Consider the following 115,343-nt stretch of genomic DNA (forward strand, 5'->3'; position numbering starts at 1 on the left):
TCCTAAAGCCTTCCAATTGTCGAAGCAGACGGTCAAACTGATTCATCAGAATCTTTTCTGGGCGTTTATTTATAACCTGATCGGTATTCCTATTGCTGCCGGTATCTTGTTCCCGCTGAATGGTTTGTTATTGAATCCGATGCTGGCAAGTGCTGCAATGGCGTTCTCCAGTGTGAGCGTAGTGCTCAATTCTTTGAGTTTGGGACGAAAATAAGAAGCGAACCATAAAAAGACAGGAACCTGTAAGCAGCAAACACTGAATAGTAAGCTGTAATTTACGAACAGTGAACAACAAATAATAGACGGTGAATACTTTGCGGATAATGTGCAATTTATTCACCGTTCATTGTTTTACAACTCACCATTTATGTTTTCTATCGTCCTTCGTATAAATTATCTGTTTCTAAATTCCAATGGCGTCATTCCTACATATCGTCTGAAATACTTGCCAAAGAAAGAGGCACTGGGAAAGTTTAGAGAATATGCTATCTCTTGGATAGTCATATTGGTCCCTTTCAGTTTGGCTTTAGCATCCATAATAACGATATAAGCAATGGTGTCCAATACACTTTTACCTGTCACTTGTCTTACTGTCGTACTTAAATGCTGAAGAGATATTCCTAGCTCATCTGCGTAGAATTGTGCACGACGTTCGTTTTTATAATTCTCCGTGATAACACGAATCAGTTCCCGGCAGATTTCTTTTTTTCGATTCGAACTACCGTTCTCACCCGGAAATTTATGATATATCAATCGTATGCTTGTCAGGATAGTCTGAAGAGACAATTCAACCAATTCAGCATCCATATCGAAGTTTTCATTGCAACTGGCCCGTGATAATAGGGCAAAATAGTCTTTCAGATAATTGGCTACCTCTTCATTAAGAGGAACCACCGGCTGTTCTATCAGTTTGGGATATGCGTTACCAATACTCTTCATCAGGTTGATTCGTCCGAAGCAATACGCGGAAAAGCCGGCAAAGCAAAGGCATACCTTTTCTGTTCTCTCCCGAAACTGAATGATTGTTCCCGGTAACAGAGTTATCAGGTCATTAGGACGAATCTCGTAATCAAGCAGATTGATGGAGGCTTTCATTGAACCTTCGGTACAGATGGCAACAATACATGCTTGCAACCGGCAAGATTGCTTGTAAATATTGAGAATGTCTTCTGTTACATTCGTCCATGCTAATACTTCGGTAGGCAAGTCTACCTGTGGAAAGTCCATTTTCATAGTTGTGTTTGTTATATTGGGCCAACAAATGTACGCATTTTCTTTTTATTTCTTATCTTTGTTTTATGAAAACATTTTTTATTGATTGGAGTTTGATATCGTACACCGAAGCATGGCAACGGCAAACAGAATGGTTTGATAACATTGTCCGGGCAAAAGCTCAGGGCGAGAGTTATGAAAACCGTATTGTGATGTGCGAACATCCCCATGTTTATACATTAGGACGTAGCGGGAAGGTAAATAATATGTTGTTGAGTGATGAACAACTGAAAGCAATGGATGCCACCCTTTATCATATTGATCGGGGAGGGGACATTACTTATCATGGTCCGGGACAATTGGTATGTTATCCGATAGTAAACTTGGAGGAATTTCAGTTAGGATTGAAAGAGTATGTTCATTTGCTGGAAGAAGCGGTGATTCGGGTATGTGCTTCTTATGGCATTGAGGCCGGACGTCTGGAGAAAGCGACGGGAGTCTGGTTGGAGGGTGATACTCCTCGTGCGCGTAAGATTTGTGCTATCGGAGTGAGAAGCAGCCATTATGTCACCATGCATGGACTGGCTTTGAATGTGAATACTGATTTACGTTATTTCAGTTATATCCACCCTTGCGGATTTATAGATAAAGGCGTCACTTCTCTTCGTCAAGAATTAAAGTATGATGTGCCGATGGACGAAGTGAAGCAACGCCTCGAAGAGGAACTTAGAAAACTATTCCAACTCCCAGTTGCCAGGTGCGGCGCATAAAGCAATCTTTATCAGCCAAAGCGTATGAGAAATCTGCACGTATCGGCCAGAAGTTTATTCCGCAGCCTAGGGTGCCGTAGTTGCCCGCTCCTTTGTTGTTGTCTCCGAAATGGTAACCTGCACGGATAACTCCATATTTCAGGAAATTATATTCGGCTCCTATACCAGCCTGGAGATGACGGATTTCGAAGGGGAGCAGATAGTTGAAATCGAGCGCTACCTGCAAACAGTTTTCTATGCTGAATGGCAGGTCGATTGTACCTCCCAATCCTAATTTGGCGGGTAACTTTTGTCCGTCCAGCTTTTTGCCAATGTTGGCAGCTTGGAAACCAATGCTCCAGGAAGCCATTTCGTCCAATAGAGCCATATTGCGATGGTAAGTTGCGCTGAAGTCCAGACAAACGCTATTCTTGCTGTCTGCGCTTTCCGCAGCTTTGGCTTGCAGGTATCTGAACGTTAATGAAAGAGACAGATTCTTGGCTATATCTCTGAAATAAGCAGCTTCTAAATCCCAGATATGAGGACGGTAATCGAACACTTTGGGATCTTTGAAATGCTGGAAACCTACAGCAAATCCATGTATGCCTTCCCTTCCGATCCGGTAGAAAAGGGAGGCGCTATGTAGCGCATAATCCTGGTTGATTTTAGCGTATGAATAACTCGCCCCCATCACTTCTTGTGAGAAAGCGATGGTAGAAGCATTATGAAAAATAGCTGTACTACCCTTATCGGTAGCAGCTAATCCTGTACCTGCCATACCTGCCGATTGGGCGTCTGGGGTAAGCTCTAGAAAATAGGCGCTTGCCATTTCTTGTGCTCCCAGCAAAGTGGGGAATAAACACGAGGCGAGAAGGAAATGTTTTACTCGTTTCATCATCAGTTATTTTTAGAGTGAGACATCCGGACAATACGTATGCCTGTCCACGATTTGTTGTTGTTTAGCATGTGGTTGAGGGGTTCGTCGCTGACAACTACTTTTCCCAATGTAGAAGAAGCGTGTAGCAGATGCAGTTTTCCCTCTTTATATTCTGCTATTCCCACATGGGCAATGTCCAGTCCGGGCATCTTTGTTGTAATAGCAATAATGTCTCCATTCATGATCCAGGGCAATCCGGCTTCGGGCAGTTCGCTTTTCGGCAACCAATGTACGACTTTTCCGGAGATTGCTTTTTCATATTCGGCCATTTGGCGTACATTTTCCGGTGAATCAGCCAATTTTTTATATTGCTTGGGGTGGGTAGACATATACGAAAGAGATATTTTCTGGGTATGCGCACTGTTTTTGGCAGTAATATCGGTGAGGAATCCGTGGCGGATTCCGTTCTCTATCCATTCGGAAGTATAATGCAAACGGGAAGGATATCCGTTGATGATGCCATCTCGATAACGTATTTTTTGCAGATTGTCGGCAAAGGAAGAACTGAGTGCCTGTGCCAGCGTGTATTCTACGAAAGTGAGGCAATCTACGGCATCAGTCCGGATTACTAATGATTCTTCTCCGTCTTGGTCTAATGTGTTAGCCACGTATTTAGTTCCCAGGTAAGATTTCCCGATTCGCAACATGGGTTCGGGGTTTTCCGGGAATACAACACCGTCGCGCAACCATTTCTCCAATTCCTGTGTCCATTGTTGCTTGTATTTAAAATGGTCCTTAAATCCCCAGCCATGTCCTCCGGTAGGATAAACATGGAGAGTTGCCGGAACCTTATATTTTTGTAAAGCGAGGTAATAGTTCACTCCGTGATAAGGTGCTACGGAAGGGTCGTCGGAGGTAAGAACGATAAATGCTTGTGGAGTATCGGGCGTTACTTGCAATTCGGCAGAAAACTTCTGTATTTGTTCCATTGTTGGACTTTTGCCGAGCAATGCAGTTCTTGTATTTCCCCGGGTGATTTGCATCATTGTAACCACCGGATAAAGTAGTATCTGAAAGTCCGGACGTGTTTCCGAATTGTAGTGAGTGGCGAGTGTAGCAGTTAAATGCCCTCCCGCAGAGGCTCCCATTAATCCTACCTTGTAAGGATTGACATTCCATTCTTTGGCATGTTGGCGTACCATGCGAATGGCTTGTTCGGCATCTGATACGGGGACTTCCCAATGTCCGTTCGGCATCCGGTATTTTAATACCATATAGGTAATACCTTGTTCGCAGAACCAAGGAGCCATATCATTTCCCTCACTATTCATACTCAGTCCACGATATCCGCCTCCGGGACACATGATAATAGCCATTCCATTCGGCTTTTCCGGGTGGTAAACCGTCAGGGTGGGATGCGTGACATTCGTGATAAAATGAGGACGTGTTTCCTGCTCTTCTCCGGTTAGTCCACTGGAGTTGGGAGCACCGTCGGGCCACAAAGGTAGCTCGACGGGCTGCTGCGCAAATGATATGGCAGTTACAAGTGATACTATAATGGATAATAGTCTCCTCATAATTATTTATTTAACTTTCATTGAAGCTTTTATAATGTAGAGAATCAGTAAAGCATACGCTCCTAATGCCAACACTTCTGACCAAGTATTGTTCAACCATGCCTCATTAACCAGATTGATTCCACCAAAGCGCATCGCGGCACTGACTACTCCCATCAATGCACCTCCGGCAATGAAACCGGATGCCAGTAAGGTTCCTTTTTCACCTCTTTCCGTATTCAGAGATGCATCTTTGCTACGTGTTGTAACAAACCAATTCACTGCTCCACCCACTACCAACGGCACATTCAGTTCCAATGGAATAAACATACCCAATGCGAATGCTAATGCAGGAATTTTACAAAGAGTCAGAATTATAGCTAAGACAGCCCCAATGCCATATAACAACCAGGGTGCACCTACACCACTCATCAGTGGCTCGATAACCGCTGCCATCGCATTTGCTTGCGGAGCAGCCAGCGCGCCACTTGTAAATCCGTAGGTCTTATTCAGGATAATCATTACACCGCCTACTGTTGCAGCTGATACGATTGTTCCCAAGAATTTCCATGTTTCCTGTTTGGTAGGCGTACTTCCGAGCCAGTAACCAATCTTCAAGTCGGTGATAAAACCTCCTGCCATCGACAGTGCGGTACATACTACACCACCCATTACCAATGCGGCAACCATGCCCGAAGGACCTTTCAGTCCGACAGCTACCATCACTACGGAAGCCAAAATCAGTGTCATCAATGTCATTCCCGAAACCGGATTAGTACCTACAATCGCAATGGCATTAGCTGCTACCGTGGTGAACAGGAAAGAGATGCCGGCAACCAATAAGATGGCTACCAATGTATGTAACAAATTCCCTTGCATGACATCGAAGTAGAAGAATAATACGATTAAAATCAGTGTGATGATGGAACCGATAGCGATAATCTTCATGGAAAGATCCCGTTGTGTGCGGATAATGTTTTTCTCTACATTTCCTTTACCACCCATCTCTTTGGCTGCCAGTCCGACAGCGCTCTTGATGATGCTCCAGGAACGGATAATGCCGATCACACCTGCCATAGCGATACCGCCGATACCGATGCTCTTGGCATAATATTTGAATATTTCTTCCGGACTCATCATCCCTACAGTAGAGGTGATTTCCGGGTTCCATGCATTCAGTACACTGTCTCCCCAAATAGCAGACATTCCCGGAATGATAATCCACCACACAGCCAGTGAACCGGCACAAATGATGGAAGCATATTTCAGTCCGACGATATATCCCAAACCAAGCACAGCGGCACCAGTGTTTACCTTGAATACCAACTTCGCCTTTTCTGCCAGCATTTCTCCGGCACTGCAAACACGGGTGGTAAAATTCTCGTTCCACCATCCGAATGTCGCTACGATGAAGTCATATAGCCCACCAATCATACCTGCCATCAATAACGGTTTAGCCTGGCTGCCGCCTTTTTCGCCGGAGATTAACACTTGTGTAGTGGCTGTTGCTTCCGGAAAAGGATATTTTCCATGCATGTCACTGACGAAGTATTTACGGAAAGGGATCAGGAATAGAATACCCAATACGCCACCCAATAAAGAGCTGATGAATACCTGCATGAAAGTAACCGTCATCTCGGGATATTTAGCTTGGAGAATATAAAGAGCGGGGAGGGTGAAGATCGCTCCGGCAACGATTACTCCGGAACAAGCTCCGATAGACTGGATAATCACGTTTTCTCCCAACGCATTTTTTCTTTTGGCAGCTCCGGAAACTCCTACGGCAATGATCGCAATTGGAATAGCTGCTTCAAATACCTGTCCGACCTTCAATCCTAGATAGGCTGCGGCGGCCGAAAAAAGGATTGCCATGGCAATACCCCATGCTACTGACCAGATATTAACTTCCGGATAATTTTTTGAGGGACCCATCAACGGGTTGTACACTTCCCCAGGTTTCAACTCTCTGAACGCATTCTCGGGTAACCCGGTGAATTTGTCTTCTTCTTGTTTCATAATTTCTATAATTTGCTAATGTGTTAATTTACATTTCCGTCCTCAAAGTAAACAAAAAAAAAGGAGAACCGAAAGATTCTCCTTTATGTAATAGTCTATTTTTTCCTACTTTGCATCTTTTGCTGTCATATCGCCTTCGATATACAATCTTACCATCTCTGTTTTGGCGTTGGTGCGCAAGGTGATTGATTTTTTGAAATGTCCCGGATATTTGCCTGTTCCGTTATAAGTCACCTTGATTGTTCCCTTTTTGCCCGGCATGATGGGCTCCTTTGTATATTCGGGTACTGTACATCCGCAAGAGGCTACAGCCTGATGGATCACCAAAGGGGCATCGCCGATATTAGTAAAGGTAAATGTGCAACTGACAACCGGGCTGTTTTCAGAAAACTTACCGAAATCGTGAGTTGTTTTGTCAAGCTTGATATCTGCATTTGTTTGTGCAAATGCAAAACTTACGCCCATTACTAACAGGGTCATTAAAAAAAGTATCTTTTTCATTTTTCCTTCTCTTTTTGATTACAAATGACAAAGATAATGCTTTTCCCCTAAAATATACTTTATAGAGTGCGAAATAGTATTAAACGATTCTCTTTTGCTATTTTGAGAGTTGGAATCCGAGCATCATTCCATCGTAATTTTCGGCCAGTGAACTAACTGTTTTCAGTGCGGTACTGCTACTTTTGCTACCGATGAAAGCCATCAGTTTCAACAGTTTGTCCGAGTTGAACAGTAACTCCAGCGAGCTGGAACTGCAATTTACTTTAGCGTGCAGGTTCAGAAGTTTCAAATACTTCAAATCAACTTGTTTGGTTGAAGCATTGTAGGAGTAAGTGCCTTTCAATGTTTTCTTGCCCACTGTGCTGGTGAAAGTACTGTCGGCATTGAAAGTGAAACTCATTTGGCCATCTTTAATACCTATTTTGCTTAATTGTTCGTTCAGCTTATTTTCAGCCATAGTAGCTGCGGCAGCTCCACCTGCTTTCATTAGTAAGTTATCCGATTCGAACTCTACTGCCGAACCTTTGTAGCTCCATGTTCCGGTCATGTCGATAGATTCGGTGGTTCCGGTGATGGCATTTACTACTTTTGAAATGTTGTCCTTATTAAATAAGTCGGACCATGATTGCGCCTGGCTGTTAGTTGCCATTAGCATAAATACTGCCATAAAGGCGATAGATAAAAAATTCTTTTTCATTTTCATTCTTCTTTCATTTAACATTGAGATCCTTATTTATGTTTTCTATGTAGTTGAGTATATCAATACGTCCTGTGCGGTCTTCCGAGGAAGAGACGAAATGAGGAGGGAGCTCCTCCCATTGTTTGCTCAACTCACGTAAATAGGCATTGATATTCATTTTTAAACGTCCACCTTTTAGCTTATCGGCTTTGGTAAAGATGATAGAGAAGGGGATACCGTTCTCGCCTAGCCATTCCATAAACTCGAGGTCTATTTTTTGAGGTTCCAGTCGGCTATCTATCAGGACAAAGAGGTTGGTCATTTGCTCCCGTTCCAAGATATAATCTTCGATTATGGTGCGTATCTGGTCTTTTCCTTTTTGTCCGCGTCGGGCATAGCCATATCCCGGAAGGTCGACGAGATACCAATTCTTGTTGATAAAGAAGTGGTTGATTAACATCGTTTTTCCCGGAGTAGAAGAGGTCATGGCCAGACCTTTACGACCGGTCAACATATTGATAAGACTTGATTTTCCCACATTCGAACGTCCTATAAAGGCATATTCCGGGAAAATACCGGCCGGGCATTTCTTCACGTCCGTATTGCTAATCACAAATTCAGCACTTGTTATTTCCATTTTCTTGTCATTTATTTCTTTGTAACGTTGTTTTTCCCTTTTCTAGACATACCAATTAACCCCGCAAAGGTAAGCGTTCCATTTAACATTAGCAATTCATAGCCGAATTTATATCCGGTTTCTTTTCCGATCCATCAGTCGGCAAAATAGCAGAGTAGGGGTGAAAGGATGGCTATGAGAGGAACCCATCGGTCGTTCGTTTGCCTACGTGTAAAAAGTCCGAAAGCAAACATTCCGAGCAGGGGGCCGTATGTGTAGGAGGCGATGATATATATGGCGTCAATAACGCTCTTATTATTAAGTATTTCTACCAAGCAGATGAAGAATGTCAATAAGACTGATAACGATAAATGCACTTTGTCTCTTTTGCGACGTGCCGTTTCTTCTGTGTCTTTTTCCGTATTCAACAGGTCTACGCATACGCTGGTTGTCATAGCTGTTAGAGCAGAGTCCGAGTTGCTGAAAGCTGCTGCGATAATGCCGATTGTAAAAAGCACCAATACAGATTGTCCCAGATAACCTTGGGCTGCAAACATGGGCAGTATATCATCATTCATGGCTGGCAGTTCGAGTTGCATCTGCCCTGCTAGCGCTATCAATAGAATTCCCAAGCATAGAAAAAGGAAATTTAGCGGAATGAATGAGAAACCGTAGCAATACATGTTTTTTTGAGCTTCCCGGAGGTTCCGGCAAGAAAGATTCTTTTGCATCATATCCTGATCCAACCCGGTCATTACGATGACGATGAAGATACCACTGAAAAATTGCTTGAAGAAGTTCTGTCGAGATACCCAGTCGTCAAATACAAAAATACGGCTGTGTTCACTGTTTTGGATTGTTTGTACAATGTCGCTGAAGTTAAGGTCTAATTTTTGGATCGTAAAATAGATGATAAAAATCAGAGTGGCAATCAGGCAAGATGTTTGTAAGGTATCTGTCCACACGATGGTCTTTATTCCGCTTTTATGAGTATATATCCATTCCGCGCACCATTCCCGGTACAGAGACGAAAGTGACTCCGGAGATGGAGGCGCCAATCATTCCAAAAGAGACTATGTACCAAGGTGATTGGTTCTCTCCCTTGAAGAACGCTGCATTCGATCCTCCCTTACGTCCGGTGATACGGGCTATTAGTAATAATACCGCGAAGTAGCAAAGAATAGTGACAAGTATCATCATAACAGATGCAAAGGTAGCAATTTTTGTAGGTATTAAAAACAATAATCTGTATCTTTGCAAGGTTTTATCGATAGAATAGCAAATATTATCTATGAACCAACAATATCCTTCTATACTGCTTGAAAAGGCAGTCGGCGAATTTTCCAAACTTCCGGGTATCGGGCGTAAGACGGCTATGAGGCTTGTTCTGCATCTGCTCCGTCAGGATACGGCTACGGTGGAAGCTTTCGGAAATTCTATCATAACGTTGAAACGTGAAGTGAAATACTGCAAAGTGTGTCATAATATATCCGATACTGAAACTTGCCAGATTTGTGCTAATCCGCAACGGGATGCTTCCACTGTCTGTGTGGTGGAAAATATTCGTGATGTAATGGCGGTGGAAGCAACCCAGCAGTATCGCGGGCTTTATCATGTGTTAGGAGGGGTTATTTCTCCAATGGACGGAGTCGGACCGAGTGACCTTCAAATTGAAAGCCTGGTGCAGCGGGTGGCTGAAGGTGGAATCAAAGAAGTTATTTTGGCGTTGAGCACCACGATGGAGGGCGATACTACCAACTTCTATATCTATCGCAAGCTGGATAAATTAGGAGTCAAACTAAGTGTGATAGCCCGTGGCATATCGGTTGGTGATGAGCTTGAATATACCGATGAAGTGACTTTAGGACGCAGCATTGTGAACCGGACACCTTTTACCGGAACTGTATAATTATTATTAATCATTTAAGAACGAACATGGAAGAACAGATAAAACGAGCTGTCAGAAATTTGAATATCAGTTATGTTTTCTTTTGGGTGTTCCCGGCATTTTTGCTTGGGGCAGGAGAGTTTGAACTCTTTCCCGTAGGAGGTTTGGTAGATAACGCACCGGCTATCTATTATTTTGAGACGGTCGGCATTTTGCTCACAGCTTTGTGTGTGCCTCTTTCTCTCAAATTATTTAGCATGGTGCTTAAGAAAAAGATAGACCACATGACTATTACGCTTGCCTTGAAGCGATATGTGCAATGGAGCATTGTGCGCTTGGGAGTGCTTGAAGTAGCTATTGTGGTGAACCTTTTGTGCTACTACCTGACGTTGAGCAGTACGGGTAACCTCTGTATGCTGATTGGCCTCACGGCGTCACTTTTCTGCCTGCCCAGCGAGAAGAGATTGCGTAACGAACTTCACATTGCAAAAGAAGAAAAGCTATGAGACAGTCTTTCTTGATGAACGATCGTATCTATCTTCGTGCGGTAGAACCGGAAGATATGGATATAATGTATGAGATGGAAAATGATCCTTCGATGTGGGACATCAGTAACTTTACGGTTCCATACTCCCGTTATGTGTTGCGCCAATATATTGAAGGTTCGCAGTGTGATGTATTTGCGGATAAGCAATTACGTCTGATGATGGTACGCAAATCCGACCAGTGTATCCTTGGTACGATTGATATTACGGATTTCGTTCCCCTTCATTCGCGGGGAGAAGTAGGAATTGCCGTGCATAAGGATTATCGTCAGCAAGGTTATGCCACCGACGCACTGAAGCTGCTTTGTGAATATGCTTTTGATTTTCTGTCTTTAAGTCAGCTTTATGCACATGTCACGACAGATAACGACGTTTGTGTAAAGCTGTTCACGTCTTGTGGCTTCGTTCAATGTGGATTATTGAAAAACTGGCTGCAAGTGGAGGGCTGCTACAAAGATGCATTGCTCCTCCAATATTTGAATCCTAAGAAATAAAATATTAGTTGAGAGTAGGCACTTGCGGGAAGCGTGACCACGTTTCGTACTTGCTGCCTAGTTTCTCTAAAGCAGTTCGCCACATATCCTTGATATTGTTTTTCATCAGATATGATTTTTCTTCTTCAGACACCAACCATGTGTTTTCTCTGATTTCGTTATTCAACTGTTCGCTGTCCCATCCGGAATATCCCAGGAAGAAACGGATACATTCGTTGATTTTATTTCCTTGTAATATATATTTCTTTATTTCATCAAAATCTCCATTCAGATAAAGCCCTTTGCTGATAGAGATAGAGCCGGGGATGTCCGATAGTGTATGGAGGTAAAATAAAGTATCAGTGGCAATCGGTCCACCTTTGTATAGAGGAATCTCGTCCAAATATTTAAATTCCATGATGATTTCGTTCAGGAATAATGGCAGTTGTTTGTTGATAACCAATCCCATACTTCCTTCGTCCGTATGATCGACCAGTAAAATTACGGACCTGCCAAACGTAGCGTCACACAGGAAAGGTTCAGATATTAAAATCTTTCCTCTTGATGGTAATACATTATTCGATTGAATCTTAAATATGTCAGAGTCGATATTCATGCCACTAAAGTAAGAAAAAAAACGGAATAACAATCGTTCTTTCCGTTTTTTTTTCATTTTAAGGATGGCTTTTACGAATATCTTATGTCAAATAATCAGGCTATCGGATGATTTTCAGCAAATAGTTTCATTCTTTCGTCCAGTTGCGCATACTGATGGTCTTTAATAAAAGAGGTACACGCGCGTAATCCTTCTTGATGGCTTCCTGTTGTAACCAATGAGATCGCGCTTACTCCGTAGTACATCAGTTCTTTGGCCAGTTCGCCGCTGGTCATTCCCGGATATCCGATGGTAAAATAGAATCCGTCCGCAATCGGGTCGCCCAAGTCGTTGTCATATACTAGGTGGAAACCGTGACGGAGGAAGATTTCTTTCAATTTTTGTGCTCTCTCACCATAGATCTTCACCTCGTTGAGGAAGTTATATTGTCCTTCGTTAGCAGCTTTCAGCATGGCAGCCATGGCGAATTGTGCGGAATGACTCGTTCCTGATGAAAGTGCATAAAGTACGCGATGGATGAAAACAGTTCCAAAGGTACCGCCACCATATCGTTTGGTCAGTCCCGGATAGCTTCGGTGGTATAGTTTATCTGAGATACAGCTTACGCCAATACGCTGTCCGGCGTAGCTGAATGCTTTCGAACCGGAAATCAGCAATACGTAATTATCTGTATAATGGGCTACTGATGGCTGGAAAGGAGGTTGGTATGGTTTGCTCAAATCCTGCCGGAAGTCCATGGCGAAATAAGCCAAGTCTTCCAGAACAATCACATCATACTGCGTTGCCAATTCACCGATAATCTGCAATTCTTCCTCTTTCAGGCAAATCCAGCTGGGGTTATTGGGATTCGAATAAATGATAGCTGATATATTTCCTTTTTTCAGATAGCTTTCCAGTTTCTCTTTCAGTTTGTCTCCGCGGTAGTCATATACATCAAATGTTTCGAACTTTTGTCCCATTACTACCAGCTGCTGTTTCTGTACCGGAAATCCGGGATCGATGAATAAAATCGTATCTTTCTTTTCGTCGCATTGGCTGCAAGTGAGGAATGAAGCGAATGTTCCTTGCATAGAGCCGGTGACAGGTACACAGCCCTCCGGATTTAAATCGACGTTGATAAATGCTTTGATAAAGTTGGACGCTTCTTTTTTCAGTTCCGGCAATCCGTTGATATCGGGGTATAGGCTGGCAATGCCATTTTGCAACGCTTCAATCTCTGCCGCCACACCTACTGCGGAAGGAGGAAGTCCCGGAACGCCCATTTCCATTTTGATAAATTCAACTCCCGATGCAGCTTCTGCTTTCGAAGCAATGGCTTTCACTTCTCGAATGGTGGCTTTTGAAAAATCGACAATTTGAAACTCGTTGTTTATAGTTTCGTCAATCAGATGTCGTTCGATTGGTGTATTTTTCATTCTGTTTTCTATTTTATTAGTAGCTGCAAATGTACACGATAATTCTAAATAAACCCACTTTTTCAGAGAAAAACTGCGGGAAAAGTTTAATTAACTAATTGTCAAGACGTAAAGAGTAGAAAGTTAGGTAACAGGTAACGAATTAGTAACGGTGCGGGGTTCTTTGCGTTTCTTCGCTCTGCGCTGATAACTTGGTACAAATATACGAATTTGGACTGAAAACAGGAAATAAATGCGGTGTTTTTTTATTGGGGGGAGTTTTGAGGGGGAACGGATGGACTGGAAATGAAAGGGGTGCAAAAAGAGGATTGCACAGTGCATTTTCATGAGATTGTAAATCGTTGATATTCAGGGTGTATTTTACAGGTGCAGGGTGCAGCTATATATATAGATATAGCTGCACCCTGCACCTGCCCTATGACTTATCTTAAAGGGGGAGACTGTCCGAGAACTCCTCTTTAAACAGAGGTTTGTCGTTGTCCCTCCGCAATAGCCCCTGTTTGTAGCATGGTTTAACATTAGATATTCATGCTTCTCATTCATTTTTCTTATCTTTACCTAAGCTAAGAAACAGAGTTATGGCATATAAGAAAGGTGAAGAACGACAACAGAAAGTACTTTTCCCCGATTGCATAGACGACTATGTTGAGGAGGATGCTCCGGTTCGTTTGTTTGATGCATTCGTTGATAGTTTGGATATGGGCAAGTTAGAGTTTATACGGAACATTCCCAAAGCCACGGGAAGTCCCGGGTACGACCCTCGTGACCTGTTAAAACTGTATATTTATGGTTACTTTTACCAAGTGCGTTCATCGCGCAAGTTGGCCCGTGAGTGCAAATGCAACGTGGAGGTGATGTGGCTACTGGGCAAATTATATCCTGATTTTCGCACCATTTCCGATTTTCGCAAGGATAATAAGGATAGCATAACTAAAGTATTCAAGGAGTTCAATAAGTTCTGCATGGGGTTGAAGCTCTTCTCCAAGTCATACATATCTATTGACGGAAGCAAGTTCAAGGCTGTAAATGCCAAGGATAACAATTTTACGCTCAACAAACTTGACGACCGTATCAAACGTTTGGATGAACATATCACTTTATACATGGAAGAGCTTGACTCATGCGATCGGGAAGAAGGTCGCAAACTTTCCAGAGAAGAACTTGAGCACAAACTGAATGTCTGTAAAGAACGCAAAGCCCGTTACGAAGCATACCGCACTACATTAGAGGAGTCTAATGAAAAACAGATATCGCTTACTGACCCGGATGCAAGACTGATGAAAGCGAATGAAGGTTTCTGCGTAGGCTATAACATGCAGACGGCTGTTGACGCGGACAGCCACATGATTGCCGGCTTCCGGGTCACTAACAGTCCTACTGACCATGGCCAAATAACAAACGTAGCTACAGATGTGAAAAAAGACTATGGGATTGACATCCTTGAGACTACAGCAGACAAGGGCTATGAATGCCCCGAAGACCATACCGACGCACTTGCATCGGGCATTGTACCCAATGTCATCCGGCGTGACGGTGGCTGCACCGAGCAGGTTGAGTTTGAGTACATTGGAAACACCATAACCGATGAACAGAAAGTTAGTACCAACCCCGAGGACTTGAAGGCATGTCTTCAAGCCGGAGTAATTCCCGATGTCTACAACGGAATCTTAACTGATATGGAAATTGTTGAGGTAAAAAAGCGTACATTGCCGACATCCGATTCAGCAGTGCTGGACATGACTTCCGAACAAATGCGTGCCAAAGCTCTTGAAGGCTTCTTCGTTAGGGATGCCGAACGTAACCTTGTCTATTGTCCGCAAGGTGAGATTCTTAGACAGAAATCCATTAAACGAAACGGCAATATACGTTACTGCAACAAGTTGGCCTGCAAGAAATGCAAATGCAAGTGTACCATATCCAAGTTCAAGGAAGCGGACTTTAGTAAGGATGATCTAATAAAGGTTGCTGATACCCGAAGGAAACAAGATGCAGCAAATGACGGCAATGCGAATCTGAAACCAACAAGAATAACCGTTATGAAAAAGGTGGTACGCTATGTGCTACATCTTGACCAAAAGAAAATGGATAATCGCAAATGTTTGTCGGAACATCCGTTCGGGACAATTAAAAGAACGCTCGGATACTACTATTTTTTACTAAAAGGTTTTGCAAAAGTAGGTGCAGAGATGGGATTGCTCTGTCTATCCTATAACCTACGTCGTGCTATAAGTCTCAAAGGTGTACCCGCACTGCTTGCCGCACTCCGATAAAAGACTTGCCGAGGTGCACATCCTTACGAATATAGGTAATAACCACATTTTAAAGTGCATTTTAAGCTTCTAAAACCGATTATCATGAGAGAATTTATTCTTTCAATTGAAAAACAAATTCCACCAGATAGTCTCTACGACCTCAAATCCGCTGCAAGAATGCCATCCTACAGCGAAAATCAGAGTTCTCGGACGGTCTGGGGGGGGGGGGATGTGAGGTTTTACGGGTGGAGATATGGCTGTTCGGAAGAAATGTATTATCTTCGTGGAAACCAAAGATAAATATATGCTGCGCTGATATGAAAACGAATAAGGCTGAAATATATAAAAATGCGTTCCGGCTGTTCTTACAGGACAATTACGAGAAGGTGACGGTGGTAAAACTGGAGAAAGCTATCGGATTGTCGTGCCGGGGTATCTATCATCATACGAAGGATAAACTGGGACTGTTCAAGGCGGTTGTAGATACCTATATCTTTGAACCGCACAAGGTGGAAAACAAGTTTGTGTATGCGGAAGATATTTCATTGCGGGACTTCCTGCAAACCTATATCGAAGGTGTGGAAAGAACAATGGATTATCTAAGCAATGAACTGGGGGTGGATAGAAAGGAATGTGCCAAATGCTATTTTCAGTTCTTGTTCCAAGCGTACAAGTATTATCCGAACTTTGTGAAAAAAATGGATGCTATCTTTGAGAAAGACCAACAAATGTGGCGAAAGATAATTGATAAGGCAATCGCTTCGGGGGAAATCAGAAATGATATTGCCACGGAAGAGGTCGTCGATATGTTCCGAATGGCACATCTGGGAATGTCATACGTGCTGGCTTTTACCACGGGACTTGATACTGAACGACTGAAACGGCAATTTGACGCTGTATATAAACTGCTGAAATGATTCTTTTGAACGGAAATTGAATATCATTCAATCTTTTATGTGATATGTGAAGCACCTTTCGGGGTGCTTTTTTTATGTCTGCATGGAAATAAAACACATCAATCACTGTGTTTTCTAAAAGTTTGCATTATATTTGGGGAAAATGGACTGCACCCGGTGTAATTAAACAAGTTTGTTCTTATTCCCGGTTGCGACATTTTAGGTAACAGACGAGAAAGAAAGCCGTTATATATTCCTGTTGTGAGCGACTATCGAAAAAGAATGGATAGGAAGCGAAAAAAGATATGTGAGGTAACGGGGTATTTTTGCCGCCATTGAAATATAAAATATATGAATTGCATGATACGGATATGGAAACAACATCAACACTAAGCAAAGAACTGCTGCGGGCGGTGGCGGCAGAACCGGAGATTGCGGAGAAGGTGCAAGCTCTGGTGGAAACAATGGAAGGAATGATACGAAGCAAGCAAGATGCTGGGGAATTTGCCGGGCTGGAACAGCTTGCCGAGGACGGACGGGTAATGCGGTTCGTGGCAGATACGCTGAACAAGCTACCGGAAGCGGTGACGTACAGCGACAAGGGTTTCGAGGTGTATGTGATGCTGGTTGCCTTGTCACGGGAAGATGCGGCACTGCGGTATGTGTTCCGGTTATCGAGTTGGTATATCAACTACGGGTGCAACAGGGAACTGCTGTACTTGTGCCGGATATTGCACATCTATCCTGAACGGGGGTATCTGAACGGGGTGTATAACCGACTGGCGCAGTATGTGCAGCAAATGAAACGGAAGCGTCCGCACTGCACCAAGAGCGAGGAATTACCGAAAGGTGCAACGGAACTGGAAATACCTATTGCCCGTGCAAAGATAAAGGAAATGACGGGTGAAGAGTTGTTGCAGGCAGAGGTGTATCTGGGAATGGTGAAGAATAAAAGGCTCGTGGAGAAGGTTACGAAGCACTACATGAAGGCAAAGAATACGGGACATCTGGCTGACCTTTGCGGGTACAGCCTAAGCACTTTCCGGCGGCTGTTCCGTGAAGAGTTCCGTACTACTCCCCACGAATGGCTGAAAGGACTGCGGAAAGACAAGGTGAAGAACCTGCTCACACAAACAGACTTGCCGCTGCTGGAAGTGGCAGAGGTATGCGGGTTTGTGTCGCAATCGTACCTGACGGAGTTCTGCCAGATGAATTTCGGGGCAAGTCCGGGTGAGATACGGAAAAATTGATAATGAAAGATTAATGATAAGTTACAATGAATATAAAAACACTTCTTTCCCATTTTATGAAAAGCAAAAAAGTTGAAATAAGCGAGCTAAGGGCGGTTATAGAGCAAAGCGGTAACGGTCATTTGCCTTTGTCCTGCCGTGTGGAACTGTTACAGTCCATCGGTAACGTAGAGATAGTGAACAAAGTGTTTGCGGAGTGCTGCAAAAAGGTATATCCTCTTTGGGGAAATGAGATTGAAGATACCTTGTTGCGGAAACTGCTGTGTTCGGCGGACGAATGCCTTTACCACGGAAAAGGAAAAGCGGATGCCTTAGTCGAAGAAGCGAATAGACTACGTAACTATGTAGAGGGGCAATCCTGTACGGAAAGTATGGCAGGATGGGCGGTAATCTCACTTTGCTATTCGATAGCGGATCATGCTGACGCTATGCTGGAAATTGATGAATACGAGGGGGAAGATGATGGTGCGTTTGAGTATGAGGTATGGAATACGGACTTTTTTGCTTCGATGGCTTTTGCCGGGGGAAATCCTTTTGTGGATGAAGGGGATGCGGGAAAAAGGCGGGAGTTCTGGAACTGGTATCTTGATACAGTAGAAACACTGTGCCGCAAATCAGATGTGCCGCTGATCCGAATAGATGCCCCTAAGAAAAAAGAGGTGGAACAAAACACTATTCCACAACGGACACAGACTTATCAGACACCTGCGATATTATCTAAAATTCAAGAAGTCATAGATAGCGCATTAATGTTATATGATAAGGATTACAATGATAAATGGGATAAAATTATAATATCTACTCGTTGTATGGCTGTGGGGCTAAGAGCAAAAAATGCTGTAATTAAAGAAGGGCAAGAACATAGAATGAAAATATCTTTGCAGGTGTTTGATATAATGAACGATATTAAAAAAGAAATGTACAATCAAGCAAAAGAGGAAGGTGCATGGTTCTATTGTATCATTGAGCTAAATCCTGACTTGACGTATTCTATCCGATTTATCTATGACGATAAAAGCCAGATTCCACAAGACCACTTAGTAGATTCAGATGATTTTGTTGCTGAATTTAAGAAGTACCCACGTGCCAAAGAATATACTCCGATGTGGTGGCAAGAGATATTGGGAAAGAAAGCGAAGTATTTAGAGTAACTATATCTGTAAAATCAAGCGTATGGCAAAGAAAGTAAAATGTACGACGGGCGATGTGTTTGCTATTCCGGTGTCCGAAACGGAGTTTATATTCGGAAGGGTGCTGTTTGATGTAACGAAACAGTATATTAAGATTGTGCCGGAAGAAGAAAGAGTATTTAATTATCTGGGATTCTTCAATAAGAGTGTGCTGATTGAAATGTTCTTGGGTGTGTACACTTCGGTGAAAGGTGTGGACTTTGAGAAAAAAGCTGTTACCGGGACGTTCGTGTTTAACGATTTTCTTAGTGAATACAAGGGAATGATAGTCGGTAAAAGAGAGGTTAATCCAATTGAAGTGAGTTTCCCGGAAACATTGGGAAGCCGGAATATGGATTATTACCTGACATTGGGAGAACTGGCGTTCCCCATAGATATAACAGAACAGATTTATTATGATGAAATAAAAGTGATGCCATCTACCGGATATGGTTACTATGAGGTTGTTGTTGCCACATTAGATTTTTCCGGGCGGGACGATTTAATTAAAGAGGATGCCAAAATGGATAATTATTTTAGAGATTCTGATTTGCGCTCTTTGCCAGATGTGCGTAAACGTATATGGAAACTTGCCGGAGAGGATATGAATAAGAGTTATTACGAATTGGCTAAAGGGAAAGGGGTTGACTTGGCACGATTGTATGTGTAAATTACGGTAAAACAGCCTCTTTTGTGCGATTTGAGCGATTATCGAAAAAGAATGGACGGGAAACAGAAAAAGTAATATCCGGATTGCCAGTAACTTTGCAGCCGTTTTTAGAAACCTAAAAAGGATTGCATGGATAAATTTTTTGATTCGATGTTACAGGAGATTGACCGCTATACGGGGACGGTCAATCTGGAAGGGGAAAACATTATTCCGGGCTGCCGTGAAATGATGAATTACCTGAAAGGCAAAATGATTGAACTGAAAAACTTTGCGTTGTCCCGTGAGTTTAAGGACGACGCAGAGGAAATCCGATTTTTTAAGTACCAAAAGCCGCTGATACTCGGACGGCTGCTGTACTTCTACAAGCTATACCAGATCGAGAGCAACCGACCGCCAAGCTATGAACTTGCCACAGGTTATTACCAATGTGAGATTGAGAAACTGAAAACGGTCTTTGAACGCAGCCTTTCCTTTTTCCAGTATTACCGTAGCGGGGCTACGTACCGGGACAACTTCTACTTCAAACGGGGACAAACGGAGATAAGCCCGGAAACGGACACGTTCATTTTCGAGCCGGAAGCGGAGCTATCCACCGGATATGACCGACTGGTCGCCCGGCTGATTGCGGTGGAACTGCTGTTAGCCTTCCTGACAAGGCGGATGCGTGAGCCTGCGGACGGTGAGCCGCTATCGGGAAAGAAACTGTACTGGACGGACAAGAAAGCGGCGGCGGTGGAACTGATATACGGCATCCATGCGGTGGGAAGCGTGGATAACGGGAAGGCGGACATTATCGACATCGTGACGGCATTTGAACGGACGTTCCATATTGATCTGGGCGACGTGTACCACACGTTTATCGCCATGCGTAACCGGAAGAACAGCCGGACGGTGTATCTTGACCAGATGATCGAGCAACTGCTCAAACGGATGGACGAAACGGATAGCTAACTTATTGAAAACCAATGATAGGATTACCAAGTTCGTACCAAGCTGCTAAAAGCGACTTTATCGAGCCCTAACCAGTGACAAGCGGCTTGCAGCCGCCGGAAGAACCGAAATAAAAGGCTCTCCGGCGGCTTTTTTCGTGCCGGAAAAAATCTTTGGCAAGGTGGTACGGACGTGAAAAGAAAAACAATCGAATAGACGGACATTTGCGACCATAATTTTAAAAATCAACAGATTATGGAAGTAATAACAATCGAAAGCAAAGCGTTTGCCGCCCTCGTGGAGAAGATAGACGGGATAGCGGCATACGTGGAAGCGTCCCGGCAAAGGGAACCGGACGGGCAGCAGGGACAGGAAGAGAAGAACAGCCGGACGACGGGCAAGTGGATGACGGGCAGCGAGGTGTGCGAATATCTCGAAATCAGCCCCCGTACCTTGCAACGCTACCGCACGAACCGGATTATCGCCTTCTCCATCTGCGGGAAGAAAATCCGCTACCGCCGCACGGACGTGGAACAGTTCCGGGAACGGTGGATGCGGGAAACGCCCGACAAGCAGATCGACCGGATGATTGAACAACACCCTTTGCATGAACGTAAATACAAGCTGTATGGTAAGAAAAGAGGAAATACTGGCAAGGACGAGTAACGGGCTGGACGTGTTCCGCCACTACCTGCCCGTGAAGTGGCGGGTAGGCAGGAATTTCCTGAACCCGCTGTACGAGGACAGCAAGGCTTCGTGCAACGTGTATTATGACCGCCGTAGCGAAACGTACAGGATGAAAGACTTCGGGAACGGGGACTTTTCGGGCGACTGTTTCTTTATCGTGGCGAAAATCAAGGGGCTGGACTGCAAGAACGCCGCCGACTTCGTGGAGATACTGGAAACGATAGACCGTGAGCTGTGTCTGGGTATCAGCGAGGATGTACCGCCGGAAACGGTACGGGAACGGCAGGCTGCCATGCGGGTTGTCCCGTTGGCGGAAGGAAACGGGATGAACGGTGACGGAACGGCAGAACCGACCGGGACGGAAGAACGGACGGCAGAGCCGGAACACAAGCCACGCCCGTACCGGACGGTGCAGCAGCCGTTCACGGAAAAGGAACTGGAGTATTGGGCTGGGTACGGGATAACGGAAGCGGTGCTGAACCGATACGGGGTGCAATCGCTGAAGGAGTACCGGAGCGAAACGAAAGACGGGAAAGCGTTCGGTTTCACGTCCACAGCCATAGAACCGATGTTCGGGTATGCGGGGAAATGGGGCGTAAAGGTGTACCGCCCGAAATCGGAAGTACGGTTCGTGTACGGCGGTCATACGGGAGATAATTATTGTTTCGGGCTGGAAGAGTTGCCGCCCAAAGGCGACACGCTGTTCCTGACGGGCGGGGAAAAGGACGTGCTGACGCTGGCGGCGCACGGGTTCCATGCGATCTGTTTCAATTCGGAAACATCGGTGATACCTGCAAAGATCATCCGGAAGCTGGTGTATCGGTTCAAGCATATCGTTCTGCTGTACGATGTGGATAAGATAGGGCTGGAAAGCTCCGAGAAACACCGACAGCAGCTAACGGAGTACGGGGTGAAACGGCTGGTGCTGCCGCTGACGGGTGAAAAGACGGACAAGGACGTGTCGGACTACTTCAAGGCGGGACGGACACGGGACGAGTTTGTGAAGCTGTTCCTTAAAATGCTGGATAGCCTGTACGGTGATACGATGGCGGTGCTGAAATCCTGCGAGATAGACTATGACCACCCGCCACAGCAGGCGGTCGCCATCGTGACCGCCGGGGACGTGCCGCTGGGTTCGGAAGAGAACATCCTCTGCATCACGGGCGGGGAAGGCACGGGAAAGAGTAATTATACGGCTGCGCTTGTCGCCGGGGCGATTCAGGAGAAGGAAACGGATGCGGACTTGTTGGGCGTTCGGGTAGAGCCGAACCGGAAAGGGCGTGCGGTGCTGCTCTACGATACGGAGCAGAGCGAGCAACAACTGTACAAGAACACAGGGCGGATGCTGCGGCGTGCAGGACGGGAGAAGATGCCGCCCTACCTGCACGTGTACTGCCTGACGGGAATGTCACGGAGCGAGCGACTGACGGCTATCATGCAGAGCATGGATAAGTACCATTACCTGCACGGGGGTATTCATTTAGTGGTGATCGACGGGGTGGCGGACTTGATACGCTGCGCCAATGACGAGGGGGAAAGCGTGGCGTTGATAGACGAGATTTACCGACTGGCGGGGATTTACCGCACGTGCATCGCCGCCGTGGTGCATTTCGTTCCGAACGGGTTGAAGTTAAGGGGGCACTTGGGCAGCGAGTTGCAGCGCAAGTCGGCGGCTATCCTCTCGATAGAGAAGGACGATAACCCGGAAATCTCGGTCGTGAAGGCGTTGAAAGTGCGTGACGGCAGCCCGCTGGATATTCCTATCATGCAGTTCCGCTGGGACAAACAGATGGGGATGCCCGTGTACGTGGGCGAAAAGCCCCGTGCGGAGAAGGAGAAGCGCAAGGAGAAGGAGCTGGCGGAAATGGCACGGGAAGCGTTCACCCGGCAGGAGAAGTACGGCTACATCGAACTGTGCGAACTGATACAGGAAATGCTGGAAGTGAAGGAACGGACGGCAAAGGGATATATCCGCTATATGCGTGAGAAGGAAATCGTCGAAAAGGAAGGAGATTACTATGTACACGGACAGGGAAGAGTTTGAAGGCTGGATGCAGCGGATCATGCAGCGGTTCGACACGACCGAAAAGCTGCTGGAAAGGGTGCTGAAAAAGAACAGCCAACTGGATGGTGAAGAGGTGCTGGATAATCAGGACTTGTGCCTGCTGCTGAAAGTCGGCATACGGACGTTGCAACGCTACCGGGCTATGGGGCTACTGCCCTACTTCACGATCAGCGGGAAGGTATTCTACCGGGCGAAAGATGTGCATGAGTTTATCCGCAACCGATTCGATGCAGTAGCGGAGAGAAAGCGTAAGTGAAAAGTGAACGGTTGCCCCGCTTTGTCGTTAGATAAGGCGGGGCTATTCTTTTGTAGTTCGGTTGGTTTGCACTATATTTGCAACAGAAAATATGAAAGTTCATTGCCCGGCTTGAACGCAAGCGGGTTTTGATTATATAGATTGTACGTTCGCTGAACGTCTCGGTACGAAAACTGGCACTTTTCACTAAGAAACGGGATTACGGCGCAATGCACATGTTGTATGCACATACAGCGTGTCTTGCCTGTTTCGTTTCTTAGGTATGCCAGTACCTCGTACCGGAATAGCGTAATTCACGCTGTTTTTTTATGGCAGTTGGCGGGCATAACCGATAAAAAGAAAAGTGTTATGAAACAGATTACTTTGTATGTGTACCAAACCATTGACGGATGCGCCGCCCGTGCCGACAAGCAGGTGGACGATGCTATTCTGAAAGCCGATTGCCTGCTCTTGGATGAAGAAACTTATCTGGATGTATTTATGAATCACCTCGGCTGGCCGCTGGCGGAGAAAGAAACTTTTGTAGTGGCGCAAGCCGATTGTAACCTAACGGAAAAAGAAGGGGTGCAGTTCATCACGGGGGATGCCGTGGCGGAACTCTCACGAATGAAAGCTGCGGGTGACGGGGTGATGGTCGCCTATGGCGAAAGAATTGCGGCTGTGCTGCTCAATAGCGGGCTGGCGGATGAAATCGTGGTAGTTACGCTGCCGAAAGTTGCAGGGGGTGAAGAAAAGGCTTTGCGGCATATTACGGGGGACGGTGCGGCATGGGTGGTACGGTCTTGCAAGGTGCTGGATGGTGAGAAGGTACGAACGGTGTACGGAAGGGTGTAATTACGAAACTGGCAGTTTCGTAATTTGGCAACGGATGGTTGCCAAATTGGGAAAAGACAAATGCGCAACAAGCGGTTGCGCATTTACTCTCTTCATTACTGGTGGATGGTCTTTAAGATTAAATCTTTGAGTTGCTGCTCGGTCGGTAGTTGGAGCTTGTATTTGGAAACAAATATCTGCTCGTCCAGTCCGGCAGTGGTATATTGTACCAGTGCATCGTTCTTGTCCGTTACCAATAAAATACCTATCGGCGGGTTATCGTCCGGTTCCATGACTTCGGCTTTGTAGTAGTTCAGGTATGAATAAAGCTGCGATACATGGGCGTGGGCGAATGGAGAAATTTTGACTTCCAGCAAAATATGAGCTTTAAGAATACGATGGTAAAAGACCATATCAATAAAAAAATACTCGTCACCGATAAGGATGCGCTTTTGTCTTGCCTCGAAACAAAAACCATTCCCTAATTCAATAATGAAGTCACGCAAATGGTCGAGCAACCGGGTTTCGAGTTCATTCTCTTTAAGAAGTAAAGCCCGTTGTTGCGGTATGTTCAGAAACTCAAAGAAATAATCATCTTTGACAACATCGGTTACGGTTTGCGGATGTATTTTCTGCCTAATAGCGGTAAGCGCATATTCCATATCACCGGACAAGCCGACACGCTCGTAACTCAATGCTCCGATTTGCCGTCTTAGTTCACGGACGGAAAGCCCGGTCTGGATGGTTAGCATTTCGTAATACATGCGCTTGACCGGATTGTCTATTTTCATCAGTTCGATAAAGTGAGAAAATGATATAGAAGAGATTAATTTCTCTGCTGATATTTTGTTGTTATCATCTTCTTTATCAGAATATTGTAATTTATGCGACAGTGTCGCATAAATTTGTTCCCCATCATTCTGCAAAGATTTATGCGACATTGTCGCATAAATCTGATGGAATAAATTATCTATCAGCCTTGCAAAAGTCGGGTAAGTAAGATAGAATTTTCTTGCCCATTGAAACAAGGTGACATTTAACCCTTGCTGATCTATTCGTTTTTCTAAATTCTTTAATAACAAATCGCCATACACAGCACGGTCTTCCCCGTTCTGCTCGAACTCCACGATATAAAATCCCATTAACCAGTTACGCACAGTCTGGCATTGGTTTACGGCTTTGACCGCACTCTGTTGTAGCTGCTGGTGCGTGTCGGTTATGATGGTTGCTAATTGTTCAAAATTCATATCATACTATTATTGAAAGTTGATTAAAGGCGTTCGGGGTATTGCTGCCCTGAACGTCTGCCATCCGGTCACTCTGAAAAGGCAAAGCCGCCCTTTCGGAGTGACCGATTGGCAAAGGTACTAATTATTATGGGATTAAGGGTGTAATACCTTAAAATCCTGGCTGCCGCCGTCGTCTATCAGCCCGTCCTTGCGTAGCCGCAAAAGAATTTCGGTTGTTGACTGGCTGCCGAAATTGCGGACACAGTGCAGACGGGAGAAACGATAGCGGCGAAGGTGGATAAGCAGGTGTTCGACCGTGAACAGGCTTAGTTCACGGCAAGCCCTGACGATGCGCTGCGACAAGCCGAAATCATCCAGCGGGGTGTCTAACAGCCTGCGGTGCTTGCCCGGTCTGCCCCGTCCCTTCTCCGGCTGCATATCGTCATAGATGGTATCTACCCGGTTACGCTCGAAAAGGGCGAAAAGGGATGCGCTGTCAATCATCAGAACGGTATCGAAACGGGCAAAAGCGATGTGGTTGCCGTTCATCCAGAGGGTGATGCGCTGCACGTCCGTTCCACAGATACGGGCGGCTTCTTCCACGGATAACCAGCCGTTCATCGTCTGCCGCCCTTTCCTTTTGCCTTGTCCGTGCGGGGCGGGAACTCGTACACGGTGCGGAAGTCCTTGTCGAAGGTAACGTGTGCATCGAAGGTTTTGCCATCCTTGTTCTGAAAGCCTTTGATAAGGGACGTTTTGCCTTTGGTTACAAGGTCGGTAATCTGTTTGTCGGTAAGTTCCTTTCCGCCCTTGTTGCGGAAGATGGTAACGCCACAATCGACGTTGCTGCACTTGGCGACTTTCGGATAGAAGAGGATGCGCCCGGACTGGCATTTGGGGCAAGGGATGCGTTCCCCGTCCGCCACCGATACCTGCACCTGCAAAAGCTCTTCGGTAATCTGGGCGGTATAGACCTCGATTCCCTTGCGGAACGTGGCTGCGTCCATCCCGCCCATCTCGATGCGGGCAAGGGCGGTTTCCCATTGCCCGGTCATTTCGACATCGGCAATGCGTTTGCCCTTTACGGTATGGTACACCGCCAGACCTTTCTCGGTCGGGACAAGGTTCTTCTTGTCACGGCGCACGTAGTCACGGGAAAACAGGGTTTCGATAATGGACGCACGGGTGGCGGGCGTGCCGATACCGATGTCTTTCAGGCTGTCCCGCAGTTCGGTTTCCTGCAACTCCTTGCCGCAGCTCTCCATAGCCGAAAGCAGGCTGCTCTCGGTGTGCAGTGGGCGGGGCTTGGTCTGTTTCTCCATGTTCTCCGCCGATTGCAGGGGGAAGGTTTCACCGGGCTGCAAAGGCGGAAGGGCGGCGGATTCTTCCTCTTCGTCCTTCTCGCCACGAACGGCACGCCATCCGGCGGACTTGATAACCGTCCCTTTGGTGGTAAAGTCGCTACCCGCTGCGGTGAAACGAACGGTTGTAACGTCCTTTACGCAACGGGCGGAGAAGGATTCAAGCAGGCGGGCGGCAACCATATCGTACACCTTGCGCTCGTCCTCCGGGAGTTTGCCGGGCAGACATTCGGTGATAATCAGGGCATGGTGATCGGTGACTTTCCCGGCATCCACGCTGCGGCGGTTGAGTGCCGTCCCTTTCAGGGTGGCGGCACAGGCAGAGAAAGCGGGGTATTGCTCCAAAAGGGCGATGCGGGACGGGATTTCGTCGAAAACATCGTCGGAGATAAAACGGGAGCCGGTACGGGGGTAGCTAAGTACCTTTTTCTCGTAAAGCGACTGCGCTATGGAAAGGGTTTTGTCGGCTGAAAAGCCGAGCTTGCTGTTGGCTTCCTTCTGCAACGAAGTAAGGTCGTAGAGCAGCGGCGGTTCTTGGTTCACTTCCTTGCGCTGCACATCGGCAACCATGACCGTACCCGTGGCGGTAACGGCACTAAGGGCGGTCGTTGCTGCCGGAAGGGTTTCGTACTTGTGTTCGGAGATGGCGGAGAAGGGCGTGCCGTCCTTTTCCGCTGTGACCTTTAGCTGGTAATAGGTCTGCGGGGTGAAATCCTTGTTCTCCAGATACCGGGAGCAGATCATCATCAAGGTGGGTGTCTGCACCCGTCCGAGCGAGAAGATTCCTTGTCCGGCGGCGATGGAAAGTGCTTGCGTGCTGTTGATGCCGACCAGATAGTCGGCGATGGCACGGGCTTCGGCGGCACGGTAGAGGTTATCATAATCGCTGCCGGGTTTGAGCTTATCCAGCCCGTCACGGATGGCACGGTCGGTCAGTGAGGAAATCCACAAGCGGACGAAAGGCTTGCGGCAACCGAGGTAGTTGTAAATATAGCGAAAGATTCCTTCGCCTTCACGACCCGCATCGGTTGCCACGATGATCCGGTTGGACTGGGCGAAAACTTCGTCAATGACCTTTAGTTGTTTGAGTACGCCGGGATCGGATTTGTACTCTTTTCCTTCCCGTATCTGGCGGGGTATGAACTTGAACTCCTGCGGGATGATGGGAAGGTTTTCACGGCGGAAGCCCGTAAACCCGTAAGCATCGGGCATGGCAAGCTGGACGAGATGGCCGAACGCCCAGGTGACGAGGTAGTCGTTGCCTGAGAGGTAGCCATCGTGACGCTGGCGAACATTCAACACGTTTGCTATGTCCTTCGCTACGGAAGGTTTCTCTTATCACAAGTAAATTGTTATCCAAAGCTATAGGCTAATACATCAAATAACTGACAGATAATCAATCAAACTCGTGATAATAATGTTCTGATAATAATATGCTATATTGTGGAGAGAGTAATGTTGCTCCCTCCAAATATAGTATTATGGACAATAAAAATCATTTTGAATCCAAAGTTTCGGATTTTTTAGAAGCGTTGCGTAAAGCCGGATATTCAGAATCGACTATCCGACAGTATAAAAAGACCTGTCGTCTTTTTATCGTTTACATGGATATAAACTACATACAAGACTGTAATGTAGAATCCATCAATTTGTTTTTAAAGACTATGCCACAAGAAAAAACGCGGTTGATACATGGAACCAATTATCGATTGCTGCTATTCGTTAATTATCTTACGGATAGAACTATCCAAAAACCAGTTGTGAGATACGTTATACGCAAATTCTCAGGAGAAATAGGAGGCATTATGACAAAATACCTTCATCTCTTGGAAGAACAAAGACTATCTCCTAAAACGATAGATGGCTACGAACATGTATTTAGCTATTTTCTCAGGCATTTGTCTTTGAGGAATGTATTCCGTATCTCAGATATAGGTGAGGATGATGTGCTAACTTTTATATCTTCCAGCCAAAACAGTAAACAAAGAGTATTGGCAACGATGCGTGTATTTTGTCGTTACCTGTACGAACAAAAGCTTATCAATAAGAATATTGATTATGTGATAGGAAGAAACCGTTATGTTGTAAAAGAAAAACTACCGTCAACATACACTTGTGAAGAAGTCTTGCAAATAGAATCTTCGGTAAATCAATCCACTCCTGTAGGAAAACGAGATTACGCCATGCTCCTATTAGCGACACGGTTAGGACTACGTTCCTCCGATATTGCTGGATTACAATTCAGTAATTTAGATTGGGATAGAAACATTATCCGCCTGATACAGTACAAGACTAAGCGTGAAATAGAATTGCCGCTATTAAAGGATGTGGGGGAAGCTATTATAAATTATGTAAAATATGGCAGACCAAGTTCTTCTTCCAAACAGATATTCCTATCCTCTTTAGCCCCATATAATCCTGTGAATGGGGCGGTAGTTTCTTTGTCGGTCAGAAAGATTATCTGCCATTCAAGAATAGATACAAGGGATAGAAAAAAAGGCCCTCACGCAATGAGACATACTTTAGCCAGCCAGCTATTGCGTAATGGCGTATCACTGCCCGTCATTTCTGAAACATTGGGACACAAAACTACGCAAACGACAATGGGCTATCTTCGGATAGACATTGATGGTTTGATGAAATGTGTCCTTGAAGTTCCGGATGTCCCATCCGATTTCTACACACAGAAAGGAGGTTTGTTCTATGTCTGAACAATTCATATATCAAAGCGTGTTCGCTCCTTATTTTAAGGATTTTCTTGCGATGAAAGAGAGTCAAGTTTCCGACATTGGACGGATAAAGTGGATGCTCTTGGAGTTTGACAAGTTCTTCGTTAATAGCAACATCAGGGATGTGTTCATAACTAAAAGCATGATTGATGCATGGAAGTGCACCCGCATACATGACAAAAAGAAAACCCTCTATGACAAGGTGTCCATGTTCCGGCAGTTTTGCCTATACTTATGCCACATAGGAAAAGAATGCTATATACCCAAGTTACCAAAGAAGGAATATTCGGATTTTACTCCTTATGTGTTTACTCGTGGACAGATACAGGATATATTTGAAACCTGTGACAAGCAAAGGATGTATAGTCATAATATATATTGTAATCTTTTTGCATTACCTACTTTATATAGAATCTTATATGCTACAGGGATTAGAATCGGAGAAGCCATATCCATTAGGAATCGGGATGTTGATTTGAGAAGGAATTGCATCATTGTTCGGAAGACAAAGAACAAGATGGAAAGGCTTATTCCTTTAAGTGGCTCCCTGTCCAAGGTTCTACAACAGTATTTGGAATATCGCAATAAGATGCCCTTGCCAGATGTTGATGCCCCGGACAAGTTCCTGTTAATATCTCCATCAGGACGACCGTTATCTTCTTGCACTGTCTTGGGCGGTTTTAAGAAAGTGTTGGAAAAATGCAATATACCCTGTTCGAGCAACCGTTCCGGAGGAGCCTGCATACATAGTCTCAGACATACTTTTGCCGTCCATTCCCTTGCAAAGATGGTGCAAGAAGGAATGGACATATATTGTGCGCTTCCCCTTTTGTCGGTCTTCTTGGGGCATAAGACGTTGAAAGGGACTGAAACCTACGTGCGCCTGACACAAGACATGTTTCCCGATATTCTATTGAAACAAACTACCATAACACGGTTTGTATATCCTGAAATGAACGTAATAACAGATTCAAACATATAGGCTTATGAGAACAACAGATTCTGCAAAGCATTTAACGTCCTTTTTCACAGAGTACCTTATCGGAGAAAAGGGCGTAAGCCCTAATACCATACGGTCATACAGCGAATCATTTAGCTTGCTGTTAAACTTTCTGGACGAACAGGTAAACATAAAGGCTGATAATCTTAGATTGGAACATATTACCAGAAAAATGGTTTTAAACTTCCTTGATTGGTTACAAGACACGAAAAAATCGAGTAACGCGACAAGAAATCAAAGATTGGCGGCATTACGTTCTTTTTGTACGTATATGCAATATGAGGATGTAAAGCATCTGGAACAATGGCAAGAGATATTATCCATCAAGGTAAAAACACATGAAAAAAGAAGTGTCAATTATCTCAGCATAGATGGTATTAGGCTTTTATTGGCACAAATACCAATCAACACGAAAAAAGGACGGCGGGATTTAGCTTTGATATCCCTACTCTATGATAGTGGAGCCAGAGTACAAGAATTAATAGACTTGACACCCGCATCTTTGAAATTGGAAAAGCCTTGTCATGTCACCTTATTTGGTAAAGGACGCAAAAAAAGAATTGTCCCTTTACAAGACGAACAAGTGAATTTACTACGCAGTTATATGGAAGAAAATCGTTTAGACCTGTCCGGTTTTAATCAAAGACCTCTTTTCTTTAACAGTTGTGGCAGAAAGCTGACAAACTCTGGCATATCTTATATCTTGAACAATTATATTAATCACGCCCGAATACAAAATCCGGAACTTATACCGGAAAAAATAAGCCCGCATACTTTACGGCACAGTAAAGCTATGCACTTGTTACAAGCTGGTGTAAATTTGGTCTATATTCGTGATATTTTAGGACATGTATCTATACAAACTACTGAAATATATGCTCGGGCTGATTCTAAACAAAAAAGAGAGGCTTTGGAATCAGCTTATGTTAATATGATACCAAACGATATAACAGAACGTTCATGGGAAAAAGACCAAGAACTTAAGATATGGCTAAGGAATCTATCTAAATGAAGATGATTATTATCCAAAGCTGTAATATAAAGTAATGTATTTAATTAGCTGATATACAGACTAACAAAAAATAAGAGCTTTGGATAATAATTTACTTATGATAAGAAAAGTTATCATAACTTGTGATAACTTCTCTGCGATAATTGCTGTAATCATATTTCTTTAGTTTTTAATGGTTTGACAAAAAGTGTCCCGTCACTTGGGGACGGGACACCTCGGATAGTTACTTGTGATCATCTTACCAGATAAGACGGGTATCAGAGGCGGGGACTTTTGCGCTGCCGGGGTTTGGGCTTGTCCTGTTGCTGTTCCTGTTTCTTATCTTCTTTCTTGCCCTCTTTCTGTTCCTGCTTGCGGTCTTGCTGCTCCTTCTGCTCTCCGGTGGGACGGGTTTGCGCGGACTGCAAGGCTTCTTTCAGGCTCTTGGTGGCTTCGTTGGTCTTGCCCTCGGAATTGACGGCTACCTGCACCTCGTTCTCGACGGCGGGTTTGACACGTCCCTCTTCGAGTGCGGTCTTGTAATCCTTGGGGAACATGAAGGCGGGGTATTTCTGTCCGGGCTGCCATGTGATGTACCCCTGATAGGGTTTGCCGTTCTTGTCTTTCAAACCGGAAACTTTGACCGTGCCGCCGCCCGCAAGTTCCGTTTGCGACTTTTCGGTGAGTTCCTGTTTGCGGAAAGTTTTGGGGACTTCTTGGTTGGCGGTCTGTTTCTGCAACTCCTTGTGTGCGTCCATCGCCAGTTTAGCCCGGTCGTTGAACAACAATTCAAGTTGCATCTTGGCGGCGTTGAACTGGACGGGGGCTTCGTAGGTTTTGGGCTTCTGCCCTTCTTTGGCTTTGGTCTGGAATTTACATACCACGGCTTCGCCCTTTTTCAGCCGTGCCACCTCGTCAGGGGTGAAGGTATGCCCGTTCTTTTCCGCCGGGATGCGCACCTTGTCAGCCGGGAAGGATGCGAGTTCATTCGTTTTCTGGTTACGGCTGACGAGGGACGGGACTTTCTCGCCCGCCCGGTTGGTGAGTTCGACAATGCGCCCCATGTTCCCGGCGGTCTTGATAGCGTCGCTATCTTCCTTCGTGAAGGTATGCCCGAAGAATTGTTGCTGCAACTTTGACGGATCGAGAATACCGTGGCTGCAAACGACTACCCTACCGTCGGGGGCTTCACGCAAGGAAAGCTGGCTGTCGTTGGCATGGGAGATCGAATCGAGATTGAAATATACCCGGACGGTCTTGTCGGTCTGGAAGCCCCGTAGCATCTGGTCGAGCATACCGTTCTGTTCGATCTGTTCACGTTTGATGCCGAGATTGGCGAGCGAGTTCCAATCTATCTTTTCCACATCGTACTTGTACTGCGGCTGTTGCTGCGCCTGCTCTTGCTGCGGTGCTTCTGTCGGCTGCTGTTGTTGCTGCCCGGCGGCAGGCTGCGCCTGTTGCTCGCCCTGTTGTTGTGCCTGTGCGGGATGTTGTACCTCGTACTGTGCCATGCGTGCCTGTCCTTCGGGCGTGGGGGTCTGCACGGTCTGCTGGAAATCTGCCGCTACCCGTTGCACATCTTCTTCCGGCACACGGAAGAAATGGAAACGGGTGGGATCTTTCAACTGGTTCCAAAGATTGGAAAAGAAGTTGGAGAACATATCGCCGTGGCGATCTACCCGTAGCAGGTCGTTGTTGTCCTCTAACGGGTTCTTGGTTTGTAACTCTCCGTCCTTTACTCCGCTGACGGCTTGGATGGTCTTTTTCTCCTGATCCATGACAAGAAGAATATCCATCAGTTGTTCGCTGTTGTCCGGTCTTTCGTCCATAAACTTAAATTTTTAATGGTGAATACTAACGGTTTCAGTGGAAACCGGACGTAAATATATAGGGGAATGTGTTGATAATTAGCAAGTTTACGGTGGGGTGTCGCTACTTGTCGTCCGGTTCGCAGGTTTGTCGTGGCGGATGGCGGGAGAACGGGGGAAATTCGGGGTGCAAAGTGATATAAGACAAAGGGGGAAGTCTTTTATCAGGCATCAGGGAAATAAAATACAGTAATCACTGTATTTTTTCGAGATTTTGTTTTATATTTGGGCAAAAGGACAAATGAAGCCGTTAAATATCCTTTTGCGGACGATTATCGAAAAAGAACGGACGGGAAACGAAAAGGGAATTGAGGGGCGGCGGGGTATCTTTGGCGAAGAATGGAAACGGGATTGTTCAACTTGAAATATTGAGGAATGAAAACAGTAATAACCCTATTAATATGTATAGCTATGGCGACTTGTTCCAGTGCCAAACGAGGGACTTCTTCCGATGGAGAAGTGGCAAACTCCAATGATCCGGTATTTTGTGCGGATAGCTTGGTAGGAAATGAACTTATTAGTTTGTATCCTTTCATGTTGTACGACAAGCCGGACGGTAATCTAACTTATAGCTGTGATTATGAGAATGGATATATCTGCATAGCCGGAGAGATAAAGGATGATTGGATAAGGCTGGATTACATAAGGTCAAATACGGATAAACTGACATCGCCATTTTATGGCTGGTCGAAATGGTGCAATAATGATTCAATCCTATTCAAAGTTGTAGGTAAGGGATTTCCTATTGTTTCGCCTTATGACGAGAATGCTGTTTATGAATTTCCGACGTACAGCCCGGAATATCCTCAATATCCGGGTGGTGAGGAAGCCATCGAGCAATTTCTGAAAAAAGAAGTACAAAAACGTTATCCACCAACAGCCCGACAGATGGGGGTACAAGGTCGAATCATGGTTTCTTTCGTTGTGGAGAAAGACGGTACAATGTCGGACTTTAGAATCCAGAATAGTGTAAACGATGAAATAGATGAAGCTGCTATTGAGTGTATAAAGAACTTGCCGAAGCGTTGGAAACCTACCAGAACAAAATTGGAGTTTGATACGGCTGAAAGAACGGTACGATGCAAAGTAAAGTTGCCTGTATCTTTTAGAATTGAATGATAGATAAGATGCAGTAAAATTTGATATTTAGTACTATAAAATAATAAGCGTATGGAAAAGTTAGCCATTGTCATATTGCTCTTCGTATTCTCTTTTATGAGTTACGGACAGACAAACAGAAGTAAACAGAACAGTACTTCTAAAGATGGAGTTACCGACAGTATTGTATGGACTCTGTTAATAAAACCGCATATAGTTTATTCTTCCGAGACTGTTTCTGACTCTGCCGCTGCCTATTATAAAAAAGGAACTGAAAATTTTTATTCCGAAGATTATAAGGGAGCGATTGAAGATTATAGTAAAGCCATTGAATTTAATCCCAATTATATGGCTGCCTATACCAACCGGGGAATTTCCAAAGGAGAGTCTGGTGATTATAAAGGGGCGATTGTGGATTATGACAAGGTTATTAGTCTTGATCCTGATGATGCTTTTGTTTATTGTTATCGTGGAGCAGCTAAGAGTAGATTAGGTGAGATGGAAGGAGCTGTTGCAGATTTTGACAAAGCCCTTACGATTGATCCTGCACATACTCTCGCATACCTTAATCGGGGAACTATTAAATATGTTACAGGTGATTACGAAGGCGCACTTTCCGATTATTCAAAGGCGATTGAAATTCGTCCTAATGCAATTTTTTACCTCGTGCGTGCTGCGGTTAAACATGAAATGGGCGATTATAAAGGCGAGATAGCCGATTATCGTCAGTCTTTCATATATGGTACTCCCAATGCGGCATTATACGACAGACTTGGACGTGCATTGTATGAACAGAAACAGTACGAGGAAGCATTAAAAGTATATGACGAAGGAATATCCGCTTATCCAAAAGATCATGATTTATATTATGGTCTTGAACAGGCTTGTAACCAGTTGAGCGATAAAGACAAGACCGCTAATACAGTTGCAGACACCATCACATTCAAAATAAAAAGTTCTCTTTATCTTATGGCTACACCGGGATTTGAATTTATTGTTTCAGACGGGAGCCGAACAGAAGAAATTATAGGGAAAGGATTTGCTGCCGGAGACTCTATAAAATACGAATTTTCAACGGACGAAGAACGAACGGTAACTATTATCGGTGCAGTTGGGAATTTACTATTCGCATCAGCCACTAACAACTTGTCTTATAGGAATTATCTTCGGAAGCAAGGGAGAAAGAAAACGCTTGTTGTGTTTGCCGAGGATGTGTTACAACTTGATATTAGCAAAAATAAATCTTTGCGTCATGTGTTGTGCCGTGAATGCCGGTTATCTGAACTCGATGTGACACGCAATCACGGTTTGGAAGAACTGGACTGTTCAGAAAATCAGTTGAAATCCCTTGATGTAAGTCGGAATAAAAATCTTCAGGTATTGTTTTGTACTAAAAACAAATTGATAAACATAGATGTAAGCCATAATCTGCTGCTTGAAGAACTGGTTTGCTTTGATAATGATAATTTATCACTGGATGTAAGCGCAAATAAGAATTTGGAATTTCTTAGTTGTGGCGGGTTATTAAAAGAAATTGATCTTACCAACAATACAGAACTAAAGGAATTAATATGCCGATGTAAATTAACCAAACTTGATTTGAGTAAAAATAAGAAGTTGAAAAAACTACGGATTGATGGAAATAATTTATCAGCTAAAGAACTTAACTTTATTTTCAAAGCTCTTCCTACAGTAGATTATTATAAGGATCATACAGAAATTGATTTTTCCGATAATCCGGGCACTTCTGACTGTGACCGTTCTATTTTAGAAGAAAAAGGTTGGTTGTCACCTGATAGTAATATGTGAAATTAATAATATTTTCAATCACTAAATTCTTTTTATCATGGGATTAGTTGCCTTACTATCACCAGTCTGTTTTATTTGCCTTCTGGTTATCATACTTAATTTATTCACGAATACAACTACTAATAATAATCTGAAACTTGGTTGGAAACAACGGTTGTGGATAGTTCTAAATTTACTGATGTGGGCTTATGAACTATTTTTTACGATAGTAATTTGCGATGGTGTTGAAGGTTTGAATGTTCATTTCGGTAGCGGGTTAGGTGACTTGTTATATGTCTTCACACTTATGGGCATGGCTCTGCTGCATATTGTCTTGCTCGCTATTTTTACATACAATCATCTACATACCTTCTTTTTTGTAGTTCTTATGTGTATGCCTGTATTCCCTTTGATGTTGATGCACCTGAATGCAGCACGGGGAAATGAGGAGAACGGTTATATGATTTCAGGCAACCATGCCGGACTGTATTATAACAGTCAAGCCCAATATGAACAAAGGATGCGTGAACGGGAAGCGGAAGAGGCGAAAAAACCGAAGAAACCTGAATTTGCCACACAGTTCGAATCGTATTTGTATGATGCAGAACATGGGGAAGGAAAGGCACAGAATCATATAGGAAGGTGCTATGCACTGGGTGATGGCGTTGAACAAAATGATTCGTTGGCTATCAAGTGGTATCGTCTTGCAGCAGAGGGTGGATATGATATGGGGCAAAGAAATTTGGGGGTATGTTATTATAAGGGTTTGTGTGGTCTTGATGTTGATTATACAGAAGCCGTTAAATGGCTTCGCAAAGCGGCTGAACAAGGAAATGATGATGCCCAATATTTGATGGGGTGTTGTTATAAAGACGGTAAAGGTGTCGAGCAAAACGATGAAGAGGCTTTCCGGTGGCTTCGGCTTGCTGCACGGCAAGAACATGAGGGGGCACAGAAATTACTTCGAGAAAATAAACAAGTTTGGCAGTTGAGTAACAAATAATCGTATGGATAAGTGGATAGTTTACATATTACTGGCTGTATGTCTGCCAAGTTACGGACAAGCGAATGGAAATAAGCAGGTAAAACAAGGAACAGATTCTTTGCAAAATGATACTGTTATGCCCTATTCGGTGGATTCATTAGTACATACTTATATGGAAAGCGGACGTGTAAAATCCGAGAATGGCGATAAATTAGGGGCAATTGCGGAATATAACAAAGTTATTGAGATTGATTCAAATTACGCTGTTGCCTATTATAAACGGGGAAATCAAAATGCAGATTTGGGAAAAAATGAGGATGCGATTACAGATTACAACAAAGCAATTGAGATTAATCCGGATTATGCCTTTGCGTATTCTAATCGAGGAACTGTAAAAGCGGCATTAGGAGATCATACTGGAGCGATTACAGATTATAATAAGGCGATTGAAATTAAGCCTGATTTTGCTCTTGCTTATTCCAATAGAGGAAAGGCTAAAGCTGATTTAGGTAATAATATAGAGGCAATTATAGATTATGATAAGGCGATTGAAATTAATCCTAATTATGCTATTGCATATTCAGGCAGAGGAACTGTAAAAGCCGCACTAAATAACAACACTGGGGCAATTGCAGATTATGACAAAGCTATTGAAATTAATCCTAATTATGCTATTGCATATACCAACAGAGGAGTGGCAAAAGCCACACTAAATAACAACACTGGAGCGATTGCGGATTATGATAAAGCAATTGAAATTAATCCTAATTATCCTCTTGCATATACCAACAGAGGAAAGGCTAAAGCCGATTTAGATAATAATATTGGGGCAATTGCAGATTATGACAAAGCAATTGAAATTAATCCCAATTATGCTATTGCATATTACAATCGAGGCAATTTAAAATCAGATATGGGAGATTTCGAAGGTGCACTTGCAGATTATAACAAAACACTTAAAATCAAACCAGATCATATTGGTAGCTATATCAATCTTGGTGTACTAAAATATAAAATGGGAGATTACGAGGGAGAAATCGCTACTTATCGGTTGGCGATAAAAAACTGCTCTCCCGATGCGGATTTGTATAATAATCTGGGGCGTGCGCTGTATGACCTGAAACGGTTTAAGGAAGCTGCGGAAGCATACGGCGAAGGAATAAAGGCTTTTCCGAGTGACGGAAAGTTGTACTATGGTCGTGGGCTGGCACGTAACCAGTCGGGCGATAAGAACGGGGCTTGTGAGGACTGGCATAGAAGTAGTGAATTGGGATGCTTGCAGGCTAATGCGTTGTTGCCATTGTGCGGTGAGAAATAGTTGATAAATATAAATTTGCAAGATTATAGAAACGGATATTCCGCCAGCCATGTGTCTGGCCGGAATATCCGTTTTTCATTTATCATACGTTCTTAATCAAGTGCGAGAGTTCGGGATCAGCCTTGATACGCTCGATTTCGTCGGCGACAATCTGCTTGACCTCGTTCTTGATGCGGTAGTAGTTCGCATCAATCTGTTGCTGCATGGTGTCGTTGCCGTCCTTGTCGGTGAAGTCGATAATCTGCGGTATCTTCACGTAACGGGCGGTTTCCCGTTTGACCTGCTCGTTATCCACGACAATCTCGGCATGGAAAATCTTCTGCTCGATGCGCTCGTCGAAGTTATCGGCGACTGCACCGACAAACATACCCTGCGTTAAGTTGCTGATTTTGGAAGCCGGAATAAGGCTATCCATCTGGGTATTGATGGAAACGGAAGTCTCGTTGCGGTTGATGGTCATATTCTGCCGTTTCTGCAAGACCTTGCCGAAGCGTTCACTTAACGTTTTGGCAGTTTCGGCAACTACCTGACCAGCAAAGACATTGCCAACTGTATTGCAGATAACGGCACTCTCCTTGTCGCCGTAATCCCTTTTTAACTGGCTGAAATCCTGAAAGCCGAGCATGACGGCTACCTTGTTACTTCGGGCGGTGGCAATCAGGTTATCCAGCCCACGCATGTAGATGGTGGGTAACTCGTCAATGATAACGGCGGATTTGAGCCGTTTCTTCTTGTTTATCAGCTTGACAATGCGGGAGTTATACAGTCCCAACGCTGCGCCGTATATGCCCTGCCTGTCGGGATTGTTACCTACTACAAGCACTTTCGGTTCTTCGGGATTGTTGATGTCGAGCGTGAAATCATCGGCTGTCATTACCCAATAGAGAGCCGGGGAAATCATGCGGGAAAGCGGGATTTTGGCACTGGCTATCTGCCCCTGCAACTGCTCCACCGCCGAACTTTCCCAAGCGTCCATGAACGGGGAAAGATAGTTCTCCAGTTCGGGGTAACTTGTCAGGATGGGGAAAATATCGGCGTACTTCCGGTTCAGAAATTCTATCGCATGGGGGAAGGTGCAATACTTGCCGTTCTTGTAGATTTTCAAATACCATATGATACTGGCTAACAGAATAATAGGTGATTCAACAAAGAAGTCGCCCTGCTTGCTGATCCAAGTCCGATTGAGGTTGAGCATAATCGTGTAAGCACTTTCGTAAGCATCGGATATGTCCGTCATAAAGTCCGGGTGAATGGGGTTACAACGGTGGCTACCCGCCGGATCATCGAAATTTATCACGTAGAATTTCGGTTTGACCTTGTACCCGTCCAGATTGTTAATCAGATGGTTGTAAGCAATCTCGGAGAGGTCGGGATATTTGAAATCATACAAAAAGACGGAAAATCCTTTTTCGATAACCTGTTTAATGTATTGATTGATAATCGCATAGGATTTTCCGCTGCCCGGAGTTCCCAATACCATTGTCGCACGAAAAATATTAACAAGGTTAATCCATCCGTCATACGTCTTTCCCCTGAACCAGAAGCGGGTGCGGAGATTGACGGAATACTCGTTCTCCTTCAATTCAGTTTCCTGCATAAAGGATTCGTTCTCCAGATTGAACATATCTTCGAGTAGGTTGGTTTTGAGCAGGCGGGACATCCATAGTCCTGCCATGAGTAGAAAGATATATCCGGCTGTGAGGGTGGCGATGTAGAACACCGTGTTTGCCGACAAGGGCAAAGGGAGTGCCAAGAGCCACCAGTTGAAAAAGAACAATAACAAGCCCGTCACGCCGCAAAGGATTATCTTGCGCCAAGTGATTTTCTGCTCCTTCACGCCCTTTGTCCCCAAACAGGAAAGGGCGAGGAACAGCACGGCAAAGAGCTTCGTCCAAAAGATACTGGAAAACAGCCCGGCGGTGCGCTGGAAACCGAGCAGGATTCTATCGACCACGCCGATATTGATGCCCCACTCCTGAATAGATTGGAAACAGAACCAATAAATATTGATTACTACAAATAAAATGCTGATAGCACGCATGAACTCCATTACTTTGGCAAGTCCACGCAAATCATCTTCGTTTTGCATATTGATATACTTTTAAAATTGTAAATACTGTGGAAGGTTACTGCTGCCTGCCGTACCTGCGCCTTTTCTTCTTTTTCCGCTGCTGCGGTGCGGGCTGGTCGCCGGATGCGCCGCCCTGTACGGGTGCAAACAGGCTGAAAGCGTCCGCCACGTTTTGGGCGGTGTTGTCCTTGTGGTCGGGCTGGTATTCGGTATCATGCCCGTTCCATTCGGATGCGCCTGTATGCCCTTGCTGCTGTGCGGGACGTTCCACTCCGGCGGATTGCTGCGGCGGGTGAATACCGTCCTGTCCGGCGAAAAGGTCGTTGAATACATTGGCGGAAAACTCCTTACCCAGACGGGAACCGTTGAAAACGGTCTTGTCGGCATGGTTGATGAAGGTCGCCCCATAGATGCGCCCCGCATCGTTGGTGCGGAATACCACGCCGATACCCTGCCGCATGAGTTCACGCTCGAAAAGTGTCCGGTCACGCCCTGCGGTCTGCATGGCGGATGCTATGCGGGCGGCGGTATCGGTGGCAATGTCCTTGTGGCTCTTCATCCATGCGGCGGAAGAGAGCATACGCTTTTCCAGTGCGGCAATGCCCACTTCTTTACCAAAGACGGAAGACTTGAAGGGTTTGCCGACCTTGTTGCCGTCCTTGTCCGTCGCCGAATAGGACAAGCCGTGATACTCCCGTCCGCCATATTCCCCTTTGACTTCATCCACCGTTATGCCGTAAAGTGAAAGTACCGCACGGTATTCGCCCAATGTCCCGAAACGCCACTCACGGGCTATCGGTCGGATCACTCCCGCCAACTGCCCTTTGAGGTTGCCGCCCTCGTAATCGACGGGCGACAAGGGCAACCCTTCCTTCCACTCCTTTTTGGTAGCCGGGGTAAGGTCGAACTGCTGTTCCAATTCCCGGCAGACCTTCATCGAACGCTCGTGTTCGTAGCTGTCGGAAATCGCCCGCCCGGTTTCGTCCACACGGACGGAAACGATATGCAGGTGTTCCCGCCCGATGTCGTTGTGGCGGTAAACGATATAGGGCTGGTCGCCGAAGCCCATGCGCTGCATATACTGCTCCGCCAATTTTATGAACTGTTCCTCGGTCACGCAATCTTTCGGATCGGGATTGAGCGAGATGTGCAGGATGGGTTTCTCGGTCTTGCGGTTGGCGGTCAGGTAGTCCACGAACGAACGGGAAATATGCTCTATCGTATAAGGATTGTCGCCCGGCGGTTCGATAATCCGGTTGCCGAAAAGCACGTCCGCATGAAGTTCGTCCACCTTGATTTGGTTGTAGGCAAGCACCCCGTACAGGCTGCCGCCGTGTGAAATCTTGGCTATCATCTGACGGGGTATCTGGTTTGAAACTCTTCCGCCAGTGCGGAAATCTGTTTGCTAAGTTCCACCAGTTCGAGGGTGTGCTGTTCCAATTTGTAGAGGAAAGCGAGTGCCTTCTTCTCCGAGAAATTGGATTTGAGCGCACGCACGCATTGGTTGTAGTTCACGCCGATGCTGCGGAACTGGGAATGAAAAGAGGTCAGGCGCATGTAGAAATCCTGCGTGCCCTTATCCAGTTTGACGACCTTTATCTCCCTGCCGAAGAGTGCGGAAACGATAAATTCGGCACGGGTTGCCTTGCCGGATTCATCGAAAAGGGCAAGGAAACGGGCGTTGTCCCCGTCACTTAGACGGAACACGTAGCGGTGGCGCATCTTGTCGGTCTTGGGCTTTCGCCCGTGGTTGTTGGAATACTTCTTCTGACTATCCATAGTCCTATCAAATTTTAAGTGAAACATGGGTTGAAAACTGCCGTATGCTTACGGCTCTCCCCGCATAAGGAAAATCCAACTCCGGCGGATTTTGCACCAGCGGGGCAAGGTGGTGGTGTGGCACGGAAAGCGAAGCGAGTGCCGCAGCACACAACTTGCTAATTTCGGTTGAAATTAAAATCCGTCCTACCGGACAGATTGGAGATGCCCTTGTCTGTTGGTGACTGCCGGGGCAGTCCTTCGGGCGGTTACTGTTCTTGTTCATCTTCTCTGAATTTTGGTTCAACGCTGCAAAGTAACAGCCCTTTTTCCGTCCGGTCATTATGCCCGGATGCGACAAACCTACGGGTGGAAAGACAAGGTGCGACACGCTGATAATCAGACGGATAATCTACCGATATTTTGATATTCCTTTGCGCCGTGGAAGCGGTAAAACGGCTGTTCAACCGGATGGGAAAACGGATGCCCAAACGAGTGGATGATTGACTGGATGAACAGCCGGACGGATGATGATTTTGCCGGACGAACGGATGGACGAACGGCTAAACGGTTAGCCGGATGAATGGCTAAACAGCTAAACGGTTAAACGGCTAAACAGCCGGATGAACGGTCGGATGGTTAGACGAATGAATAAATGGCTGGCTGCACGGCTGACCGATTGAATGACCGATTGATTGAATGAACAGATAACCGATTGCTTAGGCAACCGAATGAATAACTAATTGATTGACGATATGGATAAACAGACTTTGAACGTGGCTTTCGCCACACAAAAGGGCGGTAGCGGGAAAACGGCTATCACGGTGCTGGTGGCGAGTTACCTGCACTACAACTGCGGGTGTCCGCTGGCGGTGATCGACTGCGACTTTCCGCAACACAGCCTGTATGAGATGCGGGAACGGGACAGCCGGGCGGTACTGGAAAACGAGTACCTGAAACGGATGGCATACGAGCAGATGCGTGAGCTGGGACGTGCCGCCTATCCGGTACAGAAGTGCCGGGTGGAACGTGCGCCGGACATGGCGGCGGAACTGGCGGGCAGTGGAAACTATGACCTGCTGTTCTTCGACCTGCCCGGTACGGTGAACTCGTCGGGCATATTGCGCACCATTGCGCAAATGGATTACATCTTCGCTCCGGTGAGTGCCGACCAAACGGTACTGGAAAGCACGCTCGCTTTCTTGGACGTGTTGCAGCGGATGATGTTAGGAAAGGAAACAAGCCGACTGAAAGGGCTTTACCTCTTCTGGAATCTGGTCGATAAACGGGAAAAGAGCGAACTGTACGGACGGTATGAAAAAGTAATCGCCGGAATGGGGCTGCCGATGCTCACTACCCAGATACCGGACACGAAACGCTTCCGCAAGGAACTGGATGCGGAAAACCGGACGGTGTTCCGCTCCACGCTGTTCGCTCCCGACAAGCGGATGGTTGCGGGCAGCGGAATCCCCGAACTGGCACATGAAATAATATCCATCCTCAAACTATCAGGCTATGAAGAAACAGCAAACAGATAAGCCCATCGACGAAGAACTGCTTATGCGGATGATGGCGGGGGAAACGGAAAAGCCGCAAGGCAACGGTGATGCGCCGGAAACAGAAGAAGAGGCGGAAGAACCGGAACAGGAAACAGAAAAAGGGGAAACTGCCGTGCCAATGGAAAACAGGGTTGCCGGGAAGGTGGCTGACGGGAAAGTGCCGGATGGAAAAACGGCTGACGGCAAGCGGCGCAAGGTGAAGCAGGCGGCGGACTATGACACGACCTTCCTCAAAGGGATGGATATACCCGCCCGTTACGGAAAGCCCGTGTATGTGCGGCGTGAATACCACGAACGGATCGCCAAAATCTCCATGATGCTGACAGGCGGCAAGGTGTCGCTATCCGCCTACATAGACAACGTGCTGGCGCAACACTTCGAGCAGTACCGGGAAGAAATCGAAGCGGCATACGCCGGAAAGATGGAAAAACTCTTCTAAAGCGGAAAGGAGAAAGGAACATGATATTGAAACTGATATTCTCCGTACTGCTGCTGTACTATCTCTGCGTGCTGTGGAAATATTACCGCACCGACATGGCTGGACTGCTGGGAAAAACGGATGCCGAAGAAAGGACGGACGAACCGGACGAAGAAGCGGAAAAGCCGGGCGAACCGTACACGGTTATCGGGAAAAGCACCTACCGGAAAAGACAAACCTACGAGCCGGAAGACAAGCGGGGACACACTGAAAATCAAGCGGATAAAACGGATAATTTCGTACCCGGAACGCCGGAAGGTACTCCGGAAAAGGCTGCGGGTAACGGCACGGAACAGGCGGAAGAATCCGCTGCGGACGAGGATGCGGACTACTCCGACATCGAGGTAGAACCGGAAGAGGACGAGCCGGAAGAAGAGGGATATGTACCCACGCCGGAAGAGTTGGAAGAGGAAGAAGAACTGGGGGCATACTATCCCGACAGCAACCCCGACTTTGCCACCGGGTACACTTTCGAGGACTTGAAGATGGTACACAAAGTTATCGCCACGGACGATGCGGACGAGCAGGAGAAACAGCAAGCCCGTGAGGTGCTGCCCGCCGTGATGGGATCGGACGTGTGGGACGAGATGCTGGATGAATTTGAAGGGGCACGGCAGCGTGTCGCCCGACTGATGAATAATAGTAATGTTTAATTTAATCTTAAAAGACAATGACAAAAAAGAGATTCTTTTTAATGGCAGCCTGTGTAATGGCTGCCGCTGGTGCGATGGCACAAGGTAACGGACAAGCGGGTATCACGGAAGCCACGCAGATGGTGACTTCGTATTTCGATCCCGGCACGAAATTGATTTATGCCATCGGTGCGGTGGTGGGATTGATTGGTGGGGTAAAGGTGTACGGGAAGTTCAGCAGCGGTGATCCCGATACGTCGAAGACGGCGGCGAGCTGGTTCGGAGCCTGTATTTTCCTGATTGTCGCCGCTACTATCCTGCGCTCTTTCTTCCTGTAAACAAGCGGGTTATGAACTTTGAAATTAACAAGGGGATTGGCAGGAACGTGGAGTTCAAGGGCTTGGAAAGCCAGTATCTTTTCGTGTTCGCCGCCGGGTTGCTTGCCGTGTTCGTGGTGTTCGTTATCCTGTACATGACGGGCGTGAACCAGTGGGTATGTATCGGCTTCGGTGTGACTGCGGCTACGCTGCTGGTATGGCTGACGTTCCGGCTCAATGCCAAATACGGCACGCACGGGCTGATGAAAGCTGCCGCCCGCAAACGGCATCCGAGGTATGTATTGAACCGCCTGAAAATTCCCCGATTATTTACCAAAAACAAGAAAGAATGAGAAATGTAATGAAAGCGGCAACGCTGGAAAGCAAGTTTCCGCTGCTTGCCGTGGAGAACGGTTGCATCGTGTCAAAAGATGCGGACGTGACGGTAGCCTTCAAGGTGGAACTGCCGGAACTGTTCACCGTTACCAGTAACGAGTACGAGGCGATACATTCGGCATGGCACAAGGCGGTGAAGGTATTGCCGGACTTCTCTATCGTGCATAAACAGGACTTCTTCATCGAAGAGAAGTACCAGCCGGAGATTGACAAGGACGAACTTAGTTTTCTAAGCCGGAGCTTTGAGAGGCACTTTAACGAACGCCCGTTCCTGAATCACTTCTGCTACCTGTTCCTTACCAAGACCACGAAGATGCGCAGCCGTCAGGAGAGCACGTTCAGCACGCTGTGCAAAGGCAAGATTATCCCGAAGGAGATCGAGGACAAGGAAACGGTAACGAAGTTCCTCGAAGCGGTCGGACAGTTCGAGCGGATCATGAACGACAGCGGGTTTATCACGCTCCGCCGCCTGCGGGCGGACGAGATTGTCGGGACGGAAACGACGGCGGGCATTGTGGAGAAATATTTCGCCCTTTCGCAAAACGATACCACTGTTCTAAAGGATATTTCGCTGAACCCCGAAGAGATGCGGATAGGCGACGACTTTCTCTGCCTGCATACCCTTTCGGACGTAGAGGATCTGCCGGGTAACGTGGGTACGGATAGCCGCTATGAACGGTTATCCACCGACCGGAGCGATTGCCGTTTGTCGTTCGCCGCCCCGGTGGGCGTGCTGCTGACGTGTAACCATTGTTACAACCAGTACATCTTTATTGACGACCATGCGGAGAACCTGAAACGGTTCGAGCAGACCGCAAGGAATATGCAGTCGCTATCCCGTTACTCCCGTTCCAACCAGATCAACAAGGCTTGGATAGAGGAATACCTGAACGAAGCGCACAGCAAGGGGCTGGTTTCGGTACGCTGCCACTGTAACGTGATGGCATGGTCGGACAACCGGGAAGAACTGAAACACATCAAGAATGACGTGGGCAGCCAGCTCGCCCTTATGGAGTGCAAGCCACGGTATAACACCGTGGACGTGCCTACGCTTTTTTGGGCGGGCATACCGGGAAACGAGGGGGATTTTCCTTTCGAGGAAAGTTTCTACACATTCATCCCGCAAGCCCTGTGCTTCTTCACGGAAGAAACGAATTACAAGAGTTCGCTCTCGCCCTTCGGTATCAAGATGGTGGATCGGGTGACGGGCAGACCGCTGCATCTGGATATTTCGGACTTGCCGATGAAGAAGGGGGTGATTACCAATCGCAACAAGTTCGTCTTGGGGCCGAGTGGTAGCGGGAAATCGTTCTTTATGAACCATTTAGTCAGGCAATATTACGAACAGAACAGCCATATCGTACTGGTCGATACGGGAAACTCGTATCAAGGTCTGTGCGAAATGATACACCGGAAAACAAAGGGGGCTGACGGGATTTATTACACGTACTCGGAAGAGAAGCCGATCAGTTTCAATCCTTTCTTTACAGACGATTACAAGTTCAACGTGGAGAAAAAGGACAGCATAAAAACGCTGTTGCTCACCCTTTGGAAGAGCGAGGACGACAAGATCACGAAAACGGAAAGCGGCGAGTTGGGAAGTGCGGTATCGGCGTATATCAAGAAGATACAGCAAGACCGCAGTATCGTGCCGTGCTTCGATACCTTCTACGAGTATATGCTGAATGATTACCGGGCGGAACTGGAGAAAAGGGACATCAAGGTAAGCCGGGAAGATTTCAATATTGACAACTTCCTGACTACGCTACGGCAGTATTACAAGGGCGGACGCTTCGACTTCCTGCTGAACTCCCGTGAGAATATCGACCTGCTGCACAAACGGTTCATAGTATTTGAAATTGACAGTATAAAGGATAATGCCGAACTTTTCCCGGTGGTGGTAATCATCATCATGGAAGCCTTTATCAACAAGATGCGGCGGTTGAAAGGGATTCGCAAGCTCCTGATTGTGGAAGAAGCGTGGAAGGCACTTACCACGGAGAATATGGCAAATTATTTAAAATATATGTACAAAACGGTCAGGAAGTATTTCGGTGAGGCGATTGTCGTCACGCAGGAAGTCGATGATATAATCTCGTCCCCCGTGGTGAAGGAAAGTATCATCAATAACTCGGACTGCAAAATCCTTTTAGACCAGAAAAAGTACATGAACAAGTTTGACGGCATACAGGCGATGCTCGGACTGACGGAGAAGGAGAAAGCGCAGATACTATCCATCAACCTTGCCAACCATCCCGGACGAAAATACAAAGAGGTCTGGATCGGACTGAACGGGGTGCAGTCGGCGGTGTATGCAACGGAAGTTTCGCCCGCCGAATACCTGACATACACCACCGAAGAGAGCGAGAAAACGGAAGTGTTCAACCTTGCGGAAGAATTGGGCGGCGACTTGGAGCTTGCCATCAGACGGCTGGCTAATCGGCTGAACGGTTGAACAGCCGGACGGTTGGCTAAACGATCAAACGTTTGGCTGGCTGAATGACTAAACGGCTAAACGTACAAACGGCTGTATGATTGGCTGTATGAATGAATAATCAATTAAAAAAACGAAATCAGTATGAAACGATTGAATTTAATCCTGCTGCTGTCGGCGGTGACGGTGGCATTGGCGTTCGTCATTTCCTGCAAGGAGACGAACACCGGACGGCTGGAAAAGATGCGGGGCGACTGGGTAAGCACGGGCAATAAGCCGCCCTTCACCCTTTCGGAAGAGAACGGGCAATACCGGGTAACGGTGATAAAGAAAAGCCATGCGGGAAGTACCCGGACGGAAACGTATCTGATACGGGAAACGGACGGCTACCTCTTTATCGAAACGGGGCTGGCGGTAATGCTGACCTACGACAAGGAGAAAGACCGCATACACCTGTCGCCCGGCGGGGAATATAAACGGAGTAACCATCAATTAAACAAGTAAGAACATGAAACAGATAAAAGCAATAGTCATGGGGTTGGCGTGCCTGCTGGCAGCGGGTACGGCTAACGCACAGTGGGTCGTGAGCGATCCGGGGAACTTGGCGCAAGGGATTATCAATACCGTCAAACAGATTGCGCAGACCTCTACAACGGCGAAAAATACATTGGACGGTTTTAAAGAAACCGCCAAAGTGTTTGAGCAAGGTAAAAAATATTATGATGCGCTAAAGGATGTACACGACGTGATAAAGGGCGGCGTGAAGGTGAAGAAGAGCATCGAGATGGTGGCGGATATTTCGGAAATCTATGTGCGGAACTATCAGAAGATGTTAGGCGATCCGAACTATACGCCGGATGAATTGAGTACTATCTCCTTCGGGTACGCAAAGTTGCTAAGCGAGAGTGCGGACATATTGCAGGATTTGAAAAACGTGGTGAATATCACCGGAATGTCGCTATCGGATGCGGAGCGGCTGGCAATCATCGACCAGAGCTATAAGCGGTTACTGGAATACCGTAATCTGGTGCAGTACTACACGAACAAAAATATCTCGGTGAGTTACCTGCGGGCGAAAAAGAAAAAGGACACCGACCGGGTGATGGCACTGTACGGCTCGGCGGACGAACGCTATTGGTGAGAACGGATTCCTATACATATATATAAATAAGGTAAGATGATGTTATTATCAATAGACTTTGAAAACCTGCATCAGATATTGCACACGCTGTATCAGGAAATGATGCCGCTATGCTCGAATTTGACGGGCGTAGCCAAAGGGATAGCCGGGTTGGGTGCGCTGTTCTATGTTGCCGCCAAAGTGTGGCAAGCCCTTGCCCGTGCCGAACCTATCGACGTGTACCCGCTGCTGCGTCCCTTCGTCATCGGGCTGTGTATCATGTTCTTCCCGACCTTCGTACTGGGTACGATTAACACGGTTCTCTCCCCCGTGGTGAAAGGCTGCCACGGGATGCTGGAAACACAGACCTTCGACATGAACAAGTACCGGGAACAGAAGGACAAGCTGGAATATGAGGCGAACAAGCGGAATCCGGAAACGGCGTACCTTGTGGATAAGGAAGAGTTCGACAAGAAACTGGATGAACTCGGATGGTCGGCGGGCGACCTGATTACGATGGGCGGGATGTACATAGACCGGGCGGAATACCGGATGAAACAGAATATACGCAGGTGGTTTCAGGAACTCTTGGAACTGTTGTTCCAGTCCGCCGGGCTGGTGATAGACACGATACGGACGTTCTTTCTGATCGTCCTCTCCATCTTAGGGCCTATCGCCTTTGCGATAAGCGTCTATGATGGATTCCAAAGCACCCTGACGCAGTGGATCACCCGGTATATCTCCGTCTATATGTGGCTGCCCGTGAGCGACCTGTTCAGCTCGGTGCTGGCAAGGATTCAGGTGTTGATGCTCACCAAGGACATAGAGGCGATGAGCGATCCCACCTTTATACCGGACAGCAGTAATACGGTGTACATGGTATTCCTGATTATCGGGATATTCGGGTACTTCACGATACCGACCGTTGCGAACTGGATCATCATGGCGGGCGGCGTAAGCGGCGCGAACCGTGCGATGAACACGACTGCCTCCAAAGCGGGGAATGTTGCCGCTGCCGGGGCGGGTGCTGCCGTGGGGAATGTTGCCGGAAAACTTATCAAGTAACTAAAAAATCAAGAAAGGAAATGGAATTTAAAAGTTTGAAGAATATCGAAACGAGTTTCAGGCAGATACGTCTGTTTGCGCTGGTGTTCATCTGCCTGTGTGCGGTGGTGACGGGCTTTGCGCTCTGGAAGTCGTACAGCTTTGCCGAAGCGCAACGGCAGAAGATTTATGTGCTGGATAACGGGAAGTCGCTGATGCTGGCACTCTCGCAGGACGTGCAGCAGAACCGCCCGGTGGAAGCACGGGAACACGTGCGCAGGTTTCACGAGCTGTTTTTCACGCTCTCGCCGGACAAGTCGGCTATCGAGGGCAATATCAAACGCTCGCTGATGCTGGCGGACAAGAGCGCATTTAACTACTACAAAGACCTCTCGGAAAAGGGGTATTATAACCGGGTGATTTCGGGGAACATCAACCAGATGGTACAGATTGACAGCGTGCGGTGTGACTTTGACAAGTACCCGTACAACGTGCGGACGTTCGCCCGCCAGATCATCCTACGGGAAAGCTCGGTGACGGAAAGAAGCCTTGTCACCCGCTGCCGGTTGTTGGATGCCGTCAGGAGTGACAACAACCCGCAGGGGTTCATCATCGAGGGCTTCGAGATTACCGAGAACAAGGACTTGCAAACCATCAAACGCTAACGGCATGGTCGGAAAATTTATGGCGAAGGTCATTGCTGAAATACAGGACTGGGCGGACGTAAAGCTCCGCCGCCTGTGCGGGCGTATCACGCCGGATCAGCGGGTGGTGGTTATCCTTGTGATGTTCGTGGTGTTCGGCGGGTTGTCGGTGTACATGACCGTCGCAGCCATTTACAACATCGGCAAAAGTGACGGTCGGGAACTGGGAATAGAGCATATCGATCCCATCCGGCTAAAGAATGACAGTATAATCAATCCTTTTAACAACCAGTAAATCATGGAAGAACAGAATCAGGAAAAAGAAACGGTAACGCAGCACGTAACGGTGACGGATGCCGCAGCCCCGGACACGGGGAAAGGGGACAAAGGGAAAAAAGGCGGCGGAAAGGACAAGAAAGCCGCCAGAGAACTGACGCCGAAACAGATGCAGCAGCGGAAAAAGCTGTTGGTGTACCCGTTGATGGGGTTGCTGTTTTTGGGTAGTATGTGGCTGATCTTCGCACCTTCGGACAAGAAGGACGAAGGCGGGGAAACGGTCGGAGCGTTCAACGCCGATATTCCACTGCCGGAGAATGACGGGATTATCGGTGACAAGCGGAAAGCCTACGAGCAGGCGCAGGTAGAAAAGAAACAGGCGGACAAGGTGCGCTCGTTGCAGGACTTCGCTTTTGCGGCTGACAACGGAACGGACGAGGTGGAAATGGAACTGCCGGACAGCGAGCCGGAACGGGAGCCGTTCAGGGATTATTCGGGTTCTACACGGGGAAAGGGTGTGAACTCTTCGGCGGTTGCCTACCGGGACATCAACCGACAACTCGGCACGTTCTACGAAACGCCGAAGGTGGATGCCGAAAAGGAAGAACTGAAACGTCAGGTGGAAGAACTGACCGCCCGGCTGGATGCGCAGCAGGGACAGGCGGGCGGCATAGACGAGCAGGTCGCCCTGATGGAAAAGAGTTACGAGCTTGCCGCCAAGTACATGGGGCAGAACGGGCAGGCAGGACAAAGCGGCGCAATCGTGCAAGTTCCCGTTACCGGACAGAGTACCGGGCAAGGGACGGGAAAGCCCGCCATTGCGGTACAGGCGGCACGGCAACAAACGGTGTCGGGGCTGCAACAGCCGATGAGCGATGCGGAGTTCATGCGGGCGTACAGCCAGCCGAGAAACTACGGGTTCAATACGGCGGTCGGCAGCGGGTACGCTATGGGAAAGAATACGATACGGGCGTGCATCCACCAAGACCAGACGATTATGGACGGACAGACGGTGAAGCTCCGGCTGCTCGAACCGCTGCAAGCGGGAAACCTTGTGATTCCGCAGAATACCCTTGTTTCGGGTACGGGAAAGGTACAGGGGGAACGGTTGGATATTGTGGTGTCGTCCATCGAATACCGGGGGAACTTGCTGCCCGTGGAACTGGCGGTGTATGACAGTGACGGGCAGAAAGGCTTGTCCGTTCCTTCGTCGCTGGAACAGGAAGCGGCAAAGGAAGCCCTTGCGAATATCGGCGGCGGACTGGGGACAAGCATTTCGTTCGCGCAGAGTGCCGGACAGCAGATCGCTATGGACTTGACAAGGGGTGTGATGCAGGGCGGCAGCCAGTATCTTGCGAAGAAGTTCCGGACGGTGAAGGTGCATCTGAAAGCGGGATATGAATTGATGCTTTATGCCAAAGAGTAGTACTTTTTCTTTTGTCTTGATACAAAAGAAAAAGATACCAAAAAGAAAAAATTAAGACTGCATTTTCTACGCTACTCTCTTCCTGCGTTTCGCTAAAGAAAAAGAACTCGCTACGCTCAAACAGCTTTTTCTTTTTGACGCTACACTACGGTCGTTCGCTTCACGCTGCGAAAATGAGGTCGGGATGCCATGCGGATTGGATGCTATGCAGGCTTGGAATGTGAAAATAACAATGATTAAAAAGAAAAGACAATGAAAAAGATTTTGGGATTGGTTGCCCTCGTTATGGGCGCAGTAATGTGTGTGAACGCACAAGTGAATGACACGGTACGGACGGTTGCCGGAAACGACCTGTATCAAGGGATCACGCAAAAGTTACCGTATCGGCAGATGGTTACTCCGTTCGGGGTACAGGTGACGTTTGCCAAGACAGTGCATATTATATTCCCGTCAGCGGTGAAGTACGTGGACTTGGGTAGTAACTGGATTATTGCCGGAAAAGCGGACGGGGCGGAGAACGTAATCCGGGTGAAGGCTACGACCGAAGGGTTTCCGGGGGAAACGAATTTCTCGGTGATTTGTGAGGATGGTAGTTTTTACAGTTTCAACGCCAAATATGCGCATGAGCCGGAAATGCTGAACATCGAAATGAAGGACTTTTTAGAGAATGAGGACACAACAGACTTTTCGCATACCCGCATGAATATCTATTTCCGTGAACTGGGCAACGAAAGCCCGTTGCTGGTGAAGCTGATTATGCAGAGCATCTATAAGGCGGACAAGCGGGAAATCAAGCATCTGGGTTGTAAACGCTTCGGGGTGCAATTCCTTTTGAAATCCATCCACTCGCATAACGGGCTGTTCTATTTCCACACGGAAACGAGGAACAGGTCGAACGTGGCTTTCAACACGGACTTTATCAAGTTCAAGATTGTGGATAAGAAAGTGCCGAAGCGCACCGCCATTCAGGAACGGGCGATAGATCCGGTACGCAGCTATAACGAGGTACTGGTAACGAACGGGAAAAGCAATGTGCGCACGGTGTACGTCGTTCCGCAATTCACCATACCGGACGATAAGATTCTGGTGATTGAACTGTTCGAGAAGAACGGCGGCAGGCATCAGACGATACGGGTGGAGAACACCGACCTTGTGGCGGCAAAAGTGATTAACGAACTGAAAATCAAATAAAGGATATGAAAAAGGTATTGTTGATTATCATGCTCTTCGGGGTGTGCCTGCATTTTAACCAGGCACACGCCCAAAGATGCCTGCCCGGAATGAGGGGAATACAGTTCACGGGCGGACTTTCGGACGATCTGCGCTGGAAAAACGGTAACGGTTTCGGTTACCATGCCGGGATAGCGGTAAGCACTTACATGAAGAACGCCCATCATTGGGTGGTCGGTGCGGAGTATCTGGAAAAGCGGTATGACTACCGGGGCTGCCTTTATCCGGTCAGCCAGTTTACGGGGGAAGGCGGGTATTACCTGAACTTCCTTTCGGACAGGAAGAAGACATTTTTTGCGGCACTGGGATTGTCCGCCCTTGCCGGATATGAAACGGTGAACTGGGGCGAACAGATGATGCCGGACGGTTCACGGCTGACTGATGGGGATAATTTTATTTACGGGGGTGCACTGACGCTGGAATTGTCCGCATACCTGACGGATAAGATTGTCTTGCTGGTAAACGGACGGCAAAGGATGCTGTTCGGGGGTGATTGTGGAAAATTCCACTCGCAGGTCGGCGTGGGAATTAGGTTTATGATTCGATGACTACTATAATAAATAATGTATATGAAGAAGATAATTTATCAAATGCTCGTGGGTTGCTACATAGTGGCCGCCCTCGTGCTTGTGTGTGCCTGTAATAGCCAGTTGGATATTCAGACGAGATACCCGTTCACGGTGGAGATGATGCCCGTCCCGAAAAAACAGAAGGTGAACGAAACGGCGGAAATCCGCTGTGAACTCAAACGGGATGGACGTTGGGAAGATACGGAGTACACGATACGCTGGTTCCTGTATGACGGGAAAGGCACGCTTAAACTGGATGATGGCACGGTGCTGTTGCCGAATGACCGCTACCCGCTGGAGAAAGAAATGTTCCGGCTGTATTTTACTTCGCAGTCGGACGATCAGAGCAGTTTGAAGGTGTGGGTGGAAGATTCGTTCGGGCAGACGGTGGAACTGGAGCTAAGTTTCAATAATGACAATTCGGAAGAATGACTAAAAAGGTAAACAATGAGAGAGAATACAGTTCCGGGGGTGTATCTTCTTAATATAGATATGGGGTGCGAACAGGCGAAAGAGGAATTTAAACGGATGGGATTTACAGACGGGGAAAAGCAGGACTTTCAAGGGTTTACTCCGCAAGCCTTGTCCGTAACTCCGCTTTGGCTGGTTTGGCACGGGACGATACACAACGGCAATATGTTGCTGAAAAGTGATGAAGAACTGATACCGCTGGGTATCAGTTCAAAAACAGAGCTTCCTATCCGCAGGTTGAGTGAAATAGTCCGGGAATATAGCCATAGAGCGGGAAGGTATCAGGACGAAACGGAGAACGGGGATTATTCTCTGGAAAGATTGTGCCGATTTGAACGCACGAGTGAGAAGTGCATGACTGCCGTCCGGCAAGACGGCTGGGAACTGGCACACGTGCCGGAAGAGGTGAAAACGCCGGAAATGTGCCGTCTTGCACTTGATAACAGTGCAGATTTGGCTTATGAAAACTTGGAACTGTTGCACTATGTGCCGTTCCCGGATATTTGTCTGGAATATATCAAGGCGAATAACGGGTGCGGCGATGTTGAACTGCCGGAAGTATTGAGTGCCCTTGCACCGGGAGTTATTGACAGCCGGATAGCGGACTATGCCATCGAACAGGACGGACGGTGTTTGGGTGTGCTGCCTGCCCATCTGCAAACCGTGGAACGGGCTGAAAAGGCGGTAAAGGAAGCAGGTACGGAAGCCCTTGCGGGCGAAAAAGTACGTGCGGAACTGAAAACGGAAGGGTTGTACCGGAAATGTGCGGAACATAGCTGGATGTCATTCGCCCTGCTTCCGAAAGCGGAGCGTTCACCGGAAATCTGCCTGCTGGCAGCAAAACTCTATCCCCAAGAAACAGCCAAACGTCCGGACTTGATACCGGAAAGCGTGAAAAACGGGTGCAACGTGTATTCGCTCTGCAAAATGATGGAAGCACGGACAGGGGAAAAGTTCACATACCAACAGATGACGGACTTCTACAACGGGAAGCCGCTGAACGTGCGCCGGATGGAAATGCCGGACGGGGTACAGAAAGACAAGGCGGTGAAGTTCGACAAGGAGAAACAGGAGTTTTCTTTCTCGGCTATCCGGCAGGAACGGAAAAGAGGATTGCGGATGTGATATGAGCCGACAATACAAAATAGTGAGAAAGCATCCTTCGGGATGCTTTTTTGTATGGGTAACAATGAAAAATACAGTAAATACTGTGTTTTATAAAAATCTTATCTTATATTTGGCAAAAGATGCCAGATGAAGCCGTTAAATATCCTAATATGGTCGATTACCGAAAAAGAACGGACTGAAAACGAAAAGGGAGTTTAGGGGTGGCGGAGTATCTTTGGTACTATCAATGAAAAGGAAATAATAAAATACAGGATTATGAATATTAAAACATTTTTAATTATGCCTATAAGGGCATTTGCGACTTATGGCAATACACAAGTGAAAATAAAGAGTTTGTCACCTATATTCAAGCGACAACTTGCAGTAATGGTCTTTTTAATTATCAGCATACTGCCGATAACTGCACAAGAAACCAATCAGACCTCAAAAGAAAAGCAAAAAGTGGAATCTTCACGGCTGCCCTTTATGATGTCATTTTCGATTGGTTCAAATTTCAATACCGGGGGAAGTGATTATGCTGAATGGTTTGGCTCACGGGCGGATGTTGCCACGCAGTTTGACTGGCGAATGAATGTTCCGTTGTTCCGTCATTGGTGTGCATATTTAGATTTGGGTGTCAGCTTTTTCAACATACAAACAGACAATTCGGGTGAAAATATTGCAGGTGCAGTCATCGACAAGCTATTCCCCGGACTAAGCAAGATAAAACCATCACTTAGCACAGGAATCACTTACGTTGTAGAAAAAAGGAAATGGCAGATCATGCCGAGAGCCGGAATAGGCTGGACGAGTGCAGGCAATTCAAATAAGACGAAAAGTGCTGACGGAAAGGTTTATCAACTCGAAATAAACAGGTCACCCATGTTCTTTAACACCGGGGCTTCCATAGGTTACCGCACATCAAATTTATGTAGTTTCATCCTTGATATTAACTACCGTTGCCCTTTGCAATCCTGCAAAGCGACCTATACAACTACCTTGCAAGATTTACCCCCTGTAACAGAAGTCATGAAATCCCGTTCATGGGCAAACGATTTGAGCGTTTCACTTGGTATTCAGTTGCAATTAGGGAAGAATAATAAGAACAAAATCAAACTAAAATGAAAATAATCTTGCATATTCTTCTTTATCTACTGACTTTTTTCGCTTACCTTGGAGCGGTGGGATGGGCTATTGAGCAAGGTTCTGCAAAAATGTCAGGTGATGCGATGAGTCAAGGCATGAAGCAAGCTTTCAGCACATTATTTTATACAGTTTTGGTTATTGTGGCGGTTTATGTGGTTAGCGTGCTGATTGCAAAGTTCCTTTTGAAAGGAAGCATTTTACTATCGGCTTGTATCAATGCCGGGCTGATACTACTGTGGGTAGCCATCTTTGTTTTTGCCAGCTTGAATAAAAAAGTACGACCTATCTCTGATTATCTGTTAGTGGAAATAAATAGTCCTCGCCTTTATCCTGTTACCGTTAGTGACTGCAAAATAACTCTATCAAACGGTGAGGCATACAGGTTTGGCAGAAAGGGGCATAAAATGATAGCGGTAGAAGGTGACGCATGGGGAAAAGAGGGCGAAATAACATATATTCCAGGCGATTCGCTTCCCGCACATATTGATATAAGTTATTTGTCTTATGTGGAAGATAAAGTATATCATGTAGAAGCTGATTTACCCGTAGAAAAATTAAATAAGTTGTATCATCAGGGATGGTTGAATGGATGGAATGAAGAGCAGCATTATGACGGCTTGGTCATTGGGTGTGCTCCATTCGGAATTGTTAAAATATGGCTGCGCAGTGATATACATGGGGGACGGCGTACTGAGCTATGTTCATTCAAGGGAAAAGAAGATTGGGAAGCTCTGTTGGGATACAAGATGGATTGTAATGGTATACATTATAAATGTGATAAGGAAAGAGTTCGGAATAAGGTCTGGGAAAATCAGGAAACGAACGGACTGCCGGACACACTCTTTTTTGATAACAGCCATATCCGGTATAATTACCGTATCGTGGTTGAAACGGAATCGCCGGATGATAAGTTGCATAATATGGAGTTGGTTCTCTGTAATGGAGAATATGATAATACGTCCCAAAGTAAAACTCCCGATTGTGATTATAAGATGCAAGTCTGCCCTAAATATATTCGGCTGGAATGGCGGTACAGAAGGAAAAATACCTGCTTGGATTTTAACCCCAAAGAGATTGTCGAGTTTTTCAATTCGTCTTTCGGTGATGATTGTTCACAACCGGGCGACTTGGTGATACGATTGGATGAATATGGCAATCTAAAAAAAATAAGCCTGAAAATCGGGAAGAACGTATATCGCTATGATAAGGAAGCAGAAAAAGAACAATAAAAATGATATAGGATAAGGGGAAACAGGACTTTTCTTTCTCGACTATCCGGCAGAAAGAACGGAAAAGAGGATTGCGGATGTGGTGGCTGGATGAATGGCAATAACAAAAATTAGCTTGTCAGAAAATAATCTAACAGGCTATTTTTGTACACAACTGATTTTCTCGGTAATAAATAACCAGTTTATAAAATTGAATGAGTAATTTTGCGTAATTTAAAATATTAGTATAAATGAGTTTAGAGAATATTGCTGAAATATGTATTGCTATAGATACTGCTATTCTTGGTATCGCTTATCCTATTATAATTGATAAGATTTCCAATATTGGAGATAAATATTCTTCGGATTATTTATCAAATGTATTCAATACAGAATTCCCGCAAAATGAAATTAATTTGGGAAGTAAGAAGGTATCAACTTTTCAATTTATGCTATATTTGAATATCCTAATTTTAGTCTTTTTGGTTTTCAGAATGGAACCACTGTTCGGCTGGGATAATTGGATTATTAATAATTCTGCGGATATATTGGTGTTACTATCGACTTCTTGTTTGACTACTATCTTTTTTATATGGTTAAATAAGGTGTTGTTATTTAACGGAAAAGCTACTACTATCTTAAAACATATAATTAATAAATATTCAAATACAGATAAAGATTCAGAGGTAAATTTATATTGTTTGAAAGCCATAAACGATTTTACTTATTATACAATAGAAAAACAAGATGAACATTTACAAGAAACCTTATTGAATTTTTATCACGAGTTATTTACTGCTATTCGCAAAGAACATGATAAAACACAAGATTTAGTTTATCCTATTGATTTATATACAATGATATATAAATTAAATAGGGATTTAAGTAACAAACAAAATCCTAAACTTTTAGCTATTGAGCATCGTGCTGTTAGTGGAATATGGTTATTAGGAGATGATTTTGAACAAATTAAAATATCAGAGGCTACATACACTCAACTATGGTTGAATATTTATAACATATATACAAACCCTCGATTAGTCAAACTGTTTTGGGCTAACTCTTTTCAATATTTTACTTATAAACTGGAAAAAATAGATCCGATATATAATACTGATTGGCAAATAACCAACACTAAAGAAAGAGAGGAAAGAGAAAAGGAAAGAGACCGTTTTTTAGAATTTCATTATGCTTTAGGTGGACTTTTATTGTATGGGAAACAGTATAATACTTTAAAATATATTCTTACATATTCACAAAGTATGCCTGCTTCATACCCGCTGTTACCTCAAACAATGACTGAGGTTTTTAGGTGGTTTCAAATATTCTATGATGATTTAAGGAATAATCCACCTATGGATATGAAATATTATTTCCCAGAACTTGATAACTTGGGAATAAGACGTCAAGTGAATAGTTGGATATGTAAATATGTAGTAATTTTGTTTATACGACAGTTTTCACTCAATAAAAGTTATACTTATCAAGATTTCACTTCACTACCTCGTTTCTCTGATAAGATATATGAATTATTACAATTAAAAGAGTTGCTGCCTACGTTTGAACATTACTTCTTGGAAATAACATATAATTCAGAGTTGTTAGAGCAATTAGGTTATAGAGAATTAATAAAAAAGGAATCGGTTTATAAATTCATAGAGGGACTGACTAATACTATTGATTTAGAAATTAACAAATTAAAGAAAAATACTCCTTTGTCAAAAGATAAGATAAAGATATTCAACGATACGACTAATAAAATTGTAAGCAATGCGTTTAAAGAATATGACAAAATATTTATTAATGAAGAAGATAAAGAAATAGATAATGAGATAAAAACTGCAATATCTGGTTCACAAATACTTTTTGAAAAGTCAGCTTTTGTAGATAATGATATACCACATTTGAATTATGATTCTGTTTTTGCTGGTCATTTGGCAAGAGAAGTGATAAAACGCTATATTCCTAATTCATTTATTATGGCAAGAACAAGAAGCTATCTTTTAAATTCAAATAACATAGTAAAAGGTATAGAAAGGAGTATGAACAGTATAAATATTGATGATATAATTATAATCGCAATTAATATAGATATTCCAATAGACAATCTATTAAAAGAGAATTTTGAAACATATTATTGCAAATTACATTCTACATCTAATATTAGAAATGTGTTGTTCGTTTTGAAAAAAAGCTATTTGCCTTATATAAGCTATAAAAAACCTAATTTAGAGGATATAAAGAAAGAACATCTACAATTAATAAATGAAAATATAAATTTGTACACTTCTATAATTGATTTGAGTTTGCCAGAAAATAAGTCTTTAAAAGATGAATGGGAAATTAGTGATGATGAAACTAAGGTACAAGTAACGATAGCTTTTCATGCTATAATTCATTGGAAAAAAGAGCGTGAAATTATTCAGTTCAATATTAGTTCACAGTATAAAGAACAAGGAGTAGAAAACGAGGTGAACGATATAATTGCACTTAAATAAAGTTGGTTCTTTGCTACTTTGCTTTCCCGTCACAGCGTCACGAAGAAAGTAGTGGAAAAATCCGGTTGAAAAAGTGGTTTCTTTGCTTCTTGTCTTTTCCGCTACGGCTCACGAAAGAAAGAAGTCCGGCAAAATATCCGGTAAAGAACAAAGGGCGGTAAAAAAAGAAGTCCGGGCGGATCGCTACCCGTCCCGAACTTCCGGCGATGAAACAAAAGAGTAGAAAGAAAGTGGCGGGCGGATTTCTCCGCCCTTGCTTTCTGTTTGGTTAGGCTGCAATCCCTTCGGGTTGCGGTTGTTCTTCGGCTTGGGTGATTTCATGCCCTTTTGCCTTCGTCTTTTCCTGTACCAAAAGAACGGCTTTGCGTTCCTCGATGCGCTGGTGTCGTTTCTCGTACACTTCGTTATATCCGCTTTCGATGGCTGAAAGTTCTTCGGGCATGTGCTTACGGGCGAAGTCGAGCAAAAGGGATGCTTCGGTATTGTTGCCGTATGCGCTTCGGAAATTGGCTATCAGATAATCCCTGCGGATAATGGTCTTTATCCTGACGGTGAGATTTTCCACGATATTCATTTTGTCCTCGTTCGTGAGGTAGTGTTTCCCTTCTTCGGTGATACCCACGGCTGCAAAATGTTCGCTCCGCAAATTGGAGAGCATGAAGAAATAAAGCATCTTTTCCTCGTCCGCTCCGAACTTGCCGCCCGTTATGTCGGCTTCCATTATCTGCCGTTTGGTATCTTCAACCGTTCTTTCTACGGCTATCTCCTTGTTACGCTCGTCCTGCTTCTCCAACTTCTGAACGGGTGAAAGGGTGGCTTCGGTGGACGTTCCGTCCGCTTCGGTTACGTTCTCCACATAACAGAAAGTAATCTCCTGTTTCCCTATCTTGGCGTAAACGGTGATTTCTCCCGCTTCGCTCCGCCCTGTGATTTCTTCCTCTTTCTCCATGTAGTCCGCCCATTGCTGCTCGTAACGGGTGCGGGCTTCCTCGTAACGTTCGGGATTGTTGAAATTTTCCTCTTTGGGTTCGTTGGGACTTGTGGGAAAAGCGGTGTGTTTTTCAAGACTTTCAACCTCGTACCCTAAAGCGATTAACCGCTCTATCACTGTTTCGTTGGTGCTGTAACGGTCACGGCAAAGGGAAACCTTGGGCTGTTGCCGTATGATTTGGACGGCTCTCTCCATGAGGAAAGATGCGTTCATTTCAGCCAGACAAGTACGGTTGGCGCAATGTCCGCAGCCGCCATCGGCAAACAAAAGCAGGTTGTTCGTGTTGTGGGCACACGTTGCACACTCGGTCTTGTCAAAGGAGTAATACCGTAAATCGGTGGTATAGTTGCTCTCTATCCGTTTGGCTACATCGGCAGCTTTCAGTCCCCGCCAACTGTTGTAGTTGTTCCCGTCCTGCAAATGTTTCTCGTACACTTCACGCTGTATATCTTCCCCGTAACGGCAGATTTCGGCTGCTACACTGATAGTGATTTCGTCCGTTTCCAATAATTCAGCTATTTCGGGGATTAGGGCGGTGAATTTCAAACGGGTACGGATATAGTTCTCGTTCTTGCCGAAACGTACCGCCAATGTTGCTACGGTGTGCCTTCCCGTTTCAATCATGCGTTGGTAGGCGTTGGCTTCCTCGATGGGTGTCACGTCCTCACGCTGCAAGTTTTCTGCTATGGCTGCATCTTCGGCTGCATCGTCCGTCAGTTCCGAAACAATGACGGGTATCTGTTCCATTTCCGCAATGACGGATGCACGGTATCTGCGTTCACCGAAAACAATCTCGTAACGGTCTGTGTCGGCTATCGGGCGCACGGTGATAGGCTGCAAAACTCCCTGCTGTCTGATGCTTTCCGCCAGTTCATACAGGGCGGATTCGCTGAAATATTTACGAGGATTGAAACTGCTCGGCTGAATGTTTGCCAATGATACCAATGTGATGTTTTTCTCTGCTGCTGATTGATTTACTGTTGTTGCTTTCATAATTCTGTTATTTTTTAGTTGATTAAAATTCTGTTTGATAAAATGGTTTCTTTGCTATCTTTCTTTCACCGCTTCGGCTCACCGAAAGAAAGTAGCGGGCGGACTGCTCCGCCCTTGTGAGCCTTATTTGCGGTTATAGCATACGTTTACAAAATTCATTTTCCGTTCTACCGCATTTTTCAGCGTGTAATATGTTCCGCCAACGGGGGCGAGTGCATCGTAATAGACCATAAGGAAAGCGGAGTTATTTAAAAGGTAGTCGTTACGGCACAAAAAACAGCCTTCAAAATAGTTTTCGGATAGGGTTACCACTTCATCGGCTTGCGCCAAAATGTTGTTATAACGCTGTTTGTAGGCTTCGGGGTATCGGTCTGCCTGCCCTTTGAACGGAATAACGCATTTTAGACGGATGTACGGGTATTCCTTTTTGAGCCTTAAAACTTCTTCGGCTGCAATGATGTCGAAGCCGTCAGCCATTCCCGACAAAAAGGTGTGATAACCTTTCTTTATGCAAAATTCCTCTATCGCTGCCCACGTGGTATGTGCCACGTTTATAAAAAAACGTTGGCGGTCGGTCGTGAATTTGGCTATCCGATTGGCACGGTGTCCCGAAAAAGCAACGGTACTTTTTTTCAGCCATTCGTCACGCTCTTTCCGGCATTGCTCCAATGTGGGACGCAATGTTGAAAACAACTCACCGTTTAAGTGTCGGTAGTCATATTGGTAGTATATTTTTCCTCTGAACGCTCCTAAACAGCATTTTATATACTTTTCCTCTCCCAAACCTTTGGTTGTTGATATTCCGTTTTCAGTCAATTTCTTTGTTTCCATATTGGTATATTTTAGATTGTTATTACTTGGTTATTTCTTCCCATACGCCACGCTGTTTGTCAAAATCAACGTTGAAATAATAGGCGGTCTTTGTCTTGGGCTTCTTCCGTCCGCCCAAAACTTGGGTTTCTAAAACCTTGTACCCTTTGCGGGTTTCCGCCACAATTTCACAGGTGAGATATGACAAAAATCTGTGCTTGAATTTCTTTCCTTCCATAATTCAGAATATTAAAAGAATGATTATCAGAACGAAGACGATACCCACAAACAACCGCCAAACAAGGGCGAGAATAAACCGTGCCACGAAGTAAAACAGGAGTACGGCAAAGAATAAGGCGAAAAACTGCCCTACGGTGGTGGTGAAAAAGTAAATCACCACAGACCAAAGGATTAGGCGGTATATCAGTTTGTATATGAGTATCGTTTTCATTTTATCGGGTGTTATGGGCGGATTGCTCCGCCCTTGTTAGTATTTAGGCACAGAATACAAAACCGTCAAGGAACTTGTAACCGTCATTGAACAAGTCACGGGCGAAAGCTGCGTAATCGAAATAATTCAGAGCAAAATCGGGTAGTTCGTAACATTGTTCTATTACTTCACGGGCATAATCTTCTTCCTCGTCATATTGCCCGATATATTCATCATTGAATTTTTTTACAAGGTCGTCCGCATCGGCTTTGCTTAAATCCCTGCTTTCGTAATCCAACCAAGCGGAAAAGGCTTCTTGTACGGTTGAGTCCATATCTTCCACTTTGTCCCGTAGCTCGAAGAATATCTCTGAAATCCAACTTTCGCTAACGAGTTCTTCGGGTATGTTTTCCCGGTCTTGAAACATAAATTCGGGGTCTTCCTCGTCTTTGTGTAGTTCCTTGCACGCTTCCATAAATTCGTCTTTGTCGGCAAAATCGGAGAGATTGAACCATTTGCCGAAAAGTGAACCTGCATTGTACTTGGCGTATGTGCCTACATAAATTGCTGCTTCTGAAAAATCTGCTGCCATAACTCAAAAAATTAAATTGTTACTACTTGTTTTTGTTATCATCGCTTGCCGCCCCAACCAAATTTTTTCCCTTTGGCTGATTGGGAAGAACATTGACAATAATCAAGAGCGGAAAGGGAGAATTGCAATTATCTGAAAAAATGGTAAATACTACCCGCAGGGTGGAGATTTGGCATTTTTTGCGGATTTGCTTTCGCCCCCGCCTACCTTCGTCAATGTTTTCCCAATCAGCCCTAAGGGGGAAAATTCAACCTTTCAGTAAATTGAATGAATGATAAATTACTTATCGGTACAAGTAGATTGTATTTGTTATGAAAACCGGAAAACTCCGTTTCCGGAAAGGAAAAGAAAAGCAGGTTGGTAATGCGGGGTGGAAAGACAACTCTTTGGCGTGGGGGATTCTTCTTTTGCCGATTTATCGGATTAGAAAGAAGGGTACACCACGACAATGTGTTGTGCGGGTTGGCGAGGTGCTTTTCGTCCGGTTACGGTAAACGGACAGAGCAATCAGCTATCCGGCTTTTGCGGATGGCCGTGCGATGGCAGTGGCGGAAACGGGCGGAAAGTTCCGCAGACAAAGGATTATCCTTTCAGTCATGGCAAAGCCCAAAGAAGAAAATAACGGTTGAAAAAACGGGTAAGACAATAAGGGACTGCCGGGACTGCCAGTACTCTCTGACGTTCAAACAAGGGTGAATCCATATTCACCCAGCGTTAGGGATTGAAGGGTAAAGCCCACAGCCCAGCGAGGACTTGCAACGAAAAGCCCGACCGTCTAAGGGAACGCCCCCCAGAACATCTACAAACACATTAAAAACAGAGTATTGACTTTTATAAAACATTATAATTTACAGACAATTTATTTAGTGTACAAGAACGAAAAGCAAACTATTATTTTTATTGAATTAATTCAGATTTATTGCTCTTTTCAGTAACTTTGAAACCAGTAACTAATATAGCCATGAATAAAAACATAATCAACTTTTTAAATGAATACGTCAAAATACCCAATCCACAATATGCCATTATGCTAAGAGGAGCTTGGGGATGTGGTAAGACATTCTTCATTCATCAATGGATGAAACAGTTAAGCAATAACAAGGATGCAGACAAGTTAGAATGGCAACCTATTTATGTTTCTTTATATGGTTTGACCAATATCCAGCAGATTACAGAACAAATCAATAAAGAAATTTCTCCGTGGTTATATAGCAAAGGAATGAAGTTTGCTAAGAAAATACTAAAAGTCGCTTCGAAAATCGCACTAAAGTATGATCTCGATATGGATGGTAATGGAAAAAATGAAGGAAGTGTAACTTATAATCTGGATTCCATTCTATTATTGAAAGAGGACAATACCGAGATAAAAGGGAATAAGATTTTGATTTTTGATGACCTCGAAAGATGTGATGTAAAATTGGAAACCTTGTTAGGATACATCAATTACTTTTCAGAACACTGTAAATGCAAAGTTATCATCATTGGTGATGAAGATAAAATTACCGAAAAGGAGAATAAGGACAGTAATTTGAAGTTTAAAGATTTCAAAGAGAAGACTATCGGACGCACTTTCGAAATTAAAGTAAATGTAGAAGAAACACTTGATTTTTTCATCAATGAAATATCTGCCAACAACAGAAATCTTCTGCTGGAAAACAAAGAGTTAATAATTAAAATATTCCATGCTTCTAAATTCAATAACTTGCGAGTGCTCCGTCAATGCTTGAACGACTATCATAGAATAGTTATGGCGTTACCCGAACATTATCATAAATCTCCTAAATATAAACTTATCATAACATCATTATTGGCAAATTTTGTCGCTGTTTATTGTGAATATAAAAGTGGAAATACCCAGATTGGACATTTATTCAATAGCTTATCCAAAATGTTTACTGATAGGGAAATAGATGAAGAACGTGAAAATATTTTATCCAAATACCGTTTTATTGAAATAGGTAGAAAGCTGGATATTTTTAGTGATTTTCTTGTCAATGAAATTGTTTGTTACTTGGAAAGTGGATATTTTGATACAACTTACCTGCAACAATATTTTGCTGCTGAAAATACCAGTTTGAAAAGTTGGGAGTACCTATATGACTATTGGAGATTAGATAATGAAGAATATGAAAAATATTACGATGAAACGATACGATATTATTTAGCAGATAAAAGCACGGATTTGAGAGAACTCTTTATCATTATATCAGTTCTTTCTGTCTTATCTAATGATAATCTTGTTTCCGTATCTGAAAAGGACATTATAACCCAAGGTAAACATTCTATAAACAGGCTGATGGAAGGAATTAGCGGCATTGAGGATCTATTGAATTGCAAATCAAAAGTACATTCAGGTATAGGAAGAAACCATAATAATGTCGGCTCTTACAAAATTTTGAATAAGTTGATTGCGTATTTTGAGAAACTGTTTGAGCAAAGATTTGAAAAATGTCCCAATAAAGTGTCTGTTATGTTGGAAAATTTAACGGATGAGACTTGCGAACGTTTGAGTTTGGCACTTAACGACATGCTTCCGGTTAGACAGATACTTTATAGAGATACTTCGATATTTCAAGAGGCTGATGCGGATAAAGTTTCGAATAGTATTTTGGGATTATCAAATGAATCACGAAATACTTTCCTGCATTTTTTATTATTCCGTTATAAATTTACCTCTTCCGGCAATGAAATAGAATACTTGAGTAAATGTTGTCAATTAGATTTACCGCAACTAAAATTAATCAACCGGAAATTAAAGATAGAAGCGGCAAACAAAAGATTTATAGAAAAGTATTCTATTGAGAAAATCACGAACCTAATAGATGAAATTACTGCAAAAATAGAATAGCTATTTCTGTTCGTCCTCAAAAGCGATGGTCTTGGCAAGGAACAGACCGATTACAAACTTTGCTCCGTGTTCGATCAGTTTGCGCTTCGTTTGTATGAATCCTTCGCCAGTTGTCAGTAGATCATCAATTAACAGAACGCATTTGTCCTTGAAATATTCGGGATGAAATTGCAGGTTTGCGGTCTTGTCCTGCCCGTGTGTGCCTTTGAGTTGAGGACGGTCGGCGGCAAGGGTGATAGCCCCGTAGCCGTCGGCTATTCCGATGTCCGCCGATAGTTTCCGGCAAAACTCTTCGTAACGGATGCGGTTCTTCTCACGGGTGGATGCGGGAATAGGAACGAGTACGGCACGGTGCTTGTTCTCCTGAATGGCACGGATTCGGCTGATAGCAATGGAAAAGAGCTTGACGGTGAGGTCGGTTTTGTGCCCGGACTTGAATTTGAAAATAAGGTTGGAAATCTTCTTGCCCTCAAAGGTGATCTTGTCGTTGCGCCGGACGGGGCAATAATCATACAGGTAAAGGCACAGGCTGCCGTCCAGACGGAAAAAGCCCTGAAAACGGTTATCCAACGGGTAAAAGGCTTTGCGGAAATCGTTCAGGAAGGTAAAGATGAGAACGTTGTTCCAGAAACGGGCTTCGTCCTCGCTGCCGGACTTCAAATAGTACATGAAGCCTGCCAGATGCCCGCTTTCGTACAAGCCCATGCCGATAGTCAGCCTCTCGTTGAAACAGGTCTGATTGACGATATGCCATCCGTAAGATGCAAACTGCTGTTCGTAATCGGAACGGGTTTCGAGCAGGAAATAGAATTTGCCGTCGTCCTCGAAACGGATCACGTACTCGCACCGAAGGGCGACCTTGCATAAAATGCGGTTTTCTTCCTCGAAAGTTTCGGGAATGGCAAGAAAGGTGTATTGGGCTACAAATATAGGGCGTTCCATAGTTAAACGTGTTTGTTCATTTGCAAAGGAATGGATTCCTTGCGAACCTGCAAATAAACAGCGGGGAAAATATGCAGGCTGCAAGAAAATATGTTGCCCTTTGCTTCGTTTTGCACCACTTCGGACACGACAAAGCTACAAGCGTGGAGCAAAACACGGACAAGCGGTACATAAACGCACCGGGGCATCCGTAACAGTCTGTATATTTGCGGGAAACAGTAAATTATCGGATATGGAAATAGTGACTATTGAGAAAAAGACCTTTGAAGAGATGAAAGAGAAGTTCAATCGGTTCAGCGAGCATTTACAACAGTTGTGTTCACGGTACAGACCGCCGGAAAAGATGAACTGGCTGGATAATGCGGACGTGTGCGAGAAACTCAACGTGAGCAAACGGACATTACAGACGTACCGTGACAGCGGAAGGCTGGCATACAGCCAGATAAACCATAAGTTGTATTACAGGCTGGAAGATGTGGAAGCGTTCTTAACGGCAATGAGCAAGGAACAGGTAGAGGAAGAATAAGATGGAAGTGATTACAAAGGACATGGAAGAGGTAAAGGCGTATTTCGAGGCTCTGGAACGGGGCACGAAGTACGTGGATAACGTAACGGCGAACTTTCACCCGGTGATGAACGGCGAGGTGTACCTGACGGGGGAAGAGGTATGCAGGATATTGCATATCACTACCCGCACCTTGCAGGATTACCGGGCGCAACGGATTATCCCGTTCATTTCGCTGCCGGGCAAAACGCTGTACAGACAATCGGACTTGCTGCGTATGTTGGAAGAGAACTATGTGCAGATGAAGCAAAAGAGCAAACGAAGGAAAAGCTCTACTTAACTTTTGGGTGCGGTGCATGGGTAAATGCAGCAAAGGCAGGAGTTCCACCGGGGAGTTCCTGCCTTTGCCGTATTTTGCCTTGCCGGATGGGATTCAGGCGGTTTCACGCATGGCGACTGCCTGCTTTTTGACCTTCTTTTGTGTCTTGTCAAGGACTTTCTTCTGCATGGCTGCGAGGTTGCCGGAGATCGAACGGAAATCGGAGCTTACCATCTTGTTAGTCACTTCGGCGTATATTTGGGTGGTGCTGATATGCTTGTGACCGAGTATCTTTGAAAGTGCCTCAATCGTACCGCCGTTACAGAGATAGACCGTCGTAGCGAAGGTATGCCTCGAAAGGTGGAAGGTGACTTCCTTGTTGATTTTGCAAACGGCGGCTATCTTTTTAAGGTAGTCGTTACAAGTGCCGTTGCCCGGCATGGGAAACACGTAATCATCTTCCGCAAGCCCCTTGTAGCGTTCGATCAGTTCTTTGGCAATCTCCATCAGGGGGACGTTGCTCGATACCTTGGTCTTTGTCCTGCGGGTGATAATCCATTCTTCGCCGTCGAAATCCATACGCTGGATCTTGTCATAGGTGAGTGTCTTTATATCTATGTAACTCAATCCGGTAAAGCAGCCGAAAAGGAACATATCACGGACGAGGTTGGTCTGTTTATCCACAAACACGGTATTGGCTATCAGTTTCAGTTCTTCTTCCGTGAGGTAGCCCCGGTCGGTTTCCTGCATTTCGAGGCTGTACTCGCTGAACGGATCGGTGCGGATAATTCCCCTGCGCCAAGCCTTGTCGGTCAGGCTGAGTATGGGCATGGTGTAAATCCAGAGGGTATTTGCGCTCAATCCCTTTTCGTTCCGCAGGTAGCTGTCGAAATCGTCTATGAAGTCTTTCGTCAGTTCCTTGTAAGCCATATCGGTACGCTTCCTCTTCTCCCACATGAAGGCTTCGAGGTGCTTGTAAACGGTCAGGTATTTGTTATAGGTGGACTTCGCACGGAGTTTCTTTTCCACCATTTCGCCAAATTCCCTGTTCATGGTCTGGAAGTCTTTTAGGATGCAGTTCTCCATCACGCCGATGCCTAAAAAGGCATTGCGCACCTTCTCGGAAGTGACAAAATCGTCCGCCCGGAGTATCTGGTAGTAGTGGTTGTTGATGCGGGCTTTGATCTCTTCCAACTGCGGGTTGATCTCCAAGGCTTCGGCGGACTTGCCGCTTACTTTTCCGGCTTCGGCGTTCCACAAGGAAGGGGTGACGAACAGCTTTGCGCTGAACGTGGCAATATCGCCGTCAATGGTGATACGTGCCATTACAGGGGCTTTTCCGTCGCTTACTCTCACTGCTGTTCTCTTCACGTAGAACAGGACTTTAAAGGTGCTTCTCTTTGTTTTCATAACTCTAAATATTCGTTTGTAAAGGTAATTACTTTCCCGTTACCACGAGTTATGAAGGATTACGCAAAATAGTGAAACAGAACTTGTTACCGTTATAGTAGGGTGTCATGGATTAGGTAATGACTTAGTACCTGAACTATGGCTTAACCCTACTTTTCGGGGCTTTTTTTGCCTATGGCTGTTTCTTTCCGCTTTGCTACTAAGATGCTGACCTGCTTATTTTTAAGCTAAACTTTGCTTTTCTTTGCGACTGTTCCCGATTTTTCAATGAAAAAGATACTGAAGCTATTGCAGGTTTCAAAAAAATATCTACCTTTGCATCCGCAATCGAGAGAGATGCTTTAGTGGATGTTTTGGTGCGTTAGTTCAGTTGGTTAGAATACATGCCTGTCACGCATGGGGTCACGGGTTCGAGTCCCGTACGCACCGCAACAAATATTGATTATCAATTTGTTATAATAAAACACCCAATTTTACATTCAATAATGTGTAAAGTTGGGTGTTTTATTTATGCTTTTAAAGTTGGAATTCTAATTGCGTAAAAACTGAGCTGGTAAATAGATGCACTATTTACCAGCTCAGTTTTTAAAAATCGATATTAAATAGTAGAAAAGAAGCAAAAGCGTTAAACTTGTTTTTTCGACAAAAACAAGTAAATCAAAAAAATGGCAGTAACAATATCTACAAAATTCCAAATATCACGTCCCAATGGAAGCTTTATCAGGGGCTGAAACAACAAGGCTAAGCTAAGAGTTATAATGTACATTTTTTTTTGTTTTTGATAATAATAGTCATAAGCCATAACTCCAAATGCAATAGCTGATATATATCTTATCAAAATATAATAGCCGTATGGCATAGGCATTAAACATATCAGCAAAGCGATTGCCAATAGTATGTAACAGTACTTTATCATCTTTTATTACCTCCAAAAATAAAAGATAAAACAGAGGAAATTCCAAATATCCAATAGAATACCGAATATGCAGTAGTATGAACGACGGCTTTATACAATACGTCATCAAATATTAAGCTTCTGACAAAATTGATTGGCAAGAATATTCCATGCCAAATTCCCGAATACCAACAATATGATTCAGCAGGGTGAATATCACATAATAACCAACCGACAACACATATTGCTATTACTTGTATAAAAATCCTTGTTATCATAATTAACTAAACATTTTGTTCATTGCATTTATTTTTTCTATTGTATTTACAATATCGTTTTCTGTATAACCAAGTTTTTCAAATGTTTCGATCAGTAGTTCTCCTCCAATATATTTCTGTCCTTCATCTCTTGCTAGCATTACAAGACCAAAACATTGATAAAGGAGTGAATCTATAATTACTGTATCAGAAATAGAATATAGTTGTTCCATGAGTCCGTCAGCTTGTCCATGCGTGTGAAAATAACTATCTGCCTGATCCGAAGTGACATTTAGTGAATTTCGTGTAATAGAGACTATTTTATTAGCTTCTATGTAATTCCGACTATTTCCACGAGCCAATTCTTGAAAAGAAGATAGTAAATTTAAAATAGAATACTTTTGCTCTCTTGTTAAACCACTATACATTTCTGCTAAAGGATTATCTACTACATTCACATTTGGGGGATTTATTGTTTTCTCCTTGCCTTTTTTTACAACGAGAACAATAATCAAGATGATAGCAATTATTATAAAGATTCCCATAATACTATTAATGTTAATGTATTGTTTCTAATAAGATTTCAAATATGTATCTAACATCTTCTTACAAATGTTTTCCATTAATAGTTCATATTCAATATTTGTCAATCCGCTAGCTGAAAGTAGATTTTTATCCCGTTTTAACATGTCATAAGTTGAAGCTATTGCGGATTTTACTAACACGCCTGCTATAAGTTCATTTCCTCCACATTGTTTTATAGCTGTCATTACTGCATTTTTGTACGTTCTTTCAATCTCATCTCTAAAAATTTCAAATTGAGTTTTTTTTCTGAATAAATCCAATAATCCCATATACTAATAATTTGTGTCTTTTTCAGTTCCTAAAAAGACATTCAAAATATAACAAAAAAGCGCGGAACTGCAAATGCCACGTCTTAAGTTAGAGGTCCTGAGAAAACCTTGTAGTACAGATATGGATATAGCAGCCCACGCTATAGCGTGAGAACCACTATGCAAATCCTTGTACTACGTTTGAAATTTCTCAGATTTACGCATTATATGTATAGAATGAAAACAACATCCAATAAATTGATAACAAATATCCTGTAAATCAAAGTTTTATAATCTTATTTTTATTTTCGGTTGTTTTCAGTACTTTCAGTAGATTGGCTCTTGTTTGGTGCAATTTTGTTTCTCATTTGTTTCTCAAATTCGATACTTATTCGTATATTTGCAGTAGAAAAAATGAGAAAGGAATCCCTATGGCACGAGTTAAGAATCATACAAAAGTCAAAGAGCCAATTCGTCTTCGGATGAAGTCGCTGAGCAATGGCAGCAAGAGCCTGTATCTGGATATATACCGCGACGGAAAGCGGACATATGAATACCTCAAGATGTATATTATCCCGGAAACGGATAGCAACTCCCGCAGGCAGAATCAGACGACAATGGACGCCGCCAATGCCATCAAGTCGAAGCGTATTATCGAACTGACCAGTAATGAGGCCGGGATTGTATTCCGTAAGGACAAGACTTTCCTGCTGGATTGGATGCAGGTTTATATGGAGGCTCAAGAGAGTGCCGGTAAGAAAGATGGCAGTCAAATCAAGATTGCCATGCGCATACTGAAAGACTATGCCGGAGAAATGGTCACACTGGATCAGATTGACGGGGACTTTTGTCGTGGCTACATCACTTATCTGCTGACGGAATATCATCCGAAAGGCAAGGACATATCGAACTACACGCTTCACAATTATTACCGTGCGTTGAACGGTGCGTTGAACTCTGCCGTCAGGAAGAAAAAGATGAAGGCCAACCCTTTCAACGAACTTGAGAAGTCGGAGAAAATCCGCAAGCCGGAGAGTATGCGGTCGTACATGACCATCGAAGAGGTACAGGCGTTGATTGACACTCCTATGCCCCACGAGGAATACGAGATTGTAAAATGCGCATATCTGTTCTCCTGCTTTTGCGGATTACGCATCAGCGATATAATCAAGCTGAAATGGAATGACGTGTTCGTTGACAGGGGACAGTACCGTTTGGCCGTGTCCATGAAAAAGACCAAAGAGCCTATTTACCTGCCCCTCTCTCCTGAAGCGTTGAAGTGGATGCCGGAACGTGGGGGCAAATCATCAGAAGATAATGTGTTCGACCTGCCGTCCGCCAATACAATCAGAATGCAGCTCAAACCTTGGGCGAAAGCAGCCGGAATCTCCAAGCGGTTCTCCTACCACACCAGTCGCCATACGTTTGCCACCATGATGCTGACGCTCGGAGCGGACTTATATACTGTCTCGAAGCTGCTCGGCCATGCCGATGTGAAAATGACACAGGTGTATGCCAAGATTATCAATAAGAAAAAGGACGAGGCTGTGAATCTTGTAAACGGTTTGTTTCACTAATTGAAGGCATTCTGTGGTCCATGTCTAATTTACAAACATATATTTACGGCATTTCTCCGGTTGTAAATGCAACCGAAGTTAATGCTTCCATCACATATTATAAACTCAAAAAGGTAAATCGACATGAAAAGACCTGAAGACGGCCTTCTCTCTTTTTGGAGGGAGCCAACACCTGCAGCACTTCGCTGCGGACAAGGATGTGGCGAATGAACTTTTCGCCCTGCTTACCGAAGCAAAAACAGTTTATCTCCACGATGTTGTGTTGGGTGGTAAACAGTACCACCGCTATGTGGACGATTTCGTAAACGGACACCGGTACATAGACTGTGACCATGCGGCCTGCCGGAACTGCCACGAAATGAACATCCACATTGTCAAGGGGCTGCTGACCGAGTGCGCCAGTTCCGTCCAGCCCTGCTTTGCCGCACCGGATTTCACGTTTAATGAGTGCATGAAGTTGAAACGGATGTATGACACCTCGGAATCGTTGTCTTCGCTTGGTCCGCCCCGTATCAACCGACCTGCGGCTCTCTCTCTTTCTTTTGGTTGTAATTTTACCCCGGAACAGATGAAAAGTATAGTGGCTTGCGCCAATACTTATCATCTGTTCTGTGTTTCTGTACGCATTGAAGACATGGAGGCTCTCTTCGCCTGCAAGAAGGGCTTTTCCATCCGCGTGAACAATATCCGCCGTGTGGTAATCCTGTTCGATGCGCTTCTTGAAAACTCGTTCATCCAATCTCGGTGGCAGAATGTTCTCGGCAAGGGCGCATTCCTGCAGTCCAAGGACGGGACACGCTCCGTTTCGGTGTCAACCCTGTCTTCCGCGCTGTCATCCATCAAGAACAACATGACATCGGTCGCATACAGCATCCGAAAGGTCATTGATCGGCTGAAAGAATGACAGAAAGTGACAAGAAGCGAAGTATGTGAAAGGTAAAAGCATGAGAGTTACAATGACACGTGCATAGTATCATTCCCCAAATCACGGCATCTTCGTTTACAGGACATACCTTTGACCTCCGTTAGCGCGCTGCATAACGGAGGTTTCATCTCCATTGTCAAAAATCAAACTGTGTTATTATGCCGAATAGAATGACATTCATGGAGCGGATGAGCGGACGGCTCGCCGCCATCGAATCGGTACTGAAGAAATTGGAACCGGTCGAAAGTCTCTTGGAGCGTATTACGCTGCTGGAAAATACCATCTTCACGACCAAGAGAGTTTTCACATTTCAGGAAGCCTGCATGTATATCGGGGTTTCTGAAAGTATGCTGTACAAGCTCACATCGAGCAAGGAGATACCGCACTACAAACCGCGCGGTAAAATGGTTTATTTCGCCAAGGAGGAATTGGACGAATGGCTGTTGCAGAATTATGAACCTACCATGAACGAGGCAGTGCGCAGGGTGACGGAAGCCGCCGCCACAGAACCGTTCCTTAACAAGAGACGCTATGGAAAACGAAAGAAGGATTGACCGCACAACCAGCATGGGGATGGATGAACACCGCCTGTCGGACATCCTCCATGCCTCGCAAATCAAGGCGACGGACATTTATGAGACCCCTCCGCAAATCATCTGGATAGATAACTCAACGATTGCCACGCTCGGCAATTTCAGTGCATCGACTGGCAAGGCGAAATCGAAAAAGACGTTCAACGTCTCTGCGCTTGTCGCCGCATCATTGGCGGGGAAACAAGTATTGAACTACCGTGCACATCTGCCCGAAGGCAAACAGCGTATTCTGTACGTCGATACGGAACAGAGCCGTTTCCATTGCCGCTCGGTATTGGAGCGTATATTGCGGCTGGCCGGGTTGCCCACGACGACCGATCCGGAGAATCTCGATTTTTTCTGCCTGCGTGAATATTCGCCGTCGGTGCGTATCGAGGTCATCGACTATGCGCTGCGCCAACAGAAAGGCTACGGACTGGTCATCATCGACGGCATTCGCGACCTGATGCTCGACATCAATAATGCCGGTGAATCGGTGGAAGTCATCAACCGGATGATGGAATGGTCTTCGAGATACGACCTGCACATCCACTGTGTGCTTCATTTGAACAAAGGGGACAACAACGTGCGCGGACATATCGGAACGGAGATGAGCAACAAGGCGGAGACCGTGCTGGTCATCAGCAAGAGTAACGAGAATCCCGGCATCAGCGAAGTCCATGCGCTCCATATCCGGGAAAAAGAGTTCAAGCCGTTTGCATTTACCATCAATGAAACAGGACTGCCCGTCATTGCGGAAGTACACTCGTTTGGCGAGCCCCCGAAGCCCAAGGCAAGAACGGGGTTTACGGAACTGAGCATCGAACAGCACCGCGAAGCTCTCTCTGCCGCATTCGGGGAAAAGCCCATCCGGGGATTCGACAACCTGCTGCAGAGCCTGATGGTCTCCTACGAGGCAATCGGGTTCAAACGCGGCCGGAGTGTCATGATAAAACTGATGCAATACCTGATAGACAACCTCAAGCTCATCATCAAACGGGACAAGTTGTTCTATTACGACATGACGCCTACCGAGGCCATGCTTTTTGATGAAGAATGAAGTCGTGCGCGGGCTTATATCATTTAGTTTACTTTAGTATTTATATATATAGGGGAAAAACTAAACTAAACCTTTTTTTGAAATCAAGTGAAAGAAAAATAGATGACCATAGCAGAAGCAAAACAAGTACGCATCGTGGATTTTCTGGCACAGCTCGGCCACCATGCACAGCATATAAAATCGGAACAATACTGGTACTTCTCACCGTTACGGAACGAGCGTACCCCGTCGTTCAAGGTGAATGACCGAATCAATGAATGGTACGATTTCGGCGAGGCGACCGGCGGCGACCTGGTGGAACTGGCAAAATACATTTGCCGGACGGACTGCGTGAGCGAGGCACTGGCGTATATCGAGAGGCTTGTGAATGGCGCATCACTACCGAGAACCCGTATGCCGACCGCTCCACCCCGACCGGTGGAGGCTGAAATGAAAGACGTGATCGTGATTCCACTCCGCCATCACGCCCTGTTCTCTTACCTCCAATCCCGGCTTATCGACGCGGACATCGGCCGTATGTATTGCAAGGAGGTGCATTATGAACTGCGAGGCCGTCATTATTTCGCTCTCGCATTCGGCAATACCTCCGGTGGTTACGAGGTGCGCAACGCCTATTACAAGGGATGCCTGAACAACAAGGACATCTCATTGATAAGACATCTGACAGAAGAGACACAGGAAAATGTCTGTGTTTTCGAGGGCTTCATGGATTTCCTTTCCTATATGACACTGAAACTGGCAGGCGACCGAACGGTCTGTCTTGCCATGCCATGCGACTACCTCGTGATGAACTCGGTAAACAACTTGAAAAAGACGCTGGCACGTTTACAGGAATATTCGGTCATCCACTGTTATCTCGACAATGACCTTGCCGGGCAGAGAACCACAGAGACCATTGCCGGGATGTATGATGGACGTGTCAGCGATGAATCCTGCCACTATGCGGAATACAAAGACCTGAACGATTACCTGCGCGGAAAGAAACGCTGATATTCAGTGTTCTCCTTTGCCACCTAAAGCTCTCCACCACGAGAGCTTTTTTTATGCCCCGATTTCTCCATTTCCCTCCATAGAGACTGCAATATAGTACGATTTAATAGTTCGATTTTTGGAAATTACATAAATCTCATTAACGAAATAGATGTTTAATGCTCAATTATTTTATGGTTTTATATTTCGTGCGTTTCTTTGCAAAATCATACTAATACAAATTTTAATATTCATACTAAATACATGAACTCATATTTCATTTTTGCCATCGTCCTGACGGTTGCCTACATCATTTACTACGCCGTCATCATAGCGCATGACATCTACGGGAAAAAGGGGACGGACAAACCGAACGAGGAAGTTTTCGACCTCGGCGCACCGGAAGAGGAAGAGAGTGTGGCTGTCACGGAAAGCGAGACCGGCTTCAGTATCGGTAGCGAGAACTACGAGACGGAAAGTACGGCTACCTCTTCCGAAACATCCCTTGAGGATGTCAAGGACAAACCGGGAACGGCGCAGGAGAAACTGGAACGGCTGAAGGCCGAGGCGGAGGAACAGATGGAAGAGACCACGCCTTACCTGTCGGACGCACGCACGTCGGAGGAGATGTACAAGGCTATGATTTCCAAGGGACGGTTAGACAACCGACCGGAAATAAAGTGGAACCCAATTCAAGACCGGTTGTGAGATGTCGAAAGCTAAAAAGATTCTATGTGCGCTGTGCCTCCCGTTCCCCTACACGACTTTTGCCAAAAGCGGCAGCGTGAACTATAGCTGGGGAGCGGATGCGTTGGCCACGATGCACGACTTCGTGGTGACGATGATGCTCTATGTCCAGTATATCTGTTGCGCTATCGCCGGAGTTTACGTCATCGTGTCCGTCTGTCAGATATACATCAAGATGAACACGGGCGAGGACGGCATCACCAAGTCGATAATGACGCTTGTAGGTGCGTGCCTGTTCCTGATCGGGGCATTCTATGTTTTCCCGGTTTTCTTCGGCTACCGCATATAACCTTACTTGTATCAGGTCGCAGACAAATAAAGTATTCACTAAAAAAGTAAACGTATGTTTCAGAAAACCAAACAACTGTGCCGCAAGGCATTCGGATTCGTCAACGGAATCCCTACCAAAGTAATGATGTTCTCCTTCATGCTGCTGTCCGGCATGGTGGCGAAAGCGCAGAACTCCGCAGGCGACTATTCCGCCGGTACGAGCGCATTATCCACTGTCGCGGAGGAGATTGCCAAGTATGTGCCTATTATGGTGAAATTGTGCTACGCCATTGCCGGCGTTGTGGCCATCGTGGGTGCAATCTCGGTATATATCGCCATGAACAACGAGGAGCAGGACGTCAAGAAGAAGATCATGATGGTCGTGGGAGCCTGTATCTTCCTCATTGCGGCGGCCAAGGCGTTGCCTCTGTTCTTCGGTATTGCCGCTTAAACATCAAGGATAAGTATGAAAGGCAAGGACGAACGCTATCCGGACTACCCGCTGTTCAAGGGACTGCAACGGCCTCTTGAGTTTTTGGGCATCCAAGGCCGGTATATATATTGGGCGGCGGTGACGACGTGCGGAGCCATTGTCGGCTTTGTCGCCGCCTACTGCCTGCTCGGTTTCATTGCCGGGCTTGTCGTGCTGGCAGCCGTCGTATCGGCCGGTATCGTGCTCATCCTCCTCAAACAGCGGAAAGGACTGCATAGCAAGAAGGTCGTTCCGGGTGTGTATGTGTATGCCCACTCGCGCAAGATCTGACGAAAGAAAAACCATCACGGCAATGTGCATGGCTTTATTGATTGTTGAACGCGGGCGGGTTTGTCTTGAAGCAAGGCGAACCTGCCCCTATTTAATTACACGTATATCGAAATGACCCTATACATCATTTTATGTTTTGTCGCTTTGTGCGCGGGTATGGCCTTGTCGGTCTATGCGTTCGGTACGGGCGGCAAGCGCAAGCGAATCTTTCAGGACATCTATTTCTCGGCGGAGGAAACGGACGGTGTGGGTGTGCTGTACACCAAGACCGGCGAATATTCCGCCGTACTTAAGATAGAGAATCCGGTACAGAAATATTCGGCGGACATTGACAGTTACTACGACTTCACACACTTGTTCACCGCCCTTGCGCAGACGTTGGGCGAAGGGTACGCCATCCACAAGCAGGACATCTTCGTCAGGAAACAGTTTGCGAGCGAACCGACTGACGGTCAGGAGTTCCTGTCTTCATCCTATTTTCGTTATTTCAAGGGACGTCCTTACACGGACAGCCTTTGCTACCTGACCATCACGCAAGAGGCGAAGAAAAGCCGTCTGTTCTCGTTCGATAGCAAAAAGTGGCGCGACTTCCTTGTGAAAATCCGTAAAGTACACGACCAGTTACGTGACGGCGGCGTACAGGCCAGATTCCTGAACAAAGCCGAAGCGAGCGAGTACGTCGATCGTTACTTCGCCATGAACTTCAAAGACCGCACCGTGTCGATGACGAACTTCAAGGCGGACGATGAAACCGTGTCGATGGGCGACAAACGCTGCAAGGTGTACAGCCTTGTGGACGTGGACTGTGCCGCACTGCCCTCACAGATACGTCCGTACACGAATATCGAGGTCAACAACACGGAAATGCCCGTCGATTTGGTGTCGGTGGTGGACAGCATCCCGAACGCCGAGACGGTGGTCTATAACCAAATCATCTTCCTGCCCAACCAGAAGCGTGAGCTGTCGCTGCTCGACAAAAAGAAGAACCGCCACGCGAGCATTCCCAATCCGAACAACCAGATGGCGGTCGAGGACATCAAGCGTGTGCAGGAAGTCATCGCCCGTGAGAGCAAGCAACTGGTATATACACACTTCAACATGGTGGTGGCCGTGTCTGCCGGTGCAGACCTGCAAAAGTGTACGAACCACTTGGAAAACGCTTTCGGGCGTATGGGTATCCATATCAGCAAGCGGGCATACAACCAACTGGAACTGTTCGTCGGTTCGTTTCCGGGCAACTGCTACACGCTCAATGAGGAATACGACCGTTTCCTGACCCTTTCCGATGCGGCGATGTGCCTGATGTACAAGGAGCGTGTGCTGCACAGCGAGGAAACGCCGCTGAAGATTTACTACACCGACCGTCAGGGCGTGCCGGTGGCTATCGACATCACGGGAAAAGAGGGAAAGAATAAACTGACTGATAATTCCAATTTTTTCTGTTTGGGGCCTTCGGGCAGCGGCAAGAGTTTTCATATGAACTCGGTCGTGCGCCAGCTCCATGAGCAGGGAACGGATGTGGTGATGGTCGATACGGGGAACTCATACGAGGGACTGTGCGAGTATCTGGGCGGCAAGTATATCTCCTATACCGAGGAACGGCCTATTACGATGAATCCGTTTCGCATCAACCGGGAGGAATACAATATCGAGAAGATAGACTTCCTCAAGAACCTTATCCTGATGATTTGGAAAGGGTCGGACAGCCAGATTCCCGAAATCGAGTTCCGCATTGTCGAGCAGATAATCATAGACTACTATGATGCCTATTTCAACGGATTTACAAGATACACCGACGAGCAACGGGAGGTACTGCTGAAAAACCTGTTTGCGGCGGCCAGCCGAAAGAACCCAAACAAACCACCCAGAGAGGTGGATGAGATGGTGCGCAAACAGATAGAGGTGCTTGAGGCACGGCGGGCGGCTCTCAAAGTGTCGGAACTGAACTTCAACTCATTCTTTGACTACTCATTCGACCGTCTGGAGCAGATCTGCACCGAAAATGACATCACGACAATCAGCTACTCGACCTATTCGACCATGCTGCAGCCGTTCTACAAGGGAGGCGCATATGAGAAGATTCTCAATGAGAATGTGGATTCGGCACTGTTTGACGAGACATTCATCGTCTTTGAAGTGGATGCAATCAAGGAAAACAAGAAACTGTTTCCCATTGTCACACTGATTATCATGGACGTGTTCCTGCAGAAAATGCGCATCAAGAAGACCCGTAAAGTCCTTGTCATCGAAGAGGCGTGGAAGGCCATTGCCAGCCCGCTCATGGCGGAATACATCAAGTTCATGTACAAGACCGCCCGTAAGTTTTGGGCTTCTGTCGGCGTGGTGACGCAGGAGATACAGGACATCATCGGCAGCGAAATCGTGAAGGAGGCCATCATCAACAACTCGGACGTGGTGATGCTGCTTGACCAGAGCAAGTTCAAGGAACGCTTTGACGAAATCCGAAAGATTCTTGGTCTGACCGAGGTGGATTGCAAGAAGATATTTACCATCAACCGCTTGGAGAACAAGGATGGGCGCAGCTTCTTCCGCGAAGTGTTTATCCGTCGGGGGACGACCAGCGGCGTGTACGGCGTGGAAGAGCCGCACGAGTGCTACATGACCTACACGACCGAACGGGCGGAAAAGGAGGCACTGAAGCTTTACAAGAAGGAACTTCGGTGCAGCCATCAGGAAGCTATCGAGGCATATTGCCGGGACTGGGATGCCAGCGGTATCGGGAAGGCCCTGCCTTTTGCACAAAAAGTAAACGAGACGGGGCGTGTGCTCAACCTCCGTCCCGTGCATGAATCCAAATAAACATTGCAGCCATGAAACGACTACTCCTTATCCTGACCATCGCCTCGGTCACACTCTGCCAGACGGTTCACGCCCAGTATTACAGCGTGAACTACGACACCCGTACCGTTGCGGCGATGGTGGCTGCCTTCGGTACGGAAGCGGTCGCCGAAGGGTACTACCGGGAGCAGGTCGATGACGTCCTCAAGCACTACACGGCAGCGGAGGTCGCTACCGCCGGGATATTCGCGGCCAAGTTCTTGGAGCATAAAGCCCTGAGCGACCTCGGCATCTGGAACAGCCGTACGGAAAACTACTACTACCGGCGCATCTACCGGATGGTGGCGGAGAAAATCATGCCCAAGATATGGGTGGTGGCGAAGCAGATGCTCCATTCGCCGCAAACGGCTATCTATTGGGGCAGTTACCTGATGAAAGTCTGCGATGATACCAAAAGTCTGTGTATGCAGTTCGAGAGCGTGGTGACCAACAGCACGCTGACCTTTTCGGACATCGCCTTTCTCGAAATCAATCCGGAAATTGCCCCCTTGCTGAAACTCTCCGAAACGGGAAACATCGACTGGCAGCGGATGATGGACAACTTCGCCCGCATACCGGGCAACTTCACCCACGAGAACCTGAAAAGCGACCTCGACAACCTTTATAACACGGGGGTCGGCCTTGCAACGGCAGGCATTGCCAATCTTGGTGACGCCCTGTTGCAAAGCAGCTCGTTCCATGACCTGCTGGGTGGAAAGGTTGAAGAAATCGGCAACCTGTATGAACACTACGGGAGTCTATTCGAGCAGGCGGAACATGACATCAGCGGCTTGCTGATTGACATGGTGGGTGGTCCGGACAACGTGGCCGGTCTGTTCAACTTCAGCAACTACAACCTCACGGCATGGATGACCGACTACCTGGACGAAGCGATGGGGAACTATTACACGCAGCGGTGGTACATTGCCCGGCGTGACCAAGGGAGCGTATCGCTGTGCGACTACTATCCTCCGACGGACGACAACAGCATCCTGAACGGGGGCGCATGGGTGCGGTTCAACACGAGCGACCCGAATTTCTATCCTGATGCCTCGCAACGGGAACAGGTACTTGCCAACTCGGAAGGATATGCCGGTTGGTCAAGAAACCGCGTGCAGCAGTTGAACAACCAGAACGACGGGTTCAGCTACAGCATCAACTATTGGATGAGTGCCTATATCATCAGCAAGAAAAACAAGCAGACCAAAAAGGCATACGCATACGAAATCCATGTGAGCAAAAACTGGAACAAAGAAGAGGTCGTCTATGAGGAAGTCTTCGATTCCTACTCGATGGACTTGAACACGTTTCGGGCGCAACTGAATGTCCGGCTTGCGGAGTTCAACGAGAACGAGGACGGCTACACCTATTATATATCTTCCGGTGCGCGGAACTATTACCAAGCAACGGACGCAGCCAAATTGAAGGGATGCGAGAGCGTGACCATCAGCGTGACCTGTTCCGACGGGGTTACGCTCGGACAAGGCTCGACACAGTACAAGTGCCGCAAGTGCGGCAGCTCGTTGAATGCCCACACCAAGGAGTGCGCCATGCAGACCTCGGTGACGGAAAACGACCTCGACCTTTCGGAACTGGACGCGCTATTGAACGAGGCGAACAGCCAAGCGGCCAATATTGAAGCGCAAATCGGGGCATTGGAAAACGAGAACGCTGTCCTGCTGAAGAAAATCAGTACGGCGAGCATTGAGGATGCGGCGAATTACCGGCAGCAGTACAACGCGAACAAGACACGGATAGACCGTCTGAAAGGAGAACTCGCGGAATGGAAGAAGAAACAGTCCGACTATGCCCAAGCAAAGTCGGATGCCGCAGACGACAACAGCGTGGCGACGGATGACTATTACCGCATCCCTGCCATCATGCAGGACTGCAAGGCGGCATACGGTCTTACTTGGCAGGACGGCGGAGCATGGAACGGCTACTCGTATGTACGCAAGGCGACCATGCCGAATATCAACGGTATCATCACATTCAGGGCTACGGTCTCCATTGCCCGCAAGCCGAAATATTTTCTCGGCATAAAAATACACCGTACCATTATCCAAATCAAGTGGGAACTCACTTCGGAATATACGGACACACACGTCGCTGACGTGCTGACCCTTGATCCGGGACTTTCGGATGCGGAAAAGGCTAAACTGGTAAACGACCGGATAGCCGAAATCGCCCGTGAACATCCGTCCTGTAAAATCACGACGGAATACGCCCGCAGCGCACCGACGGAAGAAACGCCATCAGGCGACGTGTACCATCTGCTGTGGTCAAGCGACCGCCTTGAGATAGCGCGAGAGGTGGACAGCAGAATCACCAAGATATATGCCGACTTGGTATCGCTGGAAAAGATGATGCACTACAAGCGGAGCATCCTTGACGTGATGAAGGATGTGCAGCCCGGACTGGACACGGACGAAGGCCGTAGGCTGACACTCGTGGAGGAATGCCATGACCGCTGGGTGGAGAATGCACGGACGCTTCGGAGCGGCAACAGCAGGAATAGCAGAAAGGAGGTACGGCCATGAAACGTACCATACAGATTGCCGTCGTGCTGTTCGCCCTGCTGCCCGGTATCGCCAAGGCGCAGTGGACTTTCGATATAGTCTCCGTCGAAGCCTACATCAACGACCACAAGAAGCAGCGCAGCCTGCTGTTGGCTCGTAGCACCTTGGAGCACAGCAACAAGCTGTTGCACGAGTACAGCTGTAAAGAAATTGGGGACTATAAAGAGTTGAATATTGACCTTGACAAATACACCCGTGCGTTCGATGCCATCGACGTCATGTACCAGTCGTTGCGCACGGTGTTGAACGTCAAGAATACCTATACATCGGTCAGCGACCGTATCGGCGACTATAAATCGTTGTTGGAGGATTTCAATGCGAAGATCTTGAAACGTGGACGCATCGAATCCGCAGATACCCTGATTATCTCCATCAATGCGAGGGGGCTGAGGGCGATTGCCCGTGAGGGGGAACAGCTCTACAAGTCCGTGAGCGACCTCGTGCTGTATGCCACCGGAGCGGCAGCCTGCTCGACCTCCGACCTGCTGATGGTGTTGGAGGCCATCAACCGCTCATTGGACAACATCGAGCGGCATCTGAACCGGGCCTATTTCGAGACATGGCGGTACATTCAAGTGCGCATCGGCTATTGGAAAGCAAAGGTATATCGCTCCCGCACCATGCGGGAGATTCTCGATGACGCCTTCGGGCGTTGGCGCGGAGCCGGAAGACTGGATTATTAACGACAAAAAGAGAAGAATATGAACAGAAAACTATTACTCATGGCAGTGGCGGTCACCGTAACGACAGCCGTACACGCACAGTATGTAACGTACAACCATGATTCGCCGAAGCAGAATCAGGTAACGGTCATGGAAACCGGTACGGGCGCACTCTCGCCCGACCTCTATTATTCCGTGCTGCACAACAAATACAAGAAGTCGGCGGCGGCCAAAAACAAGCTCTCGTTCCGCACACTTGCCGGTATCAATCTCTACAACCAGGTGGACGAAGCGGAAGCCATTGATTCGGCTTTGGTCAAGCGGGCGAAGGTCGAGGCGTTGAACGTTGCCGACCGGCAGGCGGACATCGCGTGGCTTGCCGAGGGCGATAAGGTCAGCAGACAGATGGACCGGTTCCGGCGCAACATCGACCGTATTCTCCTGTCCGGCGGTACTCCGGCCGACAAGGAACGGTGGACGGAATACTACCACGTCTATCAGTGCGCCATCAACGCCACGAAAGACGCCTATATGCCAAACGCCCAGCGAAAGAAGGAGTATCTGCGCATCTACGAGGATGTGGCACGGCAGAACGAGATTTTAGTGAGCTACCTCGCCAAGCGTCAGAACGCAACGGCAACAAGCACACTGCTGAACGCAACGGACAACCGTACCCTGCATAAGGGCGGCATTGTCCGCAATGCCATGAGCCGGTGGCAGGAATCACGCCTTGCGGTGCGTGGCTCGCAATCGGGCGGCAACGGAAACGGCGAAGATGACAACGAGAGTGTAAACAGAGGGAAATAAAAAGACAGGGCTATGGCAAACGGAGATATACTTTCGGATTTCGGCATCAACCTGTTGGAGGAGGAAATAGATGATGTCATCTTTCAGACCAACGAGTTTCTGACGGACGCGACTTTTACCGGTGCGCAGGGTCCTTTTTGGTGGATATTGCAGATGTGCATGGCACTCGCGGCACTGTTCTCCATCGTCATGGCGGCAGGTATCGCCTACAAGATGATGGTAAAGCACGAGCCGTTGGACGTTATGAAGCTGTTTAGGCCGCTTGCCGTGTCGATTATCATCTGCTGGTGGTATCCGCCTGCGGACACGGGTATGGCGGGGAGCCGGAACAACTGGTGTTTTCTGGACTTTCTGTCCTACATCCCGAATTGCATCGGGTCGTACACCCATGACCTGTACGAAGCTGAAGCTTCACAGATATCGGACAGGTTCGAGGAAGTTCAACAGCTCATCCATGTGCGTGACACGATGTACACGAACCTGCAGGCGCAGGCGGATGTCGCCCACACGGGCACATCCGATCCCAACCTGATAGAGGCGACAATGGAGCAGACCGGCGTGGACGAAGTGACGAGCATGGAAAAGGATGCGGCGAAGTTGTGGTTCACGTCTTTGACGGCAGGAGTCATCGTGGGGATAGACAAAATCATCATGTTGATTGCTCTCGTGGTGTTCCGAATCGGTTGGTGGGCAACGATTTACTGCCAACAAATCCTGTTGGGAATGCTGACGATTTTCGGACCGATACAGTGGGCGTTCAGCATCCTGCCGAAATGGGAAGGTGCTTGGGCGAAGTGGCTGACACGCTATCTGACGGTGCATTTCTACGGGGCGATGCTCTACTTCGTGGGCTTCTATGTGCTGCTGCTCTTTGACATTGTATTGTGCATCCAAATCGAGAACCTGACGGCGATAACCGCCAGCGAGCAGACGATGGCTGCCTACCTGCAAAACTCGTTCTTCTCGGCAGGCTACCTGATGGCGGCTTCGATTGTAGCCCTCAAGTGCCTGAACCTTGTTCCGGACTTGGCGGCATGGATGATACCGGAGGGCGACACGGCATTCTCTACCCGAAACTTCGGCGAGGGCGTGGCACAGCAGGCGAAGATGACGGCAACCGGAGGGTTGGGCGGCATCATGAGATAATCCGCAAAAGATAATATAAACCCAATAAAAATCATAACAACATGAAATTGCAAGAGAAAATCAAAAGTTGGTGCAAGGATGAGAAATTCATGTCCTTTGCACAGGAACGAGCGAGAAAAGAGGTTTGCGAGGTGACGGAAAACCACCGCATCGACCCGCAGTATGAAGAACTGGACGAAGCCTTCGAGTACGACGACCGGTACATCGCCCCCTTGGTGACGTACCTGACGTACAAGCTGCGTCTTGCCCTGCTGCAGCGGAACGCAGGTAAGCGCAAAAGAGGAATCTGGTGGGTGCTTGTCCACGTGGAGATGCAGGGCTATTACGTGGAGATATTCTCGGCGGAGTTCGAGAATCTTTTGACGGAACTTCGGGATGCGGTCATACCCATGCTGCACACGGAATATGTACAGATGTTGAACGGTAAAAGGGAATAACCGATGGTCATCAAGAATTTGGAAAACAAAATAAGACTGGTGGGCATCATCTGTACCGCTTTTCTCGTGGGATGTGTCATCATCAGCTTGTCAAGTATCTGGACAGCCCGGACGATGGTCTCGGATGCGCAGAAGAAGGTGTATGTGCTGGACGGCAACGTGCCTATCCTCGTGAACCGCACGACAATGGACGAAACGCTTGACATGGAAGCTAAAAGCCATGTGGAAATGTTCCACCATTATTTTTTCACGTTACCGCCAGATGACAAATACATCCGCTATACGATGGAAAAAGCGATGTATCTGGTGGATGAGACGGGGTTGGCACAATACAACACGCTCAAGGAAAAGGGTTTCTACTCCAACATTTTGGGTACGAGTTCGGTGTTCTCCATCTATTGTGACAGCGTGGCTTTCAACAAGGAGAAGATGGAGTTCACTTACTACGGACGGCAACGCATTGAGCGGCGGAGCAACATCCTCATGCGGGAACTGGTCACGGCGGGGCAACTTAAGCGTGTGCCCCGAACAGAAAACAACCCGCACGGATTGCTTATCGTGAACTGGCGAACCCTGCTGAACAAGGACATCGAACAGAAAACGAAGATCAACTACTAAACAACGGAGTTTATGAATATCAAGGGATTCAGGCGGATGCTCTTCGGTGAAAAGATGCCGGACAAGAACGATCCGAAATACAAAGACCGTTACGAGCGGGAGGTGTCCGCCGGACGAAAGTTCGCCCAAGCGACACGCATTGACAAGGCTGCCGCCAAGGTGCAGGGATTCGCCAACGCACACCGGATACTTTTTCTGGTCATCGTCTTTGGTTTCGCTATCGGAGGGTTCACTTGGAACATCTATCGCATTACAATGGCATACCGCAACAGCCGGCCGACACGCACGGCGACGGAAATGCAGGATTCGGTGCTACGGGAAAGACACAAGAGGCTGCAAGGGGGTGAAATAAGGGAAAATCGGAACGAGAACAAGAAATATGAACCGCAATAAAGGAGTGCTTATGAATACACGATTTGAAAAATCAGTCCGCTCGTCGGACGAATGGTACACCCCGAAGGAGGTGTTGAAAGCGTTAGGCAGGTTCGACCTTGACCCTTGCGCCCCTATCCGTCCGTTGTGGCCGACCGCCGAAGTCATGTATGACCGGAACATGGACGGATTGTCCCTGAAATGGGAAGGGCGTGTATGGCTCAATCCTCCGTACTCGCGTCCCCTTATCGAACAGTTTGTCCGAAAGCTGGCGGAACACGGCAACGGCATCGCGCTGTTGTTCAACCGTTGCGATTCCAAAATGTTTCAGGACGTCATTTTCGAGAAAGCGACGGGCATGAAATTCCTGCGCCACCGCATCCGGTTTTACCGCCCGGACGGAACACGCGGCGATTCTCCCGGTTGCGGCAGCATCCTGATCGCATTCGGAGTGGAAAACGCAGAAGTGCTGAAAAACTGCAGCATTGAAGGCAAGTATGTACAACTCAATTAAAAGATGTATGATGAAGATATTTGATAAAATCAATTTCAGGGAGCCGAAGTATATGCTTCCGGCTGTCCTGTATATCCCGCTTCTGGTTGCATCGTACTTCATCTTCGACCTGTTTCATACCGAAACGGCGGAGATTCCGGACAAGACGCTGCAGACAACGGAGTTTTTGAACCCCGATTTGCCGGATGCCCGGCTTAAAGGCGGTGACGGCATAGGCAGCAAGTACGAGAACATGGCCAAATCATGGGGTAAGATACAGGATTACTCCGCAGTGGATAACATAGAACGAGATGAACCCGATGACAACAAGGAAGAATATGAATCGCAATACACGGTGGACGACATCGCCTTGCTCGATGAGCAACAGCAGGAAAAGGCTGCGGCAGCGCAAATTGCCGATGCCAAGACACGCGAGCAAGAAGCTCTCGCGGAACTGGAGAAAGCCCTTGCCGAAGCAAGGTTGAGAGGACGCAATGAGGTATTACCGGCGACCGATACGGACAGTACCGCATCGGCGCAACCCCCGACGGCAACCATAGAGGTCAAGGGAAAAATAGAGGAAGAGAGCCGTTCGGTAAAAGCCCCGTCAGAGAACGAACCGCCCAGCGAAGTGGTACGCAAGGTAAAGACGGCTTCGGATTACTTCAATACGCTTGCGGTCAATGCCCGTGAACCGAAACTGATAAAGGCCATTATCGACGAGGACATCAAGGCGGTGGACGGCTCGCGTGTGCGGTTGCGTCTGCTCGACGACGTGGAGATCAACGAGTGCGTGGTCAAACGAGGGTCGTATCTGTATGCCACCATGAGCGGCTTCTCGTCGGGGCGTGTGAAGGGGAACATCACCAGCATTCTCATCGAGGACGAACTGGTGAAGGTCAGCCTGTCCCTTTACGACACGGACGGCATGGAAGGGCTTTATGTACCGAACAGCCAGTTCCGGGAAACGAGCAAGGATGTGGCAAGCGGTGCGGTGTCGGGGAATCTGAACATGAATACCGGCAGTTACGGCAACAGTCTCTCGCAATGGGGAATGCAAGCCGCTACGAATGCCTACCAGAAAACGAGCAATGCCATCGGCAAAGCTATCAAAAAAAATAAGGTAAAGCTGAAATACGGCACTTTCGTCTATCTGGTGAACGGACGTGAGAAACAGTAAAAACGGAAGCCATGATAGAGATTGACAACATATATAATATGGACTGTATCGAGGGTATGAAGCTCATGGCGAACGGCAGTGTCGATGCCGTGATAGCGGATTTGCCTTACGGCGTGTTGAACCGTAGCAACAAGGCGGCACACTGGGACAGGCAGATACCGCTCGAAGCGTTGTGGAAACAGTACCGCAGGATCACCAAGCCGGGAAGCCCCGTTATCCTCTTTGCGCAGGGCATTTTCTCGGCGCAACTCATGCTCTCGCAACCCCGGATGTGGCGGTATAACCTCGTGTGGCGGAAAGACCGGGTAACGGGTCACCTGAATGCCAACCGGATGCCGCTACGCCAGCATGAGGACATCATCGTGTTCTACGACCGTCAGCCGGTATATCATCCTCAAATGACGCCGTGTCCACCGGAACGGAGGAATCATGGACGCCGCAAGACGGACGGTTTCACGAACCGCTGTTACGGTGAAATGAAACTGGCTCCGGTGCGTGTTGCCGAAGACAAGTACCCGACCTCTGTCATTTCCATACCCAAGGAACACAAGACAGGAGCATTCTATCATCCGACACAGAAGCCGGTAGCCTTGATAGAGTACCTGATACGTACCTATACCAACGAGGGCGATGTGGTGCTGGACAACTGCATCGGTTCGGGTACGACCGCCATTGCCGCCATCCGCACGGGGCGGCATTACATCGGATTCGAGATTGAACCGACGTATTGCGAAATTGTCGGACGACGGATTCGGGAGGAACTGGAACGTGGTCATGGATTAAAGAAAGCGAAATAAGGGAAATAAAGAAATAAACAATATCAACAGAAACGATATGAACAAGAAAATAATTGTAACTGCATTTCTTCTGGCGGCAGGACTTTTTGCCACACGGAACGCACAGGCTCAGCGTACATACGAAGAGATGGAACGGCTGACTGTCAATGAACAGGTAACGACCGTCATCACAGCCACGGAACCGGTCCGCTTCGTGGATATTTCCACAGACAAGGTGGCGGGCGACCAACCCATTGAGAACATCATCCGGTTGAAGCCCAAAGAGACGGGACACGAGGACGGTGAAGTGCTGGCCATCGTCACCATCGTAACGGAACGCTATCGCACGCAGTATGCACTCATCTACACCACGCGGATAAGCGAGGCGGTGGCAGACAAGGAAATTCAGCTACAGGAACGGGATGCCTACAACAATCCTACGGTCTCGATGTCCACAGCCGACATGGTGCGTTTTGCAAGACGGGTGTGGAACTCGCCCGCGAAAATCCGCAACGTGGCGACCAAGGCGCACCGAATGGTAATGCGCCTGAACAATATTTACTCGGTGGGCGACTATTTCTTCATCGACTTTTCCATCGAGAACAAAACGAACATCCGTTTCGACATCGACGAGATACGGGTGAAACTGTCGGACAAGAAACTTTCGAAGGCAACCAACGCGCAGACCATCGAGCTGACGCCTGCCCTGGTATTGGAACACGGCAAGACGTTCAAGCACGGCTACCGGAACGTGATTGTCGTGAAAAAGATGACCTTTCCGAACGACAAGCTGCTGACCATCGAAATGACGGAACAACAAATCAGCGGGCGCAATATCAGCCTGAACATTGACTACGAGGATGTGCTGTCGGCCGATTCATTTAACACCGCTTTATTGGAGGAGGAATGACGATGAAAAAGACGATAATACTGATGCTTGCCTGCATGTGCGTCTTCATGAATGCAAGTGCGCAGCGTAACAGCGGCCGCCTCTCGCTTGGAGTGGGATTGCTGTATGAGAACGGCATGGACGTAACGCTTGCTTACGAACATGAAATGAACTACCGCCATGCGTGGGAGTTTTTCGCCAACGGCTATCTGAAATGGACGGAATGTAAATCTTGCGGTCATATTTGTCCGGAATCCTTCTGGCGCAACTATCGCACTTACGGTTTCGGTGTGGCGTACAAACCTTGTGTGGTGCGTGGACGCAACCATTACGGCAACTTGCGTATCGGAGCTTCGGCAGGGAGCGACACGAACAAGTTTCTTGCCGGAATCCATGTGGGTTACGAGCACAATTATGTGCTGCGGTCGGGATGCACACTGTTCTGGCAGGTAAAGAGTGACATGATGATAAAAGGGGCGGATTTGCTGCGGACAGGTATCGTGCTGGGGGTGAAACTGCCGATAAAATAAAGGAAAAACAAAAAACGAAAATAACATGATACGAAAGATTCAATGGTTTGCAATGGCAGTGACGGCGGTATTGTGCGCTGCCTGTGACGCCCATATCGACGTACCTGATACGGCGGTACGTCCGGGACATATTCTCTGCGAGGACGGTACGGCTTTATCCTACGTACAGTATGAACAGTCGGGAAAACGGGCAATAGCGGTTGTCTTCGATACCGAACACCGTGAAGGTACGGAAGGGAACGGCTATGCGGTTTACCTGTGGGACATTGCTCCGGCAGCTTTTGCCGACAGCCTCGGTGTCGCACAAGGGACGTCGGCCGACATCGAGGCTTTGGACGGGAACATGAACACCTTTGCGCTGTACGACACACGGGAGACGGCTTCGCCTATGGCGGAAGCGGTCTTTGACCTGTGGCGGTACGGACAGAGTGCCTATATCCCGTCGGTGGCACAGATGCGGCTGCTGTATGCCGTCCGGGAAACCGTCAATCCTGTCATCGAACGGTGTGGCGGCCATCCGCTGCCGTTGGATGAAAACGACTGCTGGTACTGGACATCGACGGAGGTAACCGGACAGGAAACGGCGAAAGCGTGGCTTTACTCGACAGGAAGCGGTGCGATGCAGGAGACCCCGAAGACACAGGCGCACAAGGTGCGGCCGATTATCACACTGAACAGGTAGGAACGAAAAGAGGGAAAGGACAAAGACAATGGAAGAAAGCAAGGAACTACAAGGATTTTACAAAATATTCCGTGCGGTCATCTATATCTCCGTGCTGATGGAGTTCTTCGAGTATGCCATAGACCTTGCCATGCTCGACCACTGGGGCGGCATATTGATTGATATACACGGGCGCATCAAGCGATGGATGATCTATAACGACGGCAACCTCGTGTATAGTAAGATAGCGACCTTCCTACTCATCTGCATCACTTGTATCGGCACACGCAACAAAAAACACTTGGAGTTTGACGCACGCAGGCAAGTGTTATATCCACTTATCTGCGGATTGTTCTTGATTGTGTTCTCCGTGTGGCTGTACCATCATACGATGGAAACGAGGCTCTACACCCTGCCGCTGAACATCATCTTCTATATGGCGGCTACGCTGGTCGGTGTGATATTGGTGCATATCGCATTGGATAACATCTCGAAGTTCATCAAGGAGGGACTGGGTAAAGACCGGTTTAACTTCGAGAATGAAAGTTTCGAGCAGAGCGAAGAGAAGGATGAGAACCAGTATAGCGTGAATATACCGATGCGGTACTATTACAAAGGTAAATTTCGCAAGGGATGGGTGTCGATAAGCAACTGTTTCAGAGGAACATGGGTGGTTGGAACTCCAGGTAGCGGTAAGACGTTCAGTATCATAGAACCGTTCATCCGCCAACATAGTGCCAAGGGCTTCGCGATGGTGGTCTATGACTACAAATTTCCGACACTTGCCACTAAACTTTACTATCATTACAAGAAAAACCAGAAGCTCGGCAAAGTGCCAAAAGGATGCAAGTTCAACATCATCAACTTCGTGGATGTGGAGTACAGCAAACGGGTGAACCCCATTCAGGCAAAGTACATCAATAATCTTGCGGCGGCGAGCGAAACGGCGGAAACCCTGTTGGAATCCCTGCAGAAAGGCAAGAAAGAGGGAGGCGGAGGCAGTGACCAGTTCTTTCAGACTTCTGCCGTGAACTTTCTTGCCGCCTGTATCTACTTTTTCGTGAACTACGAGCGGGAACCCTACGATGCAAACGGAAAGAAACTGTATGCGGAGAAACGGCAAGATCCGCAGACGAAGTTCTGGAAGCCGACGGGTGTCGTTCGTGACCGTGAGGGTGGCAGCATCGTGGAACCTGCCTATTGGCTTGGAAAATACTCGGATATGCCGCATATCCTTTCATTTCTCAATGAGAGCTACCAGACTATTTTTGAGGTACTTGAGACGGACAACGAGGTCGCGCCGTTGCTCGGCCCGTTCCAAACGGCCTTCAAAAACAAGGCGATGGAACAGTTGGAAGGTATGATAGGTACGCTGCGTGTCTATACCAGCCGTTTGGCTACAAAGGAATCTTACTGGATATTCCACAAGGATGGGGACGATTTCGACCTGAAAGTTAGTGACCCCAAGTCACCCAGTTATCTGCTGATAGCCAACGATCCGGAAATGGAAAGTATCATCGGAGCGTTGAACGCTCTGATATTGAACCGTCTCGTTACCCGTGTGAACACCGGGCAGGGGAAAAATATTCCGGTCAGCATCATCGTGGATGAGCTACCGACACTGTATTTCCACAAGATAGACCGACTGATAGGTACGGCGAGAAGCAACAAGGTAAGCGTAACGCTGGGTTTTCAGGAGTTGCCGCAGTTGGAGGCTGACTACGGAAAAGTGGGAATGCAAAAAATCATCACGACAGTGGGCAACGTGGTAAGCGGTTCAGCTCGCGCAAAAGAGACACTGGAATGGTTGTCGAATGACATTTTCGGCAAGGTGGTACAGGTCAAAAAGGGCGTGACGATCGACCGGGACAAAACGAGTATCAATCTCAATGAGAACATGGACAGTCTTGTACCCGCCTCGAAAATTTCGGATATGGCGACGGGATGGATTTGCGGACAGACGGCACGTGATTTCGTGAAGACGAAAACCGGTACGGGAGGCTCGATGAACATTCAGGAGTCGGAAGAGTTCAAGACTACAAAGTTCTTCTGCAAGACGGATTTCGATATGAGGGAGATAAAAGCGGAGGAAGCGGCCTATGTACCGCTACCGAAGTTCTACACTTTCAAGTCGAGGGAGGAACGGGAACGCATCTTGTATAAAAATTTCATACAAGTCGGACAGGATGTAAAAGACATGATAGCGGATGTACTGAACAAGCGTGGGGCGAAATAAATCAAAATCCCTGCAATAATTTACGTGGTTATTGCAGGGATTTTTGTATTCCATTCAGCTACCCGAAATCTTGCGGACATAAATGAATCATCTGACAGTTTCCGATTTGGAATCGTTTTCCGACAGCAGATTTTGTAATTTGTCGATGTCCGGTAGAGTCTTGCGCAAATTTTCCGGCATTTCTTGGGCTGTGCGGTATGTCGCCACGCCCATAGGCTTATCATAGTCGCGCACCATGATTTCGACAAATTGGCGGTTGGCATCCTGACATAGGACAATACCGATTGAAGGGTTCTCGTGCGGTTTCTTGTCGGTCATATCATATACAGTCAGATAACCGCTAAGCTGTCCGAGATAATTCGGGCGGAACTTGCCCCGTTTCAATTCCACGATTACGCTGGCATTCAGTTCTCTGTTGAAGAATACAAGGTCAGCAAACATTTCCTCTCCGGCAACTATCAGGCGATGCTGACTGTCGATAAAAGTGAAGTCGTTTCCAAAACGGAGAATGAACTGCTTGATATTGGTTACGATTTGGTTTTCGATGACCTTTTCGTTCCAGTCCTGTTCGCGTTCTCCCACATTCTCCAGATTAACCATTTCGAGCATATACTCATCCTTGAACGCCAATGTCGCTTTTACGGCATAAATGGCTTCGGGCAGCACTTGAAGGAAGTTGCTCGGCAAAGATCCGCGATTTGAATAGATGTCTTCTTTCAAGTAATTTTTGAGAGAGGATAGCGACCACGCATTTTGAGCGGCACAATGGATATAGAACAATCGTTCTGCGATGTCTTTTGAACGAGTCAGGATTTCAATATGATGTGAAAAGCTAATCTTGACAAAATCGTCCCAGGTAAATTCGGTATTGACCGGTTGCCCGATAAGTTGCAGCAGTAGATGCTCGTCAATATCCAATTCGCCCAACGCTGTTGGATGAATTAAAGCCGTACCCTTTTCCGACGAATGGTTTTCCAATTCGCCCAACACTGTTGGACGAATTAAAAACGTCCTCCATTCCTCATAGAATGAGCGCATCCGTTTCAACCCCGATTCAGAAAAGCCGTGCAGACCGGGCAACTCCCGTTGAAGGAGCTTTGATATGGTAGGCAATGCTTTAGTACCCCAACAGCCGATGCGGGAATTTTCAGACACGAATTTCCCCACTCCAAAATACAACGAGAGAGTTTCTTTGTTGACCGCAGCCGCACTTCTATACCGGCAGCGTTCGATGGCATGTTTGATTATCTCTACTGCCTCTGCATATTGTGTATAATCCGATGGGATAACTTGTTGTTCCATATACATACGTTTTTGTGCCGCAAAGGTACGAAAAATACGGGATATACAGGGCAGAATGCCAACATATTATAGTGCCGTGTGGGTCTTATTCGGTATTTTTAGCGTTCCGGTTTCCTGCACTCGCTTTGCTGCCAATCTACTCACTTAGATGTTCATGTGTCTGGGGCGTGCCGAGAAAGCCGGTAGCGGTGTGGATAAGATTGTGAGCGGTTGGCAGTCTTTGGGTTGGCCGCTTCCTACTGTAGCCGAGGAAACACGTCCGGACTATGTTGTGCTGACCTTGCAGTTAGGGATGAAAACCCGACAAGAAAACCTCGCAAGCAGGATTTGAGAAAAGAGCAAATCTTGGAGTTCTGTGTTGAGCCGCAATCCCTATCTGATATTTTGCAACATTTAGGATTGAAAGATAGGGAAAATCTTATGGAGGTCTATATCAATCCGATGATTGGTGCAGGGGTATTGGAAATGACGGAGCCGGACAATCCCACAAGCCGTAACCAGATGTATGTAACGGTAAAAGTGGAACAAGAATTTCAAAAGTAAGTTTATAATAGGATATTGCGGCTTGGACGCATCCAACCTCATACAAATAACACTGCCCGCGTGAAAATGGGGGCAGTGTTATTTATATGGTAGTTCGCTTATTTAAGCTCGTGTACCGCTTAAAAGTTCGGCAAGTTGCCGGTCGCAGAATTTATCGTATTCCTCCTTGTCTGTACCGCTTTCGATAGCCCGGTCGATAACATCGCCCAGTTCGTCGAAGCAGACTTCTTCATTGACACACTTTGCATTGCTATCATCTTCTTTCAGTAGATAGACCTCGTAGTAATCAGAGCCGTTGAGAGCGATAACGACATATCCGGCGTGTAACCGTCCGTTTACTTTCAGCCGCAGTGCCGGTAATTCTTGGAATACCGTAGCGACAAATTCGCTGACTCCCCACGACATAAAGACGGGTATGGGGGTAAATGACAGTAATTGTTCTTTGATGGTCTGTGCGATGTGCATTACATACTCTTTATCCATAACTTTGATTTTTAATATGATTATTGATTTATGTTAGTTGAACCATTCGGGGTTATCCTCTTTTAATTCCGTGATGAGTTCATCGTCCGGTAATTTGAGGGTCTTCGCATCGGCGAAAAAGAAAACCTCGTCATATATTTGTTCGGCTTCCTTACTTGCAAAACCTTCGCTCTCGTCCTCGAAACTGCCCGGATGAAGTGCATCGAGCAGAGCGGTAGAGCCGATAAGTAGTTCTTCACCTTCGTTGGATTTCACGATACGGCAGATGTAGATATTGCCGTCAAATTGTAGTTCTTTCGTTTTCATACGCCTGTTATCTTAATGGGATATGTCTCCCGTTTGCCTTGAGGTATTCCATGATACACTTCGCTTCTTCGTGCGATGCACGGTTGCGGTCATCGTAATTGCGTGTCTCGTCTGCCATGACCACGATACACTCCTTTACCAACCTGTAAAGGCTTTGCTGCAGCGTGGGGTGCATTTCGGGGATAGCGGCTGCAAACCGTTTGGGATTGAAGCCGTAATCGTTCACTGCTCTTTCCCAGTCTTTGGCGAGCTGGTACTCCTTGCTTTCCTTGATGTTGTCCATAATCTTGAATTTTAATGATTTGTTTTTTATTCCCTCCGTTCGATTCCTTTCTGTCGGAACCGCTTTGGGATTTTATAGATGCGGTAAACGGTTGTCGGTACAGCTTCATACGGGAGGCTTTTCCTGCCAATTACTCTTTCTGAGGGAAGGAAGAATTTGCAGGAAATACATTTCAAGCCGCCGGATCAAGCGCGACGGCCGACCTTTGCATCTGATAAAACCAAACCGGGGCTGACAGGGAATGAAGCTGGGGAAACGCTATAAAAGGGAAGTTGAAAATGGTAAAAAAGAGAGGAAACGAAAGCTATGAATGGAGGAAGGGTGGGTGGTGACGGGTTCGTCAGAAAGTTAAAAGAGGTACTTGGGTCCTTTGTCCGGAGCATACAAAAATGAATAGAGGGCGGATTCCCCCCCCAGACCGTCCGAGAACTCTGATTTTCGCTGTAGGATGGCATTCTTGCAGCGGATTTGAGGTCGTAGAGACTATCTGGTGGAATTTGTTTTTCAATTGAAAGAATAAATTCTCTCATGATAATCGGTTTTAGAAGCTTAAAATGCACTTTAAAATGTGGTTATTACCTATATTCGTAAGGATGTGCACCTCGGCAAGTCTTTTATCGGAGTGCGGCAAGCAGTGCGGGTACACCTTTGAGACTTATAGCACGACGTAGGTTATAGGATAGACAGAGCAATCCCATCTCTGCACCTACTTTTGCAAAACCTTTTAGTAAAAAATAGTAGTATCCGAGCGTTCTTTTAATTGTCCCGAACGGATGTTCCGACAAACATTTGCGATTATCCATTTTCTTTTGGTCAAGATGTAGCACATAGCGTACCACCTTTTTCATAACGGTTATTCTTGTTGGTTTCAGATTCGCATTGCCGTCATTTGCTGCATCTTGTTTCCTTCGGGTATCAGCAACCTTTATTAGATCATCCTTACTAAAGTCCGCTTCCTTGAACTTGGATATGGTACACTTGCATTTGCATTTCTTGCAGGCCAACTTGTTGCAGTAACGTATATTGCCGTTTCGTTTAATGGATTTCTGTCTAAGAATCTCACCTTGCGGACAATAGACAAGGTTACGTTCGGCATCCCTAACGAAGAAGCCTTCAAGAGCTTTGGCACGCATTTGTTCGGAAGTCATGTCCAGCACTGCTGAATCGGATGTCGGCAATGTACGCTTTTTTACCTCAACAATTTCCATATCAGTTAAGATTCCGTTGTAGACATCGGGAATTACTCCGGCTTGAAGACATGCCTTCAAGTCCTCGGGGTTGGTACTAACTTTCTGTTCATCGGTTATGGTGTTTCCAATGTACTCAAACTCAACCTGCTCGGTGCAGCCACCGTCACGCCGGATGACATTGGGTACAATGCCCGATGCAAGTGCGTCGGTATGGTCTTCGGGGCATTCATAGCCCTTGTCTGCTGTAGTCTCAAGGATGTCAATCCCATAGTCTTTTTTCACATCTGTAGCTACGTTTGTTATTTGGCCATGGTCAGTAGGACTGTTAGTGACCCGGAAGCCGGCAATCATGTGGCTGTCCGCGTCAACAGCCGTCTGCATGTTATAGCCTACGCAGAAACCTTCATTCGCTTTCATCAGTCTTGCATCCGGGTCAGTAAGCGATATCTGTTTTTCATTAGACTCCTCTAATGTAGTGCGGTATGCTTCGTAACGGGCTTTGCGTTCTTTACAGACATTCAGTTTGTGCTCAAGTTCTTCTCTGGAAAGTTTGCGACCTTCTTCCCGATCGCATGAGTCAAGCTCTTCCATGTATAAAGTGATATGTTCATCCAAACGTTTGATACGGTCGTCAAGTTTGTTGAGCGTAAAATTGTTATCCTTGGCATTTACAGCCTTGAACTTGCTTCCGTCAATAGATATGTATGACTTGGAGAAGAGCTTCAACCCCATGCAGAACTTATTGAACTCCTTGAATACTTTAGTTATGCTATCCTTATTATCCTTGCGAAAATCGGAAATGGTGCGAAAATCAGGATATAATTTGCCCAGTAGCCACATCACCTCCACGTTGCATTTGCACTCACGGGCCAACTTGCGCGATGAACGCACTTGGTAAAAGTAACCATAAATATACAGTTTTAACAGGTCACGAGGGTCGTACCCGGGACTTCCCGTGGCTTTGGGAATGTTCCGTATAAACTCTAACTTGCCCATATCCAAACTATCAACGAATGCATCAAACAAACGAACCGGAGCATCCTCCTCAACATAGTCGTCTATGCAATCGGGGAAAAGTACTTTCTGTTGTCGTTCTTCACCTTTCTTATATGCCATAACTCTGTTTCTTAGCTTAGGTAAAGATAAGAAAAATGAATGAGAAGCATGAATATCTAATGTTAAACCATGCTACAAACAGGGGCTATTGCGGAGGGACAACGACAAACCTCTGTTTAAAGAGGAGTTCTCGGACAGTCTCCCCCCTATTCGTTATGACAACAACATTTGTCAGGCAGCTATTTCTTCCGTTTGCGGTTCGGTCTGTGCTTCCGCTTCGGGTTGCGGTTCATCGGGTTGTTCCGCTTCCTGCGTGGCTTGTTCCTGCAAAGCGGCTTTTTTTTCCTTAATGCGTTGGTGCCGCTTTTCGTACACTTCATTATATCCGTCTTGGATATTGGCAAGTTCTTCGGGCATATGCTTTTGGGCGAAGCCAAGCAACAGGGAGGCTGTGGCGTTGTTACCGAATGCGTCCTTGAAATTGGCAATCAGATAATCCCTGCGGATAACGGCTTTCTGCTTGGCGGTAAGGTTCTCGATGATGCGCATTTTGTCCTCGCTCGTAAGGTAGTAATAAGAACCTTTATCTTCAATTCCCACCTCATTGAAATGCTCTTTGCGGAGTGAGGAGAGCAGGAAGAAATACACCATTTTCTCCTCGTCCTGTCCAAATTTGCGCTCTGACATATCGACCTCTAAAATCCGCTTTTTGGTGTCTTCAACGGTCTTTTCGAGGGCAATCTCCTTGTTGCGTTTGTCCTGCTTTTCCAACTTCTCGATAGGTGAAAGCGGCATTTCGGTTGCTGTACCGTTTACGGTGGTAGCGGTATTTGCAACATAGCACAGTGTAATGTCGTTGCTCTCAATACGGAGATAGAGGGAGATTTCTCCTGCTTCGCTTCGGGTGCGGATTGCTTCGCATTTTTCGGTGTAACCGTTCAATTCCTGCCCGTAATCCTTTTCTGCATCCTCGTATTCCTCGGTGGTATCATAATCCTCTTTTTGAGGTGCTTGGGGGCTTTCGGGGTATTTCGTTGCATAGGTTTTAAGGCTTTCCACTTCGTAGCCCATAGCGGTAAGTCGGTCGATGACAGCTTCATTGTAATTGTAGCTTTCGTGGCAGAGGGGAACGGCAGGGTGCTGTTCCATGAGCCGCATAGCCTTTTCGGTAAGGTGCGATGTGTTCATTTCCACCAAGCAAGCGCGGTTGGCGCAATTTCCGCAACCACCCTCACAGAACAACATCATATTATTGGTATTGTGAGGGCATGAAAGACAAAGGGTTTTGTCGAATGAATAGCGATTGAGGTCTGCGGTGTATTGCCGTTCGATGCTTTGTGCCACCTCGGAAGCTTTCATGCCTCGCCAACTATTGTACTGCACCCCCTCTTTCAGATGTTGGTCGTACACCTCACGCTGTATCTCTTCCCCATAACGGCAGATTTCACTTGCCACGCTGATTGTGATTTCGTCCTGCTCCAACAGCAAAGCGATTTCGGGTATCAAGGAAACGAATTTAAGTCGTGTACGGATATATGCCTCCGTCTTGCCGAACTGCACGGTCAAGGACTGTACATCGTGGCGACCGCTGTCTATGAGCTTTTGGTAGGCGTTGGCTTCCTCAATCGGGGTCACATCCTTACGCTGCAGGTTCTCGGTAATCGCCATTTCCTCGGCTGTCTCGTCTGAAATTTCCATGACGATAGCCGGAATTTCCGCCAATTCAGCCATGAGGGAAGCACGGTATCTGCGTTCTCCGAATACAATCTCGAAACGGTTGTCCGCAATAGGGCGCACACCGATAGGCTGAAGCACTCCCTGCTGACGGATGCTCTCGGCAAGTTCCGCAAGGCTTGTCTCGTCAAAGTTCTTACGTGGGTTGTAGTTACTCGGCTGAATGTCTGCCAATGCTACCGATGTGATGTTCTTCTCTACTGCTTGAACTGCTGTTGTTGCCATAATCATAAAATTTAATTGGTTGATATTTGATTTTTTTATTTTCCCTTTTTTCGGTTCTTTTCTCTGCCTGAACCGCTTGGGATTTACAGATGCTTCAAGGGACTGACGAACAAGCTATTTTCAACGCTTTTTCCGGAAAATTACTCTTTCGCAGGAAGGAAGAATTTTACGAGAAATGCACTTCAAAGCGGTGAAATCAAGCGCGGCAGTCCAAATTTGCGTCTGGAAAACCAACCGGCGATGGCAGGAACGAGGCCGGACAAGCGGCAAGTGGAATAAATAAAAAAGTAATACAACCATGCGGTTATAAGAGGTAATAGAACAGGAGAACACCCAGGAGGGTATAAACAGGAAAAACGCTACCTTGTGGACGTGCCCATAAGATAGCGGTATGCTATAAAAGGTATATCGGATGGGGACTACAACCGCCGTACCGGTTATTTCTCGTGCTTTTCCAAATACTCTTTCATCGCCTCGTTCACGATGTCCCGTAGAGACATATTCTTTTCGATGGCGAGGTACTTCATCCGGGTATGAATACTTTTGTTTATGACAAAGTTGCAATGTACAGCAGGCTCTTTTTCCGTTTTGACCGGTGCAGGTTCTTTCTTTTGCGTGGACTTCCCGGTGGATGACAGCAAGCCGTCCAGTCCGCTTCTCATGCCGTTTTTCAATGAATCACTTTTGCCCATATCGTTTTTATTTTAATTTCAACACTTCTTTTGCTAACTCCATGTAGTCCTTTGCCCCGTTGCTGTTCTTGTTATACTCAAAGATATTCATGCCTTTTATCGGAGCTTCGGCCAATGATACATTGTCCCGGATGACGGTCTTGAATACCTTGTCGCAGAACGATTCGCTGATTAGTTCCGCCACACTTTTGTTGAGCGTCTTGCGCTTGTCAAACTGGGTGATGACAATGCCGCCGATATTTAGGTTTGGGTTCAAACGTTCCTTGACAATCCCGACCACATTTGTAATCTTTGCCATTCCGCGCATGGCGAGGAACTGCGCCTGTACCGGGATAATCAGGAAATCCGCCGATGTGAGGGCGTTCAGTGTCAGCAAACCCAGCGAGGGCGGACAGTCAATCAGGATATAGTCGAATTTACGGGTTTCAAGCAATTTTGCAATCAGCCCTTTTAGTATTAATTCCCGCCCCGGCTCGTTGATAAGCTCGGATTCTGTCGCCGACAAATCGAGGCAGGACGGTACAACGGAAAGACCGTTTTCCAACTCGAATACCGGTAAGGTATATTCGCCTTTCATCGCTCCGTACACCGTCCGTTCCTCTTCGATGGAGAGACCGCAGGATTCCGTGAGGTTTGCCTGACCGTCCATGTCGATGAGCAGTACACGCTTTTTCTTCTGCTGCAATGCGGCAGCAAGATTGATGGTGGTAGTTGTCTTTCCGACACCGCCCTTGTGGTTCAAAACTGCGATTATTTTTGTCATAATTTCGTGTCTTTATATCTGATACAAAGATAATACTATTTTTAGTATTTACTATTATTAGTGTATACTATTTTACTACTTTTGTATATTTTAGTATTATAGCATCTACTACTATACTAAAATACTGATTGACTAAATGTAGTGCATTCTATCATTTCTGATGGGATATTTCCTAATATCCTACTTTACTAACCTTAGTATATACTACATTTAGTATTTGTTGTATAACAGCAAAATAAGCTCATTTTGGAATTAGTCTTATAAATCATCATCATGCGCATTAGATAAATTCTGTCTCAAGTGCTTCCAACAAGTCGTGTATTTGTTTTTCCGCTTCCTCCATATCCGATACAATGTCCTTGATGTGGTAAGGTGCGCCATTTTTACCGTGCCCATCATTTCCAATCCATAGATAGGCTTCGTAATCCGGGTCAAAACCCTCGAAATATTGTTCCATGTCAGCAATGAGGGTATCAATGTCCTCACATTTCATTTCGGCACTGAAATTAAAATCCTGCCCATAGTTGGTATAGCGTTGGAAGTCGAACTGAATATTTGATTTATTTTTGTCATCCACACTTATACTCCAGCCTTTGCTTTGGGATATTTCCGTTACTTTTTGTATCTTTTCTTGAGCGGTCATAGTTTTGAGTTTATAGTGGGGAGACTTCACACCGTCCTACCGATTGCTTTAATCCGTTATTTGAAAGTAATACTCCTGCAGCTCGTCTGGCCATTCGGCGGTCATAGAGCGTGGCTTTCTGGTTGTCCCGCTCGTGCCATTGCCAAATTTTGTGATTAAGTACAAGGCACAGCTCTGTCCAATGCTTGTAGTTATCTTTCCATTCTGCCTTAACCTTTCTGTATGTGTCAGCTATGGCTTCATTCCCGAACTTGTCTGCCATAGAGAAGTCCTGCCAAAAGGTTGTCATCGGGTCATAGCCAGTAATTTCCGCTATATTCCACTTGGGAATTACTATTTTTAATATTTCCATACTTATTATTGTTTTTGTAATACTCATGAATCAAGATTACTATTTCCCTTTGTTCGGTCTGTTTGCGACCGCCGGGAAGATTTTTCTGCTTTCAGAAGGTGGCGGGGAACAATCGGACAAGGCTGATCCGGAAAAATACGCTCGACAGCGGAGAGGAAGATTTTTACGTGTCATTTGCGGCAGTATGCCGGCATTGGCAGGATTGGAGCCGCCGGTTACCTTTGCGGAAAATTCTGTTCCGTAGGTCGCACGGCAGCGGACTTGGGTTTAATGGGAATCCGTTAGAAAAGGAAAGATTTATGAATAAAAGAGTGAGGCGGCCAGCCGGGACGGACTTTCCGATGGACTGTCTTGGGACTACAGAGGGCAGGATTTATCCCGCCCCCTGTAATGCCAAGTCTGTCCGTGTCCGTCCTTTTGCAAAAAGGGGCTTCACGCACTTTATGTAACGTGTTACACAAAATGCGTGAGGCTGCTTGAAGCAAACTGGCCGCAGGATGTAAGGCTATATGAGGGAGAAAGGAATTTTATAAAAGGCCGTTGGTCGATCGGAACAACAAACCGTACCGAGACTTTGCCCGATACGGTCTTGCATATAACTCAGTCTATGTCATAGCCTATCATGTATTCATCGTTGATAAGCAGATAATAGTAGCCGTTGCCACAATTCCTGTATTCTTTGCTGAATCCAGCCGCCATATCTCCATTTTCGCGTGGCTCACACCATAACGTACCGTCATAGCCACAAAAGTCGAAGTGTCCGGTGGAAAACTTTTCGCCTTGCTTCAGTGCCGTTCTGAAACGAGCCATATCCCAACTGCTGCAATACTTCTCGATGGTGGCAAGTCCGATACACTTGCCGTCGATGCGTGTGCCGGTCGTGATGCGGTTCTCGTAGAGGGATTTATCCAAATCGGCATTAGCGATTTTGCGAAGCCAATCATTCGTATGCGTGGCAAGTCGGGCAAGTTTCTGGTATTTCAAGACCTGTTTCTTTCCTATGTCCGCTGCATCTTCGGGAGAGGATGACGGATAGTATATCTTCTCAATGCTTGCCCAATCCGTGAAGATGTACCCGCTTTTTCGTTTTCTTGGCGCAATAATGCCGATGACGTTTTCATTGCGGTTGATGAATAATCGCCTACGTTGTCCTGCAATCCTTACATATAAAGAGGTGGAATTCTGCTCGTTTCGGAGATAGGCTTCTGCCGGATGAATAGTTGTTGTTTCCATATTTGTATAAATTTTGATTTTTGCTGTTCCTATTTTGGTTTACCTGTTCAAAGTTCCGGGATTGTGCCGTTCTTATATAGAACACCGTCCCGATAATGGGACACGATGCCCGGCTTAAGTCCCATTTCCTCAAAGGCTATATGCCTGATATAGTCCTTGTATTCTTTGCCAATGAAATTCTTTCCACAAAGGTTGTTGAAAATCATAGGGACGGAAAAACCGTCTTCGCTCGATAATATCACTTTGTCGTCTTGTCTAATTTCTTCTACCATACTTGTTTACTTTTAATTGGTTGAACTATCATGCTGATTTTTCTTTTTCCCTGCTTTCGTTTGCCGTGCAGGTTTGTTTTCAGCTTTTTGAGGCAGCCAGAGGATGAAGCTGTGGCATCATAAGCCAAACCCGGATAGAAAACCGACCGTGTAACAGTCTGTTTTCGTCATCCGAATGCAATGCGGCTTGGCGATTATGCGCTTCGTCCTACATTCGCCGACGAAAAGAGTAAAGAATGACCTGCCGGTAAAAGCAAGGATTTTGTAAAAAAGAAGAGTCGTATATGATAGAAAAAACGGCTTGGGATGTGAGAAAATACCCTGAAAAATTTGCGGTGTATCGTATTTTATGTAATTTTGCAGTTGTATTTCAAAATTGCATAAACAGTATGGAGGCAAAATATATCCACAGGGAGCTATCCGCCGTGATAGAAGAGGCTTACCGCTATTTTTCAGTCATTACGGTAACAGGACCGCGCCAGTCCGGAAAGACGACGCTGCTCCGCAACTTGTTCTCATACCTACCGTATTACTCGTTGGAAAATCTTGATGTCCGGAGTTTCGCCGAAAACGACCCGGTCGCTTTTCTGAACCAGCACACGGAGGGCATGATTCTTGACGAGGTACACAACGCTCCGAACCTGCTGTCGTATATTCAGGGTATGGTGGACAATGATGCCGACCGGCGGTTTATCCTTTCGGGCAGTTCGCAGTTTGCCATGCTGAAAAAGGTTACACAGTCTTTGGCAGGACGTACCGCCGTTTTCGAGTTGCTCCCCCTGTCATACTCCGAAATACGGGAGCAGATCACCGATACGCCTCTTGACAACCTGCTGTTTAACGGGTTTTACCCTGCCATTTATTCGGGCCGTAACATACCCAAATTTCTTTATCCGGCGTACATGAAAACCTATCTGGACAAGGACGTGCGCGACCTGCTACAAATCAAGGACATGATGCAGTTCCACACATTCATCAGGCTTTGCGCCGGACGTATCGGATCGCTGTTCAAAGCCTCTGAACTGGCCAACGAAATCGGTGTCAGTTCACATACCGTTACGGCATGGCTGTCCGTCTTACAGGCATCTTATATTGTTTTCCTGCTACCTCCCTATTTCGAGAACACACGCAAACGGCTGACTAAAACTCCCAAGCTCTATTTTACGGATACAGGGCTTGCCTGTCACCTGCTCGGCATCGAATCGCCGGAACAGCTTGCACGGGACAAGATGCGTGGGGCGTTGTTCGAGAACTTCATCGTAACGGAAGCCTTGAAGCGGCGGTATAACCAAGGCAAGGAAAGCAACCTCTATTTTTACAGGGATTCGAACCAGAACGAGGTCGATTTGCTGTTGAAAAAACATTCGGGGCTATACGGTATTGAAATCAAGTCGGCGATGACCTACCATGCGGACTTCGAGAAGGCGTTGAAACAAATGGACGGCTGGGTCAAAGAAACCATACTGGGTAAGGCGGTGGCCTATGCGGGTACACTCGAAAATACTGCTGGAGAAATCAAACTTCTGAATTACAGTCACCTGGATGAGGTGTTGGCTTAACAGCCCTATAACAGTCCAGCTAATGCCGACACACACTCCTGCTGCATGGATTTGATGTAATCGAAGAGAACCGAGGGATTGATATTCTTGCCATTTAGCTTGCAGGTGACGTGCAAGTGCTCGCCTGTACTTCGTCCGGTCGAGCCGGTAATACCGACGGCATCGCGGGGACGGACTACCGTACCCTTGGCGGCCAGCACCCGTGAAAGGTGGCAATAGCTGACGGTGTAATTTCCGTGCCGCAGTGTCACATACTTGCCGGACGTCTTGTCTTGTCCCACTTTGACGACCACCCCCTCCATCATGGCCAATACCTGCTCGCCCCGTGCGTGCAGGTCGATACCCCCGTGAAACTTCCTCTTCCCGGTAAACGGGTCTTTCCGGTAGCCGTATGGCGATGTAATTCTGATGCGCTGCAATGGATAAGACACACTGAGATAACGGTCAATCCACAACTTCTTACTTTCATCGGCAGGTTTTGTCGAAGTCTCCTGTGCAGGAGCCATGCTTTCGGGTGTCGGCTCCGGCTTTTTCATACCCTCCTGCAAGGCTTCTACCTTGTATCTTTCTGGTGTCTTGGCAATCGTGTTGAACTGCGCCTGAACGGGCATCGTGCAGAATGAAATACCCGATATTGCTATCAGTAGAATTTTTCTCATTCGGCAAAGTTATAACGGGAATTTTCATGTCGGAAACAAACTACCGTCATTTCTTGTATTGGTTTGATATTTTGCGTCTATTAGTACGATTTTGATTAGATAATTGTACTAATGAAGATAAAAACAGCATATTACAACCATTTATATAGCTGTATTTTTGTCCGTCATAATAAGATGTCTCTATCTTTGTATAGTACAATTTTATAATATGAATATAGTATGAAAAAAGTTCAGATTGAATTTGATGAATTACCCTTTTCGACACTGGAACGATTCGGTCTTACAAGGGAAATGATCGAGGACTTGCCGATGCGTGTGTTGGAAGACATCTGCAACGGCCGGCATTCTCCCGTGCTTCCCGTGCGTGTCACTGACGAGCATGGCGGGCAAATCGAGAGCCGCAGCCGCTTTGCCTTTATCCGCATGGACGACGGTCAGGTGGATGTGGTGTTCTATCCGGCACTGAAATCCTCTCCACTGGAGCGGTATGACGAAGCACAGCAGAAACAGTTGCTCGACGGCAAGGCGATTGTCGCCGATGTGGAAATGTCGGACGGACGGAGCAGCAAGGCTTTCGTACAGATTGACGCCGAGACGAAACAGGTGATGTATGTCCCCACGCCCATCATCGCACGCAACCTGAAAGTGCTGGCCGAGGTCATGCGCCTCGGTACGGTGGAGGTAAACGGGATGCAGCACGGCGAGCCGCTGACGGTAGTCGTGGGCGGCGAGCCTGCCACAGTGGGCATCGACCTTCATGCCAAGACCGGCATCCGCATCTGTTCGGGCGACGCGCAGCAATGGCGCAACCAACCCAAGCGAGAGTGGGACAAATACACCTTCGGGTGCTACGGCTGCTGGGTCATGGACGATGACGGTAACCTTGACTACGTTTCGGAGGAAGACTACACCGAAGAGCTGTGGAACGAACAGAAGAAGAGCGGCGAGCGCAATCGTGCGACAGCTCTCCATAAGTAAAACATCAATCCGTACATTATGGCACAGAACGAATATTATCCCGAAGACGTACTTGTCGGGAAGATGCAGAGCGGCGAATACGGCTGGCTCGATTACGTCAATCATTTCTCCGCCGACTGGCAGGAGGAATACGCCCGTTACTGCGAGGAAAAAGGGCTTGCAGTCGGCAACGAATCCGCCGCCGAGTTCGTCCGCTTCAAGGACGAACAGTTGGAGGCAGCAATGGAAAGCGGAGACGCATAACGAAAACAATCAGACTATGGCGATACGAACGAATACCAATCCCCGGCAGATGGACTTGCAGCCCGAAATGCGCGATATGCTGATGCGCAACGGGCTTCAAGCCCATGTTGCACTTGACGATGCAGGGTATCGGCTGATCGTGCAGGGACATGACTCGCCCCTGCTGGTCTATCCGATCACCGAACGTCAGATGTTGGCACTCACGGACTGGGGAACGAACACTGCCAACAAGAAGGCCTACAACGTGCTGACGAGCATCGTGGGCAAGGACTTCTATATGCCCAAGAACTTCGTCCATGCCCGCAATGCCAACGGTCGTGTGGCTATGGGGCTGCACGGCTACCGCATCGTCATCGGCGAGTACGGGCGCATGGGGCGTATGGGAATGCCCCCGCCGTTCCTTGGCTGGACACCTCGCAACCAGTTGGGCTTCCACCTTCGCAGGGTCGGCGGCCAACTGTTCTTTCCGGGGCCGTCCATCGTACCCGAACGCCCCGACGGGCGCATGAAGCCCGGCGAACTGCAATCAGGCGGTTACGGCTTCTATTACAAGGGGCATCAACAGGAGCAGCCCGTACAGCAACGGGATGTGCTGCAGGACTTGCAGGCGGCTATCACGCCGATGGTCAGCCGTCCACGCAGCAAGGAACCGGCACGGCCGTACAAGGAGCTTATAGCCTCTCCGGTCTATTTCTCCAACGAGAAATGGGCGGAGTGCCTTGCCTCGCACGGTCTTGTCGTGGATGCGGAAAAGCAGACGCTGACCGTGCAGTCGGAAAGCGTCCAAGCCGATATGGTCTATGACCTGACGGAAGAGGAAGTGAGGACACTGGTTGCCGCACCCATCGAGGAGCAGCCCGTAGAGAAACGTCTGGAACTGCTGAACGGCATTATCGGGGCTGACTTTTCCGACAAAGTGACGATGGAGGCTCTCAACAGCGATCAACGCATCGCTATCGGTCTGCATCCCGAAGTACAGCAGGATTTGAAACAACGCCAACGGCAGGAGCAAGAGGCTTTTATGCCAGTGAAAACCTCGCTGCAACAGCAAGAGGAATCCGTACAGGGAAATATCGGTGCGGTAGTGGACGGGCGTGACCTCCAGTTTTTGAATGAAAACAAGGGATGGTATCGGGAAGAGAAACACGGGCGGGAAGTCGAAGTGAGCCAGATAGCCGTTCAACCGGCACAGACCGAGGGGAAATACAGGATGACCGCCGTTATCGACGGTCAGGCTATCAGCCATGAGATAACCCAACGGGACTACGACAAGTTCCTTGCTGTGGATGACTATCACCGGATGAAGCTCTTTTCCAAGATTTTCAGCGAAGTGGACATGAAAACACGCCCGGAAGCACAGCGGGGTCTCGGCACGAAAATCTTTGCCGCCCTCACCGCAGGTACGGTAGTCGCGGCGGGTGTCGCACACGGCATCCACCATCACTGCCATGCCCCGGAGTTCTACGGCGAGTGTTTCGGCGGTCCGCCACGCCCGTACTTCAAGCCGGGTGTCGATACGCCGAGGGATGTGGCCATCCGTTGTTTCGAGGCAGAGATGAACCGTGAAATCAATGATATGAGAATGGGGAGGTAAACCATGAGAGAGGGCGAACTGACTTATGACGATTTTCTGCGCAGGCTGAACATTCAGGACGTGCTTATCGACGCGGGCTATCACCTGAACCGGCGTGACGGCCTGCGCTATCCCTCGTATGTCCGGTTGGACAGCGAGGGGCGGCGCATCCGCAACGACAAATTCATTGTCACGCAGCAAGGGAAATGTTGTTTCAAACCGCAACAGCAGAAGTCGTATAACATCATTTCCTTTATCAAGGAGCATCCGCATTTTTTCGCGGAATACCATGCCGGTGTGTCTCCCGACCGACTGGTAAACCTTGTCTGCAACCGGTTGCTGAACCATCCCGTCGCTGACCGGGATACCCGGATTATCCAGCCTAAACGGGATGTGAAGCCGTTTGACATGGCGGATTACGACATTCACCAGTTCAATCCGCAGGATCGGGCGACACAAAAGAAGTTCTATCCGTTCTTCAAGCATCGGGGCATCGACCTTTACACGCAATACGCCTTCCACCGGAACTTTTGTCTGGCGACGAAACACCGTGAGGACGGCATGAAATACACCAACCTCGCCTTTCCGCTGACCGTTCCGAAAGATACGGGACAGGTTGTCGGTCTGGAAGAGCGAGGGCGCCCTCGCATGGATGGCAGCGGCAGTTATAAAGGGAAGGCGGAAGGGAGCAATTCGAGCCAAGGGCTATGGATTGCCAGCCCAGCCAAAACTACGCTTACCGAAGCCAAGCATATCTACTGGTTCGAGAGTGCATACGACGCGATGGCCTATTACCAGCTTCATCAGGCCAACGACAAGGATTTGCGGAAAGCGGTCTTCATATCTACCGGCGGTAACCCGACGGTGGAACAGATGCGGGGTGTCCTCACGCTCTCGCTTCCTGCCAAGCAACACATCTGTTTCGATACCGACCTTGCGGGAATCGAGTTTGCCAAGAACCTGCAACAGGAGATGTACCGGGCTGTCCGTTCCACCATCGAGGAGACACCGGAGCGGAAGCCTTATCTGGATTCCGTCGCTGACGGCAAGAACCTCGATGAAGGAGACATAGACCTGCTGCCCGACGCTTTGCGGTCGAGCTACGGGAAATATGAATCCGCATGGGAAGAAGCCATGTCGATGCGTTCGAGCGGCCTGTGCCATCCGGACGACATACGGGAACAGACGGATATCATGAACGGAAATTACAAGGAGTTCCGTGAAGGATTGCGGGAGTTCCTCGGTCTGGACAAGGCGAATGACGCCTCTTTTGTCCGTGAACAGCCTACCTATCCCAACAAGGACTGGAACGAACAGCTTTTGGCCGGGCAGAAACAGGAAGAGACGGTCGATGAGACACAGGCGAGAGAACAGTCACCGGAAGAGGAACAACAAACACACTTTCGCCGATGATGACCGATGCACCCACAGGACATTTCCAAAGCATCGTGCTGCAACCGCACGCCGGACAGTTCGTCATCGACGAGCTGCCCGCAATCGTATTGTGCTGTGCAGCATGGGTGTACGGTGGCATGGAGGGACTGCCTCTGACAGCTCTTGCCGTATCGGTTGCCGCATTGCTTTCTTTGGCATTGCTGTACCGTTTCATCTATCTGCGCCGGACACGCTACCACATCGGTAGCGAGCAGCTTATCAGCAGGCATGGGGTGCTGTCCCGGAAGACGGACTACATGGAACAATATCGTATCGTGGACTTTGTGGAACACCAAAGCCTCATGCAGCAGCTTTGCGGCCTAAAGACGGTACGCATCTTCTCGATGGACAGGAATACACCCCGGCTTGATTTGGTAGGCATCAGACACAACTTCGATGTGGTAACGCTTATCCGGGAACGGGTCGAGTATAACAAACGAAAAAAGGGAATATATGAAATCACGAATCATTAGTCTGGTCATTTTTGCCCTCTGCCTGATGCCACACTGGGCAAAAGCCCAAATCACGGCGTCCAATCCGTTGGAATGGATGGCGTTGGCCGAGGGCAACGAGGTTATCAATGACCAAATAGAGAAACAGATAAATGGTCAGACGAAGACAGCTATGCTGCAGAACAGCATCGCCGCCGAGTTTAACCGCATCCACAAATGGGAGAAGCAGTACAACAGTTATCTCAAGACGGTAAGCGGCTACGCTTCATCGCTGAAAGCCTGCACCCATCTCTACAACGACGGCGTGAGAATCTTTCTCACGTTAGGGAAATTGGGCAACGCCATCCGAAACAACCCGCAGGGCATCATCGCCTCCATGAGCATGAACAATCTGTATATCGAGACGGCAACGGAACTGGTATCGGTCTTCACGCTCCTGAATGACGCAGTGGCCAAGGGCGGCAAAGAGAATATGCTCACGGGTGCGGAACGCAGCAAGACCTTGTGGGCGTTGAACGACAAACTTTCGGTTTTCAGCCGGAAGCTGCACCTGCTCTACCTGAGCATACGGTACTATACCCTCAATGACGTGTGGAACAACGTGACGGCCGGGATGCTCGACCGCAACAACGGAGAGGCGGCACGGATGGCCATGTCCCGTTGGCGCAGGGCTGCCGTCCTTGCACGATAAAATCAGGTGAATGATGAAACGGACGATTTGGATAGGCATCTTATTGCTGTGCATCGGTATCGGCAAGGTTCGGGCACAGAACGACCCCGTGCTTGCCGGGATGATCCTGCTCTATACCGACAAGGCGGAAAAGGAGCTGAAGAACCAGGAGAAGGTCATGCTGATACAGACCACCGGACACCTGTGGACGAAAGAGGAAGTGAAAGCCACGACCGACCTGCAACGGGAGTTCAACAACTATTTGGACTCTTTCCGGTCGATAATCTGCTACGCAGCGCAGATATACGGTTTTTACCACGAAATATCAAGGCTGACGGACAATATGGGAGACTTTACCAGACAGGTAAGCCGCAATAGTCCCAACGCGCTGGCCGTTGCTCTCTCCACGCAACGGAACCGCATTTACCGGGAACTGATTATGAACAGCGTGGAGATTGTGAATGACATCCGCATGGCGTGCCTGTCAGACAACAAAATGACGGAGAAGGAGCGCATGGAAATCGTATTTGGCATCCGTCCGAAGCTCAAGATGATGAACAAGAAACTGCAACGGCTGACCAAGGCGGTGAAATACACGACGATGGGCGACATCTGGCGTGAAATCGACGAGGGGGCACGCCCGGCAGCCGACAAACGGGATATCGTGGAAGCCGCCAAAAGACGCTGGCGGCAGATAGGAAGAAATGTAAGACCTTAAAAACAGACAACGTATGGGCGTTTGGAGTACACTATTGAAATATGGCGGCAAGGCCATGAAAGGTGTCGGTACGGCTACAGCGACTACCGGCAAAAGTATGGGTAAGGCAGTGCTGCACCCTTCGCAGACCTTGCGTGGCGCGGGTCAGGCCGTCAAGACGGCGACC

The 115,343-nt window shown here is 46.8% G+C and carries 120 protein-coding genes, 1 tRNA gene and 2 pseudogenes (2 of these 123 running past the window's edge); 83 read left to right on the forward strand and 40 right to left on the reverse strand.

The annotated features are described in order from the left end of the window. A protein-coding gene (locus tag A4V03_RS07505; protein ID WP_065538478.1) for a heavy metal translocating P-type ATPase crosses the window boundary here: on the forward strand, positions 1–214 show its final stretch. 1,997 nt of this gene lie to the left of the window's left edge; only the last 214 of its 2,211 coding nucleotides appear in the window; its start codon lies beyond the left edge, outside the window; the stop codon is at positions 212–214. A 179-nt stretch (positions 215–393) separates the two neighbouring features. Here A4V03_RS07505 and A4V03_RS07510 read toward each other — a convergent pair whose 3' ends face one another. Beyond that, the gene (locus A4V03_RS07510) at positions 394–1,233 is read right to left on the reverse strand and encodes a helix-turn-helix domain-containing protein (protein WP_065538479.1); all 840 of its coding nucleotides are present in this window, start codon (positions 1,231–1,233) and stop codon (positions 394–396) included. 65 nt (positions 1,234–1,298) lie between these two features. Here A4V03_RS07510 and lipB point away from each other — a divergent pair, with 65 nt between their 5' ends. Then, the gene (lipB, locus tag A4V03_RS07515; RefSeq protein WP_065538480.1) at positions 1,299–1,982 is read left to right on the forward strand and encodes a lipoyl(octanoyl) transferase LipB; all 684 of its coding nucleotides are present in this window, start codon (positions 1,299–1,301) and stop codon (positions 1,980–1,982) included. On the opposite strand, the gene A4V03_RS07520 is transcribed toward lipB, so the two are convergent. From A4V03_RS07520 to A4V03_RS07550, 7 genes and pseudogenes are all read right to left on the reverse strand, one after another. Beyond that, positions 1,939–2,856 (reverse strand): PorV/PorQ family protein, encoded by a 918-nt coding sequence (locus tag A4V03_RS07520; protein WP_065540339.1) that lies wholly within the window; start codon positions 2,854–2,856, stop codon positions 1,939–1,941. The genes lipB and A4V03_RS07520 overlap by 44 nt on opposite strands. A gap of 2 nt (positions 2,857–2,858) precedes the next feature. Next, entirely contained in the window at positions 2,859–4,415 is a 1,557-nt protein-coding gene (locus tag A4V03_RS07525) for an N-acetylmuramoyl-L-alanine amidase-like domain-containing protein (RefSeq protein ID WP_065538481.1), read from the reverse strand. Positions 4,416–4,421: 6 nt separating this feature from the next. Then, the gene (locus A4V03_RS07530) at positions 4,422–6,410 is read right to left on the reverse strand and encodes an OPT family oligopeptide transporter (RefSeq protein WP_065538482.1); all 1,989 of its coding nucleotides are present in this window, start codon (positions 6,408–6,410) and stop codon (positions 4,422–4,424) included. Between the two features lie 105 nt (positions 6,411–6,515). Further along, positions 6,516–6,911: a DUF1573 domain-containing protein gene (locus A4V03_RS07535; protein ID WP_065538483.1), complete on the reverse strand. Its 396-nt coding sequence runs from the start codon at positions 6,909–6,911 to the stop codon at positions 6,516–6,518. Between the two features lie 97 nt (positions 6,912–7,008). Then, complete coding sequence (locus tag A4V03_RS07540; protein ID WP_004300421.1) at positions 7,009–7,632, reverse strand: DUF4923 family protein; 624 nt, start codon at positions 7,630–7,632, stop codon at positions 7,009–7,011. Next, complete coding sequence (yihA, locus tag A4V03_RS07545) at positions 7,622–8,227, reverse strand: ribosome biogenesis GTP-binding protein YihA/YsxC (RefSeq protein WP_065538484.1); 606 nt, start codon at positions 8,225–8,227, stop codon at positions 7,622–7,624. The genes A4V03_RS07540 and yihA overlap by 11 nt, the downstream gene beginning before the upstream one ends. 11 nt (positions 8,228–8,238) lie before the next feature. After that, positions 8,239–9,406: pseudogene (locus A4V03_RS07550) on the reverse strand (sodium:solute symporter). A 91-nt stretch (positions 9,407–9,497) separates the two neighbouring features. Here A4V03_RS07550 and recR point away from each other — a divergent pair. Genes recR through A4V03_RS07565 form a run of 3 tightly spaced genes read left to right on the forward strand, consistent with a single transcriptional unit; the run spans position 9,498 to position 11,133 of the window. Continuing rightward, positions 9,498–10,115, forward strand: coding sequence for a recombination mediator RecR (gene recR / locus A4V03_RS07555; protein ID WP_065538485.1), 618 nt, complete (start codon positions 9,498–9,500; stop codon positions 10,113–10,115). Between the two features lie 26 nt (positions 10,116–10,141). Further along, positions 10,142–10,600, forward strand: coding sequence for a hypothetical protein (locus A4V03_RS07560; RefSeq protein ID WP_065538486.1), 459 nt, complete (start codon positions 10,142–10,144; stop codon positions 10,598–10,600). Continuing rightward, positions 10,597–11,133 (forward strand): GNAT family N-acetyltransferase, encoded by a 537-nt coding sequence (locus A4V03_RS07565; protein ID WP_065538487.1) that lies wholly within the window; start codon positions 10,597–10,599, stop codon positions 11,131–11,133. The genes A4V03_RS07560 and A4V03_RS07565 overlap by 4 nt, the downstream gene beginning before the upstream one ends. Positions 11,134–11,137: 4 nt before the next feature. On the opposite strand, the gene A4V03_RS07570 is transcribed toward A4V03_RS07565, so the two are convergent. Both A4V03_RS07570 and A4V03_RS07575 read right to left on the reverse strand, forming a co-directional pair. Beyond that, positions 11,138–11,728, reverse strand: coding sequence for a YqgE/AlgH family protein (locus tag A4V03_RS07570; RefSeq protein WP_065540340.1), 591 nt, complete (start codon positions 11,726–11,728; stop codon positions 11,138–11,140). A gap of 95 nt (positions 11,729–11,823) precedes the next feature. Then, positions 11,824–13,143, reverse strand: coding sequence for a pyridoxal phosphate-dependent aminotransferase (locus A4V03_RS07575; RefSeq protein WP_065538488.1), 1,320 nt, complete (start codon positions 13,141–13,143; stop codon positions 11,824–11,826). A 578-nt stretch (positions 13,144–13,721) separates the two neighbouring features. Between A4V03_RS07575 and A4V03_RS07580 the strand changes: the two genes are divergently transcribed. From A4V03_RS07580 to A4V03_RS07625, 10 genes are all read left to right on the forward strand, one after another. Then, positions 13,722–15,413 (forward strand): transposase, encoded by a 1,692-nt coding sequence (locus A4V03_RS07580; RefSeq protein WP_065537976.1) that lies wholly within the window; start codon positions 13,722–13,724, stop codon positions 15,411–15,413. 299 nt (positions 15,414–15,712) lie between these two features. Next, positions 15,713–16,312 carry a TetR/AcrR family transcriptional regulator gene (locus tag A4V03_RS07585; protein WP_065538489.1) on the forward strand — a complete coding sequence of 200 codons (600 nt, stop codon included), beginning with the start codon at positions 15,713–15,715 and terminating at the stop codon, positions 16,310–16,312. A gap of 350 nt (positions 16,313–16,662) precedes the next feature. After that, positions 16,663–17,541: a helix-turn-helix transcriptional regulator gene (locus A4V03_RS07590; protein WP_138291934.1), complete on the forward strand. Its 879-nt coding sequence runs from the start codon at positions 16,663–16,665 to the stop codon at positions 17,539–17,541. A 26-nt stretch (positions 17,542–17,567) separates the two neighbouring features. Beyond that, complete coding sequence (locus tag A4V03_RS07595) at positions 17,568–18,692, forward strand: Imm5 family immunity protein (protein ID WP_065538491.1); 1,125 nt, start codon at positions 17,568–17,570, stop codon at positions 18,690–18,692. 22 nt (positions 18,693–18,714) lie between these two features. After that, positions 18,715–19,380: a hypothetical protein gene (locus A4V03_RS07600; RefSeq protein WP_065538492.1), complete on the forward strand. Its 666-nt coding sequence runs from the start codon at positions 18,715–18,717 to the stop codon at positions 19,378–19,380. A gap of 129 nt (positions 19,381–19,509) precedes the next feature. Continuing rightward, complete coding sequence (locus A4V03_RS07605; protein WP_065538493.1) at positions 19,510–20,331, forward strand: RteC domain-containing protein; 822 nt, start codon at positions 19,510–19,512, stop codon at positions 20,329–20,331. 234 nt (positions 20,332–20,565) lie between these two features. Then, complete coding sequence (locus A4V03_RS07610) at positions 20,566–20,976, forward strand: helix-turn-helix domain-containing protein (RefSeq protein WP_065538494.1); 411 nt, start codon at positions 20,566–20,568, stop codon at positions 20,974–20,976. Then, complete coding sequence (locus A4V03_RS07615) at positions 20,939–23,041, forward strand: bifunctional DNA primase/helicase (RefSeq protein ID WP_065538495.1); 2,103 nt, start codon at positions 20,939–20,941, stop codon at positions 23,039–23,041. Before A4V03_RS07610 ends, A4V03_RS07615 begins: the two co-directional genes overlap by 38 nt. Then, the gene (locus A4V03_RS07620) at positions 23,016–23,318 is read left to right on the forward strand and encodes a helix-turn-helix domain-containing protein (protein ID WP_065538496.1); all 303 of its coding nucleotides are present in this window, start codon (positions 23,016–23,018) and stop codon (positions 23,316–23,318) included. The genes A4V03_RS07615 and A4V03_RS07620 overlap by 26 nt, the downstream gene beginning before the upstream one ends. 348 nt (positions 23,319–23,666) lie before the next feature. After that, positions 23,667–24,152, forward strand: coding sequence for a dihydrofolate reductase family protein (locus tag A4V03_RS07625; protein WP_065540341.1), 486 nt, complete (start codon positions 23,667–23,669; stop codon positions 24,150–24,152). A gap of 95 nt (positions 24,153–24,247) precedes the next feature. On the opposite strand, the gene A4V03_RS07630 is transcribed toward A4V03_RS07625, so the two are convergent. From A4V03_RS07630 to A4V03_RS07640, 3 genes and pseudogenes are all read right to left on the reverse strand, one after another. Beyond that, positions 24,248–25,378: a PDDEXK nuclease domain-containing protein gene (locus A4V03_RS07630; RefSeq protein ID WP_065538497.1), complete on the reverse strand. Its 1,131-nt coding sequence runs from the start codon at positions 25,376–25,378 to the stop codon at positions 24,248–24,250. A 135-nt stretch (positions 25,379–25,513) separates the two neighbouring features. Next, positions 25,514–25,981 (reverse strand): helix-turn-helix domain-containing protein, encoded by a 468-nt coding sequence (locus A4V03_RS07635; RefSeq protein ID WP_065538498.1) that lies wholly within the window; start codon positions 25,979–25,981, stop codon positions 25,514–25,516. After that, a pseudogene (locus A4V03_RS07640) lies at positions 25,978–28,056 on the reverse strand (type IA DNA topoisomerase); the annotation flags it as partial. The gene A4V03_RS07635 and the pseudogene A4V03_RS07640, both read right to left, overlap by 4 nt. 146 nt (positions 28,057–28,202) lie before the next feature. On the opposite strand from A4V03_RS07640, the gene A4V03_RS07645 reads away from it, so the two are divergent. Genes A4V03_RS07645 through A4V03_RS07655 form a run of 3 tightly spaced genes read left to right on the forward strand, consistent with a single transcriptional unit; the run spans position 28,203 to position 31,462 of the window. Continuing rightward, entirely contained in the window at positions 28,203–29,432 is a 1,230-nt protein-coding gene (locus A4V03_RS07645; protein WP_065538213.1) for a site-specific integrase, read from the forward strand. Further along, entirely contained in the window at positions 29,425–30,432 is a 1,008-nt protein-coding gene (locus A4V03_RS07650) for a tyrosine-type recombinase/integrase (protein ID WP_065538214.1), read from the forward strand. The genes A4V03_RS07645 and A4V03_RS07650 overlap by 8 nt, the downstream gene beginning before the upstream one ends. Before the next feature lie 4 nt (positions 30,433–30,436). Further along, complete coding sequence (locus A4V03_RS07655) at positions 30,437–31,462, forward strand: site-specific integrase (protein WP_065538215.1); 1,026 nt, start codon at positions 30,437–30,439, stop codon at positions 31,460–31,462. A 257-nt stretch (positions 31,463–31,719) separates the two neighbouring features. Here A4V03_RS07655 and A4V03_RS07660 read toward each other — a convergent pair whose 3' ends face one another. After that, on the reverse strand, positions 31,720–33,270 hold the full coding sequence (locus A4V03_RS07660; protein ID WP_065538500.1) for a DUF4099 domain-containing protein: 1,551 nt from the start codon (positions 33,268–33,270) through the stop codon (positions 31,720–31,722). A gap of 414 nt (positions 33,271–33,684) precedes the next feature. Between A4V03_RS07660 and A4V03_RS07665 the strand changes: the two genes are divergently transcribed. The 4 genes from A4V03_RS07665 to A4V03_RS07680 are packed head-to-tail and all read left to right on the forward strand — an operon-like array spanning position 33,685 to position 38,498. After that, complete coding sequence (locus tag A4V03_RS07665) at positions 33,685–34,428, forward strand: energy transducer TonB (RefSeq protein WP_084081126.1); 744 nt, start codon at positions 33,685–33,687, stop codon at positions 34,426–34,428. A gap of 51 nt (positions 34,429–34,479) precedes the next feature. Further along, positions 34,480–36,216 (forward strand): tetratricopeptide repeat protein, encoded by a 1,737-nt coding sequence (locus A4V03_RS07670; RefSeq protein ID WP_065538502.1) that lies wholly within the window; start codon positions 34,480–34,482, stop codon positions 36,214–36,216. A gap of 37 nt (positions 36,217–36,253) precedes the next feature. Next, positions 36,254–37,198, forward strand: a complete 945-nt coding sequence (locus A4V03_RS07675) for a tetratricopeptide repeat protein (protein WP_084081127.1) — start codon at positions 36,254–36,256, stop codon at positions 37,196–37,198. Between the two features lie 4 nt (positions 37,199–37,202). After that, a complete protein-coding gene (locus A4V03_RS07680) occupies positions 37,203–38,498 on the forward strand; it encodes a tetratricopeptide repeat protein (protein WP_065538504.1) in 1,296 nt (431 codons plus the stop codon). An 82-nt stretch (positions 38,499–38,580) separates the two neighbouring features. Here A4V03_RS07680 and mobC read toward each other — a convergent pair whose 3' ends face one another. The 3 genes from mobC to mobA are packed head-to-tail and all read right to left on the reverse strand — an operon-like array spanning position 38,581 to position 42,348. Next, on the reverse strand, positions 38,581–40,587 hold the full coding sequence (mobC, locus tag A4V03_RS07685; RefSeq protein WP_065538505.1) for a conjugal transfer protein MobC: 2,007 nt from the start codon (positions 40,585–40,587) through the stop codon (positions 38,581–38,583). Between the two features lie 37 nt (positions 40,588–40,624). Continuing rightward, positions 40,625–41,923 (reverse strand): conjugal transfer protein MobB, encoded by a 1,299-nt coding sequence (gene mobB, locus A4V03_RS07690; protein WP_065538506.1) that lies wholly within the window; start codon positions 41,921–41,923, stop codon positions 40,625–40,627. Next, positions 41,920–42,348 (reverse strand): conjugal transfer protein MobA, encoded by a 429-nt coding sequence (gene mobA, locus A4V03_RS07695; RefSeq protein WP_171029027.1) that lies wholly within the window; start codon positions 42,346–42,348, stop codon positions 41,920–41,922. Before mobA ends, mobB begins: the two co-directional genes overlap by 4 nt. Before the next feature lie 323 nt (positions 42,349–42,671). Here mobA and A4V03_RS20995 point away from each other — a divergent pair, with 323 nt between their 5' ends. The 20 genes from A4V03_RS20995 (at position 42,672) to A4V03_RS07795 (ending at position 60,882) form a co-directional block, all read left to right on the forward strand. After that, positions 42,672–42,830: a hypothetical protein gene (locus A4V03_RS20995; RefSeq protein WP_167371339.1), complete on the forward strand. Its 159-nt coding sequence runs from the start codon at positions 42,672–42,674 to the stop codon at positions 42,828–42,830. 252 nt (positions 42,831–43,082) lie between these two features. Next, entirely contained in the window at positions 43,083–43,865 is a 783-nt protein-coding gene (locus tag A4V03_RS07705; protein ID WP_065540342.1) for a ParA family protein, read from the forward strand. Continuing rightward, a complete protein-coding gene (locus A4V03_RS07710; RefSeq protein ID WP_065538509.1) occupies positions 43,843–44,325 on the forward strand; it encodes a DUF3408 domain-containing protein in 483 nt (160 codons plus the stop codon). The genes A4V03_RS07705 and A4V03_RS07710 overlap by 23 nt, the downstream gene beginning before the upstream one ends. 20 nt (positions 44,326–44,345) lie before the next feature. Continuing rightward, positions 44,346–45,017, forward strand: a complete 672-nt coding sequence (locus tag A4V03_RS07715; protein ID WP_065538510.1) for a hypothetical protein — start codon at positions 44,346–44,348, stop codon at positions 45,015–45,017. A gap of 17 nt (positions 45,018–45,034) precedes the next feature. Continuing rightward, positions 45,035–45,334 (forward strand): DUF4134 domain-containing protein, encoded by a 300-nt coding sequence (locus A4V03_RS07720; protein ID WP_009131530.1) that lies wholly within the window; start codon positions 45,035–45,037, stop codon positions 45,332–45,334. Positions 45,335–45,345: 11 nt separating this feature from the next. Then, a complete protein-coding gene (locus A4V03_RS07725) occupies positions 45,346–45,666 on the forward strand; it encodes a DUF4133 domain-containing protein (protein WP_065538511.1) in 321 nt (106 codons plus the stop codon). Next, on the forward strand, positions 45,663–48,164 hold the full coding sequence (locus A4V03_RS07730) for a TraG family conjugative transposon ATPase (RefSeq protein WP_065538512.1): 2,502 nt from the start codon (positions 45,663–45,665) through the stop codon (positions 48,162–48,164). The genes A4V03_RS07725 and A4V03_RS07730 overlap by 4 nt, the downstream gene beginning before the upstream one ends. 123 nt (positions 48,165–48,287) lie before the next feature. Beyond that, on the forward strand, positions 48,288–48,647 hold the full coding sequence (locus A4V03_RS07735; protein WP_057098557.1) for a DUF3876 domain-containing protein: 360 nt from the start codon (positions 48,288–48,290) through the stop codon (positions 48,645–48,647). 4 nt (positions 48,648–48,651) lie between these two features. Next, entirely contained in the window at positions 48,652–49,284 is a 633-nt protein-coding gene (locus tag A4V03_RS07740) for a DUF4141 domain-containing protein (RefSeq protein ID WP_065538513.1), read from the forward strand. A gap of 39 nt (positions 49,285–49,323) precedes the next feature. Further along, positions 49,324–50,328, forward strand: a complete 1,005-nt coding sequence (gene traJ / locus A4V03_RS07745) for a conjugative transposon protein TraJ (protein ID WP_065540343.1) — start codon at positions 49,324–49,326, stop codon at positions 50,326–50,328. A 20-nt stretch (positions 50,329–50,348) separates the two neighbouring features. Beyond that, positions 50,349–50,972, forward strand: a complete 624-nt coding sequence (gene traK, locus A4V03_RS07750; RefSeq protein WP_009131536.1) for a conjugative transposon protein TraK — start codon at positions 50,349–50,351, stop codon at positions 50,970–50,972. Between the two features lie 4 nt (positions 50,973–50,976). Continuing rightward, a complete protein-coding gene (locus A4V03_RS07755) occupies positions 50,977–51,246 on the forward strand; it encodes a TraL conjugative transposon family protein (RefSeq protein ID WP_057098560.1) in 270 nt (89 codons plus the stop codon). 3 nt (positions 51,247–51,249) lie between these two features. Continuing rightward, positions 51,250–52,653: a conjugative transposon protein TraM gene (gene traM / locus A4V03_RS07760; protein WP_171032137.1), complete on the forward strand. Its 1,404-nt coding sequence runs from the start codon at positions 51,250–51,252 to the stop codon at positions 52,651–52,653. Positions 52,654–52,905: 252 nt separating this feature from the next. Continuing rightward, positions 52,906–53,844 (forward strand): conjugative transposon protein TraN, encoded by a 939-nt coding sequence (traN, locus tag A4V03_RS07765; protein WP_065538514.1) that lies wholly within the window; start codon positions 52,906–52,908, stop codon positions 53,842–53,844. A 5-nt stretch (positions 53,845–53,849) separates the two neighbouring features. Further along, complete coding sequence (locus tag A4V03_RS07770) at positions 53,850–54,431, forward strand: conjugal transfer protein TraO (protein WP_065538515.1); 582 nt, start codon at positions 53,850–53,852, stop codon at positions 54,429–54,431. A 21-nt stretch (positions 54,432–54,452) separates the two neighbouring features. Continuing rightward, positions 54,453–54,884, forward strand: a complete 432-nt coding sequence (locus A4V03_RS07775; protein ID WP_065540345.1) for a DUF3872 domain-containing protein — start codon at positions 54,453–54,455, stop codon at positions 54,882–54,884. 15 nt (positions 54,885–54,899) lie between these two features. Further along, a complete protein-coding gene (locus A4V03_RS07780) occupies positions 54,900–56,048 on the forward strand; it encodes a hypothetical protein (protein ID WP_225550380.1) in 1,149 nt (382 codons plus the stop codon). A 258-nt stretch (positions 56,049–56,306) separates the two neighbouring features. After that, on the forward strand, positions 56,307–57,155 hold the full coding sequence (locus A4V03_RS07785) for a hypothetical protein (protein ID WP_121765805.1): 849 nt from the start codon (positions 56,307–56,309) through the stop codon (positions 57,153–57,155). Continuing rightward, complete coding sequence (locus A4V03_RS07790; RefSeq protein ID WP_065538517.1) at positions 57,152–58,405, forward strand: DUF2931 family protein; 1,254 nt, start codon at positions 57,152–57,154, stop codon at positions 58,403–58,405. The genes A4V03_RS07785 and A4V03_RS07790 overlap by 4 nt, the downstream gene beginning before the upstream one ends. Positions 58,406–58,635: 230 nt before the next feature. After that, on the forward strand, positions 58,636–60,882 hold the full coding sequence (locus A4V03_RS07795) for a hypothetical protein (RefSeq protein WP_065538518.1): 2,247 nt from the start codon (positions 58,636–58,638) through the stop codon (positions 60,880–60,882). Between the two features lie 268 nt (positions 60,883–61,150). Here the strand turns inward: A4V03_RS07795 and A4V03_RS07800 are convergent, their stop codons facing one another. The 5 genes from A4V03_RS07800 to A4V03_RS07820 form a co-directional block, all read right to left on the reverse strand. Then, a complete protein-coding gene (locus A4V03_RS07800; RefSeq protein ID WP_065538519.1) occupies positions 61,151–62,866 on the reverse strand; it encodes a ParB/RepB/Spo0J family partition protein in 1,716 nt (571 codons plus the stop codon). Positions 62,867–62,989: 123 nt separating this feature from the next. Then, complete coding sequence (locus tag A4V03_RS07805) at positions 62,990–63,697, reverse strand: SLOG family protein (RefSeq protein WP_071807646.1); 708 nt, start codon at positions 63,695–63,697, stop codon at positions 62,990–62,992. 22 nt (positions 63,698–63,719) lie between these two features. After that, a complete protein-coding gene (locus tag A4V03_RS07810) occupies positions 63,720–63,914 on the reverse strand; it encodes a hypothetical protein (protein ID WP_065538520.1) in 195 nt (64 codons plus the stop codon). A 3-nt stretch (positions 63,915–63,917) separates the two neighbouring features. Further along, complete coding sequence (locus A4V03_RS07815; protein ID WP_071807648.1) at positions 63,918–64,127, reverse strand: hypothetical protein; 210 nt, start codon at positions 64,125–64,127, stop codon at positions 63,918–63,920. A gap of 43 nt (positions 64,128–64,170) precedes the next feature. Then, on the reverse strand, positions 64,171–64,698 hold the full coding sequence (locus A4V03_RS07820; protein ID WP_065538521.1) for an antirestriction protein ArdA: 528 nt from the start codon (positions 64,696–64,698) through the stop codon (positions 64,171–64,173). Positions 64,699–65,009: 311 nt separating this feature from the next. Here A4V03_RS07820 and A4V03_RS21000 point away from each other — a divergent pair, with 311 nt between their 5' ends. Beyond that, positions 65,010–65,192, forward strand: coding sequence for a hypothetical protein (locus tag A4V03_RS21000; RefSeq protein WP_065538522.1), 183 nt, complete (start codon positions 65,010–65,012; stop codon positions 65,190–65,192). Between the two features lie 467 nt (positions 65,193–65,659). Further along, positions 65,660–67,546, forward strand: coding sequence for a P-loop NTPase fold protein (locus tag A4V03_RS07835; protein ID WP_065538523.1), 1,887 nt, complete (start codon positions 65,660–65,662; stop codon positions 67,544–67,546). Here A4V03_RS07835 and A4V03_RS07840 read toward each other — a convergent pair whose 3' ends face one another. Then, on the reverse strand, positions 67,547–68,488 hold the full coding sequence (locus A4V03_RS07840; protein ID WP_225550381.1) for a ComF family protein: 942 nt from the start codon (positions 68,486–68,488) through the stop codon (positions 67,547–67,549). Positions 68,489–68,720: 232 nt separating this feature from the next. Here A4V03_RS07840 and A4V03_RS07845 point away from each other — a divergent pair, with 232 nt between their 5' ends. Both A4V03_RS07845 and A4V03_RS07850 read left to right on the forward strand, forming a co-directional pair. Then, the gene (locus A4V03_RS07845; RefSeq protein WP_065538524.1) at positions 68,721–69,014 is read left to right on the forward strand and encodes a helix-turn-helix domain-containing protein; all 294 of its coding nucleotides are present in this window, start codon (positions 68,721–68,723) and stop codon (positions 69,012–69,014) included. A 1-nt stretch (position 69,015) separates the two neighbouring features. Beyond that, a complete protein-coding gene (locus tag A4V03_RS07850) occupies positions 69,016–69,333 on the forward strand; it encodes a helix-turn-helix domain-containing protein (RefSeq protein WP_065538525.1) in 318 nt (105 codons plus the stop codon). 93 nt (positions 69,334–69,426) lie between these two features. Here the strand turns inward: A4V03_RS07850 and A4V03_RS07855 are convergent, their stop codons facing one another. Continuing rightward, a complete protein-coding gene (locus A4V03_RS07855; protein WP_065538526.1) occupies positions 69,427–70,722 on the reverse strand; it encodes a site-specific integrase in 1,296 nt (431 codons plus the stop codon). Between the two features lie 355 nt (positions 70,723–71,077). Here A4V03_RS07855 and A4V03_RS07860 point away from each other — a divergent pair. After that, positions 71,078–71,151 (forward strand) — tRNA-Asp (locus tag A4V03_RS07860). Positions 71,152–71,347: 196 nt separating this feature from the next. On the opposite strand, the gene A4V03_RS21535 is transcribed toward A4V03_RS07860, so the two are convergent. The 3 genes from A4V03_RS21535 to A4V03_RS07875 all read right to left on the reverse strand — a co-directional run bounded on the left by A4V03_RS21535 (position 71,348) and on the right by A4V03_RS07875 (position 72,728). Further along, positions 71,348–71,638, reverse strand: a complete 291-nt coding sequence (locus A4V03_RS21535; protein ID WP_065538527.1) for a DUF6804 family protein — start codon at positions 71,636–71,638, stop codon at positions 71,348–71,350. 259 nt (positions 71,639–71,897) lie between these two features. After that, complete coding sequence (locus tag A4V03_RS07870) at positions 71,898–72,419, reverse strand: hypothetical protein (protein ID WP_065538528.1); 522 nt, start codon at positions 72,417–72,419, stop codon at positions 71,898–71,900. A 27-nt stretch (positions 72,420–72,446) separates the two neighbouring features. Further along, entirely contained in the window at positions 72,447–72,728 is a 282-nt protein-coding gene (locus A4V03_RS07875) for a hypothetical protein (protein ID WP_065538529.1), read from the reverse strand. Between the two features lie 410 nt (positions 72,729–73,138). On the opposite strand from A4V03_RS07875, the gene A4V03_RS07880 reads away from it, so the two are divergent. The 24 genes from A4V03_RS07880 (at position 73,139) to A4V03_RS07995 (ending at position 95,814) form a co-directional block, all read left to right on the forward strand. After that, on the forward strand, positions 73,139–74,284 hold the full coding sequence (locus A4V03_RS07880) for a site-specific integrase (protein WP_004320429.1): 1,146 nt from the start codon (positions 73,139–73,141) through the stop codon (positions 74,282–74,284). Positions 74,285–74,483: 199 nt separating this feature from the next. After that, positions 74,484–75,188 carry a hypothetical protein gene (locus tag A4V03_RS07885; protein WP_065538530.1) on the forward strand — a complete coding sequence of 235 codons (705 nt, stop codon included), beginning with the start codon at positions 74,484–74,486 and terminating at the stop codon, positions 75,186–75,188. 200 nt (positions 75,189–75,388) lie between these two features. After that, complete coding sequence (locus A4V03_RS07890) at positions 75,389–75,763, forward strand: helix-turn-helix domain-containing protein (RefSeq protein WP_008645392.1); 375 nt, start codon at positions 75,389–75,391, stop codon at positions 75,761–75,763. Continuing rightward, positions 75,741–76,841, forward strand: a complete 1,101-nt coding sequence (locus A4V03_RS07895; RefSeq protein WP_007487638.1) for an AAA family ATPase — start codon at positions 75,741–75,743, stop codon at positions 76,839–76,841. The genes A4V03_RS07890 and A4V03_RS07895 overlap by 23 nt, the downstream gene beginning before the upstream one ends. A gap of 102 nt (positions 76,842–76,943) precedes the next feature. After that, the gene (locus A4V03_RS07900) at positions 76,944–77,831 is read left to right on the forward strand and encodes a toprim domain-containing protein (protein WP_004320436.1); all 888 of its coding nucleotides are present in this window, start codon (positions 76,944–76,946) and stop codon (positions 77,829–77,831) included. A gap of 243 nt (positions 77,832–78,074) precedes the next feature. Beyond that, positions 78,075–78,518 (forward strand): hypothetical protein, encoded by a 444-nt coding sequence (locus A4V03_RS07905; RefSeq protein ID WP_004320438.1) that lies wholly within the window; start codon positions 78,075–78,077, stop codon positions 78,516–78,518. A 1-nt stretch (position 78,519) separates the two neighbouring features. Continuing rightward, positions 78,520–78,846, forward strand: a complete 327-nt coding sequence (locus A4V03_RS07910) for a DUF4134 domain-containing protein (protein WP_005679963.1) — start codon at positions 78,520–78,522, stop codon at positions 78,844–78,846. A 54-nt stretch (positions 78,847–78,900) separates the two neighbouring features. After that, entirely contained in the window at positions 78,901–79,278 is a 378-nt protein-coding gene (locus tag A4V03_RS07915; protein ID WP_004320444.1) for a DUF4134 domain-containing protein, read from the forward strand. 15 nt (positions 79,279–79,293) lie between these two features. Then, the gene (locus A4V03_RS07920) at positions 79,294–79,590 is read left to right on the forward strand and encodes a DUF4133 domain-containing protein (RefSeq protein WP_004320446.1); all 297 of its coding nucleotides are present in this window, start codon (positions 79,294–79,296) and stop codon (positions 79,588–79,590) included. Positions 79,591–79,701: 111 nt separating this feature from the next. Continuing rightward, complete coding sequence (locus A4V03_RS07925) at positions 79,702–82,410, forward strand: TraG/VirB4 family ATPase (protein ID WP_004320448.1); 2,709 nt, start codon at positions 79,702–79,704, stop codon at positions 82,408–82,410. Positions 82,411–82,421: 11 nt separating this feature from the next. Then, positions 82,422–84,968: a GumC domain-containing protein gene (locus tag A4V03_RS07930; protein ID WP_004320450.1), complete on the forward strand. Its 2,547-nt coding sequence runs from the start codon at positions 82,422–82,424 to the stop codon at positions 84,966–84,968. Beyond that, entirely contained in the window at positions 84,965–85,690 is a 726-nt protein-coding gene (locus tag A4V03_RS07935; protein WP_065538531.1) for a hypothetical protein, read from the forward strand. Before A4V03_RS07930 ends, A4V03_RS07935 begins: the two co-directional genes overlap by 4 nt. An 18-nt stretch (positions 85,691–85,708) precedes the next feature. Next, a complete protein-coding gene (locus A4V03_RS07940) occupies positions 85,709–86,476 on the forward strand; it encodes a DUF5045 domain-containing protein (RefSeq protein WP_004320453.1) in 768 nt (255 codons plus the stop codon). 12 nt (positions 86,477–86,488) lie between these two features. Next, entirely contained in the window at positions 86,489–87,622 is a 1,134-nt protein-coding gene (locus A4V03_RS07945) for a membrane protein (RefSeq protein WP_008645383.1), read from the forward strand. Between the two features lie 41 nt (positions 87,623–87,663). Beyond that, positions 87,664–88,059, forward strand: coding sequence for a hypothetical protein (locus A4V03_RS07950; protein WP_004320474.1), 396 nt, complete (start codon positions 87,664–87,666; stop codon positions 88,057–88,059). Positions 88,060–88,062: 3 nt separating this feature from the next. Further along, positions 88,063–88,677 (forward strand): conjugative transposon protein TraK, encoded by a 615-nt coding sequence (gene traK / locus A4V03_RS07955; RefSeq protein WP_004320476.1) that lies wholly within the window; start codon positions 88,063–88,065, stop codon positions 88,675–88,677. Positions 88,678–88,689: 12 nt separating this feature from the next. Continuing rightward, the gene (locus A4V03_RS07960) at positions 88,690–89,070 is read left to right on the forward strand and encodes a hypothetical protein (RefSeq protein WP_004301338.1); all 381 of its coding nucleotides are present in this window, start codon (positions 88,690–88,692) and stop codon (positions 89,068–89,070) included. Between the two features lie 10 nt (positions 89,071–89,080). Beyond that, positions 89,081–89,563 (forward strand): DNA N-6-adenine-methyltransferase, encoded by a 483-nt coding sequence (locus A4V03_RS07965; protein ID WP_004320479.1) that lies wholly within the window; start codon positions 89,081–89,083, stop codon positions 89,561–89,563. 7 nt (positions 89,564–89,570) lie between these two features. Continuing rightward, a complete protein-coding gene (traM, locus tag A4V03_RS07970; RefSeq protein ID WP_005680011.1) occupies positions 89,571–90,722 on the forward strand; it encodes a conjugative transposon protein TraM in 1,152 nt (383 codons plus the stop codon). A gap of 11 nt (positions 90,723–90,733) precedes the next feature. Beyond that, a complete protein-coding gene (locus A4V03_RS07975; protein WP_004320483.1) occupies positions 90,734–91,519 on the forward strand; it encodes a DNA-methyltransferase in 786 nt (261 codons plus the stop codon). Positions 91,520–91,556: 37 nt separating this feature from the next. Then, the gene (traN, locus tag A4V03_RS07980; RefSeq protein WP_004320485.1) at positions 91,557–92,408 is read left to right on the forward strand and encodes a conjugative transposon protein TraN; all 852 of its coding nucleotides are present in this window, start codon (positions 91,557–91,559) and stop codon (positions 92,406–92,408) included. Further along, positions 92,405–92,917: a hypothetical protein gene (locus A4V03_RS07985; RefSeq protein WP_004320486.1), complete on the forward strand. Its 513-nt coding sequence runs from the start codon at positions 92,405–92,407 to the stop codon at positions 92,915–92,917. Before traN (A4V03_RS07980) ends, A4V03_RS07985 begins: the two co-directional genes overlap by 4 nt. Positions 92,918–92,942: 25 nt before the next feature. Beyond that, the gene (locus A4V03_RS07990) at positions 92,943–93,599 is read left to right on the forward strand and encodes an Lcl C-terminal domain-containing protein (protein ID WP_004320488.1); all 657 of its coding nucleotides are present in this window, start codon (positions 92,943–92,945) and stop codon (positions 93,597–93,599) included. A gap of 28 nt (positions 93,600–93,627) precedes the next feature. Then, positions 93,628–95,814: a type IV secretory system conjugative DNA transfer family protein gene (locus A4V03_RS07995; RefSeq protein WP_004320491.1), complete on the forward strand. Its 2,187-nt coding sequence runs from the start codon at positions 93,628–93,630 to the stop codon at positions 95,812–95,814. Between the two features lie 87 nt (positions 95,815–95,901). Here A4V03_RS07995 and A4V03_RS08000 read toward each other — a convergent pair whose 3' ends face one another. Then, the gene (locus tag A4V03_RS08000; protein WP_004320495.1) at positions 95,902–97,116 is read right to left on the reverse strand and encodes a PDDEXK nuclease domain-containing protein; all 1,215 of its coding nucleotides are present in this window, start codon (positions 97,114–97,116) and stop codon (positions 95,902–95,904) included. A gap of 148 nt (positions 97,117–97,264) precedes the next feature. On the opposite strand from A4V03_RS08000, the gene A4V03_RS08005 reads away from it, so the two are divergent. Then, entirely contained in the window at positions 97,265–97,447 is a 183-nt protein-coding gene (locus A4V03_RS08005) for a hypothetical protein (protein WP_008782490.1), read from the forward strand. Next, positions 97,444–97,659, forward strand: a complete 216-nt coding sequence (locus A4V03_RS20715; protein ID WP_008782489.1) for a Fic family protein — start codon at positions 97,444–97,446, stop codon at positions 97,657–97,659. The genes A4V03_RS08005 and A4V03_RS20715 overlap by 4 nt, the downstream gene beginning before the upstream one ends. Positions 97,660–97,761: 102 nt before the next feature. Here A4V03_RS20715 and A4V03_RS08010 read toward each other — a convergent pair whose 3' ends face one another. The 9 genes from A4V03_RS08010 to A4V03_RS08060 all read right to left on the reverse strand — a co-directional run bounded on the left by A4V03_RS08010 (position 97,762) and on the right by A4V03_RS08060 (position 105,386). Further along, entirely contained in the window at positions 97,762–98,142 is a 381-nt protein-coding gene (locus A4V03_RS08010) for a hypothetical protein (protein WP_004320499.1), read from the reverse strand. A gap of 33 nt (positions 98,143–98,175) precedes the next feature. Continuing rightward, positions 98,176–98,448 carry a hypothetical protein gene (locus A4V03_RS08015; protein ID WP_004320500.1) on the reverse strand — a complete coding sequence of 91 codons (273 nt, stop codon included), beginning with the start codon at positions 98,446–98,448 and terminating at the stop codon, positions 98,176–98,178. A gap of 7 nt (positions 98,449–98,455) precedes the next feature. Further along, entirely contained in the window at positions 98,456–98,731 is a 276-nt protein-coding gene (locus A4V03_RS08020; protein ID WP_004320502.1) for a hypothetical protein, read from the reverse strand. A gap of 614 nt (positions 98,732–99,345) precedes the next feature. Beyond that, entirely contained in the window at positions 99,346–101,037 is a 1,692-nt protein-coding gene (locus A4V03_RS08030; RefSeq protein ID WP_065537976.1) for a transposase, read from the reverse strand. A gap of 171 nt (positions 101,038–101,208) precedes the next feature. Continuing rightward, positions 101,209–102,936, reverse strand: coding sequence for a ParB/RepB/Spo0J family partition protein (locus A4V03_RS08035; protein ID WP_004320504.1), 1,728 nt, complete (start codon positions 102,934–102,936; stop codon positions 101,209–101,211). 437 nt (positions 102,937–103,373) lie between these two features. Further along, positions 103,374–103,628, reverse strand: a complete 255-nt coding sequence (locus A4V03_RS08045) for a hypothetical protein (protein ID WP_004320506.1) — start codon at positions 103,626–103,628, stop codon at positions 103,374–103,376. A gap of 7 nt (positions 103,629–103,635) precedes the next feature. Then, on the reverse strand, positions 103,636–104,391 hold the full coding sequence (locus tag A4V03_RS08050; RefSeq protein WP_004320508.1) for a ParA family protein: 756 nt from the start codon (positions 104,389–104,391) through the stop codon (positions 103,636–103,638). Positions 104,392–104,671: 280 nt separating this feature from the next. Further along, a complete protein-coding gene (locus A4V03_RS08055) occupies positions 104,672–105,034 on the reverse strand; it encodes a hypothetical protein (RefSeq protein WP_004320510.1) in 363 nt (120 codons plus the stop codon). Between the two features lie 10 nt (positions 105,035–105,044). Next, positions 105,045–105,386, reverse strand: coding sequence for a hypothetical protein (locus A4V03_RS08060; protein ID WP_004320512.1), 342 nt, complete (start codon positions 105,384–105,386; stop codon positions 105,045–105,047). Between the two features lie 25 nt (positions 105,387–105,411). Between A4V03_RS08060 and A4V03_RS08065 the strand changes: the two genes are divergently transcribed. Then, positions 105,412–105,630, forward strand: coding sequence for a hypothetical protein (locus A4V03_RS08065; RefSeq protein ID WP_004320514.1), 219 nt, complete (start codon positions 105,412–105,414; stop codon positions 105,628–105,630). 356 nt (positions 105,631–105,986) lie between these two features. On the opposite strand, the gene A4V03_RS08070 is transcribed toward A4V03_RS08065, so the two are convergent. Both A4V03_RS08070 and A4V03_RS08075 read right to left on the reverse strand, forming a co-directional pair. Further along, positions 105,987–106,619 (reverse strand): hypothetical protein, encoded by a 633-nt coding sequence (locus A4V03_RS08070; protein ID WP_065538532.1) that lies wholly within the window; start codon positions 106,617–106,619, stop codon positions 105,987–105,989. Between the two features lie 47 nt (positions 106,620–106,666). After that, positions 106,667–106,891, reverse strand: a complete 225-nt coding sequence (locus A4V03_RS08075; protein WP_004320520.1) for a DUF7688 family protein — start codon at positions 106,889–106,891, stop codon at positions 106,667–106,669. A 284-nt stretch (positions 106,892–107,175) separates the two neighbouring features. Here A4V03_RS08075 and A4V03_RS08080 point away from each other — a divergent pair, with 284 nt between their 5' ends. Next, positions 107,176–108,450 (forward strand): ATP-binding protein, encoded by a 1,275-nt coding sequence (locus tag A4V03_RS08080; protein WP_004320523.1) that lies wholly within the window; start codon positions 107,176–107,178, stop codon positions 108,448–108,450. A gap of 5 nt (positions 108,451–108,455) precedes the next feature. On the opposite strand, the gene A4V03_RS08085 is transcribed toward A4V03_RS08080, so the two are convergent. Beyond that, on the reverse strand, positions 108,456–109,109 hold the full coding sequence (locus A4V03_RS08085) for a M23 family metallopeptidase (protein ID WP_004320525.1): 654 nt from the start codon (positions 109,107–109,109) through the stop codon (positions 108,456–108,458). A gap of 219 nt (positions 109,110–109,328) precedes the next feature. Between A4V03_RS08085 and A4V03_RS08090 the strand changes: the two genes are divergently transcribed. The 8 genes in view from A4V03_RS08090 to A4V03_RS08125 are tightly spaced (at most 18 nt apart) and all read left to right on the forward strand, a layout consistent with a single transcriptional unit that may run on beyond the window. Then, positions 109,329–110,087, forward strand: coding sequence for a DUF4099 domain-containing protein (locus A4V03_RS08090; RefSeq protein ID WP_004320528.1), 759 nt, complete (start codon positions 109,329–109,331; stop codon positions 110,085–110,087). An 18-nt stretch (positions 110,088–110,105) separates the two neighbouring features. Beyond that, entirely contained in the window at positions 110,106–110,330 is a 225-nt protein-coding gene (locus A4V03_RS08095) for a hypothetical protein (RefSeq protein ID WP_004320530.1), read from the forward strand. Between the two features lie 16 nt (positions 110,331–110,346). Further along, positions 110,347–111,924: a hypothetical protein gene (locus A4V03_RS08100; protein ID WP_004320531.1), complete on the forward strand. Its 1,578-nt coding sequence runs from the start codon at positions 110,347–110,349 to the stop codon at positions 111,922–111,924. 3 nt (positions 111,925–111,927) lie between these two features. Continuing rightward, complete coding sequence (locus A4V03_RS08105) at positions 111,928–113,316, forward strand: toprim domain-containing protein (protein WP_004320533.1); 1,389 nt, start codon at positions 111,928–111,930, stop codon at positions 113,314–113,316. Next, the gene (locus tag A4V03_RS08110; RefSeq protein ID WP_004320535.1) at positions 113,313–113,810 is read left to right on the forward strand and encodes a PH domain-containing protein; all 498 of its coding nucleotides are present in this window, start codon (positions 113,313–113,315) and stop codon (positions 113,808–113,810) included. Before A4V03_RS08105 ends, A4V03_RS08110 begins: the two co-directional genes overlap by 4 nt. After that, positions 113,791–114,480: a hypothetical protein gene (locus tag A4V03_RS08115; protein WP_004320537.1), complete on the forward strand. Its 690-nt coding sequence runs from the start codon at positions 113,791–113,793 to the stop codon at positions 114,478–114,480. Before A4V03_RS08110 ends, A4V03_RS08115 begins: the two co-directional genes overlap by 20 nt. 13 nt (positions 114,481–114,493) lie before the next feature. Next, positions 114,494–115,177, forward strand: coding sequence for a hypothetical protein (locus A4V03_RS08120; RefSeq protein WP_004320540.1), 684 nt, complete (start codon positions 114,494–114,496; stop codon positions 115,175–115,177). A 13-nt stretch (positions 115,178–115,190) separates the two neighbouring features. Further along, positions 115,191–115,343 carry the 5' portion of a hypothetical protein gene (locus A4V03_RS08125; protein WP_004320541.1) on the forward strand. It continues 513 nt past the right edge of the window, so only the first 153 of its 666 coding nucleotides appear in the window; it begins with the start codon at positions 115,191–115,193; the stop codon falls past the right edge of the window.

Source organism: Bacteroides caecimuris (genome assembly GCF_001688725.2).
In the GTDB taxonomy this organism is placed as follows: domain Bacteria; phylum Bacteroidota; class Bacteroidia; order Bacteroidales; family Bacteroidaceae; genus Bacteroides; species Bacteroides caecimuris.

Coding starts and splice junctions, on each gene's coding strand:
- A4V03_RS07510 (WP_065538479.1), bottom strand. CDS start 1,233: ATGAAAATGGACTTTCCACAGGTAGACTTGCCTACCGAAGTATTAGCA.
- lipB (WP_065538480.1), top strand. CDS start 1,299: ATGAAAACATTTTTTATTGATTGGAGTTTGATATCGTACACCGAAGCA.
- A4V03_RS07520 (WP_065540339.1), bottom strand. CDS start 2,856: ATGAAACGAGTAAAACATTTCCTTCTCGCCTCGTGTTTATTCCCCACT.
- A4V03_RS07525 (WP_065538481.1), bottom strand. CDS start 4,415: ATGAGGAGACTATTATCCATTATAGTATCACTTGTAACTGCCATATCA.
- A4V03_RS07530 (WP_065538482.1), bottom strand. CDS start 6,410: ATGAAACAAGAAGAAGACAAATTCACCGGGTTACCCGAGAATGCGTTC.
- A4V03_RS07535 (WP_065538483.1), bottom strand. CDS start 6,911: ATGAAAAAGATACTTTTTTTAATGACCCTGTTAGTAATGGGCGTAAGT.
- A4V03_RS07540 (WP_004300421.1), bottom strand. CDS start 7,632: ATGTTAAATGAAAGAAGAATGAAAATGAAAAAGAATTTTTTATCTATC.
- yihA (WP_065538484.1), bottom strand. CDS start 8,227: ATGGAAATAACAAGTGCTGAATTTGTGATTAGCAATACGGACGTGAAG.
- recR (WP_065538485.1), top strand. CDS start 9,498: ATGAACCAACAATATCCTTCTATACTGCTTGAAAAGGCAGTCGGCGAA.
- A4V03_RS07560 (WP_065538486.1), top strand. CDS start 10,142: ATGGAAGAACAGATAAAACGAGCTGTCAGAAATTTGAATATCAGTTAT.
- A4V03_RS07565 (WP_065538487.1), top strand. CDS start 10,597: ATGAGACAGTCTTTCTTGATGAACGATCGTATCTATCTTCGTGCGGTA.
- A4V03_RS07570 (WP_065540340.1), bottom strand. CDS start 11,728: ATGAATATCGACTCTGACATATTTAAGATTCAATCGAATAATGTATTA.
- A4V03_RS07575 (WP_065538488.1), bottom strand. CDS start 13,143: ATGAAAAATACACCAATCGAACGACATCTGATTGACGAAACTATAAAC.
- A4V03_RS07580 (WP_065537976.1), top strand. CDS start 13,722: ATGGCATATAAGAAAGGTGAAGAACGACAACAGAAAGTACTTTTCCCC.
- A4V03_RS07585 (WP_065538489.1), top strand. CDS start 15,713: ATGAAAACGAATAAGGCTGAAATATATAAAAATGCGTTCCGGCTGTTC.
- A4V03_RS07590 (WP_138291934.1), top strand. CDS start 16,663: ATGGAAACAACATCAACACTAAGCAAAGAACTGCTGCGGGCGGTGGCG.
- A4V03_RS07595 (WP_065538491.1), top strand. CDS start 17,568: ATGAATATAAAAACACTTCTTTCCCATTTTATGAAAAGCAAAAAAGTT.
- A4V03_RS07600 (WP_065538492.1), top strand. CDS start 18,715: ATGGCAAAGAAAGTAAAATGTACGACGGGCGATGTGTTTGCTATTCCG.
- A4V03_RS07605 (WP_065538493.1), top strand. CDS start 19,510: ATGGATAAATTTTTTGATTCGATGTTACAGGAGATTGACCGCTATACG.
- A4V03_RS07610 (WP_065538494.1), top strand. CDS start 20,566: ATGGAAGTAATAACAATCGAAAGCAAAGCGTTTGCCGCCCTCGTGGAG.
- A4V03_RS07615 (WP_065538495.1), top strand. CDS start 20,939: ATGGTAAGAAAAGAGGAAATACTGGCAAGGACGAGTAACGGGCTGGAC.
- A4V03_RS07620 (WP_065538496.1), top strand. CDS start 23,016: ATGTACACGGACAGGGAAGAGTTTGAAGGCTGGATGCAGCGGATCATG.
- A4V03_RS07625 (WP_065540341.1), top strand. CDS start 23,667: ATGAAACAGATTACTTTGTATGTGTACCAAACCATTGACGGATGCGCC.
- A4V03_RS07630 (WP_065538497.1), bottom strand. CDS start 25,378: ATGAATTTTGAACAATTAGCAACCATCATAACCGACACGCACCAGCAG.
- A4V03_RS07635 (WP_065538498.1), bottom strand. CDS start 25,981: ATGAACGGCTGGTTATCCGTGGAAGAAGCCGCCCGTATCTGTGGAACG.
- A4V03_RS07645 (WP_065538213.1), top strand. CDS start 28,203: ATGGACAATAAAAATCATTTTGAATCCAAAGTTTCGGATTTTTTAGAA.
- A4V03_RS07650 (WP_065538214.1), top strand. CDS start 29,425: ATGTCTGAACAATTCATATATCAAAGCGTGTTCGCTCCTTATTTTAAG.
- A4V03_RS07655 (WP_065538215.1), top strand. CDS start 30,437: ATGAGAACAACAGATTCTGCAAAGCATTTAACGTCCTTTTTCACAGAG.
- A4V03_RS07660 (WP_065538500.1), bottom strand. CDS start 33,270: ATGGACGAAAGACCGGACAACAGCGAACAACTGATGGATATTCTTCTT.
- A4V03_RS07665 (WP_084081126.1), top strand. CDS start 33,685: ATGAAAACAGTAATAACCCTATTAATATGTATAGCTATGGCGACTTGT.
- A4V03_RS07670 (WP_065538502.1), top strand. CDS start 34,480: ATGGAAAAGTTAGCCATTGTCATATTGCTCTTCGTATTCTCTTTTATG.
- A4V03_RS07675 (WP_084081127.1), top strand. CDS start 36,254: ATGGGATTAGTTGCCTTACTATCACCAGTCTGTTTTATTTGCCTTCTG.
- A4V03_RS07680 (WP_065538504.1), top strand. CDS start 37,203: ATGGATAAGTGGATAGTTTACATATTACTGGCTGTATGTCTGCCAAGT.
- mobC (WP_065538505.1), bottom strand. CDS start 40,587: ATGCAAAACGAAGATGATTTGCGTGGACTTGCCAAAGTAATGGAGTTC.
- mobB (WP_065538506.1), bottom strand. CDS start 41,923: ATGATAGCCAAGATTTCACACGGCGGCAGCCTGTACGGGGTGCTTGCC.
- mobA (WP_171029027.1), bottom strand. CDS start 42,348: ATGGATAGTCAGAAGAAGTATTCCAACAACCACGGGCGAAAGCCCAAG.
- A4V03_RS20995 (WP_167371339.1), top strand. CDS start 42,672: ATGCCCGGATGCGACAAACCTACGGGTGGAAAGACAAGGTGCGACACG.
- A4V03_RS07705 (WP_065540342.1), top strand. CDS start 43,083: ATGGATAAACAGACTTTGAACGTGGCTTTCGCCACACAAAAGGGCGGT.
- A4V03_RS07710 (WP_065538509.1), top strand. CDS start 43,843: ATGAAGAAACAGCAAACAGATAAGCCCATCGACGAAGAACTGCTTATG.
- A4V03_RS07715 (WP_065538510.1), top strand. CDS start 44,346: ATGATATTGAAACTGATATTCTCCGTACTGCTGCTGTACTATCTCTGC.
- A4V03_RS07720 (WP_009131530.1), top strand. CDS start 45,035: ATGACAAAAAAGAGATTCTTTTTAATGGCAGCCTGTGTAATGGCTGCC.
- A4V03_RS07725 (WP_065538511.1), top strand. CDS start 45,346: ATGAACTTTGAAATTAACAAGGGGATTGGCAGGAACGTGGAGTTCAAG.
- A4V03_RS07730 (WP_065538512.1), top strand. CDS start 45,663: ATGAGAAATGTAATGAAAGCGGCAACGCTGGAAAGCAAGTTTCCGCTG.
- A4V03_RS07735 (WP_057098557.1), top strand. CDS start 48,288: ATGAAACGATTGAATTTAATCCTGCTGCTGTCGGCGGTGACGGTGGCA.
- A4V03_RS07740 (WP_065538513.1), top strand. CDS start 48,652: ATGAAACAGATAAAAGCAATAGTCATGGGGTTGGCGTGCCTGCTGGCA.
- traJ (WP_065540343.1), top strand. CDS start 49,324: ATGTTATTATCAATAGACTTTGAAAACCTGCATCAGATATTGCACACG.
- traK (WP_009131536.1), top strand. CDS start 50,349: ATGGAATTTAAAAGTTTGAAGAATATCGAAACGAGTTTCAGGCAGATA.
- A4V03_RS07755 (WP_057098560.1), top strand. CDS start 50,977: ATGGTCGGAAAATTTATGGCGAAGGTCATTGCTGAAATACAGGACTGG.
- traM (WP_171032137.1), top strand. CDS start 51,250: ATGGAAGAACAGAATCAGGAAAAAGAAACGGTAACGCAGCACGTAACG.
- traN (WP_065538514.1), top strand. CDS start 52,906: ATGAAAAAGATTTTGGGATTGGTTGCCCTCGTTATGGGCGCAGTAATG.
- A4V03_RS07770 (WP_065538515.1), top strand. CDS start 53,850: ATGAAAAAGGTATTGTTGATTATCATGCTCTTCGGGGTGTGCCTGCAT.
- A4V03_RS07775 (WP_065540345.1), top strand. CDS start 54,453: ATGAAGAAGATAATTTATCAAATGCTCGTGGGTTGCTACATAGTGGCC.
- A4V03_RS07780 (WP_225550380.1), top strand. CDS start 54,900: ATGAGAGAGAATACAGTTCCGGGGGTGTATCTTCTTAATATAGATATG.
- A4V03_RS07785 (WP_121765805.1), top strand. CDS start 56,307: ATGAATATTAAAACATTTTTAATTATGCCTATAAGGGCATTTGCGACT.
- A4V03_RS07790 (WP_065538517.1), top strand. CDS start 57,152: ATGAAAATAATCTTGCATATTCTTCTTTATCTACTGACTTTTTTCGCT.
- A4V03_RS07795 (WP_065538518.1), top strand. CDS start 58,636: ATGAGTTTAGAGAATATTGCTGAAATATGTATTGCTATAGATACTGCT.
- A4V03_RS07800 (WP_065538519.1), bottom strand. CDS start 62,866: ATGAAAGCAACAACAGTAAATCAATCAGCAGCAGAGAAAAACATCACA.
- A4V03_RS07805 (WP_071807646.1), bottom strand. CDS start 63,697: ATGGAAACAAAGAAATTGACTGAAAACGGAATATCAACAACCAAAGGT.
- A4V03_RS07810 (WP_065538520.1), bottom strand. CDS start 63,914: ATGGAAGGAAAGAAATTCAAGCACAGATTTTTGTCATATCTCACCTGT.
- A4V03_RS07815 (WP_071807648.1), bottom strand. CDS start 64,127: ATGAAAACGATACTCATATACAAACTGATATACCGCCTAATCCTTTGG.
- A4V03_RS07820 (WP_065538521.1), bottom strand. CDS start 64,698: ATGGCAGCAGATTTTTCAGAAGCAGCAATTTATGTAGGCACATACGCC.
- A4V03_RS21000 (WP_065538522.1), top strand. CDS start 65,010: ATGAAAACCGGAAAACTCCGTTTCCGGAAAGGAAAAGAAAAGCAGGTT.
- A4V03_RS07835 (WP_065538523.1), top strand. CDS start 65,660: ATGAATAAAAACATAATCAACTTTTTAAATGAATACGTCAAAATACCC.
- A4V03_RS07840 (WP_225550381.1), bottom strand. CDS start 68,488: ATGGAACGCCCTATATTTGTAGCCCAATACACCTTTCTTGCCATTCCC.
- A4V03_RS07845 (WP_065538524.1), top strand. CDS start 68,721: ATGGAAATAGTGACTATTGAGAAAAAGACCTTTGAAGAGATGAAAGAG.
- A4V03_RS07850 (WP_065538525.1), top strand. CDS start 69,016: ATGGAAGTGATTACAAAGGACATGGAAGAGGTAAAGGCGTATTTCGAG.
- A4V03_RS07855 (WP_065538526.1), bottom strand. CDS start 70,722: ATGAAAACAAAGAGAAGCACCTTTAAAGTCCTGTTCTACGTGAAGAGA.
- A4V03_RS21535 (WP_065538527.1), bottom strand. CDS start 71,638: ATGATAAAGTACTGTTACATACTATTGGCAATCGCTTTGCTGATATGT.
- A4V03_RS07870 (WP_065538528.1), bottom strand. CDS start 72,419: ATGGGAATCTTTATAATAATTGCTATCATCTTGATTATTGTTCTCGTT.
- A4V03_RS07875 (WP_065538529.1), bottom strand. CDS start 72,728: ATGGGATTATTGGATTTATTCAGAAAAAAAACTCAATTTGAAATTTTT.
- A4V03_RS07880 (WP_004320429.1), top strand. CDS start 73,139: ATGGCACGAGTTAAGAATCATACAAAAGTCAAAGAGCCAATTCGTCTT.
- A4V03_RS07890 (WP_008645392.1), top strand. CDS start 75,389: ATGGAGCGGATGAGCGGACGGCTCGCCGCCATCGAATCGGTACTGAAG.
- A4V03_RS07895 (WP_007487638.1), top strand. CDS start 75,741: ATGGAAAACGAAAGAAGGATTGACCGCACAACCAGCATGGGGATGGAT.
- A4V03_RS07900 (WP_004320436.1), top strand. CDS start 76,944: ATGACCATAGCAGAAGCAAAACAAGTACGCATCGTGGATTTTCTGGCA.
- A4V03_RS07905 (WP_004320438.1), top strand. CDS start 78,075: ATGAACTCATATTTCATTTTTGCCATCGTCCTGACGGTTGCCTACATC.
- A4V03_RS07910 (WP_005679963.1), top strand. CDS start 78,520: ATGTCGAAAGCTAAAAAGATTCTATGTGCGCTGTGCCTCCCGTTCCCC.
- A4V03_RS07915 (WP_004320444.1), top strand. CDS start 78,901: ATGTTTCAGAAAACCAAACAACTGTGCCGCAAGGCATTCGGATTCGTC.
- A4V03_RS07920 (WP_004320446.1), top strand. CDS start 79,294: ATGAAAGGCAAGGACGAACGCTATCCGGACTACCCGCTGTTCAAGGGA.
- A4V03_RS07925 (WP_004320448.1), top strand. CDS start 79,702: ATGACCCTATACATCATTTTATGTTTTGTCGCTTTGTGCGCGGGTATG.
- A4V03_RS07930 (WP_004320450.1), top strand. CDS start 82,422: ATGAAACGACTACTCCTTATCCTGACCATCGCCTCGGTCACACTCTGC.
- A4V03_RS07935 (WP_065538531.1), top strand. CDS start 84,965: ATGAAACGTACCATACAGATTGCCGTCGTGCTGTTCGCCCTGCTGCCC.
- A4V03_RS07940 (WP_004320453.1), top strand. CDS start 85,709: ATGAACAGAAAACTATTACTCATGGCAGTGGCGGTCACCGTAACGACA.
- A4V03_RS07945 (WP_008645383.1), top strand. CDS start 86,489: ATGGCAAACGGAGATATACTTTCGGATTTCGGCATCAACCTGTTGGAG.
- A4V03_RS07950 (WP_004320474.1), top strand. CDS start 87,664: ATGAAATTGCAAGAGAAAATCAAAAGTTGGTGCAAGGATGAGAAATTC.
- traK (WP_004320476.1), top strand. CDS start 88,063: ATGGTCATCAAGAATTTGGAAAACAAAATAAGACTGGTGGGCATCATC.
- A4V03_RS07960 (WP_004301338.1), top strand. CDS start 88,690: ATGAATATCAAGGGATTCAGGCGGATGCTCTTCGGTGAAAAGATGCCG.
- A4V03_RS07965 (WP_004320479.1), top strand. CDS start 89,081: ATGAATACACGATTTGAAAAATCAGTCCGCTCGTCGGACGAATGGTAC.
- traM (WP_005680011.1), top strand. CDS start 89,571: ATGATGAAGATATTTGATAAAATCAATTTCAGGGAGCCGAAGTATATG.
- A4V03_RS07975 (WP_004320483.1), top strand. CDS start 90,734: ATGATAGAGATTGACAACATATATAATATGGACTGTATCGAGGGTATG.
- traN (WP_004320485.1), top strand. CDS start 91,557: ATGAACAAGAAAATAATTGTAACTGCATTTCTTCTGGCGGCAGGACTT.
- A4V03_RS07985 (WP_004320486.1), top strand. CDS start 92,405: ATGACGATGAAAAAGACGATAATACTGATGCTTGCCTGCATGTGCGTC.
- A4V03_RS07990 (WP_004320488.1), top strand. CDS start 92,943: ATGATACGAAAGATTCAATGGTTTGCAATGGCAGTGACGGCGGTATTG.
- A4V03_RS07995 (WP_004320491.1), top strand. CDS start 93,628: ATGGAAGAAAGCAAGGAACTACAAGGATTTTACAAAATATTCCGTGCG.
- A4V03_RS08000 (WP_004320495.1), bottom strand. CDS start 97,116: ATGGAACAACAAGTTATCCCATCGGATTATACACAATATGCAGAGGCA.
- A4V03_RS08005 (WP_008782490.1), top strand. CDS start 97,265: ATGTTCATGTGTCTGGGGCGTGCCGAGAAAGCCGGTAGCGGTGTGGAT.
- A4V03_RS08010 (WP_004320499.1), bottom strand. CDS start 98,142: ATGGATAAAGAGTATGTAATGCACATCGCACAGACCATCAAAGAACAA.
- A4V03_RS08015 (WP_004320500.1), bottom strand. CDS start 98,448: ATGAAAACGAAAGAACTACAATTTGACGGCAATATCTACATCTGCCGT.
- A4V03_RS08020 (WP_004320502.1), bottom strand. CDS start 98,731: ATGGACAACATCAAGGAAAGCAAGGAGTACCAGCTCGCCAAAGACTGG.
- A4V03_RS08030 (WP_065537976.1), bottom strand. CDS start 101,037: ATGGCATATAAGAAAGGTGAAGAACGACAACAGAAAGTACTTTTCCCC.
- A4V03_RS08035 (WP_004320504.1), bottom strand. CDS start 102,936: ATGGCAACAACAGCAGTTCAAGCAGTAGAGAAGAACATCACATCGGTA.
- A4V03_RS08045 (WP_004320506.1), bottom strand. CDS start 103,628: ATGGGCAAAAGTGATTCATTGAAAAACGGCATGAGAAGCGGACTGGAC.
- A4V03_RS08050 (WP_004320508.1), bottom strand. CDS start 104,391: ATGACAAAAATAATCGCAGTTTTGAACCACAAGGGCGGTGTCGGAAAG.
- A4V03_RS08055 (WP_004320510.1), bottom strand. CDS start 105,034: ATGACCGCTCAAGAAAAGATACAAAAAGTAACGGAAATATCCCAAAGC.
- A4V03_RS08060 (WP_004320512.1), bottom strand. CDS start 105,386: ATGGAAATATTAAAAATAGTAATTCCCAAGTGGAATATAGCGGAAATT.
- A4V03_RS08065 (WP_004320514.1), top strand. CDS start 105,412: ATGAATCAAGATTACTATTTCCCTTTGTTCGGTCTGTTTGCGACCGCC.
- A4V03_RS08070 (WP_065538532.1), bottom strand. CDS start 106,619: ATGGAAACAACAACTATTCATCCGGCAGAAGCCTATCTCCGAAACGAG.
- A4V03_RS08075 (WP_004320520.1), bottom strand. CDS start 106,891: ATGGTAGAAGAAATTAGACAAGACGACAAAGTGATATTATCGAGCGAA.
- A4V03_RS08080 (WP_004320523.1), top strand. CDS start 107,176: ATGATAGAAAAAACGGCTTGGGATGTGAGAAAATACCCTGAAAAATTT.
- A4V03_RS08085 (WP_004320525.1), bottom strand. CDS start 109,109: ATGAGAAAAATTCTACTGATAGCAATATCGGGTATTTCATTCTGCACG.
- A4V03_RS08090 (WP_004320528.1), top strand. CDS start 109,329: ATGAAAAAAGTTCAGATTGAATTTGATGAATTACCCTTTTCGACACTG.
- A4V03_RS08095 (WP_004320530.1), top strand. CDS start 110,106: ATGGCACAGAACGAATATTATCCCGAAGACGTACTTGTCGGGAAGATG.
- A4V03_RS08100 (WP_004320531.1), top strand. CDS start 110,347: ATGGCGATACGAACGAATACCAATCCCCGGCAGATGGACTTGCAGCCC.
- A4V03_RS08105 (WP_004320533.1), top strand. CDS start 111,928: ATGAGAGAGGGCGAACTGACTTATGACGATTTTCTGCGCAGGCTGAAC.
- A4V03_RS08110 (WP_004320535.1), top strand. CDS start 113,313: ATGATGACCGATGCACCCACAGGACATTTCCAAAGCATCGTGCTGCAA.
- A4V03_RS08115 (WP_004320537.1), top strand. CDS start 113,791: ATGAAATCACGAATCATTAGTCTGGTCATTTTTGCCCTCTGCCTGATG.
- A4V03_RS08120 (WP_004320540.1), top strand. CDS start 114,494: ATGAAACGGACGATTTGGATAGGCATCTTATTGCTGTGCATCGGTATC.